Genomic DNA, 115,343 nt, shown 5'->3' on the forward strand with positions numbered 1-115,343 from the left:
TTTTGATGAAGTACAGAAGGTTCCCATTCATTGCATTTCCCTGTTTAACGAGGCGTTGAATTTCTTGAAACAAGATGCGCATTGCAGCATTCTTCTCTGTACGGCTACTCAACCTGCACTGGAGGGTGTAAAACATAGCCTCTTGAAGGACCGGGATGGAGAGATTGTGCCGAATCTTACTGAAGTTGCGAAAGCTTTCAAACGGGTCGAGCTTATTGATCAAACGGAAGATTCTATGACGAATGAGACGTTGGCAGATTGGGTAAAGCCAGAAATCAACGAATGGGGCAGCACACTCATCATACTGAATACGAAAAGGGTGGTTAAGGATTTATATGAAAAGTTAAAAGATGTCCCTGTGCCTGTCTATCATCTGAGTACATCCATGTGCGCGGCACACCGGAAAGAGCAGCTTGAGGAAATCCGAGGTATGCTGGATCAGCAAGATCCCTTCATCTGCGTAACCACCCAATTGATAGAAGCTGGGGTCGATGTCAGCTTTAAATGTGTCATTCGCTCTCTCGCCGGATTGGACTCGATTGCCCAGGCAGCCGGGCGATGCAACCGGCATGGAGAAGACGAATCGCAGAATGTGTATATTATCGATCATGCGGAGGAAGCCGTTTCGAAGCTGAAGGAGATAAAGGTCGGGAAAGATATGTCCAGCCACGTACTAGCCAGGTTTAAGAAGAAAGCGGATCAATATGAAGGAAACCTGCTTTTACCGAAGGCGATGAGTGAATATTTCCGCTATTACTACAATAGAATGGAGGTCAATTTAAACTATTACGTTAAGAAATTAGATACAGAAATGACCAAGCTCCTGATGTCCCTCTCTCAGGAGAATGATTATGTGACTCACTATCAAAAGAAACATGGGACAAGCTTTCCTTTAATTTTAAATGGCAGCTACAAAACGGCAGCGGAGCACTTTCAGGTCATTGATCAAAACACGACGTCCGTTCTCGTGCCTTATGGAGAAGGAAAAGAACTCATTGCTCAATTGAATAGTGGAGCCTGGCTTGAAGATATAAGCAAGTTTTTGAAACAAGCCCAGCAATATACGGTAAATCTGTATTCGCAAGAACTGGAGCAATTAAGACGGGATAACGCCATTGTGGAGCACTTGGACGGCATGATTTATGAGTTGAAAGAGAATTGGTACAGCGATAAGTATGGGGTGGATTTGAAGGGGGAGGGTGGAATGGACTTTACTAGTTTTTAAGTTCAAAAGAATCGAACCTATCGAATTGCCGATAGGTTCCCGACTCTATGTTTAAATCTTTCAATCCACGCTTAAAAAGCGATGAAATTAGTATAACATATTTATAGTTTCGGAGTTCGTTGTTCATTTATATATAAAGTCTATGAACCAATCGAATTTTATCTTGACCAGAGATATCTTTTGCATTATATTGGAAATGAAAATAATGGAATATTTGAGGGGTGAGATTATAACTCACGATATCGATAAGAAAGTAAAGGAAATAGAACAAAGTGTTAGAAGGCTGCAAATAGAAGTCAGCCAATTACGGCAAATCGTTTGGAGAGAAATTGTAGCTCGCAAACAAATTTCAAATCAACGAGACTAGTTCTAGTCTCGTTGATTTGAACACTTCTAACTGAGTAAAGGAGGTGATCCAAACCATGAGAAACGAAGTCCAGTTCGAAGTTTTCGGTGACTACGCTTTATTCACCGATCCTCTAACCAAAATTGGAGGTGAGAAGCTATCTTACAGTGTGCCTACCTACCAGGCAATTAAAGGCATACTAGAGTCCATCTATTGGAAGCCAACTATCATGTATATCATCGACGAACTACGTGTAATGAATCCGATCCAGATGGAATCGAAAGGCGTGCGTCCGATTGATTACGGGGGCGGGAACACGCTGGCTAATTATACGTATCTTAAGGATGTCCGTTATCAAGTAAAGGCCCATTTTGTCTTTAACGAACACCGGCCGGATCTCGCCTTTGACCGCAATGAGGGGAAGCATTACAGCATCCTTCAACGTTCGTTGAAAGCGGGCGGACGCAGAGATATTTTCCTCGGTACTAGGGAGTGTCAGGGATATGTACAGCCTTGTGAATTTGGCAGTGGAGCAGGTTTTTATGATGAAGATGAAAGAACGCAGTATTTAGGAACGATGGTTCATGGGTTCAATTATCCCGATGAAACAGGGGTGAATGAGCTTTCAGTAAGGCTATGGCCTGTTGAGATGAAACAAGGGTACATCGAGTTTCCGAAGCCGGCAGAGTGCACGATTGTTCGTTCGGTTAGAGAGATGGAGCCTAAATTATTCCATTCGGATGACATCGAGTCTGCGGAACAACTGCTTCGTGATTTAGGAGGTGAATGAGATGAGTTGGCTGCTCCACCTATATGAGACGTATGAGGCTAATCTGGATCAAGTCGGGAAAACGGTAAAAAAAAGGAGTGACCGGGAATACACGCTGCTGCCGGTTTCGCATACGACCCAGAATGCACATATTGAAGTGACGATCGATGAAGACGGTGACTTTCTTGAGGCCAAAGTGTTGGAGAAGGAAAGCACCTTAATCCCCTGTACAGAAGAATCAGCAAGTCGGTCAGGTTCCAAGGTTGCTCCATACCCGTTACATGACAAGTTAAGTTATGTCGCTGGCGACTTCGTCAAGTATGGCGGTCAGATCAAAAATCCGGAAGAGATCCCTTTTGACAAGTATATCCGTAATTTGGAGGAATGGGCCAATTCGCCCTATGCGACGGAGAAACTGAAATGGATTTATACGTATTTGCGCAAGGGGAGGTTAATCGAGGACCTGGTTGCCGCAAAAATAATCAAACTCGACGAAAACCAGCAATTGATAGAGAAATGGGATGATAGATACACGGCCAAGCTCGGGGAAAAGCCGCTTATTTTCTCAAGCGGGGCTGCGGAGACATCCAGCGCTTTTATTAGATTTAATGCGTTTACCCCTGATTCACCGGAGGATGTATGGAAAGACAAAGCGATGTTTGATTCGTTTATTGCCTTTTACAATCAGAAGCTGGGGGAACAGGATGTTTGTTTCGTTACCGGAGAAACACGTCCGAGTACGGAGCGGCATGCGAACAAAATTCGCCATGCGGCAGACAAAGCAAAGTTAATTTCTGCGAATGACAATTCTGGTTTCACCTTTCGCGGACGATTCAAAACGAGCAAGGAAGCGGTATCGATCAGTTATGAGGTATCTCAGAAAGCACATAACGCCTTAAAATGGCTAATTCACCGCCAAGGGAAAACGATTGATGAACGCGTCTTTCTGGTATGGGGCAACGATAACAACCCGGTTCCCAATACCGATGAGGATATCGTAGACATGATGCGGCATTCAGGCCGGGAGATCGAACGAGAACCGGATACGGACAAGCCGTATGCCGATCAGGTAAAACGAGCGATTGACGGCTACCGGAATGACCTGACCTACCAGGCAGAGGTGAATATTCTCGTTCTGGACTCGGCAACAACGGGCCGGATGGCCGTGCTTTACTATCGTCACCTGAATAAAGAGCTGTATTTGAACCGATTGGAAGAATGGCATAAGTCTTGTGCCTGGGAGCATCGGTATCGCAAGGATGAAGAGCAGTTTATCTCATTTTATGGAGCGCCGGCGACCAAGGATATTGCTTTTGCTGCTTACGGCCCAAGGGCGAGTGAGAAGATCGTCAAAGGTTTGATGGAACGGATCATTCCCTGCATCGTTGATGGACGCGCGGTTCCCCGAGACATTGTTAGAAGTGCCTTTCACCGGGCGTCGAATCCGGTTTCGATGGAACGGTGGGAATGGGAGAAGACGCTAAGCATTGCATGCGCACTGATTCGGAAAAGGCTGATGGAAAAAGAAGAAGGGGAGGAATGGAATGTGCCGCTAAACACCGAGTCCAAGGATCGGAGTTATCTGTTTGGCCGCTTGCTGGCTGTGGCGGATGTGCTTGAACGAGGAGCGCTGGGCAAAGACGAGACGAGATCCACCAACGCGATTCGTTATATGAACTCTTTTGCCCAAAATCCGGGCCGTACCTGGAAAACAATTCAGGCTAGCCTGCAGCCTTATCAGGCCAAGCTGGGAACGAAAGCTACCTATTTATCCAAAATGATTGATGAAATCGCCGATCAATTTAAGGATGGCGACTTTAATAATACTCCGTTAACAGAGCAATATTTGCTTGGATTTTACAGTCAGCGTCGTGAACTCTATAAGAAAAAAGAGGAGGATACAAACCAATGAGTACACTTGGTCATAAAATTGATTTTGCAGTTATCCTATCGGTTACAAAAGCCAATCCGAACGGAGACCCCCTGAACGGCAATCGCCCTCGCCAAAATTATGACGGACGCGGTGAAATCTCCGATGTTGCGATCAAGCGTAAAATCCGCAATCGCTTGCTGGATATGGGAGAGAAGGTTTTTGTCCAGTCGGATGATAGAAAAGCGGATGAATTCAAAAGCTTGCGTGAACGTGCGGATGCCCATCCGGAGTTGGCGAAGATGCTGAAGGGGAAAAATGCATCGGCTGACGAATTTGCCAAGCTGGCTTGTCAGGAATGGATCGATGTGCGCAGTTTTGGACAAGTATTTGCTTTCAAAGGTTCCGAGCTGTCTGTTGGCGTCCGTGGCCCTGTGTCCATCCATACCGCAACAAGCGTTGACCCGATCGATATTGTCAGCACGCAGATCACCAAAAGCGTCAACTCCGTAACGGGAGACAAGCGTAGCTCCGATACGATGGGCATGAAGCATCGTGTGGATTTTGGCGTGTACGTGTTCAAGGGCAGTATCAACACACAACTTGCGGAGAAGACAGGTTTTACGGAAGAAGATGCGGAGAAGATCAAGCAGGCGTTGATTACGCTTTTTGAGAATGACAGTTCTTCTGCCCGCCCGGAAGGCAGTATGGAAGTCCATAAGGTTTACTGGTGGAACCATTCTTCCAAGCTGGGACAATATTCGTCGGCCAAAGTGCATCGTTCCTTAACGGTTCGTTCGGAAACTATGGAGCCCAAAAGCTTTGAAGATTATACGATTGAACTTGAGGAACTCGATGGTTTAAATGTCGAGGTTATTAATGGCCGTTAGTGAGGAAGAGCGCTATTTGATGTTGTCGGGGCTCCAGCATTTCCAATTTTGCAAACGTCAGTGGGCCCTGATTCATATCGAACAGCAGTGGGAAGAAAATGTCAGAACCATCGAAGGTCAGCATTTACATCAAAAAGCGGATCAGCCGTTTATCAAGGAGAAGCGTGGAGACAAGTTGGTCGTTCGCGCGCTACCGATTCAGTCCCCGGAACTGCAGCTAAGCGGAATCTGTGATGTGGTTGAATTCATCCAGGACCCGGATGGCGTAGAATTGGCGGGAATGGAAGGTACTTATAAGGTCTACCCGGTTGAGTATAAGCGGGGGAAGCCGAAAAAAGGCGATGAAGACGTCATTCAGCTAGCAGCCCAAGCGATGTGCCTTGAAGAGATGATGCTGTGCCGGGTAGACACAGGGTACATATTCTACAACGAAATCAAGCATCGCGTTGAAGTGCCGATGAGTGACATGCTGCGGGACCAAGTCAGACGAATGGCCGCAGAGATGCATCATTATTACGATAGACGTCATACGCCGAAAGTGAAGACGGGGCCATTTTGCAAGAATTGCTCGTTACAGCATATCTGTGTGCCGAATCTGATGCACAAACGCTCTGTCCAAAGCTACATCGAAGGGAGGCTGAGTGAGTGAGGAAGCTGTTAAACACGTTATATGTGACTCAGCCGGATACGTACTTGGCGCTTGATGGCGACAATGTATTATTGCTCAAGGATGAGGAGAAGCTTGGTCGCTTGCCGCTTCATAATCTGGAGGCCATCGTCAGCTTTGGATACACGGGGGCTAGTCCCGCGTTAATGGGTTATTGTGCGGATCGTAATATTTCCATCACCTTCTTGACACAAAGCGGGAGATTCTTGGCCAGAGTGATTGGTGAAAGCCGGGGAAATGTCATTTTGCGAAAAACGCAGTACCGGATTTCTGAGAATGAAGAGGAAGCGACGAAGATCGCCAGGAACTTTATTACAGGAAAAATCTATAACCACAAATGGATCCTGGAGCGTATGACGCGAGACTATCCGCTGCGCATGGATGTTGAACAATTTAAATCCGTGTCGGGTCTGCTGTCGGATATTTTGCGCGAAGTCCGTAACAGCAATAACCTGGAGAGCTTGCGAGGCTGGGAAGGTCAAGCGGCAGCTTACTATAACCGTGTGTTTGATCAGATGATTTTGCAGCAAAAGGAACATTTCTTCTTTCACGGAAGATCGAGAAGACCCCCAAAAGACAACGTAAATGCGATGCTGTCGTTCGCCTACACACTCTTGGCTAAAGATACGGCTGCGGCTCTGGAGACTGTGGGCCTGGATGCTTACGTCGGCTTTATGCACCAAGATCGTCCTGGCCGAGCATCCTTGGCATTGGATCTAATGGAAGAGCTACGGGGAATTTACGCAGATCGGTTTGTGCTCTCGCTGATCAATCGTAAAGAAGTGACCTCAAGCGATTTTGTTACCAAGGAAAATGGAGCTGTGCTGATGACGGACGAGGCCCGCAAAACGTTCCTAAAAGCATGGCAAACCAAAAAGCAAGAGAGTATGACACACCCCTATTTGGGTGAGAAAATCTCTTGGGGGCTGGTCCCTTACGTTCAAGCCTTATTATTGGCCCGTTTCTTGCGCGGTGATCTAGATGAGTATCCGCCATTTTTGTGGAAGTAGGTGAGCCCTAATGCTTGTACTCATTACTTATGATGTTCAAACGTCAGGGGCGGGAGGTGCCGCAAGGCTGCGCAAAGTGTCCAAGGCATGTCAGAACTACGGGCAGCGGGTGCAGAATTCCGTGTTTGAATGCATTGTGGATGCGGCCCAGTTCACCGCCTTGAAATTAGAGCTGGCCCAATTAATCGATGAAGAACAAGATAGCTTGCGCTTTTATCGGTTGGGAAATAACTACAAGACCAAGGTAGAGCATATGGGTGCCAAACCGTCATTGGATTTAGAAGACCCCTTAATCTTCTAATGGCTCATGGTGCGAACCCCAAGCGCACATAAAATCCCTGGGAGGTTCGCACCCCGCGTCATTAAAGGGCTTGTTAGGATTTGGGTTGTAGTAAATAGTAAAATTTCGCTCTCGCAAAATGGGTTCGCACTTCTGGGCTCACGAGGCCTTGTACCACAAGGCTTCGCATGGCCCGCTGTCGCTCTCCGTGTGAGAGCGTGGATTGAAAGTCCAATTTGCAATTCCTTTGCCGTATCACGGAAGTTGTCGCTCTCCGTGTGAGAGCGTGGATTGAAAGTTCATTGATTCCAAGTTCCTCGTCAACTATCTGCACGTCGCTCTCCGTGTGAGAGCGTGGATTGAAAGGATGCTGCATCGCTACACCTATACCCGGGGAACGAGTGTCGCTCTCCGTGTGAGAGCGTGGATTGAAAGTGGATCGGCTGACCGAGCTGCACGAATTGCAGGCTGTCGCTCTCCGTGTGAGAGCGTGGATTGAAAGGATAAACATATCGTCGTTTGCCACATAGCCGCCTGGTCGCTCTCCGTGTGAGAGCGTGGATTGAAAGGGTCAATGCCAGCAGCTTCCGCATCGTCACGGAGTCGCTCTCCGTGTGAGAGCGTGGATTGAAAGCCAAGCGGAATAAGATCCGCAAGGATGATTAGACGTCGCTCTCCGTGTGAGAGCGTGGATTGAAAGAAAACCGGTCTTCTATCGCTGGAGAAAGAGAGCCCGTCGCTCTCCGTGTGAGAGCGTGGATTGAAAGCTTCGGGCTCTGCTCAAACGGAGTCCCGTAAGTCGTCGCTCTCCGTGTGAGAGCGTGGATTGAAAGCTCCTAGGGAAGGATAGAATCGCTTCAGGAGGAGTCGCTCTCCGTGTGAGAGCGTGGATTGAAAGCACTTTGTTTCCTCCTCTGGCAATGTGATTTCCGTCGCTCTCCGTGTGAGAGCGTGGATTGAAAGCCGGCAATCTACCGCCTCCAACATGCACAGCGTGCGTCGCTCTCCGTGTGAGAGCGTGGATTGAAAGAACTTGCCCTCTTTTGCTGCTGCTGCGACCCCTGTCGCTCTCCGTGTGAGAGCGTGGATTGAAAGCCGGTATTGTGTATGGTTAATGTTGTAGCCTCCATGTCGCTCTCCGTGTGAGAGCGTGGATTGAAAGGAGAATATATGGATTCCGTTTTAGCGAAAGCAGAGTCGCTCTCCGTGTGAGAGCGTGGATTGAAAGGAGAATATATGGATTCCGTTTTAGCGAAAGCAGAGTCGCTCTCCGTGTGAGAGCGTGGATTGAAAGTATCACGCCATAAGTGACGTCGGCCTGCAAATGCGTAACGTCGCTCTCCGTGTGAGAGCGTGGATTGAAAGGAGTAGGCTCAATAGCTCGTTGGACAAGTAGAAGGTCGCTCTCCGTGTGAGAGCGTGGATTGAAAGTCCGAGCTGGAGAAAACGGGGAGGGGCTTTGGCGGTCGCTCTCCGTGTGAGAGCGTGGATTGAAAGTGTCACGGAGCGCCAGCGGGAGTAATCCGGGCGCGTCGCTCTCCGTGTGAGAGCGTGGATTGAAAGGTTACCGAACGCAAACCTTACCGCCGACTCTCCGTCGCTCTCCGTGTGAGAGCGTGGATTGAAAGTACTACGGGACCTAACTGGCGCGGCCGAATCGAGTCGCTCTCCGTGTGAGAGCGTGGATTGAAAGTCGGCTTCCACCGGTACACCTTGCCCGTTTTTGTGTCGCTCTCCGTGTGAGAGCGTGGATTGAAAGAACCATCTTAAGATGAGTACGATCGGCCGCAAGCGTCGCTCTCCGTGTGAGAGCGTGGATTGAAAGAGATCGCCCCGCGCGCGCCGCAAAAGGCGCTGGGTCGCTCTCCGTGTGAGAGCGTGGATTGAAAGCGGCAAGTCCCGGAGCGAGCGATCCGCGTACGCCGTCGCTCTCCGTGTGAGAGCGTGGATTGAAAGCCCGATCTCCTCCGTTAGCCATTTCTTGAGCTGCTGGTCGCTCTCCGTGTGAGAGCGTGGATTGAAAGGAAAAAGCTTGAGGGAATGAGTCAACTCACGATTGTCGCTCTCCGTGTGAGAGCGTGGATTGAAAGATTCTCCTTTCAAGGTTAAAAAGGGGGCGGTTACTGTCGCTCTCCGTGTGAGAGCGTGGATTGAAAGGACTCTGGCCGATGCGTTTCCGAGGCGGCGCCGGAGTCGCTCTCCGTGTGAGAGCGTGGATTGAAAGCGCTCAAAATGTATGATCCGTTTCCAGAGAGCGGTCGCTCTCCGTGTGAGAGCGTGGATTGAAAGCGTCTGGAAGGCGAGCATGGACTTGCGTTGTGGCGTCGCTCTCCGTGTGAGAGCGTGGATTGAAAGGACGTTTCCGTCGTCGTTTAACTCACGCACGCCGTCGCTCTCCGTGTGAGAGCGTGGATTGAAAGCAAAGCCCAAATTGTGGCCTCTAAGCGGTTTAAGGGCGTCGCTCTCCGTGTGAGAGCGTGGATTGAAAGCGGTGGGGTGGGCTGATACCTTTGGTCATCCTAGTCGCTCTCCGTGTGAGAGCGTGGATTGAAAGCGACGACGACCTGCCGTTTTAGCTCGCGTAAAAGTCGCTCTCCGTGTGAGAGCGTGGATTGAAAGTGGCCCCCGTATTGGTAACACGGGGGCACAAAAGTCGCTCTCCGTGTGAGAGCGTGGATTGAAAGATCAATTATCAGCAGAGTCGCCCCCTCCGACTTGTCGCTCTCCGTGTGAGAGCGTGGATTGAAAGGACGCCTGCAATCTGTGCCCAACCAATGGCTAATGGTCGCTCTCCGTGTGAGAGCGTGGATTGAAAGATACGCCGGAAAGGTGACAATGGAAACTTCGTGTAGTCGCTCTCCGTGTGAGAGCGTGGATTGAAAGCATCCAAGTTGCGGCGGTTGTATCAGTGTCGACCAAGTCGCTCTCCGTGTGAGAGCGTGGATTGAAAGTTTGAGGTAAATAAAAAGGCACCCTCTTTAAAGGTCGCTCTCCGTGTGAGAGCGTGGATTGAAAGCTGCTGGTATTTGGTGCTTGCTGTACCCAGGCGGATGTCGCTCTCCGTGTGAGAGCGTGGATTGAAAGCGTGCCTAGATTGAAAATAATGAAACTCAGACTTCGGTCGCTCTCCGTGTGAGAGCGTGGATTGAAAGCAATCATGGTTAGTAGCGAATGGACGATTGCACAAATGTCGCTCTCCGTGTGAGAGCGTGGATTGAAAGGAAAAAACTATGCGACAACGACTACTGCCTGTATGGGTCGCTCTCCGTGTGAGAGCGTGGATTGAAAGTGAGCGTAGTTTCTGCCGACACGCCCCTTGTATTGTCGTCGCTCTCCGTGTGAGAGCGTGGATTGAAAGCTTCGCCGGATATCCCACCGCCGGAAACGGGACGTCGCTCTCCGTGTGAGAGCGTGGATTGAAAGCTTCGCCGGATATCCCACCGCCGGAAACGGGACGTCGCTCTCCGTGTGAGAGCGTGGATTGAAAGCTGTGTCGTGACCGGGAGAATGGTGTTTTCGGCGTCGCTCTCCGTGTGAGAGCGTGGATTGAAAGGATAATGCTCGTATTGCAGTGCTGCGGGCAACCCGTCGCTCTCCGTGTGAGAGCGTGGATTGAAAGTAACGAAGGCTTTTTTATTTTGCCCAGGTACTACCTGTCGCTCTCCGTGTGAGAGCGTGGATTGAAAGTGGACGGTCTCTTCGAAACGGTAACTAATCTGCCGTCGCTCTCCGTGTGAGAGCGTGGATTGAAAGCTCGATCTCGGATTCAACTAGTTCATGCTTGGTAATGTCGCTCTCCGTGTGAGAGCGTGGATTGAAAGGGCTATGTCGAGCCGATCGTCTGGAACGAGCGCACGTCGCTCTCCGTGTGAGAGCGTGGATTGAAAGTATGCCGGCATAAATTTTCCGTCGGATCGACGACGTCGCTCTCCGTGTGAGAGCGTGGATTGAAAGAGTTTTCCAGCGTTTAGCCTGGGTCTGTGCTTAAGTCGCTCTCCGTGTGAGAGCGTGGATTGAAAGGCATCCCACTTGATGTTGACATAGTCGTCGATGTAGTCGCTCTCCGTGTGAGAGCGTGGATTGAAAGCTCAAATCTTTGCTGCGCTGGAGATCGACCCTGAGTCGCTCTCCGTGTGAGAGCGTGGATTGAAAGCCTAAATCTTTCGCTCTAACCAACAAGGCGCCCATTGTCGCTCTCCGTGTGAGAGCGTGGATTGAAAGAATATTGAAGGGCCCACGCAGCAAGTCCCCGTCGGCAGTCGCTCTCCGTGTGAGAGCGTGGATTGAAAGGAGTTTGTCCACCGAGGGTGTTGTGATGGTGGATTGTCGCTCTCCGTGTGAGAGCGTGGATTGAAAGCATTCGAACGATGTTGGTCTTTACTTCCCGGGCCAGTCGCTCTCCGTGTGAGAGCGTGGATTGAAAGTCTTCTTCCGGCACAGCATGAGCGACAGCACGAGTCGCTCTCCGTGTGAGAGCGTGGATTGAAAGAATGTATCATTAACTAAAAAAAGAGCCCTCTTATGTCGCTCTCCGTGTGAGAGCGTGGATTGAAAGCCGTCTGATCCCGCCACGCTTTGATCAGTCACCGTCGCTCTCCGTGTGAGAGCGTGGATTGAAAGGGCCAACATATCAGCCTGTGAAGCCGACCAACCCGGGTCGCTCTCCGTGTGAGAGCGTGGATTGAAAGTTGCAAATGACACAACATTTTTATTGCTAATTGGCGTCGCTCTCCGTGTGAGAGCGTGGATTGAAAGCTCGCCTCCTTTTCCGTGCCTACCCGCTCAAACAGTCGCTCTCCGTGTGAGAGCGTGGATTGAAAGCGTTCTATCTCCGCCTGTTTTTCGGACTCGAGCCTAATGTCGCTCTCCGTGTGAGAGCGTGGATTGAAAGACGCCAGTCGGCCGTGAAAACGAATAGCGGATCGCGTCGCTCTCCGTGTGAGAGCGTGGATTGAAAGATGATTAAAAAAAGGACGAGTCTTAAAGGCTCATCGTCGCTCTCCGTGTGAGAGCGTGGATTGAAAGGGATTAAATAGCTTCATCGTGTCGTATCTCCGAGTCGCTCTCCGTGTGAGAGCGTGGATTGAAAGAAAATTATCGGAAACAGTGGCTATAAAGCGAAAGTAAGTCGCTCTCCGTGTGAGAGCGTGGATTGAAAGGTTGAATCAGCTTTAGAAGCTAACTGAATGGACTTCGTCGCTCTCCGTGTGAGAGCGTGGATTGAAAGGTAAGCAACCGGTCACCGCTGGATCGCCAATAACCGGTCGCTCTCCGTGTGAGAGCGTGGATTGAAAGGTACAAAAGTACGGTTACGGTACAGCAAAAAAATAATGGTCGCTCTCCGTGTGAGAGCGTGGATTGAAAGCGGGTTGGAATCCGTACAAAACGCAATCAATGAATAGTCGCTCTCCGTGTGAGAGCGTGGATTGAAAGAAGAACGACGTACTCGGTATCAAGAATACATACCGTCGCTCTCCGTGTGAGAGCGTGGATTGAAAGTATCAAAGTGCAAAGGATAAAAATGATCCTCGGGCAAGTCGCTCTCCGTGCGAGAGCGTGGATTGAAAGGGAGTGGTAAAGCAAATCTTTGACGACCTATGGTGTCGCTCTCTATGTGAGAGCGTGGATTGAAAGATAAAACAGTGTATAAGTATTCGCCGACTCAATAGTCGCTCTCTATGTGAGAGCATGGATTGAAAGAAGCTGGTTTGCACAGCTACGCCGAGTCCGAACAAGTCGCTCTCTATGTGAGAGCGTGGATTGAAATCGTGCGAACGCTACTTACAAGACTGTTGGTATTGACGTCGCACTCTACGTGAGAGCGTGGATTTTAGTCCATAGATCTCTGGAAAAACCCAGTAAGTGAATGGTAAACAGCGAGGAGAAGGATTATTAAGTCAGAGCGGATATCCAAAAAAGAAGAAAATATTATGAATTAAGCTAGAGCCCAGTCTGAACAATTAGTGATTGATTAAAAATCAGAAAGCTATCCGCAACAGAAAAGTCCGTTTACGATAGCTTTTTGATTTACGACAAAAATACTAATATTTTTTCAATCCACAGAGTTGGAGCTACCTCTGACAACTAAAGTATATAATTATTAAATAGACATTTCAATATAAGTATTTTTGTAAACTTGTTGATTTCTGAACTGTTTGAAATATATAATCAAATCGTAAGAATCTCAAATTTAATAATGAAGAGGAGAGATGGATCTATGGAGACGTTTTCTACTCGCAATGGAGAGGATAGGTATGCCGAATTTGATTGGTTTTTGCCTACCCCGCCTAAACCGATTTTTTCAATCACAGTGTCAAATGAGAAAGGGGTCTGCATTAATGAAAAATTATGTAGGGACATTCCTGGAAAAATAAAAATAGGCGTAACTTCAGATGGAACCAAAATTGGAATATTAGAGGAATCAGAGAATGGATTTCGTGTCCCCAAGAATGGAACTATTAAAGCTTGGAACATAGTTCAAGAAATTAAAACGCGCGGAGTTAATTTACCGGCAAGATATTTAGTCGAGAAAATAGATGGATTCTGGCAAGCCACATTAACCCCTCAGATTTTGCCCACAACCCCTCCTAAGAAGATACCCAAAAAACCAAGAAAAAACGGACTTAAAGCTATGTTGCCCAAGAAAGAAATAAAGTGATGAGACAAGTTACCGAAGAAGATGTTTTGAAATCATACATGCCCCTTGTTTTACAGGAATGTCGAAATTCCTTCAAAGGAATCGAGATGGAAGATCGAGTTGTAGAAGGTAGCCTAGTGCTCTTATACGCAATCCGCACTTATAAAACGTACTATGGAAGTTTTGAAGAGTATGTGCGATTGCAACTTAGAGAACTAATGAAGCAGAAAAACAAGGAAGCTTGGGCGGTAAAAAGGATGGAATCTCGTATTTCCTTAGACGCACCGCTAATTTCAGTTGACGGATCTCTCAAGTTACAGGATTGTATAAGTGCGATTCCAGAAGATGAAACACTCTTTGATGTAAAGTGTTTTATAGAAAGTTTGTCGTCTATAGAGCAACGTATTATCTTTCTTCTAATAGATAAGAGAAGTATTCCTGCTATATCCCAAAAACTTGGGCATTCCATATCACAGACTCAATCTGTAGTAGAAGGCCTTCAAAATAAAGCCGTAGCTTATTTCGGTATCAACCCAGCTTTTTTGTAAAAGAAACGAAGTGACAAGCGGAAAGTTCATAGTTAGGGGCCTGGAGACAACCAGGCTCTATTATATTGAAGAATTGGCGAGAAAGTAGATCCAACTTCCAATTAAAAGGTAGGAATAACAATATAAGTGTTACACTTTGGTAAAGCATGCCTATGGATGTAGGCGTGCGATTTTTATTTATCCTTTTTAAAATAATACTTCTCCAGTATATCCAACTCTTTGCAGTATTCACGTTCTTTCATAAGCTTTTTTAGCTTCTGACCATCGTAAAAAACATCCAGCATAGACGGCTTCAAATTACTCGCATTTAGTTTAGTGAGAGCCTCTAGAGCCTCGTCAGAGAATCGAGCCGTCGTAATATAGCATGCCTTCAAAGGATGTTGATTAGGTTTATCCGCATCACTGTAATATCTCCTGGCAAACGGTAATGTTCTTCTAAAGAACCACCGTATAGTATTTTTAGAATTTTGGTCCCCAAGCTTTATTTCGCTACTCCCTTTGTGTCCTTTTAATTCAAAAATAATTCGTTCTCTAGGGCCGCCTTTTTGGATAATCAAATCGTACTCATAATATTCTACTTTGCCATCCGAATCCTTTTCTTTCAAGACAACGCTCTGCTCAATGTAGCCTTCACCGATAATTCTTCGAAGAACCACATACATCAGAACTTCAAAAAGATCCCCTTTTAAGTTCTGCAAATTTGCCTCTTGGCCCGATTCCCTCAAGTTTTCCAGTATATTTGTTACTTCTGAAATAACTTCCGCAGGATGCGACTGGAATCTGAAAAATTCATTTATTTTATCCAAGCCCTTCAAGATTTCATATATACGTTCCCCATATATCGTACCCAAGTGAAATGACAAGAAACCAAGCTTTCTAATTCGATTTTGCACACCTGTGTCTGCTACATCATTTAAGATGATAATTGGTAGTATCTTCCTTTTGCTGCTCGAAGAGCTGCAAATCACACCCTGAACTCGATTATAAAATCCGTCTAGATCTTGTTGGGAGTAGGATCGACTTAACTGAACATCCAAAACAATAAGCGTATTCTTACCATCATTTCGGTCATTAGTTATTCCTGTGGCAGATGAATAGGCAAAAGCATCCCATACAAAGTTATTATGTTGAGCCCCTTTAGAAAGTTCATCCTTACTCCGATAAACAACATCTTCACGATTAATTAAATTATGCTTTTTCAACCAAATGAGCACATCTCTTATAAATATGCAATCTAATTTCATCTTAGATTCATGGCTTTTCACAACCGATGGCCAATTTACTCCATGTGACTTATCTATAATGTAAGTAACACTGTTATACGTTTGTAATTCCATAATCAAACCTAAATGAAGCAAGTCTTGAATAATACGATCTAAATGATCCATCTTTGTCTTCTCTCTGTCCAATGGGCTTGAGGTAACCTTCAGTGCCTCATAATACGAAAGGACTCCTTGTGAGTTCTCAAGTGTAACGATAAGTCGATATAGAGAAGGTCGATGTTTCTTCGTAATATGTTTAATGGCCGATTTGTTTAACGGTCGAGTAAAGTACACGTATTGATTATTTCCAAAGGTAATTGGAGATGTTGAATTAATTTTTCCACTAGCAGTCATGCGTTGAACGATTTTTCTACAGTTTGCAGGAGTGATATGAAATCTCTCGGACAATTTCTGATTTAATTCTTGTGCTGTTAAATATCCGTGCATTTCAATCTCATTATTGATAAACGTAAAGTAATCCATTATTCGCTTTGCCTCCAAGCATGTCACACTGCTCTTATAAAATTATATTAAGTTATTTGGGGCATTCATCGCAAAATTAATTTTCGTTGTTATAGCGGGATTTTTCCACCCAGAATGTATCGAAAATCGAAAATTCTTTGTCACACTAAAGTGATGGTAGCATTGGCCTAAAGTGAATATGATTTTAGGGTAGCTTAACGAGTATATCGACGTGGCAGCTCGTTCGTAGTATTTTACTACATATCATTAGTACTTGCGAGTCTCATCCCAGGTTGAGTCAAGTCATTGACTCAGCCAGATTTACAGCAAGCTATCTATAATTATTCGTTGGAGCAGACGTATTTTTAACCCGATTCCAAATTACAAACTGCCCCATATACCAAGTTCGGTTACACGGCCACTATTTTTAATGTAAAAATTGGTGGCCGCTAGAACCTCCTGATATTTAGGTGGCAAGTCTGTTCCCCTACTAATTGCAGGTTGGACAATAACGATTTTAGAAGTAAAGAGCTTGTTTTGCTTCAGCGATTTTTCGAGTTCCTGATATTGACCTTTTTTCATTTTACAGTGCTTACTTCTTCTACGACTTCTTATTTTGTCAAGCAGGGTTCCCCTTGATTTTAGCCATATAATTGATTTTATTGCTTGCTGTGTAACCTCATAAATATCACCTAAATCTGCATTGAATCTTCTGCCACCCATTGCTTTAACATGGAAGAGTATTGCTTCAAGCTTCTGATCCGTTTCACGAATTGTAATGTAATCGGCAATTTCACCCGTTCCATGGTCATAAAGCATATAATCAAAATTGTCCTGTTCAGTTAATATTTCCTCTAAAACGTCTTGAATTGATCTTTGTCCTGAAGTTGCCTTACCAAATTCACATCGAATGTCTGTTTTGTATTTTGCCCAATCAACACTTTTAATGTTTCCAGAAGAAAAAACAATAGCATCCGGTACACCAGTACTTATTTCATTACCTTCAATTATTGCATCGTCCGTTGTTTTAAAAATTAATGGATAATTATTTAAATATTCGGCCAGTCCCACTCTATTTCTTCCGTCTTTTATAATAATACTAGGTACAGCGCAGTGAAATGTCCCATCTGGCCTGCAAACAATTAACTCCGAAGAGCCGAGAACGCTCACTTCAACTTTGATTTCCATAGCAGAAACGGAAATAATTCTGATTGTTGCATCTGTTAATATAAATTCTGATACTTCTTCCTGACTTTCTATTAGAACGGGGGGAGATGAATATGTCCGATCAGAAAAAAAACAAAAAAACACTGTTTCAGGAAATTGTTTAAGCCTTTGAGGCAAAGGCATTAAATCATAATTAGTGTTTGTTCTTACTTTTATTGATTCATTGGCAATTTTAAGACCATATGAATCACACCATTTTACATACTCTGGAATAAGCAAATACGAGCTGCTCCAAATTTTTGATCCACTGCTATAACCAATAGTAACTGGTCCTGTTTCGGCAACAGCTTTACAAAAAACATGTCCAGCTGAATACATTTTTCCAGTAGCCGGATCAATAGTGGAAGCTACATTAGAACCAGCATAAATTCGATACGACTCTCCAGATTCGGCAAATCTATTTTGCATGCCTGTATTAAACATTTCAAACTCTTGTAATTCGCCTAGAACCCGATGAATTTCATTCCTTGGTATCTTATCGTAATTTGTAGTAAAAGCTTCTGCAATCAGTTGATAATCCATTTCACTTTTCATTTGCGAATAAATAAACAGAAGTGATGTTTCTTTTTGATAATGAACAATAAAAAGGAAATTTTCAACATCCAAAACTTGTTCGGTTTCTGACCACTTTGGTCGATTTTTAATAACCCCTAAGCCTACAACTGTGTTATCTAAAGGATTCCTAAAGATGTTTTCACCTACATTGCAGGTTTTAGGAAAGACTCCATTGAGATTAAACCCTGAGATATGATAGACCTTCGCGTGACAATTCGGTCTTAAACTATGCAAAGAGACTATATCTTCAGATGTGGCAGCACCATCACTTCGAATATATTCTCCAAGATTCCTTTTTACTTCTTCCTCTTTTCGAATTGTCCGTTCACTCATGTCCACTATGATTTCCTGCCAAACGGCATCGCTAGTAAAAAGTTTGTAGTTTTCTATTATCAGTTCATCATCATTCATAGCAATAAACTTAGCCACGCTAATATTATCAGCATTGGTTCTTGCGAATCTTCCAATAAATTGAAGTGTGCTGGCAAGAGATTTATGCGGTGAATGAATAGCTGCAATTTTTAAATTGGGAAAATCAAATCCTTCTCCCAGCATATCAACACAAATGATACCATCAATGCGTTTTTCCTTTAATTCACTAATACAAGACTCAACAGTTCTATAGGACATAGAGCTATCTATACGTTTCAATATTAGTTTTGTCTCGTTCTGATAAAGCTGTTCCAGTTGCTTTGCTTTTTCCCGAGTGTCAGTTCGTACCATCAGATAATGATCATATCCCATTTGTCTATCGTTAAGAAATATGCGTTCTGCTTCTTTAGCTATAAGTTTATCTTTTTCCGGTGCTTCATCAATTGGAATATAACGGACTTCGCCAAAAATTCCATCGCGATACGCCATTGACAATGGATAAGTATATAGAATCTCTCCCTTTAACTCTTTACGATCCATACGAAAAGGAGTAGCTGTAAATAGTAAATGGTTAGAATCCTTCATATTGATAAGGATCTGCTGCCACGTTTGCGCAGGTACATGATGTGCCTCATCTATGAGAACTAAATCAAACTTACCCTTAACATTACTTTCAGATAAAGATAACGCACATTGAGGCGTTGCAATAACCACATCTGAAGCATCAACATCAGAGTGAAGCTCATCAGAATATTTATTTTTAAGTTCATAAACCAGCGGGGGAGTGATCTTTTCTGAAAAAACCGATGCCTTTTTGAGCGTTTTTAGTTCGGCAAAATCTTTAAATATTTGGCCCCGCACCATTACACTGGGAGTAACAATAAGTACTTTCCTACTCATAGTGATGTACGGCGTCATCATTAAAACAGCCGTCTTTCCCGATCCCGTAGGCATAACGATAATACCTGCAGTTTTTTTACGCAGTGTTTTAAAAGAAGCGATAGCATGAATTGCACCTAGTTGAGCATTTCTCAGACCAATCGTGTTATCGGTTGAGATAGGATATCTTAATTCATTATAATTATCTGAGAAATAACTCATTGTATAAGATCTCCTTTGCATAAGAATTTAAGTTGTCTTAGAGTTGCAGATTGATATTAGAAATCATAGGATGCTAGATACTAAATACTAAATACTAAATACTGAATACCCATAAAATCACTTCCTATAGAACTGGTATTCGACAGGAAGGTAGCTATTCCTCCAAATATGAACAAAAAAGGGTATTATCACATATAGTAGATAATCTCCCTTATTTACAAAATTGGCTATTAATCTTTTGGTGAATAAAGCTCATTCCATAACTATTTTATATTCCTAATACGGCCTTTTTCTCGATGCATCAATATTTCTTATTCCTGATTTATAACAACTTCGGTTGCTTAGTTCAATGCCTTTTAGGTTCTCTGCCCATTTACTTGCCAACTACTTTAGTCGGAGGAATATTCCCCAAATCAAGAAATTCGTTGCCAGTTACGTAGAAAAAGTAATTGTATAAAAAGAACACGTCGAACTTATCTTAAAGCTTCATATTCCTGAAAAGCAAAATCCACAACCGGATTCGGTTGTGGATTTAACATATGGAGGCGAACTTACACTTTGAAAACCCTGTAGGTTACGTATACTCTTAATAGTTCTTATTTACACTTTTGGGTGGGAAACTGTGGTTTACTGGTTATCTACTGGGAGCCACGCATCGCTCGAATCTGAACCAATTACCTTGTCCAATTTTTAAAGAGTTTCAGGAATATTATGGTACGATTTTATGCTGGTAGCATTGTTAGCGGCGAAAAGCCTTGTTTTTTTGGCTTTCGGTCGATGCCGTTTTTATGAAATGAAAAATTTGATCAATTGTATTTTCGAAATCACTTTTCAATTGATGTTCCCATATTCTAAGAATATACCAATTGTTTTCTAGATAGTATCGGGTTACTTCTTGATCACGTTCTTTATTTCTTGTTATTTTCTTCTGCCAAAATTCCTTGTTGGATTCCGGAAGTTTACAGTGATGGTTACAAAAATGCCAAAAACAAGAGTCAATAAAAATGACTATATGGTATTTTTTTATTGCAATATCAGGTTTGCCCATTAAGTCAGTAACATTTTTTCTGAAACGAACCCCTTTATTCCAAAGGGCAGAAGAAACCTTTTTTTCCAGTTTGGATTTTGAACGAACGGACTTCATTAAACGGCTTCTTGCATCGGAGGAAATTCTATCAGCCATTGTTACCTCCAAGATAATCAACTTTATTATTAAATATAATAGAATATTTCAAGAGGTTCGACCAATAATTTATTCGAATGTTTTGAGGAACTAGTGAAAATCGAAAATTAGTAGTATTCTTTTATTTGACGAAGTATTTCTTAATCAAAAGTCAAGAAAAAACAGTTGGGGGCTATTTCATTGGAAACTGCAATTGATATTTACAAAAAGATCGGAGCACTATCAAAGACCGACATTTTGAATCCTAAAATAAGTGAATGGTTCATAGAAATTCACAGGATATGCAGCAGAATTCTCCATCCCCTCCCTAGGACACCATTAATTTCTAAAATACCAGATAAAGAATATTTTGTTTTTAAAAAGGAAAAAAGAAATTCAAGGGCTATTAATTCTGCCTTATTTATTGATGATCCAAATGAGGTTGAGAAAATTATTGGATTTATTTTTGGGAATCAACTGGAATTGACTAATTCTGAGGATATTACGAAGGCACTTTATACAATGGCAATTAGTTTCTGCTCAGTTATAGATGTTTCTAAAAGCGGAGATCAGAAAACACCGGGTACATTTTTCGAGTATTTTGTGGCTCATTGGTTTGCATTAATGTTACAAGTACAGCCACAAGTTTCAATTGATGTGTTAAACCTAGATATGAAAACATCTCTTCCGACCGATAGTATATTTGATCTTGGGCCAAATCGTCCTAAAATTCATTTGCCTGTTAAAACATCTACTCGTGAGCGTGTGATTCAGGTATGGGCACATCAACGGGTTTTGGATGGTGTATATGGAACTGGACGTTTCTTGGGAATGCTTGTTTGTTTGGCTGAAACCAAAACGGATAAGACAAAATTAGAGGTTACTGAAATTTGCTTACCGGACCAATGGAGACTCTATCAAATGTTTATCTCTCAAATGTATCGTATCTACTATTTAGATGCTCCAACTAAATATTTGGCATTAAATGGTATCTTTCCGCCTATTAATGTCAAGCAGTTTGGTGATTTCTTTTATGAAATAAAAGCGTTAATGTCAAGGGACTGAAAAAGCTACATAAAAAAGGAAAAGAGCTCCTCATAATGTGAGGGGCTCTTCAAGTTTTCTACGAATATTATTATCCTGTGGGTGCTGCTACTTGCAAGTAGTATGAATTTAATATACCTTCCTCAACTAATAAGCACTTTTTAATCTCATCTCCAATAGCCTTAGCTAAAAGAGGAGGTACAGCATTACCTATTTGATGACGTACTTCATGGCGATTGCCAAAAAATTTATAATTTAACGGAAAACCTTGAAGTAATGCGGCTTCTCTTGGAGTTAGAGGACGATTTTGTAAAGGGTGACCGTATCTACCGCGGGTAAAACTATCAAAACCGCCAGTTATGGTAGGAGCCTGCCCATCCCACTTTAAACGTCCGTAAACATCTGGCCAGCCACCTTTAGAAGTGTCGGCATTTTTATGACATTCTAATCTAAGATCGTATGGGATGTCCCTCCACCCCCCGCCTTGTGGAACATAGGAGAATCTTTCGATATTTCTTTCCGTTACATTAGAACGTTGATGATTCGGAATATTCGGATGCTCCTGTCTATAGTCCTCGGGTGGTTCGGGGAGATTTCCAAGAATCTCTCCTACTGTCTTCCATTTGCTTACTGTCGGTAAAGGGATATGAAAATCGGTTTGAATGCTTTTGTGTTTTCCTACGACTATAAATCGTTCCCTAGTTTGGGCAAGACCGTAATCAGCCGAATTATAGAAGTGTGGGTAAAGAAGGTACTCCTGAAGTTCATTTTTAAGTGCTTCAATAAAATAAGTACCTCTTTTTTGGCCCAACATGGCTACATTCTCAAGAAGAAAAAACTTTGGCTGAATTTCTTTTACCAAACGGATATATTCAAGCACAAGTTTGTTTCGCTCATCATCTCCCAAATGAGCACCGCGTTTTTGTTTTGAAAAGCCTTGGCAAGGTGGTCCTCCCGCAAATAATGCTAGTTCGCCGTGGTTAACCCCCGCTCTTTCCATTAACTCCTGGCCAGTAAGTTTACTTGCGTCTGCAATAAAGCAGTTCTCAGATAGATTTTTCTGATATGTTAATACTGCCGCTTCATTTAGGTCAAAAGCCGCTCCGATTTCAAAACCGGCTTCATGCAATCCAAGTCCAAGTCCACCCGCACCACAAAAAGATTCTATACATTTAAATTTTTGTTGCATTGCCATCCCTCCAAATCATATCGCATAGCTCACACGTTCATAGTAACACAGATCTCATAGTGCGGTTTTAATGCAATGATTGACTTATAAGGATACTACCAAGCATATAAAAAAATCAATAGAAAGTTTAAAATCTTTTACAACTAAAAATAATCTACAATCATATTATAGAACACATGTTCCTATTTGTCAAATTATGCTCAATTTGTTTGATAGCTTCAAACCTAGCTTCCCAAAAAAGTATTTTAATTTGCAGATAATAGAGAGGGAAATAGAGGATATTGTCGAATATCGAGATGTAGGGAGGGATTTCTTTGGATTTATTTGATGAAATCTTTGATTTAATAGATAAGAATACAAAGGCATTTCAAGCGGGGGCATTTGAAAACTTCATTACTTACATAAAATTCCCATTTTTTAAAAATCTCGAATTCGATACTGAGATTAACTTCAGGTTTCCAGTGACTGTATTCGTTGGGGAAAATGGAGCAGGTAAGAGTTCAACATTACAAGCTTTGTATGGTGCTCCTATGGGGAAATCGCCAGGGGATTTCTGGTTTTCTACAAGTGTTGACCCCATTGAGGAATTTGGGGAGGATGGAAAAAGACACTCTTTTTATTATGGTTATTATGATAAAGGAAAACTAAAGGAAGTATTAAAGACAAGAGCAAGACGTAGTAATAACCCTGATTACTGGGAGACCAGCAGACCTTTAAAGAAATACAATATGAAAGAAATGAAAAGGTATTCACCGATCGAAAAAGAAGTTCTATATCTAGATTTTAGATCAGAATTAAGTGCATTTGACCAATATTTCTACTTCGGTGAACTAAAGGAATATTGTTACTACTTAGGTCTCCTCCTATCGCGAGGAGATTTTTTTTTTGTCTCAAGCAGTAATTCCCATGCAAACGTCGAATGTAATATTATCCATTGAATCATGAGGTGAGCCGTATGAAGCTGACGAAACAACAGGTCAATACTATTTGTAAAGGCGATCAGGAGATTGCCAGTTACTTTCATGCGCTGCTGGATCAAAATGAGAAGCTCACCCAAATCGTAGAGAAGCAAGCCAAACGCATTCAACAATTGGAGAAGCGAGTTCAGGAACTGGAGCGCCAACTCGGCCAGAATAGTCAGAACAGCAGCAAACCGCCTTCGAGTGACGGATTCCGTAAACCAACCAATTTACGCCAACCAGGAGGGAAAAAAGGCGCTCCTCAAGGTCACGAAGGTCATACGCTGCATGTGGTTACGAACCCGGATTATGTCATGGTTCATCCGCTTGAAACCTGTTCCAGCTGCGGTTTTTCCTTGAAACAGGTACCCGCACAAGAGCTAGAGAAGCGACAAGTCTTTGACTTACCTGCCCCTCGCATGGTCATCACCGAACATCAGGCTGAAAAGAAATGTTGCCCGCAATGCTGCGTCCAACAGACCGCTTCCTTTCCTTCTCATGTTCGAGCGCCTGTGCAATACGGAAGAGAAATGGCAGCATGGACGGCTTATCTTCATGCCTATCAATTGTTGCCGCTTGAGCGTATTGGACAGCTCTATGCCGATCTCACGGGATACCGCCCGAGCGAGGCCACCTTACTTGCTCAACTGGAAGAGATGACAAGTCGTCTTCAGCCGCTAGAGCGAACCATTCGCGAGCAGCTGTTAGCCAGCCCCGTGGTACACGCCGATGAAACGGGATTTCGCGTCAACGGAAAAGGGTACTGGATGCATACCTTGTGTAACCAAGAGTGGACACTCTTGTTCGCCCATCCCAGCCGCGGAAGCAAAGGAATGGATGCCATGAATGTATTACCCCACTATAAGGGGAATCTCGTTCATGACTGCTACGCCTCTTACTTTAAAGACCAGTATGCTTTCCGTCATGTGCTTTGCAATGCGCACCTGCTGCGGGATTGTAAAGAAATTGCCCAGTACGATAACCATCAATGGGCAACCGATATGACGACGCTGTTGCAAGAGAGTTGGAAAGCTGCACGCATAGCTCGCAGCCTTCAACAGCCTCTATCTGATGCGGTGGTCCAAGCATTCAGATCCCGTTATGATGATATTCTGCAGCGAGGTCGTGAAGAATGGGCGAAAGATGCCGTGCCCGAGAAAACGGGACCTCGCGGAAGAAAATCCAAGAGCAAAGCAGCCAATCTAGGTGGGAGGTTTCTGGCGTACAAAGACGCCGTACTCGCCTTTCTTTGTGATGCCCGAATTCCTTTTGACAACAACCAAGCGGAGCGAGATATCCGTATGGTGAAAGTCAAAACGAAGATATCTGGCGGATTCCGCACTTCGCAAGGTGCGGAGCAATTCGCTCGCATCCGCGGCGTCATCTCCACGTTTCGCAAAAAACAACTCCCCATCTTAAACTCCCTGATTTCTGCACTTCAAGGTCAATTCAGTTTCTAACAGCACCTAAGTAGTAACGGAATATTTAGCTTCCAAAACCAAACAAGATTACTTGAGAAATCAGTCTCAAAAGTTAAAAAAAGTTATTGATTTTAATAAAAAATATCAAATTGGAAATAAAGAACAAAATAAACAAATAGTCAATTTATCAAACGAAGAAATTGAATTAATATCGTATATATTGGGTAAAAAATATAAATCCGGGAAGATTATAAGACACAAGCTGTTTGGAAGTTGGGGAACATCTGTTGTTCTTGAAAAGGAAGATATAAGGTATTCCGAAGCACATGCAGGAAGTGGAGAAATTGCAGTTGTAAAGTTAGTTCACGAATTGCTTAATGCCTCACCTGGGAGTCTGATCCTACTTGACGAGCCAGAGGTATCTCTTCACCCAGGGGCTCAAAAGCGCCTAAAAGTATTACTGCTTAAGATAGCACTAGGGAAAAAACATCAAATAATAATTTCAACACATTCGTCAAATTTTGTGGAGCACTTACCTAAAGAGGCAGTAAAATTATTTTATCAGGACATAACGAACAATAAAATTAGAGTGTTAGATGAATGCTGGTATAATGAGGCTTTTTATAGGCTAGGTGATTCACATTCATTAAATTTTCGTATTCAAGTAGAGGATCGTCTTGCTAAAAAAATTATTGACAGAGTAATTGAGTCAATTGGGCATGATAAATTTGGAAATATAGATGTTTTTTTTGCGCCGGGTGGTGCAAGTGTAATAAAGACCAGCCATATAAAAATTTATTCAAATGAACAACCAACAAGGCATTTTGTTATTTTGGATGGGGACCAAAAACCAAGCGCGGCTGTCCAAAGAGTAGCCAATCTTCCTTTGAAAGACGCAAAGAATCCGAAAATTTATGAAAAAATAATAAATGATATTACGGGGTGCAAAATTAATTTTGACACCGATGGAAATTCAGAGGAAGGTAGACGAATTGACCAGCTAGTGGATCTGCAACAAAAATACATAAACTATTACAATAACAATGTGTATTATTTACCATTAATGACTCCTGACGATATTATTTGGGATGAGAAATGTGTACTAAATTTTATTAAGAATAAAGATTCTTGGAGGGAGAGTATAAAAGGAAAGAGTGCAAAGAAAAAAATATATGAAACCTCCAAGTTTATATTTGGTCAGTATAATCCAGATGCTCTTGAGGATATTTTGATAAATGTTTGGATTGATAAAGAATCGCGAGAAAAGGAGGGGATTCATAAGATACTGGATAACATATTATTTGCAATTAACAATCCCAATGTACAGATTACGGCGATATAAATACAATTAGTTTCGTTTTAATGCCAAAATACGAAATTGGTAATTGAAAAGTATATACGTAAATACCACTTTGCAAAATGCTAGCTTAACAATCAAATCAATCTTTCTTAGGAAACCACTCAGTGAGGAGTGGTTTCCTAATTCTCTTCCACCAACTCAACAATCTCCCGAATATCACTGATATCCAACGCCTCAGCAATCCGTTCAATATGACTAAAACTGATACTTTCCCGTTTACCGTTAGCAAGTTCACTTAGTGCCGCGTGACGAACATCAGCTAATCTCGATAACTCTCGCAAAGAAATGTTACGCTTTTTGGTCAGCTCCTTGATTTTAACGACAACTTTTTTCGCCATCTCACTCACCTCTATTCGCATCATCTTTCGCTTGACTATACGTAAAAGCGTACCGTATAATAATTTTGTGAGTGGTACGTAAATACGTAATAAAAACAAATTTAATCTACTTACATAGGGACATGGGTACTGCTCACCGATTGAAAAAAGGAGGAATTCCCATGCCAACTCTGTTAGAATCCCTATACTACGGCCACCTGGCTCCCGAGGAGCAGGTGGTGCCCAGAGATCCGGAATATCGTCAGTTGAGCAGGGAAATATCCGAAGCAATGAAGGCTTGGAAGGAGAAACTGTCCAGCGAGGAGTTTACCGAGCTCGAATTCCTTATTGACTTACAGCAGAAGATTCAGGGGATGGAGTTGACGGCGTCGTTTACGTATGGGTTTAAGCTGGGGGCGGCGCTGATGATTGAGGTTCACTCCGGGTACGGGGCGGAGGGGCAACTGCTAAGTCAACGGGCGGATGAAGGATGAAAAGAATGTATAAGTATAGCCTGTATAAGCATAGCCGGTCCCTATCCTGCTTGGTATAGAGCACGCATGGAATAGAGCAGGCGGCCATCTGCTAACCTCTAATATACCCGGAAGGCATAATAGCCCGCCGGTATTTTTATAGGGTATTTTCCTGCTTACTCTGGCTTATCTGCGCGATGTTTGCTTCTTTTTCTTTCCATCCGATGTCTGCCCCTTCTTCCTTTCCGTCCTTCTCGCCTCCTTCATCCGATCTCCCATTCCCGCAATCAACAACACCGATACAATCACCATAATCAACAATGTGATTACGCAAGCAGCCACATTATAGTCGGAACCGCCCTCGGCTTGATAATGAATCAAGCCCAAGCCTGCGGTAATCGGGGAAAGATCGCCCAGGCCGTGGCCTCCGGCGAAGATTCCGATAAATCCGTAGAAAAAGGCAAAGCCCACGCCGGCCATAAAGCCGTTCGGGTTGCGGCTGGTTAACACGATGATGGGGAGGACGGCCAGGTAAATGCATAAATTCATCACCATCATTTGCATCAAGGATTTGACCATCACCGCCGCGCTGCCTGTTTGGAAGCCGCTGATCAGCACGACGGTAAGCGAAAGTACAAAGGTCACCACGGCCAAAAATAGGGCGAGCAGTCCGGCGGTGATGAGCTTTCCGGCCAACAACCGCCGGAAGGAGAGCGGAATGGTGAGGATGTTTTTTAGCGTGTCTTCCGTGTATTCACGGCTGATCATATATCCGGCGATTAAGGTAATCGTGGCAGGGAAGAGCAAGCTGAAATTGTTCCAGATCACGGTATTGGAGAAGTTCTCCAAGTTGCGTGCTGCTCCGTCTTCCGCCGTGGCCATGAATCGGGTTAAGAGGACAACCAGCAGCGCTCCGGCAAAGCCAACCCAAACGATCGAATACCGTTTTAGTTTGATGATTTCGGTTTTTATGATTTTCACCATGGTCCCCACCTTAATCCTCCCGCTTATTGTAGATTCGCACAATGGCCATATAAGAAATCAAAGCGATGATCGCAATAATGATAATGACCTGCGATAATGGCAAAATTTTCGGTTCAATGATCGCGTAGAACGAATCGGCCGGCGATGTAAAAAAGCCCAATAACCAGCGGTATATAATCGGCGTCGGCAAAATACTCGTCAGCAATTTCATCATCGGCGTATCATATTGCAGGCCTACAAAGGCCATGGAAAAGTTAAGAATGGTGTAGAAAAAAGCCAGGATAATCGAAAAAATATAGCTGCGGTTAAAATAGACAATCGCGATGACCACCGGCAAGGTTCCGGCCGTGAGCAGCATGCCGTCGGCCGCGCTAATGCAGAGCTTCGCAAACACGCCCTGGATATATCCGACAAAGGCTCCGCCAAGCATGGAAGCGGCCACGGAGGCCAGCGAGAAAATCAGCCCAAGCATAAACAACACAATGATCTTCGCCGTAACCATCCGTGTGGCCGAAACCGGAATTGTCCGGAGATTTTTGAGCGTATCATTGTCGCGTTCCATAAAAAACAGCATGGAAGCCACGATTCCCAAAATACTGGGCAATAGCAGCGCCTGTCCATAACTCACGATCATCCCAAACAGTTTATCGTAGACATTAAGGCCTCCGAAACCTCCATTCATCGCCAGCATCGTTAAGGGAATGGGAAAAAGAAACGCGGCAACAATCACCAAGAGGATGAATTTTTTACGCTTCAGTTTCGTGAATTCGCATCTAACGAGTTTAAGCAATCCCCACGCCCCCTGTGATCTTTTTGAAATAATCCTCGAGCGTATCTTCACAGGTATGCGCTTCCGAGACGTCGATTCCGTTTTCGATAAACAGGCGGGTAATCGCCGAAACGGGCAATTTCATGTCATGCATGCGCAGGCTTTGCTGGTCTTCAATATAGAAGTTGAACATGTTCAAGTGCTTCTTCAACAGGCGCGCCGCCCTGGCCGTATCCGAAACGATAAAGTGAACATACTTGCTGTTTTTATTTTCCAGTTCCTTGAGACTTAGCTTCTCCAAAAGAACGCCGTGGTCAATAATGCCGATGTCATCGGCCAGCAGAGCGATTTCGGATAAAATATGGCTGGAAATCAAAATGGTTTTTCCTCGTTCCGTACAAAGCGCGCGAATAAAACTTCTGACCTCGGCAATACCGATCGGATCCCGCCTGTAACTTGAACCGCGGTTCGCTCAAACGGCGTGCTTTCCACGCGAATGGTGCCGCTTATCTTTTCGGTAAGCTGCTGTCTTTTTTCATCGGTCTTTATCGCATTTATACAATCGCTGAAAAATATGCGGCAAATCCTCGTTGGAAATCCCGATGCCATTATCCATAACCGATATCACGATACGGTGATCCTCCATTGAAACGCTGACTGTAATCGCTGTCGCATGGCTATGCGCAAGGACGTTCTGAATCAGACCAAGCGCCGTGATCTTATGCTCCTCAAGTGGACCTATGGTCTGTTCGGCGCCGGGAACGGCATAAGTTTTCACCTGATAGAATACATCAACGCTTTCTTCAAAAACCGTGCTGTACGTGAGTCTGGTCTTGTCCAGAATGTGTCGAGTTTTGTCGTTTATAATTAAGAAATTAAAAATTAAACTTTATACATGAAATAGATTTTGAGGAAACGTAGTTGGGGGGCCCGTTAGGCTACGAATCGACGAAGCATCCGCACTAGCGCAGGTAAAGCCCATCGAAAAACAGAAGGTTCGGGTGGTGACTATGTATAACAACTTCAACGGTGGATTCATCAATCCAGATGCTTTGGATGCTTTGATCGAACCGGCTGTCGTCATAGACGGGCTGGGCGAGATCGCGGCGGTCAACCGATCCTGGCTTGCGGCCCCGGTTCATGGGGGAGAGAGCTTGCCGACATATCCGGGGGTCAAAATACCGGTTCTATTCGAGGACCATCCCGCCTTGATGGCGGGTATTGAGCAGGTGCTTGCCGGCCGGCTTCCGCTTTACCGATATGAATGGAGCGGAGAAGCGAGCGGCGGGAAGTTCATTTACGAGGTTAGAGTGACTCCGCTTCGCGCGCCGGCGTCCGCTATCACGGGGGCGCTTTTGATCTTTTTTGAGCTAACGGAGCAACGGGAACGGACGGAGATATTGGCTACCGAGTCGGAACGGTACCGGTTAATCGTGAATCATTCCAAGGACATGATCAAGGTGGTGGATATTCGCGGGAAAGTGGAATACGCCTCCCCCTCTCACCGCAGTGTACTTGGTTATGACCAGGTAACGGATATTTTTAACTATATTCATCCGGAGGATGCCGGCCGCTTTCGCGATATGTGCCAGGAAATCCGGGAAACGAAAAAGTCCAGGGTGCGGGAGTTTCGAAAACAGCATAACGACGGCCATTGGGTCTGGGTAGAGACGATCGGGTCCCCGGTGTTATCGGCGGGAGGCTCCGTCAAGAGCATTCTGATTATCTCCAGGGATATCAGCGAGCGCAAAAAGCTGCAGCACGAGCTGGAACAAATGGCTTATCACGACCATCTGACCGGATTGTACAATCGCCGAAAAATGAAAGGGATCATGGAGGAAGCGCTCCGCCATTGCCAAAGCCGCAACGACCGGTTTGCGCTGTTGATCATGGACCTGGATCATTTCAAGAAAATCAACGATACCTACGGTCATGATGGCGGCGACCTGGTTCTGCAGCAATTTGCCAGCCGCCTGCTGGCCTGCAAAACGGACAAGGATGTGGTGGGACGTTTAAGCGGGGACGAGTTCTCGGTGGTCCTAAAAGGCATCAAGGGCAAAGAGGAGGTCGACGCCTTTATCGCCCGTTTTCATCAGGCTTTGGAGGAACCGTACCTTATTCCGGAGGCGAACGGCGGCATTTACGTCCGTTCCAGCGTGGGATTCGCACTTTATCCGGACCACGGCTCGACCGTATCGCTGTTGTTCAAGCATGCCGATCTGGCTCTTTATCGGGAAAAAAGCAAACGGGTCGGCTGGTTTCGCCGGCTGTTCAGAATTTAACGGGGGTCCTGGCGGCGGGAGGCCTCGTCTATTTAACACGTTTACGGAGGGAGAGAAATTATGGATCATCAGCATATCCATGGCACTTACGACATGCTGTTGGTTGTGTTCTCGTATTTGGTGGCGGTCGCCGCTTCATACAATGTTCTGGATCTGGTCGGGAAAATCAGCGGCACCGCGGGGAGGAGACGCTGGTCGTGGCTCGCGTACGGCGCCGTGTCCATGGGGATGGGGATCTGGTCGATGCATTTTGTCGGCATGCTGGCCTTTATGCTTCCGGAGCCCGTAGCCTATCGTTTGAATTACATTTTGCTATCGGTCCTGGCCGCCGTTATCGCTTCATTTATGGCTTTGCATATCGTCAGCCGCGCCGAACTGAATTGGCGCCGCCTCCTTACGGGCGGATTGCTGTTGGCCCTGGGCATCTCCACGATGCACTACATCGGAATGGCCGCCATGCAAATCCGCATTGTTTACGACCCGCTGCCGGTCGCATTATCCGTGCTTATCGCTTTTATTGCCTCTTTTGCGGCATTGTGGCTGTCCCTCTATTTTCAAAACGAGAAGCAACACGGGCAATTTTGGAAAAAACTCGGCAGCGGCTTGATCATGGGCGTCGCCGTCATCGGCATGCACTATACCGGCATGTATGCGGCGCATTTCTATGCCGACCCGAATATAAGCTCCTCGGGAATCCTGCTCGAGCCGAAGTGGCTGGCTTATGTCATAACGGGCGGAACTTTGTTTACGTTAGGGTTCTCCATGTTCGGGATCTATATCTCCAAACGGCTGTCGTTGAAGGATTCGGAGATCGAAGCCAAGACGGCGGAAATTTACGCGATGAATCGGGAGCTCCGGGAATTGAACGAGAATTTGGAGGAGCTCGTGCGGGAACGGACGGCGCAGCTTGAGCGTGCGCGCGACGAGGCGATCCGGGCGAATCAGACCAAAAGCCAGTTTCTGGCCAACATGAGCTATGAGCTGCGGACACCGCTGAACGCCATCATCGGTTACAGCGAAATGCTGGCCGAGGAAACGGAAGAAATGGGTTTGCAGGAATTTACCGAGGATCTGAGAAAAATCAGAAAATCCGGCAAACATTTGCTAACCCTGATTAATGATATCCTGGACATCTCCAAGATCGAATCCGGGAAGATGGAGCTATACTACGAAACCATCGAGTTGAAGGCGTTGCTGCAGGAAGTGCTGCTAACCATCAGGCCACTGGCCGAAGGAAACGGCAACCAACTGGAGATCCGATTGACGGAGGGCATCATCCTAACGGATGTGACGAAGCTAAGACAGGTTCTGCTGAACTTGCTCAGCAATGCCGTCAAATTCACCAAGGACGGAACGGTGGCGTTGGAGGTGGCGGGAATGCGGCGCAACGGCCGGGACGGATATCAATTTACCATCCGGGATACCGGGATCGGGATGACGCCGGAACAATCGGAGAAATTGTTTCAGCCCTTCGTGCAGGCCGATTCCTCAACGACGCGCAAATACGGCGGAACCGGACTGGGGTTGGCGATCAGCCAGCGGTTCTGCCATATGCTGGGCGGCGAGATTTCCGTCGCCAGCAAGCCCGGAGCAGGCAGCACGTTTGATTTTTGGCTGCCGTTGAACGGCCGGGAAGATATGAAGACCGAGCCGGATGCTGCCTATTCCATACCTTCTTCCCCGCAGTCCGAGCGGACGGATATCCTGCTGATCGACGACGATCGGGAGGGGCACGAGCTGCTGCGGAGATATCTCGCCAGGGAGAATTGGTCCCTGGCCTGCGCAACCAGCGGCGAAGAGGGCATGGAACTGGCTCGCAAACTCCGCCCCAAACTGATCTGTCTGGACATTCTTATGCCGGGGATGGACGGCTGGAGCGTTTTAACGGCCATCAAGAGCGACCCGGAACTGAAAGATATCCCCGTGATTATCCATACGGTGACGGACAACCCCAATCTAGGATATGCCCTCGGCGCTTCCGAATACTTGATCAAGCCGGTCTCCCGCGAGCGCGTCGTTGAAGTCATGGACAAATATATCACCAAGCAGAATCATACCGTGCTGATCATTGAGGACGATACGACGGCGTCCGAAATGATGTCCAAAATGCTGCGGAAAGAAGGTTACGATATCGCGGTGGCGTACAACGGCCATCAAGCGCTGCGGCACATGAAGGCGAGATTGCCGGGGCTGATCCTGCTGGATTTGATGATGCCCGAAATGGACGGTTTTCAATTCGTGGACGAGGTCCGCAAAAACACCGCCTACTTGTCTATTCCCATCGTAGTGGTGTCGGCGAAGACGCTCACCTCCGAGGAACGTTTGAAACTGGCGGGTTATGTCAAACAGATCGTTCAGAAAGGCTCATACGATCATAAACGGCTGCTTGCCGAAATCCGCCGATTGATGGGAGGGGATCCGATTGACTACCATTTTGCTCGTTGAGGACCACGAGATGAACCGCGACATGCTATCGCGGAGATTAACCCGCAAAGGCTTCCGCATCCTGACCGCCGAAGACGGCAGGAGCGGCGTCGATCTGGCCAGGAAGGAGCTGCCCGATCTCATCTTGATGGACTTAAGCTTGCCGGTGATGGACGGCTGGGAGGCCACGCGTCGGCTGAAGCGGGCGGATGAAACGCGCGCCATCCCCGTGATCGCGCTGACAGCCCACGCGATGGCGGCCGACCGGGCGCAGGCTTATGAGGCCGGGTGTGATGATGTGGACACCAAACCGGTGGAATTGGACAGACTGCTCGGGAAAATTAACGCTGCGTTGAACCCGTCAAATCGGCGGTACAGTTAATGGCTCTAGCGCAAATCCGAGACGCCGCCGAAAGGGCTTAGGGATCAGGGAAGCGGCATATAAGCGAGGTGGCAACATGTACAATCCCGAAAAGCGGCTTGCGAAAATATTGATCGTCGACGATCAGGAAATCAACATTCAATTATTGGAGCGAATCCGGCGGAGAATCGGCCCGGACCATTATTTGCCGGTGCTGGTGTTGACCGCCGACAATACGCCGGAAATCAAGCAGGAGGCGCTGCGGATCGGAGCGAACGACTTTTTGAACAAGCCGTTTGACCGGACCGAGGTGCTGCTGCGCATACATAATTTATTGAACACCCGGGCGTTGCATCTGCAACTGCACCATTATAACGAGACGCTGGAAAAAAGCGTGAGAGAGCGGACCGCGGAGTTGGAACAGGCCAAAAATGAAATTTTGCAGCTGCTGGGACGCGCTTCGGAATTCCGCGACGATATGACCGGGCGGCACACGAAGCGGGTCGGGAAAATGTCCGGTTTGATCGCCGAGCGGCTGGGGCTTTCCGAGGAGCACGTCGATTTGATCTGCAAGGCGGCTCCGTTGCACGACATCGGCAAAATGGGCATCCCCGACCATATTTTATTGAAGCCCGGACGGCTTGCTCCCCAGGAGTTCGAGCGGATGAAGGCGCATACGACCATTGGCGCCCACATCCTGGAGGGCAGCGGTTTCTCGGTGCTGAAATTGGCCCGGTTGATCGCGGAAGCCCATCACGAGAAATGGGACGGGACCGGCTATCCCAAAGGGTTAAAGGGCGAAGAGATCCCGATCGAGGCCCGCATCGTCGCGTTGGCCGATTTTTATGACGCCTTGACCCATGAGCGGGCTTATAAGCGGGCTTGGACCGCGGAAGAGGCGCTCGCCGAAATTATCGCCGAGCGGGGCAAGCATTTTGATCCGCAAGTCGTCGAAGTTTTCGTCGAGCTGACCCGCGAAATCGACCTGTCCCAAGTCATCGGGGAATAATGCGAAGATCACCATACGCTGCCAGGACGCTTTGCACGATTATCCCCTTTGATCAGGCAGCCGTGAAATGGATATGAGCTAGCCATACTCCGGGCTTTTGGCCCCCCCTGAACGAAAGGGATAATCGTGTAAAGGTAGCGCGAGAGACACCAAGGTTTTTTTAAATATTCCTTTACAGGAATATTCCTAATGATGTATATTAAAGTCACTGAATGAAAATCCTAACGGTGAAGGAGTGAAGGGATAACGAGTAATCAACGATTAACGAGGTGAGCGGCATGGCAGGGAAGAATAGGCCGGGCATGGACCGGACGATGATGAGCGCTTTGGCCGAACCGAATCGTTTGAACATCGTCGAGCTCCTGCGCAATGGTCCTCTCACCGTGGGTGAAATCGCCGACCGGCTGGGGCTGCGTCAGCCCCAGGCCTCAAAGCATTTGAAGATACTTAGCGATAGCGGCATTTTGGAAGCGAAGGTCGACGGGAACCGCCGGATCTACAGGCTCCGGCCCGAACCTTTTCAAGCGATGGATGCTTGGGTGAAGTCTTTTCGGCAAGTCATGGAGGACCGATTCGATCAACTGGAAGATTACTTGCGGGAATTGCAGAACGAAGAACAGTCGTAAAGTTCGTTCAATGATAAGGAGGATTTGACAATGTCCAATCAAACGATGGTTCACCGAGTGGAAAATGAAACGGTACTGGTATTGGAGCGCGTGTTCAATGCGCCGAAAGAGCTGGTGTTCTCGATGTTTAAAGAGGCGGAGCATTTGAAACAATGGTGGGGCCCAAGAGGCTGGGAGGTTACGGTGTGCAACGTTGATTTCCGGCCGGGTGGCGTTTGGCACTACTGCATGAAGTGCATGGATCGGGAGCAGGGCGATTTTTACGGAATGGAATCTTGGGGCAAAGCCGTGTATAAAGAAATCGACGAACCGGACCGTTTCGTCTACACCGATTATTTCTCGGATGCCGAGGGGAAGGTGGACGATTCGCTGCCGGCGACCGTGGTCACGATGGAATTCATCGATGTGGGCGGCAAAACGAAGCTGGTCAGCCGTGGGGAATACGTATCGGCGGAATCCCTCAAAACCGTTATGGATATGGGGATGCTGCAGGGGATCACCGAAACGTGGGATCGTTTGGAAGAGCGCCTGAACGAACTCCAATAAGAAAACTCCTATAAGGAAATGCCAAGAACAGCCGTACGGCCGGAGAGCCGGCGGCTGTTTTTTATAATGGCTTAAGCCAGTTGAGCAGGGCGCTTCCTAAACCCCCTCTTGTGAGAAAAGGCACGGGAAGACGAGAAATTTAATGTCTATAATTATTAATGTAAGCGAATATGCTCCGGCAATATTCGTGAATTTTTTCACAAATATTGTGAAATTAATTACAATTCAACAAAGGAGAGGAACAGGGAGCATGAAACGTTTGAGGTATGCAAGGACCGGATTTTTGACAGCATTGGTACTTATTATGATCATGGGTGTGATCGGATGCAGCGGCAATAACAAGGAAATAACGCCTGCAGCGGATACCCAAGGGCTTTACACACCGGGGACATATACGGGGGAAGCGCAAGGCCTACATAGCGTTATAAAAGTTGAAGTAACGGTGGATGCCAACACCATTCAATCGGTGAAAGTGCTGGAGCAGAAGGATACCGAAGGAGTAAGCGATGCCGTATTTGAGACCATTCCCCAGAAGGTCGTCGAGGGGCAGAGCCTGAAGATCGACGTCGTCTCGGGGGCGTCCGTATCCAGCAACGGCCTGATTGATGCGATTGCGGACGCTTTGGCGAAGGCCGGGGCCGATATCGACGCCTTGAGGAATAAGGAACCTCTCCAAGCGGCCGCTAAAGAGGCCATTACCAAGGAAACCGAAGTGGTGGTTGTCGGCGGGGGCGGTGCGGGTCTTGCCGCGGCGGTATCGGCTGCCGAGAATGGGGCAAAGGTGATTTTGATCGAAAAATCGCCTGCGCTTGGCGGGAACACACTTCGCTCCGGAGGCGAGTTCAATTCCTATGACCCGGTCCGACAGCCGAAGGTGGCGATGACCAAAGCGCTGACCAATGAGTTGAAAGAGATTCTGACTTACGATGAGAAAGAATTCGGCGATTATGCCGATACGCTCAAGACGCTCAAGGGTCAGATCAAGGAATACTTCGCCAAAGGGGACACCACCAAGCTGTTCGACTCGCCCGAACTGCATATGATTCACACCTATATCGGCGGGAAGCGAACCGATCTTGACGGGAAAGAAATCTCCGGCAAGTTTGATCTGGTCAAGACGCTCACGACCAACAGCTACGGCACGATTCAATGGTTGGAGGGCCACGGAGCCCAGTTCCAGGATGGGATCGGCACCGTTCTCGGCGCCTTGTGGCCCAGAACCCACCATAATGCCGAGCCGCTGGGAACCGGGTATATTAACGCGATGGAAAAAAGCGCAAAAGAGCTTGGCGCAGAAATTATGATGAATACGAAGGCCACCAAGCTGATGGTTGAGAATGGCAGAATCGTGGGTGTGACGGCCGAGCAGTCCGACGGCACTCCGGTCACCTTAAAAGCGTCCAAGGGCGTGGTCATGGCCACCGGCGGTTTTGGAGCGAACCCCGAAATGGTCGTTGAATACAATAACTATTGGCCTGATCTGGATGCCAACATCAAGACAACCAACACGACAAACGCCACCGGCGACGGCATTGCGATGGGGAAGGAAGTCGGAGCGAATCTGTGGGGCATGGGCTTCATCCAACTGATGCCGAGCGGTCAACCGGGAACGGGCGCTTTGTCCGGCGGTGTATGGGGAAGCGCGGAAACCCAGATTTTCGTGAATAAGGAAGGCAAGCGGTATGTGAACGAGTACGCGGAAAGAGACGTTCTGGCGGCCGCCGCCCTGGAGCAGACGGATAAGACCTTCTTCATCATCAGCGATATGACTTCGCTGGGCAACCCCGATCTGAACGGGAAGAGTGGTTGGGGAGATAATTATCAGGATCTGATCGCCAACAAAAATATTTTCATGGCGGATACGCTGGAGGAACTGGCCGAGCAAATGGGCGTACCGGCCGATACCTTTGTCGCGGAAATGAAGAAATACAATACTTACGTAGAAAATCAGCTTGACCCTGAATTCGGCAAGAAAAATTTTGGTGCAAAACTCGAAACGCCTCCGTTTTTTGCTACGCCAAGAACCCCATCCGTGCACCATACGATGGGCGGGCTGGAAATTAACGAAAAGGCCCAGGTGTTGAATACGGAAGGCAACCCGATTGAAGGCTTGTTTGCGGCCGGCGAGGTTGCCGGCGGAGTTCATGCGGGCAACCGGCTGGGCGGCAACGCCATCACGGACATTTTCACGTTTGGACGGATTGCCGGAGCCAGCGCGGCCGGCAAATAATCGATAGTAAACAGCAAAGGCTCCTGCTTCTCTCCGCCGTCCGGCTGCAGAGACGCAGGGGCCTTTGTTTGTGTATGTTTTGCATTAGCCTTTCACTTCGGTAGATCGCGTTCGTATGCCCAGTAATCCTTCCCTTCTCCTTACCCGATACCTGTCCCTTTCTTGGCCGTTAGCCGCACTCGGGTTTTGCTACATTAGTAGTGCGGGAACTAAAGGAAACCGGCTCCTTAGGATCCCAATTGAAAAACACCACCCGGGTACGAATAGACTTTGCGCAAAGGAGATGAAATTTGCCGGATTTCTTAAACGGCCATAAGGCAGCAATCCAAAATCAACAGGCAAAGAACAAGGAGGAACAATGATGAACAACGATTTTGAAAACCAAACCGCACAGGCAACGGCCATAACGACCACCTGCTACGTCATCGATCCGGCGCAGTGGGGCATCAAAACTAATGGCACCGATGCGGTAAAAACGACGGAAGGACTGAACAAGGCGATCGCCCATGCGAAAAGCGCCGGGTATAATGAAGCGTTTATTCCAAAAGGGACGTATTTGATTCGAGGCGTGGGGACCCTCTTTCCAAACACTCCGGAAAAAGGCGGCGGCATCGTGGTCCCGTCCCACATGAAGCTTACCCTGGATCATGAGGCGGAGCTGAAGGTACAGCCGAACGCTGCGAGAGGTTACTCTTGTATTTATCTGCGTAAAGTGGAAAACGTCACGATTTCGGGCGGCATCATCACTGGGGATCTGGATCAGCATGATTTCAGCAAACTTCCGGATTCGACGCAGGAATATGGCTTCGGGATTTATGTCCACGGAGGCAAAAGAGTTACGATCGAAAATATGAAAATCCGCAAATGCACCGGGGACTGCGTCTTCCTTGGCTCGGTGGGCCTCATGGGCGTAGATCCCGACTATGACGAACCAAAATTAGTAACCGTCCGCAATTGCTCGCTGGACGGAGCGCGCCGGAACAACATTTCAATCACGGCCGGCGAAGGGGTCTTCGTCGAGAACAATGAAATTACGAACGCGGGCGCCGAAAAACCGACCGATCCGAGCGTCGGGGTTGATATCGAAGGATACGGCGAAGGCGATATCGACTACGAGCAGCCGCGCAAAGTCGTCATTCGCGGCAATCTGTTCCGCGGAAACCTAAAAGCGTCCCTGCTTAATTTCAGCGGCTACGAAGCTGTAATCGACGGGAATCATTCGGACAATACGATTTCTTACAGCAACGGTACGGATACGGTTATTTCCAACAATGTATTGGTACGGACGGACAAAACGAAAGTAGCGATTTTGGGAGATAAGGTATCGAACGGATTTGACGGGAACAACGTATCGATTACCGGGAACACCATCAAAGGCTTCAGCAGCGGCATCGACGCCCGCGGCAAAGACGTGGTCGTGACGGGAAATGCGGTTTCTCATCTCGGCGAAGGAACGGGCGTCGGCGCATGGGATGCGGAAAACGTGCTGATCGCGGACAATGTCGTGCATCGGGGCCAGGGCCTGCCATACAAGGTCGACAACTGCAATGATGTGCAAATGTTGAACAACAAGGCCCTCCATTCGGAACGCTTCGGCCTTGAACTGGACAAGTCCACCAATGTCGTGCTGCGAGGCAATACGTTTGGCGAGTGCAAAGGCGGCATTTCCATCAAGAACTGGGGCCAAGGGGCTACATCGGTTTTAGCCGAAGACAATTATATCGATTGTACCAGCTATCCAGGTAAACAAGCAGCGTATGCGATCAGCTTCGACAAAAACAGCGATGTTACGCTCAGAGGGAATTATATTCGCGGCTCTCGATCAACCGCCATTTACGGAGAGAGCAGCGCCGGTAAAACCGTTAAAATCGTCGATAACGAAATTTCCGACACTGTGGGCACTTCGGCGATTCAAATCAAGGGGGGACAACGCGCCGAGATTGTCGGCAACCGCATCACCTTCAAAAGAACGGATAACACCGCGTACGGCATTTCATTAGCTGATAACGCCGAGGATGCGATCATCGCTCAAAACACGATTTATTCCAATACCGGTAAATCCATTTCCAACGCGATCGTAACCGAAAAGGCGAAACGAACCAAGGTTCTAAACAACTTGCTGATTAAAGGCAGCATGTTCCTCAATAAAGACACGGACACCAATATCGGCAACACGATGGTTTAAAGCTACTTTGGTAAACCAGCCAAAACCCTATCCTTCAAGTCAAGAGGGATAGGGTTTTCAGGTTATCCTCGGTCTCGCTTTGCGCCAAGTCCGTACGTTAGAGGATGCGGGAAAGCTTGCGATAAGCGCGCGGTGAGATTCCTTCGTTTGCGCTGAATAAACGGCTGAAATAATGAATATCGGAATAACCCACATAAGCTCCCACTTCTTCAATCGTCCAGTCCGTATCCCGAAGCATCCGCGGAAAAGTCCAGCCCTCTATCCGTTCCCGTCACGGCCTCTGCGGCGAGTTTGTCCCATTCCATTTCTTCCTCGGGGACCAGCAGATCCTCCTCCTTTTGATTTGTAACGTCGCTCGTCATTTGCACGCCGGAAAGCACCGCCGATTCGGTGGCGCTGGTAGAGGCGGAAGAAAAATCGGCGAATGCCGACGGGGCTTGGGTAAGTCTTAAGGCGTAGGCGGACAACTTGCAAAAAAAGCTTCCGAACCACGGATGGAGTGGAGCAGGAAGCTTTTTTAGATGAAGAGATGTTAACGGCAACGGATGAGAGCTTGCGCTACAACAACCGGGCGGTTTCCCGGTAAGCCTGGGGCGTGAGGCCTTTCCATTTTTTGAACAGCTGGCAAAAATACGGTTCGCTGAGTCCGCCCACTTCCCGGCTGATCAGCTTGACCGGTTTGGACGTAAGCACGAGCAGCGCGCAAGCTTCCCGGATGCGTCTGGCCGCAATATACTCCGTGATGGTTCGGCCGGTATGCTGTTTGAACAGATGCGACAGATGGTAGGGGGACAAATGGAGGTCCTCGGCGATCCGCCGCAATTGAAAGGGCTCGCGGAAATGCTCCTCGACCCAGTCCATGATGTTCTCGATGTGTTGGGTAGCTCGGCCTGGCCCGGAATCGGCGGATAGCCTGTCGGCGAACACATGAAGTTCGAGATGCCGCAGCAGCGCCAGGAAGAACAGGGCGAGATCCTCTTCCGACGGGGCTGGAGCGAGTTGGCGCGAATGCTGGAAATCGTCCAATAAATACGCCAGCCTAAGATCCCCCTGAAGCTGGAACACCTGCTTGGGCAACACGCCCCGCCACATTTTCCGGAAGAAGAAATGAAGGCGCGGATAAGGCGTCAGCCACGGTTCAACCAGATGCGGATTAAAGGTCAGATTGGTACGGATATAAGAAATTTGATCGTGCGCGGGGACTTCCACCCGGTGGAGCTGGTAGGGCTGGAAAATAACCAACGTTCCGTTCTGTAAGGAATAATGTTGGCCTTCGAGCGCAATTTCCCCGGCTCCCTGATGGATGTACAACAGCTCGATTCCTTGATGGGCATGGAGCATTTTCCAGTGCCTTTCTTTGGTTTCATCCCGGTATTTAAACATGTAGCCGGCGGCTCCGAAGTCGATGGATTCACGAAATTTCACGCAGGACCCCTCCTTGGGACAAGGGTATAGTCCTATCATAGCATAACGGGCACGAGTGGTATGGAGATAAATCGCAATTCAGCTACATAAAGGCACAACAAAGCATAAAGCCCTATTCCTTATAATCTATAGTGGATGCTATGAAAAATAAGGATTAAGGTGGAGGGTGATGTGATGTGGGCAAGAGCGATTGAGCAAGCCGTGGAACAAACCAAACGCAATATCGAACGATTCGGGGAGCAATTCCCCCATGTGAGCGCGGACGGCAAGCACTACATGCTTAATCCCAATACGGACTGGACGGACGGTTTCTGGTCGGGGATGTTGTGGCTGTGCTACGAATATACGGGGGAGGCGGTGTTCCGGGACGCGGCGGTCCGGACGGTGGACAGTTTCCGTCGGCGGCTGGAGGTTCGCACCAACCTGAATCACCATGATATCGGGTTCCTGTACTCGCTGTCCTCCAAAGCGGGCTGGATCGTGGACAAGGATGAGGAAGCGAGACAGCTTACGCTGCAAGCGGCGGACGCTCTGATGGAGCGGTGGCGGGAGACGCCGCAACTGATCCAAGCCTGGGGGCCGGAGAACGATCCGGAGAACGGGGGGCGGATCATTATCGACTGTCTGATGAACTTGCCGCTCTTGTATTGGGCCACGGAACAAACGGGCGATGCAAAATACCGCGAGGTAGCCGGGATTCACGCCGAGAAGAGCCGCCGGTTTCTCGTTCGCGGGGACGACTCTTCCTATCATACCTTCTATTTCGATCAGGCCACCGGCGACGCCGTGCGCGGCGGGACGCACCAGGGTTACCGGGACGGCTCGACCTGGACCCGGGGACAGGCGTGGGGCATTTACGGCTTCGCGCTCGCGTACCGCGGACTCGGACGGCCGGAGTTTTTGGAAACTTCCAAGCGGATGGCGAAATATTTTATTGACCGTCTCCCGGAGGATTACGTCGTCTACTGGGATTTCGACGTACCGCAAGTCCCGGAATCGAAGTGCGACAGCTCGGCATCGGCGATTGCCGCCTGCGGGATGCTGGAGCTGGCCGGTCACCTGGGACCGGAGGATCCGTTCAAAGCCGAATTGATGGAGGCTGTAACCCGATCCATAACTTCCCTGGCGCTGAATTACACCCCGGACCGGACCTCCGACGAAGAGGGACTGATCCGGCGCGGCTCGTATTCCGTGCGTACCGGACTATCGCCGGACGATTATACGATTTGGGGAGACTATTATTATCTCGAAGCCCTGATGCGCCTGGAGAAAGGGATCCCCGGATACTGGTACAGCCGATAAGCCGCCGATGCGGAAGGAGGCAGAGGCGGCCGGCGATTTTGGGAATCGGGCCTCTTCGTTCTGCCTCCCCTCCGGCGGAGGCAGAATTTCGGCTTCACAATCGTAACCGCTTTCATTATAGTTAGAAGGAGCGATGCCTTGCTGATCCGAATTCGAATGATGAGGGGGAATCCCGCGTGCGGCGAAAAGTGTTTCATCTATGGCTGTATTCCTATCTAATCATTTTGTTCATTCCCATTCTGATTACGACGACGGTGCTGGTCTACTCGCAGAACATGCTGGATACCGAAGTCACTCGGGCGAACGACACGCTGCTTCATCAGGTTCGCCAGGCGGTCGACAACCAGATCAACGATATTCGCCGGATGGGAACGCAATTGGCCAACGAGCCGAAAGTGCTGTCGTATTACAGCAGATATCATTACGACCGTCCCGATGCCAAGCTGCTGGGGAACGAGCTGATTTCCAGCTTGCGGTCGTATACCGTCGCCAACGGCACCATCTCGGACATCTATCTGTTTGACAAGAGAAACCGATATGCTCTGACCACCAGCACCTATTTGTCGGGAGAAGAGCTGTACGGCCGATTCCAACAAACCTACCATCCGGTGGACGATTTCACCCACGAGCAGTGGCTGGCCTGGCTTGACGGCAGCGGCAAGGGGGAGTTCCGCAGCTTGAATACCGGTACGGACGGCGCCAATCTGCTCGTCTACACGCAAGCTCTTCCCGTGCAGCAGACGCAGGAGCCCCCGGCGGTGCTTGTCGTTTTGCTGAAGCAGGAGCGGTTGATCTCGCAAATCGAAAGCATATCGCAAGGCTTGATGTATATCCTGGACGACCGGAACCGGCCTGTCCTGGCCACGGGTTCTCCGGACGACGTGACGGGGATCGCTTTGAGCGATTTGCCGGAGGACAGCGGGTTCCTTAACGTCACGATCGGCGGCGAGAAAGCGGCCGCAACGTACATCCGCTCTGCCGAAACCGGCTGGAAATACGTCTCCGTCGTCCCGCTCAGCGTTTATTCCGAAAAGGTGACGATGCTGAAGCGGCTGATTGTCGTCAGCTTCCTGCTGTGCGTCGGCCTCGGCGGCGGGTTCGTCTATTGGTTCACGCACCGGAATTACCGGCCGATTCGCCACATGATCGACATGGTGTCTTCCAAAGTGAAGTCGAATATCGAAAGAGGCGGCAATGAATTTTCCGTGCTGCAGCGGTTTATTTCGGAAAGCGCGGCTTTCGAGGAAGAGGCGCGCCGCAAAATGCGGGAGCACGAGAAAACGGGGGTGAATCATATCCTCGGCCGCTTGTTGAAAGGCAAATTCGATATGAGCGTGTCGCCTTCCCAGGTGTTTGAGATGCTTGATATCCGCTTTGAAAGCGACCGGTTCGTCGTGCTTCTCGTGCAGATCGAAGATTACGAGAAGCTGTTCAGCCAACCGGCGGACCTCGTTCCGGAGCAAAAGCTGCATTTCCTGTATCTTATGGTGACGAATATTTTTGAGGAGATGCTTGGGGAACGGTACAAAGTTTATTTCTCGGAAGTCGACGGAATGATCGCTTGCGTCGTCAATCTCCGGAATGAAAGCGAACAGGCGTCGAAAGAAGGGATCATCCAGGCCGTCCGGAAAGCGCAAGCAACGCTTTCGAACGGTTTTCTCGTCCAAATGTCCATCGGGATCAGCGATATCCATTCCCGGCAGGCTTCGATCCCCAAATGCTACGGGGAAGCGTTGGAAGCGCTCGGTTACAAGTTTGTGCTCGGGCCGAATCAGGTCATCTCTTACGGGATGATCCAAAGCCCGCGGCACAACATTGATTACTCGCTTGAACAGGAACGGCAATTGATCAATTTGATTGCAACCGGCAATTATGAACAAGCCGGCTCCTTGCTTCATCGTATTTTGCTGCAGAATTTCACCGGAGGCACCCTGTCCAATCCGTTCGGAAAGCTGCTGATGTTCGAGCTGGCCGGGACGATGCTGAAAGCCGTCGAACAGGTGCAAATCGGCAACGAAGAAATGATCGCCCGGAAGAACAACTTCATCATGCAGGTTGCCGAATGCGGCACCTTGGTGGAGATGGAGAAGCGGAGCCTGGCGTTTTTGCGGGACGTGTGCGACTATATTCAAGACAAGAAGAAAAGTCATAATTCCGGCCTGAAGGACCGGATTCTGAATTATGTCCATGAACACGTGACCGATCCCAATTTGAGCCTGACCGACATTTCATTGGCTTTTAACATGAACCCTACCTATCTCTCCCGTTTCTTCAAAGAACAAACCGGCGAGAACCTGGTCGACTATGTCAATCAAAGCCGGATCCTGCTGGCCAAGCAACTGCTTCGGGAAACGTCGGCTTCCTTGAACGAGATCAGCGAACAAGTCGGATTTGCCAGCAGCCAATCGTTGATTCGCGTATTTAAAAAATATGAAGGGATCACCCCCGGACAATTCAGAACACAACATCATGCCGGGTAACCCCTATTTCCTTCGCCAAAGAGGATCGCCGAGCCGGGTCCTCTTTTTTTCGTGAGCTCATCTTCGCAAGATAACGCTATCAAATCGAGAAATGCGAATGCCGAATGTAAGAAAAACGATACGAATCTTGAAATTCGTAAATTTACAGCCGGACGTCAACCCGGTACATTGAACCGTAAGGATTGGCGGCCGAACCGAACCACCTGTCGGCTCCCAATCACACCTAAACCTAATTACACTTAAAAGGGGAGTGACTGCATGAACAGTAAGCGAAGCAGGATGTCCGCAGTTTGGGCGGCGGTATTGGTTTGCGGATTTTTGTTGTCGGCCTGCGGCGGAGCGGGACAGCCCGCAGCTTCCGGCGGGAAGGAAGGCGAAGAAATTCCCGCCATCACCTTTTGGACGGCGTTGAATGGAAACGCTTCATCCGTCGTTAAGAGCCTGGATGACATCCCGATGGTACAGGAATGGCAGAAAAGAACCCATGTCGATTTTCAGTTCATCCACCCCGTGTCCACGAGCAACAGCGACGTGATGCAGCAGTTTAACGTCATGCTGGCCTCGAACGAGCTGCCGGACGTGATGCAACTGCAGTGGACCGGCATTCAGGGCGGAGCCGCCAAAATGTACAATGACGGTACGATTATGAAGCTTAACGATTTGATTGAAGCGCATGCGCCGAACCTGAAAAAAATCATCGACGAATATCCGTCGATCGCCAAGCAATTGATGGCGGACAACGGGGATATTTATGTCTTCCCCGATTTGAAGGTGGGCGAATACGGGAAATACAAAACCTTCGCCGGCCTGATGATTCGCCAGGATTGGCTGGACGAACTCGGCCTGCCGCAGCCCGAGACCGTCGACGAGTGGGAAACGACGCTGCGGACGATCAAGGAGAAGAAAGGGGTTACTCCTTTTACCGCCAACAAAAACCGGCTGTTCGGCACGAAGGATTCCTCGGATTTTCTGGGCGCGTACGGCCTGGGCCAATCTTTCTTCGTCGATAACGGCAAGGTCAAATACGGTCCGATGGAGCCCCGGTTTAAGGATTACCTGACCCGAATGCAAAGCTGGTACAAAGAGGGCTTGATCGATCCGGACTATGCGACGAACGACAGCAAGCTGATGGATTCCAGAGTCAGCTCGGGCCAAGCCGCGGCGTTCTTCGGATATATCGGCAGCTCCATGGGCACGTACGTTCCGGCACTGCAGCAGGCCGATCCGGCAGCCCGACTGGCCGCGGTGCAATTTCCGGTGTTGAATAAGGGAGAACAGCCGCTGTTCGTCCCGGCGCAATGGGATTTCACGGGAATCGGCGCCGTTCTGTCGGCAACGAACAAGCATCCCGAAGAAACGATCAAAGCGCTTGACTATCTGTTTAGCCCGGAAGGGTCCATGCTGAAAAACTTCGGCATCGAAGGCGAGACGTATACGCTGGTGGACGGTCAGCCGGTGTATACGGACCTGATTTTGAACAATCCCGACAACCTGTCGGTCACCCAGGCCATGGCCAAACATTTTATCGCCAACTATTCCTTTATCGGGCCTGCCGATGACCGGTACAACGATCAATATTATACGATTCCGGAGCAAAAAGAGGCGATCAAACGGTATGCGGAATACGCGGACAATGCCTATCAGGTCATGTTGCCGCCCGTGAGCTTAACGACGGAAGAGGCGGACGAGTTCGGCAGCATCATGAACGATATCGAAACATACCGGAGCGAATTCGTCACGAAGATCATTATGGGTTCCGAGCCCGTCGACAGCTTCGATGCGATGGTGGCTCAATTCGAGAAAATGAAAATCGGCCGTGCCATTGAAATCCAACAGGCGGCGCTGGATCGCTATAACAACCGGTGAGTCTTGCGGGAGGGGGGCTTCTCCCTTCCGCTTATTTTATTACGCCATAGGATGTGAACCCGAATGAGATTGCTTCGAGACATTGCCAAACACAAGGCGATTTATATCATGATCTTGCCGATGGTGCTTTATTACATCATTTTCAAATACGTGCCGATGTACGGTTCGATCATTGCATTCCAGGACTTCAGGGTCGCGAAAGGCATCGGCGGCAGCGACTGGGTCGGATTGAAGCATTTTATCGCTTTCTTCGACAGCGTCTATTTCTTCCGCGTCTTGAAGAACACGCTGCTGATCAGCCTGTACAATCTGGTGTTCGGCTTCCCCGTGCCTATTCTGTTTGCGATCCTGCTGAACGAAATTCGCAACCGGCTGTTCAAAAGTGTCGTGCAGACTATTTCCTATCTGCCGCATTTTATTTCGCTCGTCGTCATTTGCGGCTTAATTATCAGCTTTACGAGCCGGGACGGCGTAATCAACAGCCTGATCGCCTTTTTTGGCGGAGAGCGCTCCGCGCTGCTGGGCGATCCGGCCAACTTCCGCACGATTTATGTCACTTCGCAAATCTGGCAGGAGATGGGCTGGTCTTCCATCATCTATTTGGCCGCGTTAAGCGGCATCAATCCGGAAATTTACGAAGCGGCCAAGGTGGACGGGGCCGGAAGGTTCCGGCAGATCTGGAGCATCACGCTGCCGAGTCTGGTGCCGGTGATTATGATCCTCCTGATTTTACGGATCGGCGGGATGATGGAAGTCGGCTTCGAGAAAATCATTCTGCTGTACAATCCGAACACGTACGAAACGGCGGACGTCATTTCTTCTTTCGTTTACCGTAAAGGCCTGGCGGAAGGCGCCGAGTACAGCTTTACCACGGCAGTCGGTTTATTCCAGGCCGTCATTAACTTTATCCTGCTGGTCGGCGCCAATACGTTATCGCGCCGCCTGTCCGGCAACCGATTATGGTAAGAAGGGAGAACAACAATGGCACGATTTTCAGACAAAGCTTTTAACCTCGTGAATGGCGTCATCATGCTGATGATCATCGTTGTGACGCTGTACCCGTTCTATTACGTGCTGATGGCCTCCTTAAGCGATTCCAACGCGCTGCTGGCGCATCCCGGATTGCTGCTGGCGCCGCTGAATTTCAATTTTGACGCCTATCTCCGGGTACTCGACAACCCGAATATTTGGAGCGGCTACCTGAACACGCTGATTATTTTGGTCCTCGGCACCGGGCTCAACTTGCTGCTGACCACACTGGGAGCCTACGGATTGTCCCGGAAAATCATGCTGAGGAAGCCGATCATGCTGGGCATTGTCTTTACGATGTATTTTACCGGCGGCATCATTCCGAATTACTTATTGATCAACAACTGGCTGCATTTGGGCGACAGCTTGCTGGCCCTGATCCTGCCTACGGCCGTCAATACTTGGAATTTGATCATTATGCGGACCTCGTTTGAGGCCGTTCCGGAAAGCCTGATCGAATCGGGCCGCATCGACGGCGCGGGCGAATTCGGCATTTTATTCCGGATCGTCGTCCCCTTGTCCATGCCGGTCATCGCCGTGATGATCCTGTACTACGGGGTGGGGCATTGGAACTCCTGGTTTAATGCGATGCTGTTTATCCGGGATCGCGAGCTGTTCCCGCTGCAGTTGATATTGCGTGAAATTCTGGTCCAGAACAGCACGGACAGTATGCAGCTCGGCTCATCGGCCGCCGACCAGCAGGCGATCGGGGAGAGCATCAAATATGCGACTATTATGGTGGCGACGCTGCCCATTTTGGCGGTGTATCCGTTCCTGCAGAAATATTTTGTCAAAGGCGTCATGATCGGCGCGATCAAGGAATAGAGGAGATCAGCTCATGTTATTCGGTCTGCAATCGATGTATTACAAATATACTCGGGGGGTGAACCCTTGGGATCAGACGGCGCGGGAGACCGGCGCGAAACGGATGGAACTGGTCTGCTGCCGCGGAGACTCCGCTTCGCTGCAAGTCGTCGCCGGAGCGGAAGAGGACTTCCTGCTCACGGTCGGTACGGAAACACTGTTCTGGAAGGGGGGACCGCTGCCGATCGTCCGGGTCCAAGTCGAGCTGGACGAGGCGGCGACGGCGCTGCAGCCGGAAGTCAGACTGATCGGTCTGGTAAAGGATGACGATGGCGGGCGGAAGTCGGATATGCTGCTCGATCAATCCTTCATTCATGTGGCCGCACGGCACCTGCAGCAAGTTTGGGTCGAGATCCACGCCGGCGCGGAAGCGCGGGCGGGACATTATTCCGGCGTCATCCGGTTGTTTCGGCACACGATGTTCGAGGATGAACAACCGGTCGGCGAACTGTCGTTTGGACTGACGGTTCTGCAGCGCCAGCTGCCCGCCCCGGAGCAGTACCGGTTCTATCTCGATTTATGGCAACATAATGCCAACATTGCCAGAAAATACGACGTTCGGCTGTGGTCCGACGCGCATTTCGCGATCATTGAGCGCTATCTGGAAAGCCTGGGGAACCTGGGGCAGAAGGCGGCTTCGCTCGTCGTCTCGGAAATTCCCTGGTCCGGCCAGGGATCGCACATGGACGACGATCCGTCCGATCTGTTCGAATACAATATCGTGAGTGTCATTCGGCGGGCGGACGGGACCTTTTCCTACGATTACCGCGCCATGGACCGCTATCTCGAACTTGCGGAACGGTACGGGATCAAGGAAGAAATCGAATTGTTCGGGTTGTTGAACGTGTGGGAGACGCAGGACGGCGTTTACGGCTCCCCCGTATCGGATTATCCCGACGGACTCCGCATTCGTTATTTCGATGAACGGACGGGCACGTTCCGGTTTATGCGCAAGCGCGGCGAGCTGGAACAATATATTCGTGCGCTGGAGGAGCATTTCCGGTCGTTGGGGGCGTGCGAACGGGTGCGCGTCATGGCCGACGAACCGGCGGATTTGGCGTTGTTCAACGAGCGGCTGCAGGCGCTAGGGCAGGCGGCCCCGTCCTTCAAGCTCAAGGTGGCGATCAACCATTCCGAGTTCATTTCCGCGAAGTTGGATGGGATCAGCGATTACGTTCCCAAGCTCACCTGCGCGTTCGAGGAGTTCAACGAGCTCCGTCGGCGGAAGCCGGACATTGGCGGCAAACTGCTCTATTACGTATGCAATAACCCCCGCCGGCCGAACACCTTAATCGGTTCCCCCGCCCTCGAGAGCCGGATGATTCCCTGGCTGGCGGCGAGGCTGGAGCTGGACGGATTCCTGCGCTGGAACTATACGGTATGGCCGGATCGTCCGCTGGAGAGCATTCAATATCGTCCGCAGTTCTGGCCCGCCGGAGACACCAATTTCGTATACCCGGGCAAGGACGGCGGGCCGATGCTTTCCCTGCGCTATAAATGGCTGCAGCGGGGCATCCGGGATTACGAATTGATGGGGCAGTTGCGGGCGGAAGGCCGGGGGGAAGCGGTGGATCGGCTGCTGGCCGGCGTGTTCCGCTTCCGTGACGAGGAGCTGGGGACGCGCTCGCTAAACGAACCGGCGGAGGCCTTGTACAGCCTTGATCCGGCGGAATATGACCGGCTGTTCGCTTTGCTGCGGGCGATCGAAGAAGGAGGAGAAGGATCGTGAACAAACTCATTTCGGATCACAACGGAGAACCGGTGACGGCGGTGATTGTCGGAGCCGGACAGCGGAGCCTGATTTATGCGGGTTACGCCGAGCGCTATCCCCGGGAATTGCGGATCGTCGGTGTCGTCGAGCCGGATCCGGAGCGCAGAAGATTAACGATGGAGCGGTTTGGCATTCCCCGGGAGAACGCGATGGCGTCCGTCGCGGAGTTGTGCGAGCGGCCCAAGCTGGCCGACGCCGCCATCAACGGAACGATGGATGAGCTCCATCTCGAGACCACGCTGCCTTTATTGCAGCATGGCTACGATGTGCTGCTGGAGAAGCCGATCGGCGTCAACGAGGAAGAGACGCTGCGGCTGCAAGACGCCGCCCGCCGGTGCGGACGCACCGTCATGATCTGCCATGTGCTGCGGTACTCCCCGTTCTATCAGGCGGTGAAAGAACGGATTGCGGCCGGAAGCATCGGAGAAATCGTGAACATCCAAGCCGCCGAGCATGTCAGCTATCACCATATGGCCGTCTCTTTTGTCCGCGGCAAATGGAGTTCGGAAGAGAAATGCAAGTCGTCCATGCTGATGCAAAAATGCTGCCACGATCTCGACCTGATTGCCTGGCTGGCCGGCGGCGCGCGTCCCGTCAAGGTCGGCAGCTTCGGCAGCCTGATGCAGTTCCGGCCCGAACGGGCGCCGGAAGGAGCCGGTACGCGTTGCTTGGCCGATTGTCCGATCGAGCGGGACTGCCCGTATTCCGCCCGCAAACACTATATCGACCAGGATCGCTGGGGGATGTACGTCTGGCAAAACAACCATCTTGGCGCGACGATGACCCGGGAGGAGAAACTGGCGTCCTTGCGGGCAGATAACCCGTACGGCCGCTGCGTGTGGCGCTGCGATAACGACGTGGTCGATCATCAGTCGGTCATCATCGAATTCGACAATCAAGCCACGGCCACCCTCAACATGGTCGGAGCGACTTCCAGACCTTGCCGCACCCTGCATGTGACCGGGACAAAGGGCGAAATCCAGGGGGTGCTGGAAGACGGTTACTTTGTCCTGCGGCATCCGGACCCGCGGGCCGGCCGCGAATATGCGGAAGAGAAAATCACGGTGGACGTCGCGAACGACAGCCATGGCGGCGGCGATCTGCGGCTGGTTCAGGATTTCGTGCGAACGCTCCGCGGCGAACGCCCGTCCATCTCTTCCACCTCGTTGGATCAATCGATTTACGGCTATGTGATCGGTTATGCCGCCGAGCAGTCGAGGAAGAGCGGGAAGACGGTTATTTTGGGCGGTCCGAGGCCGGAGCGTTTCGATTCCGTGCAATAGGATGCGTGCGGCAGTAGCCCATATCAAAGAAACGGTGGTGCTGGGAGATCCCCAACACCGCCGTTTTTGCTGTGCGCCTTTTTTTTCGAATCGTGGGCCTGCGGCATATAATTGCGATTCGGCCGATTATTGCTTCGAGAATAGCGGATAGAGAAAGCGCGGATACTTGCGCCGGTGGGGAAAATAACTGATTCCCAATCGCGCATAAAGGACGTTTTCATTTCAATCCGAATCTCATATTCTAGAAATAACTTTGGATTAGGGGATAACGGAAAGGAAGGTGACCCGGCTTGGGGAGAAACAAGGTCAATCTGCTGACCAAGTTGCTGATTTCCTATTTGCTCGTGCTGCTGTTTCCGGTGCTGATCATTTTATTTTATTATTATCCGCAGTCGGCGGCGGCGGTGAAGGCGAAAGAGATGGATTGGAATGCCCATATCACGGAGCAGTTCATGACGTCGATGGATACGTTCACGCGCTATGTGTACAACCTCCCGTTCGAGCTCGTGCAGAACCGGGAGTTCCGTTTGTACCAGGCGGAGGAGAGCGATTACCAGCGGGTGTTGATTGCGAACGAGATGAAAAAGTACAACGCGACCGACGCATTCATCTACAACACACTGCTGTACGTGCGGAATATCGGCATGTTGTTCTCCAAAACTGGAAGCGCATACAGTTTGGAGGATATGGCGACGCCCGGGATCGGGTTTCACTATGAAAACTGGCATCCCGCGTATATGAAGGAAGTGTTGAACACGTTGGACACGACGCTCGTGCGTCCGGTAGAGGAGATCGTCATTCCCGGCAATAACCGGGTGCGGATGTTGACCTTTCTGCAGCCGCTGCCGGTCGGCGGTTCGCATTCCCCCGGTGTGGTGATGATCCTGGTCCGGGAGGATACGATCCTCCGCATGATGCGGTCGGTGTCCGAGACGTACTCCGGGGACTTCTTTATCCTCGACGGGCAGGGCCAGCCCTTGGTCGCTTCGAACGGTTCGCTGTACCGGAGTTCGGACGACCTGCCGCGCTTGGTGGAGCAAATGGGGCGGGAGAGCGGCGGCGAACCCGTTTCCGGCATCCACCCCATCAACGGCGCTACGTACATTGTCTCCTATGCGGCCTCGGACAAGAACGGCTGGAAATACGTCAGCTTGCTTCCGCTAACGCAATCGCTGCAGGATTTGCGCACGATCCAGTTGAAAACGACGCTGCTGGTCGGCTTGATTCTCCTGCTGGAAGTGATCGTGATTTATGTTTCGATCCGCAACAATTATCACCCGATCAAACGGCTGGTGGAGTTTGCGGCCGGCTTGTTTGAGCCGCAGGAACGGAAGCCGATGAATGAGCTTGAGACGCTCCGTTACACGCTTAGCGGCTTGTCCGCGGCCAATAGCCGGCTGGACGAGGAAATGAAGGGGACGCTGCCTCTCATGCGTGACAAATTGCTGATGGAGCTCGTGAACGGACAGTTCCTCGCTTGGGGGCCGTTCGCGAAGGAGGCGGCAAAGGTCGGGATCGGCCTGAACGGGTCAATGCTTACCGTGGCCGTTATCTCCTATGATGCCGGGACGGAAGCGGCGGACCGGATTTGGGACATTTGCCGGAGCGAAGAAGAGCGGTTTCCCGCAGGCGCGGAGGGGTATTTCTTCAAAAGCGTCTATCACCATGAAATCGTGCTGGTGTGCGCCCATGGCGGGAAGTTTTCGCTCAAAGCGCATTTGGCGCGGCTGCAGGAGGAGCTTCAACGGCAAACGGGCGATGGCGATAGTGACGGCGGCGTCGTCGGCAGGGCGATCATCGGCATCGGCCGTCCGGGAGAAGGACGAAACCCCCAAGCCGCGCATGTATCTTATCTGCAGGCGCTTCAGACGGCGGAGCAACTGCGGCTTCAAGGCGAAGGTGCGCTGTTAAGCTTCGGCGAGCTGGAGGCGCCGCCGTCCGGGACGGTGTCCTATTTTGCCGAGCTGCTGCAGTCCCTGGAGTTGGCCATCCTGAAAAACGAAGCCGCTCTGGTGGAATCCCTCATCGACCGGATCGCCGGGTACCTGGGCCGCAACGGGCTGCCGCCGCATATGCTGCGCAGCATGTATCTGAACACGGCCAGCGCGATTTTTGGCGGACTGCAGCGCTTCCGCCAGGATGACCAAAGCCTGCTGCGCCTGACCGACGCCGCGTTCCGCCCCCGCTATACGCTGGAGCAAATGGCCGGCATCCTGCGGGAGAGCGGGGCCAAGCTGTGCGAGATGATCCGTGAGGCGGTGCCCCAATCTCCGGGCCGTGCGGCCTCGCGGGAGGAGCTGCTCGCGGCGCTGGAGGAGATGGGCATGGATCCGAACTGCTCGCTTCAGTTGCTGGCCGATCATTTCGGCATGTCGGCGTCCAACTTCAGCCATCATTTCAAGAAAACGATCGGCCAGAATTTCAAGGAAACGCTCGACCGATTGCGGATCCGGCACGCTGCCAAGTTATTGCGGGAAAGCGAGGAGACCTTGGAAACGATCGCTGCCCGGTGTGGATTCACCAATCCCTCCAGCTTTATCCGCTCTTTCAAAAAGATCGTCGGAACTACCCCCGGCCAATACCGGCAAACCCGCAAAGACTGAGTTTGACATCTCGCTGCCCCATTTGCATCTATTGAGTTTCGGCCGGCCGCGGGGTTGCGTTTTTTGAACATCCACAAAATTTGAACCCGTTCCAGGAAACTCGATACGGCACCCTTCAATAGCTTCGCAAATAAAACGCTTTCAAAAAATGAAAGTCGCTCCAAAACCGCCCGTTTACGCGGCTTGGCATCGCCCTTTAAAGTCTAAGGTGCCTGCCTTGGCCAGGCAAGGCAATGACGGCGGCAGCATTGTACATAGAACCGCGAAGGGATCGCGTACCAAGGCGAGTCCGTCATCTGCGACTCGCTATCCGCTCTCGGCCGGTCTCGCGAACGCTTCCGTGTACGAGTGCCGCTCAAATCCAAACTATGGGGGGAAGAGCATGCGGAGAAAAGTAAACGTTTTCACGTCGGCCGTACTTGGGATAACCCTGCTGTTGGCGGGGTGCGGCTCCGGGGGAGGAACCGCCCCGAACGCGCCGGAGGGCGCGCAAAATACGCCCGGAACCGGGAATGCGACTATGGGGGAGAAAGTGAAGCTAACCGCCATCATGACCAAGCACCCGCTGACCAAGCCGCTGGCCGAGATGGAGTGGCTGCAGCAGGTGGAGGAGAAAGCCGGGGTGGACATCGAATGGCAGGAGATCACCGCGGACTGGGGGCAGAAGAAAGGAACGATGCTGGCGAGCGGCGATGTCCCCGACCTGTTCATCGGGCCGAACGTGATCACCGACGCCGATTTTGCCCAGTTCCAGGGACTGTTCCAGGACCTGTCGACGATGCTGGATCAGGCTCCGAACGTGCAGGCCATGTTCGACGCCAAGCCGGAGACCCGGCTGATCGCTACCCAACCCGACGGCAAAATCTACGGGCTGCCGAAATATCAGCGGTTTTGGCCAGCCGCATCCACCAGACAATACATCAACCAGAAGTGGCTGGATCATCTGGGGCTTCCGATGCCGACCAACTGGGATGAGCTGTATGACGTGCTCGTGGCGTTCAAAGAGCAGGACGCGAACGGCAACGGCGATCCGAACGACGAAATCCCGATGGATTGGCCGGGCGGCATCGGCGGCTACTTCAACCCGGCCGTGCTGCTCGGCAGCACGGGCATGACTTTGTCCGACGGGAACGCGGAAGGTTATTTCGTCGAGGACGGCCAGGTGAAGAACTACCTCATCGACGAGCGCTTCAAACAGATGGTCGCTTTTCTCGGCAAACTGTACAAGGCCGGACTCATCAACCCGGAGGTGTTCACCCACGACTACACCAAATATCAATCGACCGCCCGCGGGGAAGGGGACACGGCCAAGGTCGGCTTTACCTGGGGGTGGGTGGCGTCGGACCGGTTCGGCGAGCAGCTCGCTCCGCAATATACGTCCATGGCCCCGCTGAAAGTATCGGCCGCGGACACCGTCAAGCCCTCCTGGATGTACGACTACTACAACCTCAACTACGGCGTGAACCACATCGTCATGTCGGCCAAGAGCAAAAATAAAGAAGCCGCCATGCGCTTCATCAACGAGCTGTACGATCCGAAGGTCGGCATTCAGGTGTTGTTCGGCTCGATCGGCCCGAATATCCGGGACAACGGGGATGGAACATACAGCGTGCTGCCGCCGGCCGATGCGAAAATGGACCCGGGCACGTGGAAATGGACGTCGACCATGGCCGATCACGGCGCTTTTTATATCCCGGACGACTTGAAGCTGACGCTCGGCAAAGACATGCAGGAAGTGATCGGGCAATCGGAACCGCTCGAAGAAGCGCTCCGGGTAGACTTGGAGAACGATATTTTCCCGGCGATGTTCATGAAATACTCCACCATGGATAACAACACGCTGAGCCTCAACAATACGAACGTCATGAACCTGGCCAACGCCAGCTTTGCCAAATGGGTGACCAAAGGCGGCGTCGAGGCGGAATGGGACGCGTACGTCAAGGAGGCGCAGAAGGCCGGGATTACGCAGAACCTGGAGATCATGCAGAAATACTACGATGAGTATAGAAGCAACAAGTAAGGGGGCGGATGCAGCATGCAGGCTCGCAAAGGGCTTCAGGCCCTCGTACGCGATTATCAACTCTGGATCATGATCCTGCCGGCGATCGCCGTCATCCTAATATTCAACTACATTCCGATGTACGGGATTCAGCTCGCCTTTCGGGATTATGACTTCAGCAAAGGGCTGACCGGGGGCGAATGGCGGGGGCTGGCGTATTTTCAACAGTTCATCGACAGCTACTTGTTCACCGACTTGATGCGGAATACGTTCCTGATCAGCCTCGCGAGCATCGTAGTCGGCTTCCCGGCCCCGATTGTGCTGGCTCTCATCCTTAACCAGATTCGGCGCAAAAAAATGAAGCAGCTCATGCAAACGACGGTGTATCTGCCCCATTTTATATCGGTCATTGTGCTGGTCGGTATGCTGAACGTGCTGCTGTCCCCGGAAACCGGGGTGGTCGGTTATATGCTCAAAGCGCTCGGCCTCGGCCACATCAATTTGCTGGCCTCCACCGAGGCCTTCATACCGGTGTACGTGCTATCGGACATTTGGCAGCATTGCGGCTGGAACAGCATCATCTACCTGGCCGCCTTGTCCACGATCGATCCCCAACTCTACGACGCGGCCAAAATCGACGGCGCCACCCGGTGGCAGACGATCCGCTATGTCGATGTGCCGGCGCTGGTGCCGACGATTATCATCTTGTTCATTCTCAGCATGGGGAACATCCTCAGCACCGGTTTCGAGAAAATTTTCTTGATGCAAAACGCGCTGAACCTCCCGGTCTCCGAGGTGATCGCCACCTACGTGTACAAGATCGGGATCGTGTCCAACCAGTTCAGCCTGGCTTCAGCGATCGGCCTGTTTAACACGCTGATCAACTTCGTGTTCCTGTTCGCCATGAACGCGATTTCGAAACGGGCCTCCCAAACCAGCCTGTTCTAAAAATCGAGAAGGAGAGGGGGAGACGACAGACATGGGAGATATGGGGACGCGACTCGGGGGAAAGCAGCCTGCGTTCCGCGTTGGCGGTTCGCGGGCAAGCCGCAGGGAGTGGATTTTTAAAGCGGCGTTGGCGCTGGTGTGTACGGTTATTTTTCTGCTGATTGCTTATCCGCTGTATTTTATCGTCATCGCCTCATTTAGCGATTCAACTTTGGTCTCGACAGGCAAGGTGCTATTCTATCCGAAAAACGTCAGTTTGTTCGGGTATAAGGAAATTTTTCAGGATGCGCGGATCTGGACGGGGTACCGGAACACCTTGTTCTACACCTTGTTCGGCACGCTGGTCAACCTGCTGTTCACGCTGCCGGCGGCTTATGTGCTGTCCCGCAGGGAATTCAAGGCGAGACGGGTGATCATGTTCCTGTTCGTGGTCACCATGTTTTTTAACGGGGGACTGATCCCGACATACTTGTTGATGAAAGACTTGCATCTGACCAACACGATTTGGGTATTTATCGTGCCGTTTTGCGTGAACGTGTTCTATTTGATCATCGCGCGGACGTTCTTCGAAACCTCGCTGCCGCAGGAGCTGCACGAGGCGGCGGTGATGGACGGATGCTCGCATTTCACCTATTTCGTAAAGGTGGCGCTGCCGCTGTCGAAGGCGCTGGTGTCCGTGATCGGCTTGTATTACCTGGTCGGGCATTGGAACGACTTCTTCACCGCGTTGATCTACATCCGGGACAATGATCTCCAACCGCTGCAAATGGTCCTGCGGGACATCCTGCTGTCCAACCAGGTGTTCGCGAACGGGGCGGGCACGGGCGGTGACGCCGGCGGCTACGCGCAAAGGTATGCCGACCAGATCAAATACGGCGTTATCATCGTATCCACGCTGCCGATCCTGGTGATTTATCCGTTTATCCAAAAATACTTCGAAAAGGGCGTGATGATCGGCTCGATTAAGGGGTGAGACCGCTTGAATTGCAATGCCCGGGAGGCCGTTGGCCTCTCGGGCATTTTGCTGTGTGGGCACTCGCGGAAACATGCGGTTTTTGGGCCGGGCGCCGGGATCGATCAGGGCATAGAAGCACTAGCGTGGCATTAACTCTAACCGTACGTTCCCTGGCCTCACGATCCGCGCATGAAGGGAATGGCACGAAACCAACGAAATAACTGCGTAGGTGCAGTTAAATTCCTCGGATTCACATCTTACCGGTTAAATAGCTTCGCAGGTGCAGTTATTTTCTGCGATTTTGAGAAAATCGGCCTTTTCCTTGGAAATAACTGCGTCCTTGCAGCTATTTCCGGAAAAAAACGAGAATTGGTGAAAATAGCTGCACTCCTGCAGTTATTTCCACCGGCCGGCCCAAGCATTGCCGTTTAGGGCCATATTGCAAACTGAACCACATAGGGTATGCCGAGATTTGCCATGTCATATCCCGTCACTCATCCCGTCACAGGAATAGCCAGGCGACCAACGGCGCCAGCACGGAGCCAAACACGGCGCTAAAGGTCAAGGCTACCGTGCTGGTCGAGACGACGGAGGGTCCGAACTCCGCGGCTTTGCTCGTGCCGAGCGCGTGCGAAGCGGCCCCAAAGCCAATGCCTTGCCCGCTGTCGTTGGTGATCCGAAAGCATTTGAAGATCATAGGACCGAGGATGACCCCCGTAAGACCCGCGATCATCACAAGCGCAGAGGTAATGGAGGCGTTGCCGCCCAAGCTGCTGGAGATTTCCATCGCTACCGGCGTTGTAATCGATTTGGGCAAGATGGACACGATCAGTTCACGGGGATATCCGGCCCATAGGGCCAACCCGATGCCGCTGATCATCCCGGCCACAATGCCGACGATCGTGCCGGCGAGGACCGCTCTCCATTCTTTAAGCAATGCGTCGAGTTCTTTGTACATCGGATAGGCGAGCGCTACGACGGCGGGGCCAAGACCATACTGCAGCCATCGTCCGCCTCTCATGAACTCTCCGTAGGTGGCCCCCGTCGTCATCAGCAAGCCGATCACAAGGAGGGAACAGGTTAGAACCGGGACGAGAATGGCCCATTTCAGCTTGCGATACAGCCCGGTCATTAGGAGGTACAAGAGGATAACGCCCAGCACTATGCTTGTTTCGTAAAGGACTTCACGCATGGGGCCGCCTCCTCTTGAGGTTTCGGGGGCCGATGGGCGGCCCATTGCGTCGTCCATCCCGCTAGAATCAGGGTCAGAAGCGTGCTGAGCACGACAATCACAATCAGCCATTGTCCGCCCGCGGTGAACACGTGGAAATAGTCCATGACGCCAACCGTGGCCGGTACGAGGAATAAGGGGATCAACTTCTGCATCACCCCGGCCCCTTGTTCAATCCACTTCGCGGGAACCATCCGCAGCTTAAGAGCCAGGAACAGAAGCACCAGCCCGAAGATGCTCCCGGGAATCGGCGCCTTACTCAGCGTCTGAATCAACATCCCCGCACCGTAAAAAACCGTGAGCAGGGCAATCTGGAAGAAGAAATGTATGACTTTCATAGATGATGAAGAGCGAAGAGTGCCCCTTCATTGCGCCTCCTTGCTGCCGAAAAATATCAAGGCTATCTTATCCCTTCCGGAGCGCATTTTACAAGGGCGAAAAACCGAACAAATCACCCCGTCCGATTTAATAAACTTCACCATTTCCATTAATCCAGCGCAAACAGTCAAAACCTATACTCTACTTGGGTCGAAATCAACAGAAATAAGTAGCGAACCCACAATAATCCACAGGGAGTGCATAGAAACCATGAAATTCGGGTTAAAGAAGGAGCTAGCGCTGGGTTTGGTTTTATCCTTGTTCGTATTGATGCTTGCCGCCTGCGGTGCGGGGGGCAACGGGAGCAACGCAGCCGCAACGGATACAAGCGGAGCGGCGCAGGCCGAGGAGCTCTCGCTGGCCGATCTGGAAGCGAAGGCGAAAGAGGAAGGTTCCGTCGTGAGCGTTGGCATGCCGGATACGTGGGCGAACTGGAAAGATACATGGGCGGATCTGAAAACCAACTATGGGCTGGATCACACGGATACGGATATGTCGAGCGCCGATGAAATCGCCAAATTCGAGGCGGAGAAGGACAAGCCGACCGCGGACATCGGCGACGTAGGGATTGCGTTTGGCCCGGTCGCGGTGGACAAAGGCGTCACCCAGCCTTACAAAACCTCGTATTGGAACGAGATTCCGGATTGGGCCAAGGACAAGGACGGCCACTGGGTCGTAGGCTATCAGGGTTCGATCGCCTTCTTCACGAACACGGACTTCGTTCAAACGCCGCCGCAAAGCTGGGAAGACCTGAAGAACGGCGACTATAAAATTATCGTCGGCGACGTGACCAAAGCCGCGCAAGCGCAAATGGCCGTCCTGGCGGCCGCCATCGCTTACGGCGGGGACGAAACGAACATCGAGCCGGGGATCGCTTACTTCGAAGACTTGGCGAAAAAAGGCCGCTTGTCCAGTGCGGAAGCCTCGCTGGCCAATATCGAGAAGGGCGAAGTGCAAGTGACCCTGTTCTGGGACTTCAATGCCCTGAACTATCGCGATCAACTGGGCGGCCCGGAGAAGTTCAACGTGGCGATTCCGAAGGAAGGCAGTGTGGTCAGCGGCTACGCCACGATCATCAACAAATACGCGCCGCATCCGCATGCCGCTAAATTGGCGCGCGAGTACATCTTGAGCGATGCCGGCCAAATCAATCTGGCGAAGGGGTATGCCCGTCCGATCCGCGAAAGCGTACAGCTTCCCGAGGACGTTGCCGCCAAGCTGCTTCCGGCCGAAGCGTATGCCAACGTGAAGCCGGTCGGCGACTACAAGGCTTGGGAAGAAACGGCCAAGAAGCTGCCGCAGCTGTGGCAGGAGCGCGTGCTCGTTCATATGAACTAATTGGACAATCCCAAGTCCAAGTTCAATCAGTTGAAGCGGTGCGTCAAACGTCTTGTCTTGGACGGAGGGCGCCCCTTTTTTCCAATAAGGAGGGTGTGGCGTGAAACGGAAAAATCGCTGGGTTTTGCTCGGGCTGGTTCCTTTCGTCGTCATGGTGGCCCTGTTCCAGCTGGTGCCGATCGTGTCGATGGTAACGGGAAGCGTCCGCCCGGAGGACGGCGCCGGAATAACGTTCGGGTATTTCGCCCGAATCTTCCAAAGCGATTATTATCTCAAAGCGATTCAGAACAGCTTGCTGATTTCGGTCTTTTCCAGTGTGATCGGGATCGTCGTCGGATTGGCCTGCGCCTATTCCGTGACGCGATTTGCGCCGAGGATGCGGGATCGACTGATCATGGTGTCCAATATGACCTCGAATTTCGCCGGCGTGCCGCTTGCCTTTGCGTACATTATCCTGCTGGGCAGCAACGGGGTTTTTACCTTGCTCTTTAAGCAGTGGGGCTGGGACGTGTTCGCCGGCTTTAACCTATATAGCTGGTCGGGGCTGGTGCTGGTGTACGTCTATTTTCAGGTCCCCTTGGCTTTGTTGCTGCTGTACCCTTCGTTTTACGGGATCCGTGAGCAGTGGAAGGAAGCGGCGTCGCTGCTGGGCGCAAGCCAGTGGCAGTTTTGGAGAACGATCGGGATCCCGGTGCTGCTGCCGGCGGTCTTCGGGACGCTCGGGATCTTATTCGCGAATGCGATGGGCGCTTACGCGACCGCTTATGCCCTCGTCGGCAGCAATTTCAACTTGCTCGCCGTGCGGATCGGCAACCTGGTCTCGGGCGACGTGGTCAGCGAACCGCAACTGGGGAATGCGCTGGCGGTGATATTGGGCTTGTCGACGCTGCTGGCGGTGTACCTGAACCATAAGATGACCCAGCGGCTGCAACGGTTCCAACCCGGATCGGCGGCCGAGCGGAAGGTCCGCGGTCGGCGGAAATGGCTGAAGCTGAAGCCGCCTGCGCTGAAGGAGGAATTGTGATGCAGACGCCAAGCAAGCGAGCGGGCTGGGCCCCGCGTTCCCTGATGCTGCTCGTCATGATTTACCTGCTGCTTCCCCTGCTGGCGACGATGCTTTACGCGTTCGCGAAGGAATGGCAGGCGACGATCTTGCCGGAGAGCTGGACGCTGGAATGGTTCGGCGGGATGTTCCAGGACGCGCGGTTTCTGGACGCGTTGTGGAAATCGCTGTCCCTTTGCGCGATCAGCATCGCGTTTAGCCTGGCCGTCATGCTGCCGGCCGTGTTCATCATCACCGTCTATTTGCCCCGGCTGGAGAGCTTCATGAAAGGGATCGTCGTGCTCCCCTATGCCGTGCCGGGCGTCGTTGCCGCGGTCGGGCTGATCCGCGCGTATTCCTCCGGCCCGCTCAATATTTCGGGCACGGCCTATATTTTGATCGGCGCGTATTTCATCATCGTGCTGCCCTACATGTATCAGGGCATCCGCAACAGCCTGTTGACCGTATCGGCGCCGGAGCTGCTGAACGCCGCGGAGATGCTGGGCGCGGGGCGCATGCGGGCGTTCGTGACCGTGATTTTGCCGAACATCTGGCCGGGCGTGGTGACGTCGACGCTGCTGTCTTTTTCCGTCCTGTTCGGCGAATTCGTCATGACCAACATGCTGGTGGGAGGACATATTCAGACGATCCAGGTGTACTTGTCCCGGCGGATGAATGAAAGCGGGCATTTGGCCAGCGCGATCGCGATTTCGTATTTCTTGTTGATCCTGGCGTTGTCCATGGTCTTGATGAAGCTCGGCAAAAAGGTGAACAGGGGGATTTCGGAATGAAGCCATATCTGAAGCTGGAAGGAATCCGCAAGCGGTTCGGAACGTCGACGGTGCTGAACCAAGTGAATTTGGACATTCGCGAAGGGGAGCTGGTCACGCTGCTAGGGCCGTCCGGTTGCGGAAAAAGCACGCTGCTGCGCTGTATCGCCGGCCTGACGGAGATCGACGAGGGGCGGATTTGGCTGGACGACCAGGATATCGTCAACCTGCCTCCCCGCAGCCGGGAGATCGGTATGGTGTTCCAATCGTATGCCTTGTTCCCCAATTTAACGGTCCGCGAAAATATCGAATACGGCATGCGGATGCGCGGGGTAGCCAAGGAAGCCCGTCGTCAAAGGTCCGGCGAACTGCTGGAGCTCATCGATTTGGCCGACAAGCGGGACGCTTACCCCGCACAGCTGTCGGGAGGCCAGCAGCAACGGGTGGCGCTCGCCCGCTCCCTGGCCGTCCGCCCGAAGGTGCTGCTGCTGGATGAGCCGCTGAGCGCGCTCGATGCCAAGATCCGCAAAAATCTGCGCACGGAGATCCGCGAGATCCAAAAGCAATTCAACATGACCACGATCTTCGTCACGCACGATCAGGAAGAAGCCTTAACGTTATCCGATCGGGTCTGTCTGATGAACCAAGGGAATATCGTACAACAAGGGACGCCGGAGGAATTGTACGCCAAGCCCTCCACGGAGTTCGTCGCCCGGTTCATGGGCAGTTACAACGTGCTGACGCGGGCCGAGGCGCTGCGGCTGTTCGGTTCGGTCCCCGGCGACGGGGAGAGCTATGCCATCCGGCCGGAGGCGCTCGCGCTTGTCGAAGGGCGGGGTCAAGAGGCGGACCCGGTCCATGCGGGCAAACCCGTCGTGGAGGGAACCGTCCATTCGGCGTCGATCCTCGGCAACGTGATCCGTTACGCCATCGATGCCGCCGGCGTCCGCCTGACGGTGGATGCGCTGAACGACGGGCGTTCCCGGCGTTTGGAGGAGAACCGTCAGGTCGCCTTGGCTTTGGATCACGCGCAATTGCTGCAACTAGAGAAGGAAGGGGCTTAAGCAAGTTGTCGATTTCATCCGAGGAACGCAAACGCGTCATTATGGAGCAATTGAAGCTGGAAGGTCAGGTGAAGGTGCCGGAGCTCTCGCACCGCTTCACCGTATCGGAGGAGACCGTCCGCCGCGACTTGATCCTGCTGGAGAAAGAAGGCCTGGCCAAAAGAGTGTACGGCGGCGCGGTCCTTACCAAGCTGACCGGCTACGAACCGCCGTATTTGCAGCGCCAGAAGGTCAAGGCCGAAGAGAAGGAGCGGATCGGGCGCGCAGCCGCCGAGTTGATCGAATCCGGCGATACGATCGCCGTCGATGTCGGTACAACGACGCTGGAGATGGCCAAGGCGATCGCCGGCCGAGAGCGGTTGACGATTCTGACGAACTCGCTGGCGGTGGCGTATCATTTGATGGAATCGCTGAACAGCGGGAGGTTTTCCGGGAAAATTTTCGTGATCGGCGGGGAATTGAATCCGGAGCAGCAGTCCATGTCGGGAACGATCGGCGAACGCATCCTGTCGCGGTTTCGGGTCGACAAGGCGTTCATCTCCATCGGGGGGATGTCCCTGGAACGGGGAATCAGCGATTATGACGTCGATGAGACGGGCATGTCGCGCCGGATGATCGAGGCGGCGTACCGCACGATCGTACTGGCCGATGCCTCCAAGCTGGGCAAGGAAGCGTTCGTGGAGATCGCGCCGCTGAGCCGGGTACACGCCATCGTCAGCGATGCTGCCGCGCCGAAGGAATGGATGCAAGCGCTGCGCAGCCATCGCATCCAATGGATTGAAGCCACCCCATGAAGGGAGAGAGAAGACGTATGCCATTAGGAGAAACCATCGCTAAGAAGCTCGTTGTGGTTGTGCTGGACGGATTAAGATATAATGCCGCCCGCAAGTACCTCGGGTACATGGAGCATCTCGTGGAGCAGGGGGAGGCCGCCTGCCGCCTGGTTCAGTCGCAACTGCCGAGCCTGTCGCGCCCGCTCTACGAAGTGCTGCTGACCGGGACGCCGGTAGCCAGAAACGGCATCACGGCGAATCATATCGCCAGGTTAAGCCGGGAGCAAAGCGTGTTCCATCTCGCCTCGGCCGCCGGGTTAAGAACGGCCGCCGCCGCGTACCACTGGGTCAGCGAGCTGTACAACCGCTCGCCGTTTCATCCGGTGACCGACCGGCATCAGCATGACGAGAGCCAGCCGATTCAGCACGGAATTTTTTATTTCGAGGATCACTATCCGGACAGCCACCTGTTCCTCGATGCGGAGCATTTGCGCACGGTGTACGATCCGCATTTCCTGTATATCCATTCGATGAATATCGACGATATGGGGCATAAGCACGGCGGCGAGAGCAAGCAATATGAAGGCGCCGTCCGCGCGGTTGATGGGATGCTGGCTACGCTGGTGCCGCTTTGGCGGTCGCAAGGGTATGAGATCATCGTCACGTCCGATCACGGCATGAACGCGATGGGACAGCACGGAGGCACCGAGCCGGAGGAGCGAAACGTTCCGCTGTACGTATTTGGCGAGCTGCCGATCCCCTCGCCGAAGCTCCAGGGCGATCAGGGGTTGTCCCAGCTCGATTTGGCTCCGCTGATGTGCCATTATCTGGGGATCAAGCCTTCCGAGGCCATGGTGAAATGGGAGTAGACAAGGAGGAGTTTGCGGGTGAAGGTTGATATGCATTTTCATCTTGAAGAGGGCCCGTATTCCTTGCGCTGGCTGTCGCGGACCTTGCAAGGGTTGGCTTCGACCGAGCCGGGTCCGGACCCGGCGCTCGAGCATCATACGGTGGAGTATGCCGAAGAAATGACAAAGCTGTTGTCCCGGCGGATGGATCAGGGAGCTTATAGCGAGGAATGGTTGGATCGTTACTTGAAAAGGGGGCGTGAACGGGGAATCCAGGAGTTTGGCGTGGTCGATCATTTGTACCGGTTCCGGGAATGCCGGCCTTATTACGAGAAGCATATGCTGTTGGACGACAGCCGGGTCGGCAAGTTGCAGCGGGCCTGGCTGGATCAGGTGTGCGTGGCTTCCATCGCCGATTTCGTCGGCTTCGTCAAGGGGGCGAAGAGGACGCGGCCGGACCTTGCGCTTGGCATCGAGGCGGATTTCTTTCCCGGCGGCGAAGCGGAGCTGAGCGAAATTTTGGCGGGCCACGACTGGGATTACGTGATCGGTTCGGTGCATTTTTTGGAGGGCTGGGGGTTCGACAATCCGGAGGCGAAGACCGGCTTCGACGGCCGGGACCCCGTTCAGACGTACGCGGATTACTACGAGCTGCTGCGGCAGGCCTGCGTCTCGGGGTTGTTCCACATTATCGCTCACCCGGACAATTTGAAGGTGTTCGGCTTCCGGCCGGCCGACGAGAAGAAGCTGCTGCCGTATTACCGGAGCATCGCCAAGGAAATGGCGCGCAGCGGCGTCATTACCGAGATCAATACCGGCCTTGCGTACCGGTATCCCGTTGCGGAGAGCTGTCCGAGTCCCTTGTTCCTGTCCGTATTGGCCGACTACGGGGTTCCGTTGACCTTATCCTCGGACGCCCACTTCCCGGACGATATCGGCACGCTGCTCGACGCGGCGCTCGCCGACGCGATTGAGCTGGGCTACACGGAGCTCGCGGTATTTCGGGGCGGAAAGCGGCGCATGCTGCCGATCGGAAAACACCGTTAAGATGGGCAGGTGGATGCCCGCGAGCAAGGCTTGTATAATGCATTTCCTTTCCGCATAAATTACTTGAAAAGCGGTTAGGAGCGTGCATTATGCAGCAGGATTACGATTTTACGGACCTGGAGGACCAGGAGCCATTGGTTCAGGAGATTCGGAGGCTGGAGGAGAAGATCGGGCGGTCGATCGGAGAGAAGGTTAATCTGATCGCTTACTCCGAGAAGAAAGAGGAACCGAACCAGTAGATTTGAGGTTCGGTTTATCCCACCTGGATCATGCAGTCCGCGGTATCGCCTTTCCTGGAAACGCCCTTAGGGGCGTTTTTATTTTTGCCACGCCTTCGTTTGCGACAATGAAACCAATCGGTTTGATTTGATGTATTATTAAGTAAAGGAAATGACCATCTGAAGGAGGGACGAAAGTGGGAATCCTGTCGAGATTTCGGGACATCATGCGATCGAATCTGTTCGCAATGCTGGAGCGTTCCCAGGATCCGGCGGCGGCGGTGGAGGAGTACATGCGCCAATTAAGGCTGGATATAGGGCAGGTCAAGGCGGAGACGACGGCGGTGCAGGCGGAGGAGGAGCGGGCGAAGCGCGCGCTGGACGAATGCGCCGGAGAGATCCGGAAGCTGCAGCGGTATGCGGAAAAAGCGGTGGAGTCGGGCGACGAGTCCGGAGCGCTGAAATTTCTGGAACGGAAGGCGAAGCAGGCGGAGCGGCTGCATGGGCTGCAGACCGCTTATGAGCAGGCGGCGGATAATTCGGCCAAAATGAAGCAGATGCAGGATAAGCTCGCTCTCGATCTGCAGGAGCTGGAGGCGCGGCAAGCCGAGCTGAAAGGCAAATTGGCGGAGGCCGAAGCGTTGAACCGGGCACAGGCTTCCGGCGGCAAGGAGGGGGCTTTCCGCGAGCTGGAGGCCAAGGCCGATCAAGCGCTGAACGAAGCGCTGGCTTTGGCCGAGCTGCGAGCCGGTTCGCAGGAAGACGATTTGGACGCCATCTTCGCGGAGCTTGAGAAGAGCAGCGCTGCGGGGGCCAAGTCGGAGGAAGCCCCGGCAGTTACTCCTGCGGACGAATTGGCGGCGCTTAAAGCCAAAATAAACAAGCAAAATTCCTGAACGCTTACTCGGAGAGGTGAACGAATTGCCGGTTATTGAATACAAATGTCCGAGCTGCGGCAGTGGCATGACGTTTGACAGTACGACGGGGATGTTGTCTTGCCCCGGCTGCGGCCGCAAGGACAATATCGAGCAAATTCCCGACCCGCTGAAGCAGGAGGTGTTCGCGGAGGACGAGGTCCGGGAATACCATTGCGAAAGCTGCGGCGCGGTCATCGTGACGGAGCCGGAGACCAGCGCGACGACCTGCAGCTTCTGCGGGTCGGCCGTGGTGCTCAGCGACCGCCTGACGGGAATACTGGCCCCGGCGATGGTGATTCCGTTCGCCATCAGCAAAGAACAGGCCATGGAGGCCTTCAAGAAGTGGTGCCGCAAAGGGCTGCTCACGCCCCGCGGCTTCATGACCGCGGACCGCATCCAGGGCATCACCGGGATGTACGTGCCATTCTGGTTGTACGATTTGCACAGCAATGTGGAGGTGCATGGCCACGGCACCAAGGTAAGAAGCTATACCCGGGGGGATTACCGATACACGGAAACGGACCATTTCGACATATATCGTAAAATCCGGCTCGATTATGTGCGGTTGCCGGTCGATGCCTCGGCGAAAATGAACGATCAACTGATGGATAGGCTGGAGCCTTTTCCATACGAGCGATTGAAGACGTTCAAGACGCCCTATCTTGCCGGATACGTCGCGGAGAAATACAATTACGACGGCGAACAGCTTGTCCCGAGAGTCAAAGAAAAAGCCCGGCCTTATATTGAATCTTATATTTCATCGACGGTTACCGGATATGCTACGGTCAGCTATACCGACAAACGGATCGATACCCGAGTCAAGAGGGCCGATTACGTTCTGTTGCCGGTGTGGATGGTGTATTACGATTACCAAGGAAAGCAGTACACGTTTGCCATGAACGGTCAGACCGGCAAAGTGGTAGGCAAACCGCCGCTCAGCAAGGGAAAAATAGCGGCATGGTTCGGCGGGGTATCCGCGTTGTCCTTCTTTGGGCTAAAAGCCATCTCCTGGATGATGGGGGGCGGGTTCCTGTGAAGAAATACGTAACGACAATACTCATGCTGCTGATCGTCGCCATCGGCGCCGCGTTACCGGCGGGAACGATCCGAACGGCCCATGCGGCAGGCGGAGACAAAGCGTTGATCCATGACGAGGCCGGTCTATTGAGCCAGGCCGAGGCGGACGAATTGAACGCATTGGCCAACCGCTACGGGGCCGAGCGGGAGACCGACATTCTCGTTTGGACGACCGACAATCCCGAGGACGTCGATGTAGTAAAGCTGACCGAAGATTATTATGACGAGCAAGCCCCGGGTTATGATAAACCGCACGGCAATGCCGTCATCCTGACGCTGGATATGCGGAAACGCGACATTTACTTGGCCGGCTTTTATAAAGCGGAAACCTACCTCGACGATGGACGGCTCCAAAAAATTAGGGACAAGATTACCCCCTCCTTGTCGGCGGGAGACTATCGGGACGCTTTTGAAACCTACATTTTGACTGCGCACCGGTACATGGGCTTCAAGCCTGGCGTGAACCCGGACAATGTCTTGTTTAACGGCTGGTTCCAGTTGGGCGGGGCGATCGTTATCGGAGCGCTCGTCGTCGGTGGGATGGCGTTCCGTTCCGGCGGCCGGGTGACGGTGAGCGGGAGAACCTACGAAGATTCCGGCAATTCGGGCGTGCTGGAGCGCCAGGACCGATTTATCCGCACGACAGTGACGAAGACGAAGATCCAGAAGAGCAACGGCGGCGGTTCGGGAGGCGGCGGAGGAAGGACCGGCGGCGGACACTCGCATAGCGGGAGTCGGGGATCATTTTAACGGAAGGGGCAGGGGAGTTTATGAGTTTTTTCAAAAGCCAATTTGCCAATGTCGTGGAGTGGGAAGAATTCCGGGACGACATGATTTTCTGGAAATGGAGTAACCGCGAGATCAAAAAAGGGAGCAAACTGATCATTCGCTCGGGGCAGGACGCCATCTTTATCAACAACGGGAAAATCGAGGGGATCTTCAAGGAAGAAGGCGAATACAACATAGCCTCGGAGATCGTACCGTTCCTGTCCACGCTGAAGGGGTTCAAGTTCGGCTTCAACAGCGGGATGCGCGTTGAGGTGTTGTTCGTGAACACGAAGGAGTTTACGGTCCGTTGGGGCACGCAAAACCCCGTGTTAATCCCCACGCCGCAACTACCGGGGGGGATGCCGATTCGCGCGAACGGCACGTTCAATTTCAAGGTGAACGACTACGTGACCTTAATCGATAAGGTTGCGGGGGTCAAGCAAAGCTATTTGGTCGAGGACGTTAGACTTCGGATCACCTCCGTGCTCGACCAACTGTTGATGAAGTGGATCAGCCGAGAGGGCAAAGACATGTTCAATCTGCAAGCTAACGCCGTGGATATCGCGCGGGGGATTCAGGAGGACCTGGAAATGCAGGTGATGGACGACGGTCTGGCGATTACGGGATTCCAGGTCATGAGCTTCAGTTATCCGAAGGAAATCCAGGATATGATCACCAAGACGGCGTCGCATGAAATGATCGGCAACTTGCCGAAATATCAGCAGGTCAGCATGACCGACGGCCTCGCCTCGGGCAAGGTACAAGGCGGCGGGGCCGCTTCGGACATGGCGGGCATGATGATGGGGATGAACCTGGCTAAGGAAATGATGAAGAACCTGAACCCGGAACCGGGCCAGGACAAAGAACATCCGCAGCCGCAGTCGCAAGATTCGAAGTCGGGCCAGCCGCCGCAACCTTCGGCGCCTGCCGCCGCCGAGGGCGGCTCCAAGCGGCCTAACTTCTGCCCGAACTGCGGGGCCAAGAACGAAGGCGCGAACTTTTGTCCGAATTGCGGGCAGAAATTGGCTTGAGATGGAGTTCACATGGCAAAAAGAGTCCGGTGCTACGCACCGGGCTTTTTTGCGGTATCCGAGAGAAAATTGACTGGGGCTGTCGCGCATTTTATAATAAAACAAATAATTGCTAATAGTGTTAGCTAATTGGGGGAGGGACGGTTTATGGATATCGAATCTATCATAGACGAGATGATGAAACGCATGGAAGACATGTCGCGCAACCCCCCGCATCGAATGATCAGCGAACTGGCCAAGGGAGAGATCTTTTTGTTGGGCTTCCTGCAGGGGAATGGCGGCATTGCCAGCTCCAGTGCGATGGGGAAGGCACTTGGCACGAGCACGGCCCGAATTGCGGCAGCGGTTAAAAATATGGAGCGAAAAGGATGGGTTTATCGGGAAACGGACCCGGCGGATCAACGGAAAACGCGGGTGATTATGACCCCGGAGGGACATGATCATATGCTGGGTTACCGCGAACGTGCGCGAGCCGCACTTAAGGAGGTGCTTCAGGAACTGGGCGAAGCGGATGCCGCGGAGTACTTGCGGATTACGGGTCGGATGAATCAAATCGTCGCCGAGAAGCAGCTAAAGCATTTCTGAGCTTCGGTATGGCAAGAAAGGAGCATAAAAAAACATGAAAGAACGATTACGCCAATGGATGACGGGGCGTTACGGGCTGGACCCGTTCGGCCGGTTCCTCAATATGTTGTCGCTGGTCCTTTTGATTGCAGGCATGCTGTTCTCCCCGTTGCTGGTGACGATCTCCCTGGCGTTGCTGATTTATGAATATTTTCGGATGTTCAGCCGGAATCACTGGCGGCGCAGTCAAGAGAACGAGGCATATAACGCTGTGCGGCACAAGATCAAAAACGGGTTCTCCGTCAAAAAGCGTCAGTTTGCCGAGCGCAACACCCATCGTTTTTTTCGCTGTCCGTCTTGTCGGCAGTACCTGCGTGTCCCTAAAGGCAAAGGGAAAATATCCATTACCTGCTCCCATTGCCAAACGCAGTTTGTAAGGAAGAGCTAGGCCGATGTTCGGATATATTGCGGTTGACCGAAGACAGTTGGACGAGGAGGAAAAGGCACGGTACCAAGCCGTATATTGCGGCTTGTGCCGGGTTTTGGACGAGAGGCACGGGAAGAGGGGCCGCTCGACGCTTACCTTTGACATGACCTTTCTGAGCATGCTGCTCTCCTCGCTGTATGAACCTGAGGAGACGGCAGGAATCCAGCGGTGCCCCGTGCATCCGGTGCATAAGATGCCCTACGTGACCACATCGATCGCGGAATACGCCGCCGATATGAATGTGATCCTCGCCTACTACAAGGCGCTGGACGACTGGAATGACGATCACAGCTTACCGGCCAAGGGAATGCTCCAACTGCTGGAGAAGAGCAAGGAGGAGATCCGGATCCGGTGGCCGCGCCAGTGTCAAGCCATTGCGGAGGGTCTAGCGAAATTGGGAAAAATGGAGCAGGAGGACGAGTTGAATCCGGACTTGCCGGCCAACTGTTTTGGCGAGATATTGGGGGAGTTGTTTGTCCTGCGGGAGGATGAATGGTCCGGCTCATTGCGCAGAATGGGGGCTGCGTTGGGACGCTTTATTTACTTGATGGATGCTTGCATGGATCTGACCGCGGATTTGAAGCGTGGCCGATACAACCCGCTTGTCGCCTTGAACCCCATCGATTTTACCCCGATGCTGACGCTGCTGATCAGCGAGTGCACCCGGGAATTTGAAGCCCTGCCGCTCAAACGGGATGTCAATATACTGCGCAATATCCTGTATACCGGCGTGTGGTCCAAATATAAACCTAGAAAAGAAGAGGTATCCAACCATCATGGACCCTTATGAAATTATGGAACTCAGCCCCTCCGCCACCGATGAAGAGATTAAACAGGCCTACCGAAGACTCGCCAAGAAGTACCACCCCGATCTGAATCCCGGTGATCCGGTCGCTGCGGACAAAATGCAGAAAATCAATGCGGCCTACGAGCGGATTAAAACGATCCGGCAAGGGGGAACGGCCGGTTCGGGCTCGTCCTATTCGGGCGGCAGCGGCGGCGCGGGAGCGAGCGGGGGTTACGGCCATGGCCAAAGCGGACCTTATGGCGGCGGTCAGGGAGGCCCCTTCGGACAAGACAATCCCTTTGGGGACGAGGAGATCTTCAGGCGATTTAGCGAAATGTTCGGAGGGGGCTCCGGTCCCCGGCAACAGCCAAGCTCGCCGCGGATGCAGGCTGTGCATCATTTTATACAGAATAGACAATATCAGGAGGCGCTGCGCGTTCTTTCGGAATTGGAACGCGATGCCGAATGGTTTTACTATAGCGCGCTGGCCAATGCGGGGCAGGGGAACCGGGTGATGGCTCTGAACCATGCCCAAGAGGCGGCGCGGCTGGATCCCGGTAACGCGGAATATCAATCCTTGCTGGAGCAGTTCAGTCAGGGGATCTTTACTTATCGTCAAGCGGGAGCCGGTTACGGGTTTGATATGGGCCATATGGCCAAAACGATGCTGCAGCTCTGTGCGGCCCAGGCTTGCTGCATGTTCTTTTGCCGTCCATGCTAGAAGCGTAAACCGTGGCCGAACGATCGGTGAAATAAACGAATACTTGGTGGAGGTCTTGTTGATTATGGGAAAAATCATAGGCATTGATCTGGGAACGACCAATTCGTGCGTGGCGGTCATGGAGGGCGGTAAGCCGGTCATCATCCCGAACGCGGAAGGGGGGCGGACGACGCCTTCGGTCGTGGCGTTTACCAAGAAGGGGGAGCGTTTGGTTGGACAAGCCGCCCAGCGTCAGGCGGTGACGAACAGCGAAGGCACGGTCAGTTCGATTAAACGGCAGATGGGAAGCTCATATAAGGCCAAGCTGAACGGCAGGGATTACACGCCGCAGGAGATCTCGGCCATGATTCTTAAGAAGCTGAAGAGCGATGCCGAGGCCTTTTTGGGCGAATCCGTGACGGATGCGGTCATTACGGTTCCCGCCTATTTTACCGATGCGCAGCGCCAGGCTACCAAGGATGCGGGACGTATCGCGGGGCTCGAGGTCCAGCGGATTATCAACGAACCTACGGCCGCCGCCGTGGCGTACGGCATCGATAAGGAGCAAGCGCAGAAAGTGATGGTTTACGATCTCGGAGGCGGCACCTTTGATGTGTCCATCCTCGATATCAGCAACGGGGTGATCGAGGTGTTGGCCACGGCGGGCAATAACCGTCTGGGCGGGGATGATTTCGACCAGTGCATCGTCGAATACCTGCTTGAGGAGCTCAACCGGGAGCACCGGGTTGATTTGTCCGCCAATCCGATCGTGATGCAGCGCTTGAAGGAAGCGGCGGAGAAGGCTAAAATCGAGCTGTCCGCTACGACGAGCACGGAGATTCAACTCCCGTTCCTTGCGGAAGTGAAAGGAACCCCGGTGCATCTGGAGACGACGCTAACCCGAGCCAAATTCAATGAATGGACAGCCCATTTGGTCAAGGCGACGTTGAATCCGGTGCAGCAGGCGCTGAGTGATGCCGGACTGAGCGGGGCGGAGCTTGGCAAGGTGCTGCTGGTTGGCGGCTCCAGCCGGATCCCGGCGGTTCAGGAATTGGTCAGAAGCATTACCGGCAAGGAGGGCTTTAAAGGCATCAATCCCGATGAGTGCGTAGCCATGGGGGCCGCCCTGCAAGGCGGGGTATTGGTCGGCTCGGTCACCGGACTGCTGCTTCTCGACGTCACTCCGTTGTCATTGGGCATTGAAACGTTAGGCCGTAAATTTACCCGCGTCATCGATCGCAACACGACCATTCCTATTTCCAAGAGCCAGATTTTCACCACGGCGGCGAACTTTCAGACCTCGGTGGAGATCCATGTTTTGCAAGGGGAACGGCCGATGGCGAATCAGAACAAAACCCTGGGCAAATTCAAGCTGAAGGGAATCCAGCGGGCGATGCGCGGCGTTCCGCAAATCGAGGTTACGTTTGCGATCGATGCGAACGGCATTGTAAATGTTAGTGCGAAGGATCTCGGCACGGGCAAGCAGCAGGAAATCTCCATTACGGACTCCGCCAATATGAGCGATGCGGAAATCCAGCAAGCGATCCGCGACGCGGAGCAGCATGCCGAGGAAGACGCCAGAGTATACCTGGAAACGGAAGCCCGGCAGCGGGCGGATCAATTGATCCATCAGGCGGATTCCATTCGGAAGAAGCTAAGCCGGGAAGAGAAATCCAGACTCGATTCGGTCGTCAAAGAAGCCAAACGGGCCCTGCGCGGCAAAAATACCGAAGAGATCCAGGCCAGCTGCGATCAACTGGAACGGACACTGACGCAACTGGCGGGATAAAGCGGCTTGGGCAAAGAGGTTAACGCTGATGAGGAGGAAGCGGACCTATGAGAAAGAGAGTGTTCAGGTACTTTATTTCAGTGGTGAATCTGGAGAATTGGTTGAACAGGATGGCTGCGGAGGGGTGGAGACTGGTTAAAACGGATACCTTTACTTACACCTTTGAAGCATGCAAACCTTCCAGCTATGTGTACCGCGTCGAGTTTGTCGGAGGCAAAACCAAGCGCGAATTGGACGCTTATCGGGAATCTCTGCGCGAGAAACAAATTAGCTTCTTCAGCAAGGCGATCAACTTGGGCAAGTTTTCTTTCGGAAGCATCAGATGGCGTCCCTACGGCAGAAAATGGGGGGTTCTCGCAACCGCTCCCGGGACCATCAACTCCGAGATTTTGATTATGGAGCAGGACAACAGCGTGGTTGGCGGCTTCCCGATTTAGCTCCTAACCTCATTTAATAAGCCTGATGCAACGCCAATTGCGCTCAGGCTTTTTGCATGGGTCGGAAGCTGCGCCACTTCTCCTCCCTTTGCTTTAACAAATCGCGGATTTCGGCCAGCCGCTCCTCCTTTTTGGAATGGGTGGGGAGTCTACGGCGAGGAGAATGTCGGTTTGGGTTGTCTAACGGACACCAGTGACGCTAATGGGGGGCGATCGGGTACTTACGGAACCTAACGGACAGAGATGACGTTATTTTCGGAATATCACCGTGAACTTCAGTTCCTTAAGCCCAATAAGGTCCGTGTAGTCCGTTACGCTGGGAAATACACGGGAAATGTGCGAATAAGGTCATTACGGTCCGATAGAGCAACAGGCGGCCGGCCTATTATTATACCGCCCCCGTCACACGCATCACCCCCGTCACACGCATCACCCCCGTCACCCGACCGTCACCGGCATCACCCCGTCACACGCATCACCCCGTCAACCGCCACCCGGCGCGCCCTGCCCGCCCTTTGTCCTACAGTTCGTCCGCCAAGCCAAGCAAGGCGATTCCCGCCAGCACCAGCACGACGACGGCGTATTGCAGCCGGCTGAGCCGCTCCTTGAGGAACAGGCGAGACAGAATCACCGAGAATACGCTGTACGAAGCGATCAGCGGCGCGGCCACGATGGCGTTGCTGGCCATGGCGAACACGTAGAAGAATTGGCCCGCCGTCTCGAAGATCGCGGCAACCCCTTTGACGCGTTCTCCCCAGAAGTTGAACCGCTGTTTTTTGACCGCAACCAAATAGAGATAAACAACCGCAGCGCATAGGAAAAAGGTGAACTCATAAGCCAGAAGAGCGGCATCCTCCCCGATCAACTTCAGCTCGTCCAGATAAATTCCGTCGGCAAACGTGCCTAGTCCGTCAAGCAGACAGTACAGCAGCGGAAAGGTAATCGCCATCACTCCGATTTGATATTTGGCGTTGATACGCTCTGTTCCCGATTTAAGGGCGAGCCGCTCCCCCTGCTTCTCCAGAACCGCCAGCCCTACCACGCCGAAGGTGATAATCGCCACCCCCGCAATTTCAACCCAGCCGAGGTCGTGGGGGAAAAACAAATACAGCAGGATCGCCGTCACGGCCCCGGACGAGTTCTGCACCGGCGAAGCGATCGAAAGCTCGATGTACCGAAGCCCGAAATAACCGATCGCCATCGACAGGATATACAGCGCCGATACCGGCAAATAACGAATCATGTCCATCGGATCGAACGAAAGCCCCTGGATCAGCAAATACGCCGTACCGTGAATCCCCATGACGAGACCTACCATGACGACGATTTTCAGATGGCTGTGGGGGTCTTGGCTGTCACTGCCTTTTTTGTAGAACAGATCGGCGCCCCCCCAAGCCAAGGACGTCAATAAAGCAAATAGAAACCACATAGATGTAAATCCTCCCGTTTATGTAGAACCTTTATGATTATAAAAAACGGACCGCCGGGAGTGTCTATGACAAAATTTACCTAGTTGCGTTTGTTGAAAATAGCAAGGGAAAAGCCCTCCAAGCTTACGAGGTCGGTCTTCGCTCGAAGAACCGTAAGCTTGAGAGGGCTTTGGTGCCGATTATTAGAACCTTCCGTAAAACGCGTTCCGGTAAATATCGGCGAGTTCCTCCACCAATGGCATTCGGGGGTTGGCCGTCGTGCACTGATCCTCGAAAGCCCGGTCGGCCAGGTAGTCCACCTTCGATTCGAAATCAGCCGGGTCGAAGCCGAGATCCTGGAATTTCTCCGGAATGCCCAGCGACTGGTTCAACTTGCGGACGGCCTCGATCAAGCTGTTGACCCCTTCCTCGGTCGTTCCTGATTTGAGCCCAAGCATTCGGGCGATTTCCGCGTACCGCTCGTCGGCGACGAAGTAACGGTATTTCGGGAACGAAGCGAATTTGGAAGGCTTTTGGGCATTATACCGAATGACGTGCGGCATCAGGATGGCATTTGTCCGGCCGTGCGCCGTATGGTATTCGCCGCCCCATTTATGCGCCAGGCTATGGTTGATGCCGAGAAAGGCGTTCGCGAACGCCATGCCGGCAATCGTCGAGGCGTTGTGCATTTTCTCGCGTGCCAACGGGTCTCCCGTGTGGAAGGACTGTTCCAGGTACTGGAACACGAGCTTGATGGCATGCAGCGCCAAGCCGTCGGTATAATCGCTGGCCATGACGGAGACGTAAGCCTCGATCGCGTGCGTGAGCACGTCCATCCCGGTATCGGCCACCGCCGTTTTCGGAAGGGAGAAGACGAACTCCGGATCGATGATCGCCACGTCGGGCGTCAGTTCATAGTCGGCCAGCGGGTATTTGGTATGACCTTCTTTCTTATCCGTGATGACGGCAAACGAGGTGACTTCCGAGCCGGTCCCCGAAGTCGTCGGGATGGCCACGAACGTCGCTTTTTCCCCTAATCGCGGGTACTTATAGATCCGTTTTCGGATATCCAGGAACTTCTGCTTGAAGCGGACCTGCGCAAGCTGTCCGAATTCATCAAGACCTTAACTAACGTGGAACGCGTGGAGATCCTGCCGTATCACGAAATGGGAACTTATAAATATGAACAGATGGGCATCGAATACCCGCTCCTTCACACCAAACCGCCGGATGAAGAAACGATTCGGAGGGCAAAGGAAATTTTAGGCGCGGAGTGAGAGTGAGGGAGCCATAAGAAATCCCCCTTAACGACAAATGTTAAGGGGGATTTCTGCAGTTATCGCTCGATCTTGATCACCGGTGTGCACAAGAACGTTAATTGCAGCTCCGGCGGGACGCACTGGTTCTGATACCACTCGTAATTTGGCCGCGCCGGATCGGCCCTCCAGCCGCTGTCCGGCAGCCATTCCCGGGTCCAGCGATCCCAGGTCGGGCCGATTTCCTCGGACGAGCCGAAATGGACCGTCACCGCATACAGCCCTGCCGGAATCTCATATTCGATCAGCCCATAACCCGCCTCGCTGCGGAAGTCTGCGCCCACGGTGATGGCGGCGTAAGACCGTTTCTCCGGCATCGGGATGTGGTCCGCATGGTCAGGAAATACCGACATCCATTCTTGGGCTTGCGGGTACAGCTGATGCTCTTTCAAGATGGCGTGGAGCTTCTCCCAGGCTTTGGGCAGTCCCCAGTAATCTCCCACGTTCTCCACACCCACCATGCGTTTGGCGTCAAAAGCGACGATTTTCGTATCCAATCGATTCACTCCTTCGGGATTGAGGTAAAACCAATGGGACGGCTGGCTTTCGTTGTAGTGCAGACCGACGGAGGAAAACACGGCGCCTTCCCACCCCGGCAGCTTCCGGGCATCGGTCGGGGCCAGCCCGTAGATGCGCTTGAATGCCTTGGTGAACGCCTCCGGCGTTTCGTATCCGGAGTCCAGCGCGATCTCCAGCACTCCCCTGTCGGTGTTCCGCAGGAGGTGCATCGCCTTTTCCATACGCAGCCGTTTCAGGCATTCGTGCACGTTCTCCCCGGTCAGCTCGCGAAACTTCCGGTGGAAATGATACGGCGACGAATGGAGCTCTCTGGAGATTTGCCGGAAATTCAGCGGCTCATCCAGCGCGCCCAGAATGCGCATGATCGCTTCTTCTACTTTTCGGTGCCAGTCGATCTTTGGATTGGTTCTCATAACAACCTCATCTTAATCCCGAAAGGGTTCGTTGACCTGTTCGCGGTTGCGCTTTTTGCGCTTTCGAAGAAACCCGCGTTCCCGCAGTTCTTTTATCCTTTCGCCGGAAGCAGCCAAATTCCTTCGAAGGCGGCCTCGCCCGGAAAAATGCAAACGCTCTCTATTTATGTTAAAATGCTTCTAACCTGAAATCATAGGATCGATAAATATAGAGGGGCGGGAGTGTCGCTGAATGAGAGGATATAACCTGTGGCGTCCGATCTTTTTGATCTTAATCGCATTATTGACGAATGGTTTGGTCACGAACCTTTGCGTGCTGTTTGGAATGACGCCTCAGGCCGCGGAAAATATCGGTTTTGTGGCGATGATGGTTGCGGCTTTGATCGTATATACCCGATATACGAAGAACCGCCGCAAGTAGGCCTTTTCCGGAGAACCCCAGCGGTCGCGCCTACATGATCTGGGGAAGGAAGAGACGCGATCCGCGTCTCTTTTTTGCTTCCCCGCCTTCATAGCAGCGGTTCCCGGATCAACGGCAGCGTACAGCAGTGGATGCCGCCGCCCATCTTGGCGATCTCGGAGATATCGACGGGAATGACCTCGACACCTTGGCTGGAGAGCAGGTCGATCGTATGTTTCCCGTCCGCGGAGAACAGGACTTTCCCCGGAGCCAAAGTCAATCCGTTGATGGTCAACGTCGGATCTCGGGGATCGACATGCAGCAGCTCGATATCGCGCCGGTGCAGCTCGTCGAGGAACCAGTACGGCAGCAACGCGGTATTCACCAGCGCTTTGCGGCGGTCAACCATCAGGAACGCTTCGTCCAAATGGATGATTGAGGCGGGCAGGTCGACGACGATCAGCTCGATCTGCTGCAGCGACAGCAGATGGCGCACCTGCGCGATTCCCTCGGGGTTTACGCGTTCCGACCGGCCAAGGACAGCGGTTTGCCCGTCCAGCATGATGAAGCTGCCGCCTTCGGCAAAGCCGCTTCCCTGGATCATGCCCAGGATCGGGACGCCGGCGGCGCTGAGGGTGCGGGCGGCCAGCGGCGTTTCCCCGTACCTGACATATAACGCGAAGCGGGACAAAATGATGCCGCCGGGAATAACCATGCCCAAATCGCGGGTAAACATCGATTCCGGCCAGGGACCGGCAGGCTTGTCCAGCCAAAGAATACGGACGCCTTCCTTCTCCAGGGCGGCGGCCAACGCTTGGTGCTGCGCTTGCAAACGCTTGAGTTTGGGGGCCGAGGTGCCGCTGTTTTTGCTGAGCCTCCCCTTGATATGCTGAAGCAGGACGGGGCCGGACTCGATCACGCCAACGGGATCATGCAACTGCAGTACCTCCTCACCCGGCGCGTGCATCAGCACCAGGCGGACCGGACCGATCGGATTATCGGTTCCCCAGCGGAGCTTCCAGATCGCCTCCAGCAGCTCCGGATCATGAAACGGCTCTTGGACCTGTTTTCGCGACAAATAGGGATAGGATGACGTCATGCGGATACTCCTTTCCAAACCTGAGGATGAGAGATGTTCCCAGCTTTCCCATTTTGACGGGTAACAAAACAGGCAGCCGTCCAAGAGGACGACTGCTTGGGTTAGACCATCAAGGCTTTGATGCCGTTAAACAGGGGAATGATCGATTTGATGGCGTTATAGCCCATTTTCATCAGGGGCATGTATTTTTGGACTTTTTGCACCATGCCGAAAATTCCGGGCCGGCGGGGTCTTTTCGGGGACCCGCCTTCCGAGTCCTGCCCCTGCGGTTCGTCGGAACCACCGCTTGCGCCGCCGAAGCCGATGAACCCCGGTCGTTCCGGTCTCGGGACTCCTGCGAAGCCCCATGCCCCGGGTCTTCCCGGATTTCCGCCGAAGCCGAAGCCGGAGCCTCCCCACGGCCCGCCGCCCAAGCCCCAGCCGGCACCCGGACGGAGGCCGCCGCCCGTGCCGGGATTCCCCGGCAAGCCGCCGCTAAATAACGGCTGGAAGGCCGACACCCGCGCTTTTTTGTGGCGCGCTGCCGCTTTTTTCTTCGATTTCTTCTTGCCGTGCGGGGGCACGGAGAGGACCAGGCCGTTTGGATCCAGCCCGGCGATCCATCCGATATAAGAGCGCCCGTCGTGCAAAGTCACGCGAACCGGCTGGCCTTTCAGCTGCTTCGCGCGATTGCGAATGTGTGCCGAACTTGCCATGCATGGATCACCTCGTGCTTGTATTTTTTCGGTAGACGTTTTGCTCGCTATATCTTACTCGGATTTTGGCGCGCTGCCTGTGCTTGTTCCCCGGTGTTTGGGCGCCGATTCGTGATATTTATCGGCGCCTGCATAAATTTTGGGCGAGTTGGAAATTTAACTAATGAATAAAATTTTTCGACCGAGGAGTTGGCCCGGAAGTGAAAACGTTGAACGTTGTGGCGCTCGCATTACTGATTGTGGGCGGGTTAAACTGGCTGTTGGTAGGGCTCTTTCAATACGATTTGGTGGCAGGCCTATTCGGCGGGCAAGACGCGATTCTATCGCGGATCATTTATGTCATCGTCGGCATCTGCGCCATCTATGCGTTTAAGTTCTTCAACGACGTCACGGAAGACGAAGTCGCCCGATAGGCCGGGGAAATCCGTGCGAGCAAATCTTAGTCCGGGGTGCGGGAGCTTCCCGGCTATTTTTTTTTCGAAGAGACATTCGTTTTGGGAAAAAGATAAGGCGCAAGCCCGTTCGCGATAACCCGGTGGCCCCGGTCGTTCGGATGGATCGGCAGCGTGCCGCCGAGGATGTCTTCCAGCCGGCCTTCCCGGTAACCGTCGATCAGTTCCGCCTGCTTGCCTTCGAACCATTTGTGCGACGGTGCGGTTTTGGCGCCGTACTCGGCGGCGATGGCTTGGGTCGTCCGGTTCAGCCGGCCGATCCACTCGTCCGCGATGGAGCTGTTCGGAAACGGATTGTATTGCGTGCAGCAGACGATTCGGGCCGGGCCGGTTCTGCGGATATGCCGCAGGACGGCGCTCAGATTTCGGCGAAACTGCACGAGCAGCTCCATATTCGGAAAAGGTCCGCCGTGCACGAGCGGAGTAATCGCCGCATTTGCCAAATCCACGCCGCCGATCCAGACCGATACGACGGAGGAGCGCTTAATCATCTCCGAGCCCTGCCACAGCACGGCATCCAGCAGATTGCCGCTGGTCCAGCCCGATCGGGCCAATACATAACTTCGGATCGTGCGGGGGCTGGAACGTTGATAAGCCGATACGGCCAAATGAGGATACGCCAGCTTCGGCGAGGAAGCGTTGTCGCCATACGTAATCGAATCCCCAAGCGCTGTATAGATCATTTGCATGTCACCCACTCAAGATAGACTTTACAAGTATAGTATTGCAAACGGGGTGGGGAGGTGCGGACGAAACAGATGAGATCAAGGGCGGGCTCCGATGAATCGGGCCCGCCCTTGCCGTGACAACGCTGCTGCGCTAACTAGACGCTGCGGCTTCGCGGCTCCGCGCGGTCTTGCCGCGAGTGGCGCACCAGCTCCGCATAGTAGCCGCCCCGGGCCAACAGCGATTCGTGCGTGCCCTGCTCGGCGATGCGGCCGTCCTGGATCACGAGGATGCGGTCGGCATGCTGGACGGTGGACAGCCGGTGCGCGATAACCAGCGTCGTCCGGCCGGCGGACACCACGTTCAGCGCGTTCTGGATCAACTGCTCCGTCTGCGAATCCAGGTTGGCCGTCGCCTCGTCTAGAATGAGGATGTTCGGCCGAAAGGCCAGGATCCGCGCGAAGGAGATCAGTTGCCGCTCCCCGGCGGACAGCCCGCTGCCCCGGTTGGACAGCCGGGTGTCGTAGCCGTCCTTCAGCCGCTGGATCATGGGGCCTGCGCCGATGCGCCGGCAGGCTCGGATCACTTCTTCGCGGCTGATGTCTTCGCGGAAGAGGCGGACGTTGTCGATAATCGACCCGGCGAACAGGAACGGGTCCTGCTGCACCAGTCCGACGATGCGGTGCAGCGAGGCTTGCGGCAGACGGCGGATGTCCGTGCCGTCGATTTCGACGCTGCCCTCGTCGACGTCATAGAACCGCGTCAGCAAGTTCACCAGGGAGCTCTTGCCTGCGCCGGTTGTGCCGACGATGCCGATGAACTCGCCTTCCCGAACGTGAAGGTCGAGCCCGTGCAGCACCTCCTGCCCGTCGGTGTAAGAGAAGCGGATGCGGTTGAAATCGATCCGCCCGCGCACCGTTTCGAACGGCGCGACCTTGGTTGCTTCGGGCGCGGGATCCTTAACCTCCGGCTCGGCGGAGAAAATCCGCCACAGCCGGTCCACCGACACGATCGTGGATTGCAGCGTGTTCCACTGCTGGGTGATCTGGTTGATCGGCTGGAAGAACTGGCGGATATAGCTGATAAAGGCGTACAGTACGCCAAACTCGATGCGCTGGCCCAGCACGGCGAAGCCGCCGATCCAGACCACGAAGGCCACCGACAAATTACCGAGGATATCGAAGGAACGGTTGAACAGGACGGTCGCCCGCACTTCCCGCAGATTGGCCCGCAAATACGCCGTGTTCCGCTCCGCAAAACGGGATTCCTGCTCCCGCTCCTGATGGAACGACTGGATCAGGCTCATTCCGCTCAGATTCTCGGCGGTAAACGCGATGAGCCGGGACAGCAGGGAACGGGCCCGCTGGTAGCTGGTGCGCAAATACTTGCGGAAGGCGATGGCGATGACCGTAATGATGGGAAAGAGAATCAAGCAGTATGTGGCCAGCCTGACGTCCAGCGCGAACATGAAAACGACGACCAGGATGAGCGATAATCCGTCGCGCACCAGGCTGAGCAGCACCTGGGTAAAAAACTGGTTGATCGTCTCCGTGTCGCTCGACTCGTTCGTGACGAGGCCGCCGGCCGAGTTGCGGTCGAAGAAGGACATCGACTGCCTCGTGATCTGCTTGAACAGGTCCTTGCGCAGCAAGGCGACGATGCTTTGCCCGGCCCGCTGCAGCAGGTTCGCTTGCCAATAGGAGAAGACGCCGCTGACCGCCTCGAGCGCAAGGTAGGCCAAAGCCAGGCCAAGCAGGATGCTTGGGCCGTGGGCGCCGAACAATACCTTCTCGTCGATGGCGTATTTGATCAGGAACGGCTGCAGCAAGTCGGCGGAGATGGCCAGGAATGCAAAGCCGAACACGGTGAGAAACGCCTTCCGATGCGGTTTGGCGTAGGAGAGCAAAGCGGCGAACGCCTTCCTTCGCTGCTCCGGGGTCACTTCGTATTTCTTGCGGGGGTCGGCGGTGTCCGGGTTAGACGGCATCGCTGTCGCCTCCTTCCTGGAGGTGATACAGGCTTGCGTACAAGCCCCCGGCTTGCAGCAATTGCGCATGGGTTCCCTGCTCGGCGATCCGCCCGTCGTCCAGCACGAGGATGCGGTCGGCGTGTTTCACCGCGCTGATGCGGTGGGCGATGATCAGGGTCGTCTTACCCTTGCGGGCTTCGCGCAGATGGGAGAGGATTCGCGTCTCCGTCACGGCGTCGACCGCACTGACGCTGTCATCGAGCAGCAGGATGGGAGCGTCCTTGATCAGCCCCCGGGCCAGGCTGGTCCGTTGGCGCTGTCCGCCGGACAACGTTAGGCCGCGTTCGCCCAGCTCGGTGTCGAATCGGTTCGGGAAGCCGGCAACGTTGTCGTAGAGATCGGCCAGCCTGGCGGCTTCCTCGATTTTGCCCAGCTCGGCCGTCCGATCGAAGAAGGCGATGTTGTCGCGGATCGTCGTGCTGAACAGGAAGCCGTCCTGCGGCACATAGGCGATGCGGGTGCGCAGGCTCTCCAGCGTGAGGTCGCGGACGTCCCGGCCGCCGATGAACACCGTGCCTCGCGGCGGGTCGTATATGCGCAGCAGCAGCTTAACGAGCGTGGTTTTGCCGCTGCCGGTCCGGCCCACCACGCCCAGCGTTTCCCCGGGGTTCAGCCGGAGCTGGATGTCCCGCAGCGACTCGCGCGCCGCCTCCGGATAGGTGAACGTCAACCCGCGGATCTCGATGCGCAGGCTTTGCGGATCCTCCGGCATCGGCAAAGCCCTGTCCTCGTCGCGGATGTCCGGCTTTACGGACAGCAGGCGGTTCAGCCGATCCAGCGAAGCCCGCGAGCGCTGCATGAAATTGATGACGTTGCCGATGAGCCTTAGCGGGTTCATGATCATCCGCAGGTACAACGTCAGCGCGACGAAACTGCCGAGCGACAGCTCGCCGCGCGATACGAGCAGGCCACCGTAGGCGATGGCCACGGCCATCGATACCGCGCCGGTAAACGGCAGCAGCACCTGAAACAGCGAGCTCATGCGCACCAGCGACAGCTGGCTGTCCAGGATCCGGTCGACCGTTTGTCCGAACCGGGCGCGGGCGATTTCCTCGGTCGCGAAGCTTTTCGTCACTTTGATACCTTCAAATTGCTCCTCCGCCGCTTCGGTCATCGCGGCTAACGACTCCTGCACCTTTCGCGAGTTGTCGCGGATTTTGGGGCCGAATCCGCTTACAATCAGCGGGATGGCGAGCAGCGGCATAACGCAAACCACGATCAAAAGCGCCGGAATATCACTGATCGTCATCATCGTAATGACGGAGATCAACAACACCGACGCATTGGTCATCTGGTTCAACCCGTTTGCGATCGACTCCCGCACGCCGGTGACGTCATTCATCACATAGCTGAGCAGCTTGCCGATCCCGTGTTTCGAGAAGAACTTTTCGCTTAATTGGGTAAAATGCCGAAACAACTGGCTCCGGGCGCGAAATTCGAACATCCGCCCCAGGCGATGGTTAATGTATTGCCCGATTCCGAAACACAGGCCGTAGACGACGGCAATGGCAGCCAGAGTGAGCGCGTACCGGCCTACTCCGCTTCTCGTTAACCCGCCCTGTTGGAGGTGGTCCGTGAAATCCCCCAGTACCTTCGGAAAATACGAATACGTCACGTTGGCGGCCGTCAGACACAACACGGCCGTCAAGTACAGCGGCAAATGCGACTTGATGTGGTCAAGCAGCAAGGTCTTTCCCCGCATTGGGCATCCCGTCCTCTCCCAGAAAAGTTTGCCGGTTCTCTCCAACCTCCTACTTCCAGTCTCAACCTTTTTATCATACTGCGAATCGCCGGATCCATCAAACCGTCGGACGTTCTTCGTGATGCTGCATAAAACCCGATACGACGCCGTGCACGGGGCAAATATCTTTTGTTGCAATATACAGTTGATCGATATAGTTGGAGATGTAGGGAAGAGGAGATGAACCCGATGAGCTCCATGCTATACTGTACTTATAGATAAAGTACAGTATAGCACAGGTGGATTGATGTTATGGAAATAAGCATAAGCAATAAAAACAGCAAGCCCATATATGAGCAAATTACTTCGCAGATAAAAGCCAAAATAATGAGCGGTGAACTTCAAACAGGCGACCCGCTTCCGTCCATGCGGGGGTTGGCAAAATCTTTGCATATCAGTGTCATTACGGCTCAAAGGGCTTATGAGGATTTACAAAAAGATGGGTTTATTGAAACCGTGGCCGGGCGGGGCTGTTTTGTCGCGGCACAAAACCGCGATTTTATACAGGAAGAAAAGCAAAGAAAAGCAGAGGAACATTTACAGGAAGCCGCTGATATCGGACGCACTCATGGAATTAAACTGGAAAAACTCATTGAGCTGTTAACACTATTCTACTCGGAGGGGGATACGGATGAATAACATTTTAGAAATAGAAAATTTGGTGAAAAACTATCCCGACTTTTCACTCAATCACATAAAACTCTCTATTCCACAAGGAACCATTATGGGGTTAATCGGTGAGAATGGCGCGGGTAAAACAACTACCATTAACTTAATTCTTAATGAGATTAAGCGTGATGGCGGTACGATTAAGATTTTTGGGAAAGACAATATCCAATTTGAAAGGGAGATAAAAGATAAAATCGGTGTCGTATTTGACGATTGCCATTTTCCCGATTTATTCAATGCCCTTGAATTGGAGCGGTTTCTTAAACCGATTTATACGGCATGGCAATCAACAACGTATATGGGATACTTAAAGCGATTTGGACTTCCCGCCAATAAGCCTGTTAAGGCCTACTCTAAAGGTATGAAAGTAAAACTGGCTTTCGCTGTTGCTCTCTCTCATTGCCCGCAATTACTGATTTTAGATGAAGCAACCAGCGGATTAGACCCTGTCATGCGGGATGAAATATTGGATGTTCTTTTGGAATTTGTACAGGAAGAAAGCCATTCCGTGCTTTTTTCCTCTCATATCACGAATGATTTGGAGAAAATTGCTGACTATGTCGCCTTTCTTCATAAAGGTAATTTGGTGTTCAGTAAGCCTAAAGACGAGTTGCTATATAAGTACGGCCTTATAAAATGCGGAGCGGATATTTTTAACAGTATTCAAGGGCAGGATATCCTTGCATGGAGAAAGCTGGATTATGAATGGCAAGTCCTTGTTGCTGATATTGAAGCTGCCCGCAAGAAATATAGAAAGTGCATAATTGAAAATGCCACAATTGAGGAAATCATGCTACTTTATATAAAGGGGGAGAAAAGATGAAAGGCCTTATTATCAAAGACTTTATCACAATGTTTAAGAGAATTAGACCAATGAATTATCTGCTGATAGCAGCGGCCACGGTTTTTATCTTAATATATTTCAAGGGTGAGGGTGCGCTATATGTAGCTGTTTTTCTTCCGGTTGTGTTGTCCGGCGTACCTAAAACGCTGATGGTATATGATGAACAATGCAAGTGGGATAAATATGCCATTGCATTGCCGATGACAAGAAAAAGTATTATTGGAAGCAGATATTTGTTTTTCTTAATGACTGCTGTTGCCGCGTCTGTTATTGCATTTTTCATCAGCGTTATTTCCTGTATCTTGTTCCCTAACGAGGGCTTTAGTCCTTACTTAATCGCTGGCATATCTGGCTTGTTGCTGGCAATCTTCTATGGAATGATTACCATTCCTGCTGGTTACAGCATGGGTACTAACGGAGGGCCGCTGGCAATGCTCTTAACGACTTTTCTTCTCATGGGAGCGTTCTATGTCTTAAAGCGGTTGAACGTTGATATTGAGGCACTACTCGTTTATTTGAAAGATAATCTCTTACTTACAGGCGCTGTGTTCTTAATTATACTTGGGGTGATATCGTACAATGCTTCATTATACTTCTATAATCAAAAACACTCTTAACAAGAATTAGTACAGGTGAAAACTTAAACAATTACTTGAAGCTGCCTAACGTCATATAAAAAAAGCTGTTTGATGTTGCGGATTTTGGTAGTGTTTTCCCGCATACAGTCAAAGACAAATTGAATGTGGCTGCTATTCAGCTTCAAAAACTTAGATTTGTGGGTTTTGTTACGCAGTTAAAGGGCGATTTTGAGGGAAAAGGCATATTCCCCTTGCTGCGCCAAAAACGCACCCGCAAAGCCGCGTAAATCAAGGCTGTTTTTGTCCCTACTGCGTAACATGAGGGCATAAAAAAACGGCGTTCCTATCTTCCCAAAAGGGAATTAGTAAACGCCGCCGTGACACTTAAAGATGCCAATTCAAGGTTTTTCCTCCTTGCAATCGGCGTTTTAGGTGTGATTATAGATGTGTTTAATTGTCTTTAGATTTTTGAAATCCCTGTGTTTATGCGGGTTTCGGGTTGTTGTCCATATATACATAAAGCCACGGCGTTCACCGATCCGAAGGCCTTATACTACACTCCCGGTTTATGGGAGAAAACGGGCGCTGCGTTTTGGACGGCGTTCCTGTTCGAAACGCCGTTTGCGCTGGGACGCGGATTCGCCTGGCTGTTGTTTCCGCTGTTGATCGGGCTGTACCTGATCTTCTCGGCGATGGCCAAAAGCCGGTATCGGCGGTTGAAGTCCTAGCCTAGGCTAGTTTGCTAGTATAGTGTTCCTGATATACCGTGAGCATGGCGATCGACTAGTTGCAAATGGCCAAGCTAATTGGAAATCCTCCGCTTCGATCTGTCCCATTTAGACGATCGGCAGATACTAAGTGGATTTTCTACACCTAAAATGTGGGGATTTGCTCGAAAACGGCTATAAATGGGCAAAACAAGTGGAGGATTTCCAACTAATTCCTTCTGAATTTCACTTTTTGCACGAAATAGATGTGTTTTTTCCACTTAGTCTTGCCTTCGATGCCATTCGATTGGAATGCTACCGGATCGTTCTGCTAGTTTGGCGATCGAGTTCCTCCGATTGGGGCCAAATCCGGTCTAAATATCTGCATTTTTGCAGTAATTTCACGCTGAGCTGCCTGTTCCGCTGCCGGCTGGAGCCGGGCTCCCTAGGCGTTTCTCCCGCCGGATAAATGCTTCTCCGTCAGGATGGCCAGCATTTGAATGCCGACTTCATTATGCCCGCCTTCGGGGATAATGAGGTCGGCGTATTTTTTGGACGGTTCGATAAACGCTTCATGCATCGGCTTCACCGTCGCGAGGTACTGCTGATGGATGGAATGGATTGAGCGGCCGCGTTCCTCCATGTCCCGCAGCACGCGCCGGAGGATGCGTACATCGGAATCGGTATCCACAAACACCTTGATGTCAAGCATGTCCCGCAGCTTCTCGTCGTACAGAACGAACAGTCCTTCAATGATAACGATGTTGTTCGGCAGCAGCTTGATCGTCTTCTCGGAACGGGTGTGGATCGTAAAATCGTATACCGGCGCAAAGGCGGCTTGTCCGTTTTTGAGCTGGACGAGATGCTCTACCAGCAGTTCGTTATCGAAGGCGAAGGGATGGTCGTAGTTTGTTTTCTCCCGTTCGGCCAAACTGAGATGCGACTGGTCCTTATAGTAATTGTCCTGTGAAATAAACGTGACTTTATCCGTGTCCAGCTGGTCGATGACCGAGCGGGCAACCGTCGTTTTTCCGGAACCGGTACCGCCGGCGATCCCTATGATTAACATGAAATTGAATACCCTCCTAAACCTACATCCCGCTACACGTTCCCGTTTAGCATTCCAGTATTGTAGCATAGCCCGGGCATTTTTTCATCTTGTTCGGCTTGAATGGGAACCTTCATATTATGGCAATATTATGGCTGGAAATTGAACGGCTCAGATTTTGAACTGGGCCATCTTGTCCAACAGCTCCTGCACCATGTTGCTCAGCGCTTCGCTGGAAGCGGAGATCTCCTCCATGGAGGCAAGCTGCTCCTCGGAAGCCGCGGCAACGTTCTGCGCCTCCGAGGACGATTCCGAAGCGATGTCGGCCAGCCGCGCTACGCTGTCGGAGACTTGCTCCGTGCTTGCGGTCATCTGTTCGGCCGCGGCGGACACCTCTTGCAACTGGTCGTTCACGTTGCTGATTTCCGCCAGTACGAGCGAGAGCATCGCATTGCTGTCGGAGACGCTTCTCACGCTCCGCTTGACCTGCTCGCTGCCCTTGGCCATGGAATGCGCCGCCTTGTCGGTATCGGTGCGCACATGCTCCACCAACTCCGTGACCTGCTCGGCCGCCTGCTTCGTCTGCTCGGCCAGTTTGCGGATCTCTCCGGCGACGACGGCAAAACCGCGACCGTGTTCGCCTACACGGGAGGCCTCAATGGCTGCGTTGAGGGCGAGGAGGTTCGTTTGCGTGCTAATCGTCGCAATGAGATCGATCATGCCGCCGATCGCGGCGGATCGCTCTTCCAAGCGGGCGATGGAGGAGGCGGTGTCCTCGGTCGCCGCCTGAAGCTCTTCCATGTCGGATACGGCCTGCTCCAGTTGGCCGGTGCTCTCCTTCGTTTTGGACGTTACTTCGCCGGCGGAAGCGGAGATCGCGGAGGAGGAGTCGGCGATCCGCCGCACGCCCAAAGACATTTCGGACACGGCTTGCGACGAATCGGCGGCATAGTCGTTTTGGTCTTGGGCGCCTTGGGCGACACGGTTGATCGATACGGCAATGCTCTCGGCCGCCTTGCCGGTCTGTTCGGCGCTGGCGCTCAACTGCTGGGAGGTTGCCCCGACAGCCATGGATAAATCGGCGACAAGACGGAACATGCCGCGCAGTTTCTCCGTCATCTCATTGAAATGTCCGGCCATTTTGCCAAACTCGTCACCGCTGCGAACCTGCAGCTTTTGCGTCAGGTCACCTTCGGCCATGAGCTGAATTTTACCCGTCAAAAGACGCAGAGGAACGATGACCATCCGCCAAACCAGCCATGCGAGGACAGCCGCAAGAACGGCCAACGCCCCTGCCGACATGGCGATCGAATTAGCTCTTGCTCGGGTATACTCTTTCAGGATGGTATCCTTGTCTACGGCCGTCTGCGTAAACCATACGTGATCGCCGCCCGGCATGGTTACCGGCTCGAATGTCCGAAGGACCTCCCGACCGGCCGAGTTGAAGGTGTAACCCTTAAGCGTGGCACCGCTCTTTACCTGTTGCCATAACGCTTCCTTTTCCGGGTTGTCCCCATACGGCTTCAGCACCGAATCGGGATCGTGCGGGTTGGCGGCATATATTCCGTTTTCCGTCACCAAGGCGACGTAACCGCCAAGCGGGGTATATCGCTCCGCCGCCGTTTGCAAATAATCCATCCGAACGTCGACCTTGATGACGCCTAGAAAAGTCCCCGCCGCATCGAGAATCGGATACCCCGCCGTCATCAACTGTACGGGTTGTCCGCCGATGTCGATGGAATAAGGCTCGAGGTAGGCAACCTTTTTCGTCGACTTCGGCAACTGGAATTCTTCGCCTTCGCCAGAAGTTCCGTCCTCTGGCAACGGAGCCACCTTTACTTGATCCCCTTCTTTATATAGATAGGGAAGAAAACGTCCGCCTGCATCGTTATACGCTGCTTGGTTTACGTTCGGCTCCCACATGATTCCGATTCCATGTACTTCGGGATGGCTCAACAGCTCTTTTTTGAGCAAGGAAACGGCTTCCTCCCGGGACAAATCGCCCTGCTGGCCGGTTTCGGCCAACATCCTGGCCAAGCTTTCCGTGGAAGCCTTGAGGGCGATAAACGTTCTTTCGAAATCGGCTTCATATTGTTTGCCGGCCAATTCGGCTTCCAATTCTCCTTTTGCCATACTGGTTTCCCTGAACTGCCCCAGATTCATGATCATAAGAAGGGTCAATGCGATAAAGACGACCAAGCCGGCAGTCGTCATAAACTTGACGGCTAGTGAGAGTTTGCGGAACAGCTTCAATTTAATCTCCCCAATCTAAGGTGGTGTTTCTACAAATATCGACAAATTTCGTCATATATTTTATAGGTCCGATTCCCCAACCTTTACTTAAGTTTTCATTATAATTTTGCGTGGATTAGGTTTACAATAATGAAGTCAATACCTACTAAATTTTGATTAAAGAGGTGCTGCTGCATGTGGCATGCCAAAACCCGGGATAGTGTCCTGCAAGAGCTGCAGGTGGACCCCGCAACCGGACTTTCCTCGGGAGAAGCCGGAAAGCGGCTGTCCCAATACGGGCCGAACAAAATCAAGGGCAAGCCGAAGCCTAGCTTGTGGGCGCTCTTTTTTGCCCAGCTCAAGGATATGCTGATCTACGTGCTGCTCGGCGCCGCGGTCGTTACGCTTATCGTCGGAGAATATATGGATGCCGTCATTATTTTGGCCGTGGTCCTGTTGAACGCGATCATCGGCGTCATCCAGGAGCAGAAAGCGGAGAAGGCGATCGAGGCGCTGCAGCAAATGACGACGCCCAAAACGCTGGTGCGGCGCGACGGCGAGGTAAAGGAAATCGATTCCGGGGAGATCGTTCCGGGCGATATCGTGATTTTGGATGCCGGACGCTTCATCCCGGCCGACCTGCGACTGCTGGAAAGCGCCAACCTGCAAATCGAGGAATCCGCGCTGACCGGAGAGTCCGTGCCGTCGGACAAAAACGCCGAGGACATGCACGAAGAAGCCCAGACCCCGATCGGGGACCAGAGCAACATGGCGTTCATGTCCACGCTGGTGACCTATGGGCGCGGCGAGGGGGTTGTTGTCGGGACGGCAATGAACACCGAAATGGGCAAGATCGCCAAAATTTTGGACGAAGATACCCATGAGTTGACCCCGCTGCAAAAAAAGCTCGAAGAGCTCGGCAAAATGCTCGGCTACATCGCTATCGGCATCTGCGTCGTTATCTTCGTGATCGGCCTGATCCAGGGACGCGATCTGTTCGAGCTGTTCCTGACGGCGATCAGCCTTGCGGTGGCCGCCATTCCGGAAGGGTTGCCGGCGATCGTGGCAATTGTCCTGGCGCTCGGCGTGACCCGGATGTCCCGCGTAAACGCCATCGTCAAGAAGCTTCCGGCCGTCGAAACGCTCGGTTCGGTCAACATTATCTGCTCCGACAAAACCGGAACGTTGACGCAGAACAAAATGACGGTGGTAAAGCATTTTACGGCGCAGCCGCTGGGGGATGAAGCGCCGCTCGAAATGATCAAGACGTTCGTGCTTTGCTCCGACGCGACTTACGAGAACGGCCAGGGTACCGGCGACCCGACGGAGATTGCCCTTGTCGCTTACGGCGAGCAGCACGACATTGCCAAAAAATCGCTGGAGGCGGAATACAAACGGGTCTCCGAGAAGCCGTTCGATTCCGACCGCAAGCTGATGTCCACGCTTAACCAGACGCGGGAGGGGTATCGCGTCCATACCAAAGGGGCGATCGATCAACTGCTGCGGATTTCGAACTCGGCCGTGGTCAATGGAGAGGTTGTGCCGCTCACCGAAGAGCTGAAGCAGCGGTATTTGCAGGCGGCCGAAGCGATGTCGGACGACGCGCTCCGCGTGCTTGGGGCGGCTTATAAGGATACGGACCGTGTCCTCCCCCCGGAGGAAATGGAGCAGGATTTGACGATCCTCGGCTTCGTCGGCATGATCGACCCGCCTCGGACCGAGGTGAAGGATTCGATCCGGGAGGCGAAGCGGGCCGGAATTACGCCGGTAATGATTACGGGCGATCATCGCAACACCGCCGTGGCCATCGCCAAGGAGCTGGACATCGCCGGTTCCTTGGCGCAGAGCATGACCGGCGCGGAAATCGACGAATTGTCGGACGAGGCTTTTGCCGAGAAAATCAATGACATTCGCGTATTCGCCCGCGTCTCGCCGGAACATAAGGTGAAGATCGTCAAAGCCTTCAAGGCGAAAGGCAATATCGTTTCGATGACCGGGGACGGCGTCAACGACGCCCCTTCGCTCAAAACGGCCGACATCGGCGTAGCGATGGGCATTACCGGCACCGACGTATCAAAGGGCGCCAGCGATATGATTCTGACCGACGACAATTTTACGACGATCGTTCAAGCGATCCGGGAAGGGCGAAATATTTACGCGAATATCCGGAAGACGGTGACGTTTCTGTTAGCGTGCAATTTCGGTGAGATCGTTGCGATCCTCGCTTCGATTCTGTTCTTCTGGCCCTTGCCGCTTCTGGCAACCCAGATTCTCTGGATTAACCTGGTCACCGATACGCTGCCGGCGATTGCGCTGGGTGTCGATCCGGGCGAGAAGGACATCATGAAGCGCAAGCCGCGCGATCCGAAGGAGAGCTTTTTCGCCGGGGGTGCGGCCATGCAGGCGGTGCTGGGCGGCCTGTTGATCGGGGCGCTGACGCTGGTCGCTTTTTATATCGGCCTTCGCGAGCACGGATATTCTTTGCGCGCAGCCGACATTCCCGAGGACGTCATGACGTATGGGCGGACGATGGCCTTTGTGGTGCTGGCGGCGTCGCAGCTGTTCTATTCGTTCTCGAAGCGCAGCGCAACGAAATCGATTTTCCAGATCGGCTTGTTCTCCAACCTGCTGCTCGTCGGAGCGGTTATTGCCGGCTTGCTGCTGCAGTTCCTTTCAATCTCCGTTCCGTTTCTGGCCGCGGCGTTTAAGGTGCAGAATCTCAGCTTGGCCGATTGGGGCCTGGTGATCGTGCTGGCGTTGATTCCGCTGCTCCTGAATGAGCTCGCCAAGATCTTTATGCGGGCCGGGAGGCCGAAAGAGGCGGCATAAGGGTGAAACATGAGAATTTTGATAGAACAGAGGAGAATTTTGAATTCCCCTCCCGCTAAGGTTTGGTAGATGATACAAGGGAATAGGCAGAAGGACATAGGCCGCGCGGATGACAAGTCTGGCGGCCCTTGTTCGTTAGCACAAACCAGGGGGGGACAATAGATGAAGAGCAAGGGGAAAACTCATCCCGAACGAAACGGGCGGCCGGTTTTTTCGCTGGGGCGGAAGCTGACCGCGGCCTTTATTACGGTCTCGTTGTTGGTCGGGATCATTGCGGGAGTGGCTTACGGATTCTTGAACCGGCTGGACCGGAACTATGCCGGGCTGCTTCAGCAAAATACGAAAGCGCGGGATCAAGCGGCCAAGCTGGAGATCGAGACGCAGCGTCAGAACAGCCTGCTGTTCGGTTATATCGTGGAGCCGACTTCCGAGCAGGAACGGCAACTGACGGAAGCCAACGAACGGCTGGGTACGTTGATCGGCGGTATCGTAAGCGCTTCCGCAGGTGAAGAGCAAGCGGCGGTTGCATCCACATTGTCGGAGTCGAACGCCACGTTTGGCCGTTTGCTGGCGAAGGTTCGGGACTACGTCCAATCGGGCAAGCCGGATCTGGCGAAAGCGGAAGCGCTGATGTGGGCGATCCCGACGTCGGATACGATGATCCAGGGGGCTGGCGAGCTGCGGGCTTTGCAGGAGACCGCGCTTCAGGCTAAATTGCACGAGTTCCGGAAGGAGTCGGCGTTAACCTTGTGGATTTTGGCGTTGTGCGGCGCCGCAGCCGTCTTGTTTGCCGCTTTGACCGGAGTGATCTTGTCCCGGCAGATCGTCAAACCGATGCGCGTGATGGTGAAGGGGGCGCGCGAACTGGCGGAAGGCGATTTGACCCTTACGGAGACGGTTGTGAGAAACCGCGACGAGATTGGCGATTTGGCGGCTGCGTTTCATCATATGAGATGCAGCTGGCAGGACATGATCGGCAATCTGGGGCGGCATGCCGACCGGGTCGCCGATTCGGCCGAGCGGCTGCGCCGCCAGTCGGAGCAGTTCCGCGCCTCTTCCGGGGAGATTTCGGAAATCATGGGGCAAATTTCGGCGGGGAGCGAGGAACAGGTGCAAAGCGTGGAGCTGGGAGCGGCCCAAGTGGCGGAAATGGCCGCCGGAGCCCAAGAGATGGCCGGCCTGGCGGACGACGCCCGGGAGCAATCGGAGGCGGCCGTGCATGAAGCGCGGGCCGGCGAGGAGATCGTCGCGTCGGCGGCCGCCCAGATGGCGTCGATTCGGCGTCAGATGGACGAGCTGCGCGCGTTCATCGAGCGGCTTGGCGTCCGCTCCGGTCAGATCGCGGAGGCAGCCGAGCTGATCTCCGGCATCGCCAAGCAGACGCAGATGCTGTCGCTGAACGCCTCGATCGAAGCGGCCCGGGCCGGGGAAGCCGGCAAAGGGTTTGCCGTGGTTGCCGGCGAGGTGCGGAAGCTGTCGGCGGAGGCCGGGGCGGCCGCCGCGGGCGTGGGCGAGATGGTCGAAGGCGTGCGCAGCGAGATGGAGCGGGTGGTCGAAGCGGCGCACGCAGGTACGCAGGAGGTCGCCGCCGGGATTGCCACGGTTCATCAAGCCGGCGAGGTGTTTACCCGCATCCGGCAGGCCGTCGAGCAGGCGGCCGGGCGGATCGGCCGGGTAACCGGACAGGTTGAGCAACTGACCTTGCAGTCGGATGCCGTGGTTCGGGCGATCTCTACGATTGACCGGGTGGCGCAGCAGACGGCCGGCGGTTCCCGCGAGGTGTATGCGCATACCGAAGAGCAATACGCCGGAGTGCAGGAAATGATGGCTTCCATGGAAGGGCTTAGTCAGTTGTCCGAAGAGCTGCAGGCGCTGATCGGAAAGTTTAAAGTGTAGGCGACGCCAGGTTCCGGCCGACAACAACGTCCTCTTTAGACAATCCTCGTATGCTCATGTTATAATGACCCTTTATTTCATGGGGGGTTCAAGGGGGGCTATAACGATGAACGATGGAGAAGGATTCTTGGGCTTTTTCGGACAACTGGGATGGGTGAATACAGGGATCGCCATCGGAATTATGGCGCTATTCACACTGTTTAGCAAAGGTTTCGTGAAATTGGCTTTTGCCCTGCTGAACCGCGGGAAATCTGCGGCGTCCGGTAGAGGAGAACTATGGAGACAAGTACTTGAGCGGCCTTTTCGCTGGCTGTTCATTCTGATCGGGGTTTATGCGGGATTGAAATATTGGCTTCCGCGCAGTTGGGAAATCGCCGCAGGCCTGGATCCCTTGTTCCGCAGCGGGGTTATCGCCCTGTTCGGCTGGGGGCTGTATATTTTATCCGCTCAATCCTCCGTGATGCTGGAAGGGCTAAGCCGGAAAATCCGATTAGACGATGCAAGCATGCTGATCCCGTTTTTATCGAAGGCGATGCGGATTGTCGTGGTCATTGTAACCGTTGCTTTAATCGGGGCGGAGTGGGGATTCAGCGTCAACGGACTGGTGGCCGGCATGGGTCTGGGCAGTCTAGCCGTCGCTTTGGCGGCGAAAGACACGTTAGGGAATATTATCGGAGGCATTGTAATTATTTTGGAAAAGCCCTTTGCGAAAGGCGACTGGATTCTGACGCCGACCGCCGAAGGCGTGGTGGAGGACATTACCTTCCGCAGCACGAAAATCCGCACCTTTGCCGATGCGGTTATCACTTTGCCCAACGCTGCGCTGGCGGATCAGCCGATTACGAATTGGAGCAGGATGGGCAAGCGAAGAGTGAACTTCACGCTTGGAGTGGCCTTAGATTCCGATCGGGAACGGTTGGAGGCGGCTATCGGCCGAATCGAGCGGCTGCTCCGCGATAACGAGCAAATCGATCCAGGGACGATTTTGGTCAAGTTTACGGATTTTGGCGAAAGCAGCTTAGGCATTTTTATCTATTATTTTACCCGTTCGACGGTTTGGGCCGAATATTTAACGGTTCGTCAGGAAATGAATCTGGCGTTTATGCGGGTGTTGGAGGAAGAAGGCGTCAAGCTCGCTTATCCGGCGCATCGCGTGTTTCTGGAAGCGGAGGGAACGTCCGGTGAGACGGAGGACGGGGGCCGTTCGAGGCAATATGAGGCTTAACCGGCTTCCCTCAGGGATAGCCGCGGTGAAGCTTTGTTCGGGGGATCTAATTTTACTAGATTTGTAAGCGATTTACCAACCTCTGGCGTTGATTTGACTGTAGTGAAATGGAACTATATAATGATCATCACATGTAAGATTTGGAACTTACGACCTAATTCGAAACTAGGAGGAGATACCCGAGCCAATTTAATTTTGCTAGAACCATTTTGATATGTACTATACTATGATCAAGCCAGGTGAAGCTAAGATGAATCGAATTCGCAACATTTCTGTCCGTACCCGGATCACGGTGCTTGTCTTTTTGGCCATGTTCGTCTCGAATACCGCATTAGTCGTAACGTTATCCTATAGCCAGCATCATGATTTTTTTGCGCTGATTACGCCCTCCTTGGGGGTAAAAGCATTGATCATTTTTGTCGTTTTTGAAGCGATGGCCGTATTCATCTCCGAAGTTTTGCTGGTTCGGCCGCTCAAACAAGGCGTGAAACTGGCCAATTCCATGGCCGAGAACGATTTGTCCGCCGAAATCCGAACGACGCAGCAAGGGGAAGCGGGGCAGATGGTCCAGTCGCTTCAGAAGGCCAGAGATAACCTGAAGCACCTGATCGCAACGATTCAGTCCTCCTCCGAACGGGTAACGTTGTCTTCGGAAGAGTTGAACCGAATTATCGAGCAGGCCAATGGCCAAGTGCACGAAATCAACGAGGGCGTCAAGCATTTGCTGAACGTGTTTACCCAAAACGCAGAAAGCATGAAGCAAACGGCCGTTGCCATTTCGGAGATTACGAACCATTCGCAGACGACGGCAGAACTGGCCAACCAAATTGCCGAGCGAGCGCAATTGGTCATGAATTCCGCGGAAGGCGGGAAGCATTCGGTAGACGCCATCGTCGAGGCCATCAACGAGCTGGCGGCGAACACCAAGCACGTCAGCGGCGAAGTGCTCGGGCTGGAGGAGCAGAGCCAGAAGATCACCGAGGTTGTTAGCATCATTAAACAAATTTCCGAACAGACCCACTTGTTGGCCCTCAACGCGGCGATTGAAGCCGCCCGGGCCGGGGAAGAGGGGAGAGGATTTGCGGTCGTCGCCGGGCAAATTCGGAAACTGGCGGAGGATACGAATCATTCCTTGCAGGAAATCGGCAGCCTGGTCCATGATATGACCATCCGAACCGGCAGTGTCGTGGCCGCTGTGGCCCAGACCGAGGAGAAGGTTCGGGAGGGCGTAACGCAATCGGAGAACGTGAAGACCAATATCGAGCATATCATAGACAACGTGGAGAACACGTTCGGCATGTTGACCGAAATCTCTGACGGCGTCACTACCCAGGCGGCTTCGCTGGAGGAAATGACCGCCACGCTGGAAGACGTGAACGGAACCATCGAGTCGGGGCTGCAGGTTTCCGGACAGATCCAGGGGCAGCTCGGCACGCAGGAGCGGATCTTCGTCGATATCGAGAATACGTCCGGCAAGCTGGTGGAATTGTCCGAGAATATGAACGGGCTGACGAATGTATTTAAGCTGTGAAGAAGCTATTAAATCTAGCAAGGAGCGTCTTTTTGAGGCGCTCCTTTTTCTTTTCGCGATATATCTCAATATATATGATTTTATTCGATAAATTGTTGATTATAGGAATAAATTCTATCGTAAAATAATATCACCTTAAGTGACTCCCAATGCCCGCATATCGCCCAGTTTGCGAGCAATAGCGTTACTTTTTCACCTTATTTCCTCACCATCGCCGGATTTGATCGAAATAGAGTGAATTTATCACCTTATGTTACTCCAAGTGCCTGCATATCGCCTAGTTTCCAAGCAATAGCGTTACTTGTTCACCTTATTTCCTCACCATCGCCCAATTTGATCGAAATAGAGTGATTTTATCACCTTAAGTGACTCCAACTGCCAACATTGCGCCCAGTTTGCGAGCAATAGCGTTACATTTTCATCTTATTTCCTCACCATCGCCCAATTTGCTCGAAATAGAGTGATTCTATCACCTTATGTTACTCCAAGTGCCTGCATCTCGCCCAATCTCCGCGCAATAGCGTTACTTGTTCACCTTATTTCCTCACCATCGCCCAATTTGATCGAAATAGAGTGATTCTATCACCTTATGTTACTCCAAGTGCCTGCATCTCGCCCAATCCCCGCGCATTAGCGTTACATTTTCACCTTATTTCCTCACCTTCGCCCAATTTGCTCGAAATAGAGTGATTCTATCACCTTATGTTACTCCAAGTGCCTGCATCTCGCCCAATCCCCGCGCATTAGCGTTACTTTTTCATCTTATTTCCTCACCATCGCCGGATTTGATCGAAATAGAGTGATTCTATCACCTTATGTTACTCCAAGTGCCTGCATTTCGCCTAATCGCCGAGCAATAGCGTTACTTCTTCACCTTATTTCCTCACCTTCGCCCAATTTGCTCGAAATAGAGTGAATTTATCACCTTATGTTACTCCAAGTGCCTGCATTTCGCCTAATCGCCGAGCAATAGCGTTACTTTTTCATCTTATTTCCTCACCATCGCCGGATTTGATCGAAATAGAGTGATTCTATCACCTTATGTTACTCCAAGTGCCTGCATTTCGCCTAATCGCCGAGCAATAGCGTTACTTCTTCACCTTATTTCCTCACCTTCGCCCAATTTGCTCGAAATAGAGTGAATTTATCACCTTATGTTACTCCAAGTGCCTGCATTTCGCCTAATCGCCGAGCAATAGCGTTACTTCTTCACCTTATTTCCTCACCATCGCCGGATTTGATCGAAATAGAGTGAATTTATCACCTTATGTTACTCCAAGTGCCTGCATTTCGCCCAATCTCCGCGCATTAGCGTTACTTGTTCACCTTATTTCCTCACCATCGCCCAATTTGCTCGAAATAGAGTGAATTTATCACCTTAAGTGACTCCCAATGTCCGCATATCGCCTAATCGCCGAGCAATAGCGTTACTTTTTCATCTTATTTCCTCACCTTCGCCCAATTTGCTCGAAATAGAGTGATTCTATCTCCTTATGTTACTCCAAGTGCCTGCATCTCGCCCAATCTCCGCGCATTAGCGTTACATTTTCACCTTATTTCCTCACCATCGCCGGATTTGATCGAAATAGAGTGAATTTATCACCTTATGTTACTCCGAGTGCCTGCATTTCGCCTAATCGTCGAGCAATAGCGTTACTTGTTCACCTTATTTCCTCACCTTCGCCCAATTTGAGCGTAATAGAGGGATTCTATCACCTTAAGTGACTCCAACTGCCCTCATCGCCCAGTTTTCCGAGCAATATCGTTACTTTGACCTAGAGAAAAAGGAGTTTCAACTACGGCAATAGATGGGCAGATAATGTCAGCACATAATGGTGGTCATGCAATTAGTTATTACGAGTTTGTTTGGAATGCAGGATCAAATTAACCCTGTAAAGAATGATAACAATAAAATCCTTGAAAGATTAGATTATATCCGTGAAGAATTACTAAACGGCAGATTAAAACTTGGGAATAGGAGTCCCCAACGCATGAATGGGAGAAATTCAAGCGGCGTAACGAGATCGCGAATTTGAGGTTCGATCATCGATTCCCGCTCCAAATCGAGCTATAATAAGCATGAATTCACGGATTATGCAGACAGCGTGGGAGAGGAGCGGCGAGGATCAATGTACGGAAATGAAGGAACACCGGACAAGAAGACATTAAAGCAGGCTTTCGAGCGGACGGTTTATCAGGTGGGGGGCCACGGCAAACGGAATGTCAAGGTGCTGCAGCAGGCGATCGGCAGGATCGATGGTGAGCTGGACAGCGATATGTACGGTGCGGGCCGAGCCCTGGAGGCCTTCGAGACGAAGATGGCCGGCGTGCTTGGCAAGGATTCGGCCGTGTTTTTCCCGAGCGGCACGATGGCGCAGCAAATCGCGTTGCGGATTTGGTGCGACCGCAAAGGAACGAAACGCGTTGCGTACCACCCCTTATGCCATTTGGAAATTCATGAGGAAGACGGCTTGAAGATGCTGCACGGGATCCAGCCGGTTCTGCTGGCGGACCGGGAACGGCTGATCCGGCCGGAGGACGTAAAGCGCCTGCCCGGGGACATCTCGTGCTTGCTGTTGGAGCTGCCGCAGCGCGAGATCGGAGGCCAACTTCCGCCGTATGAGGAGCTCGCGGCCATTTCCAAGGACTGCCGGGAGAAAGGCATTCGGCTGCATCTGGACGGAGCCCGGCTGTTCGAGGTCCTTCCCTACTATCAAAAAACCGCGGCTGAAGTCTGCTCCTTATTCGACAGCGTGTATATCTCTTTTTATAAAGGCATCGGCGGGATCGCCGGGGCGATATTGGCCGGAGAATCGGAGTTTACGAAGGAATCCAAGGTGTGGAAAAGACGGCACGGCGGTGATCTGATCAGCCTGTATCCCTATTTTCTGAGCGCCGATTATTACTATGAGCAGCGTGTGGGGAAGATGGATTTGTATTATCGCCAAGCCCAGGAGTTAGCGGGGCTGTACAACCAATGCCATCGGATGAAGACCGTACCGGCGATTCCGGTGTCGAACATGTTCCATGTCCATGCGGAGGTGTCCCTGGAACGGCTGGAGCAGGTGTTGATTGAGGTGTACCGGGAAACCGGCGTTGGTTTAACGTCCGCAGTCAAGAAGAAGACGGACCAGGTCTGTACCTTCGAGGTCAACATCGGGGACCGCTATGGCGAGGTGCCGAAAGACCGCCTGCATCTGACGTTTGAATTGCTTGATCAAAAACTGAGAGGAGAATCGTTTTGAACCGTAAAATCATCTTTCTGACCACAGACAGCCTGGGGAACGGCGACCCTGAGCTCGGGACCCAACTGCTGGAAACGTTCCTGACGCTGCTCAAGCAACGGGAGGAGGGGCAGCTTCCGGCGGCGGTGTTTTGCGTAAATCGGGGAGTACTCGCCCTGACAGAGCAGTCGTTTGCTTCGCTTCACCTGAAGGAGCTGGCAGATCGCGGCGTTCCGGTATTGGCATGCGGTACTTGCGTGAGCTATTACGGCATCCAGGATCAACTTGCGGCTGGGGAGGTATCCAGCATGGGGCATTTCATGGAACTGGCGGCACAATACGAGGTTCTGACGTTAGCTTGACCCCTTGACCGGTTATGATCATTCATTTTGGTGATTTGATGCATACTAACCTAAACATAACTGAGGAGGTACCATAGTGCTGCGGACAAAAATCATCTGTACGTTAGGCCCTGCCTGCGATTCCGTTTCCGTGCTGAGGGAGATGATTCAGGCCGGGATGACGGTCGGTCGACTGAATATGGCCCATGGCGAGCTGGAGGAGCATGTGTCGCGTATTCAGCGGGTGCGGCAAGCCGCGCAAGAACTAAATACCTTTGTGCCGATCATGATGGATATCAAAGGGCCGGAGGTCCGGATCGGCAAATTAAAAGAACCTTCCTGCGAGCTGATTCCCGGGAAGGAAATGGTCCTTACGACGGAGACGTTAGCCGGGGACGCCGCGAAGATCTCGGTCAACTATCCCGAATTGCCCCGGGTAGTGAAAGCGAATGATCGGATTCTGATCGACGACGGGTTAATCGAACTGCGCGTGATGGAGGCCCAAGGAACCGAAATCCGCTGCCGCATCGTCAGCGGCGGGAAGCTGAAGCCGAATAAAGGCGTCAATCTGCCGGGAATCCGTACGACGCTGCCCGGCGTGACGGAGCGCGACATCCGCCATCTTCACTTTGGCCTGGAGAACGGGGTGGAGATGATCGCCGTATCGTTCGTCCGCAAAGGTGGCGATATCCGCGAGATTCGGCGGATTTTGCAGGAGAACAACGGAGGACACGTTCAGATTATCTCTAAGATCGAGAACGAAGAAGGCATGCAGAATCTTGACGATATCATCGAAGCTTCGGACGGAATCATGGTCGCCCGCGGCGATCTGGGGGTAGAAATCCCGGTTGAGGAAGTGCCGATGCTGCAAAAACAAATGATCGAAAAGTGCAATCTGGCCGGAAAACCGGTGATCGTCGCCACGCACATGCTGGAGTCGATGCAGGTCCATCCGCGTCCGACGCGGGCGGAAGTCAGCGACGTGTACAACGCCGTGATGCAGGGGGCCGATGTCGTCATGTTGTCCGGCGAATCGGCCGCCGGGAAATATCCGGTTGAAGCGGTGCGGACCATGGCCGCCGTTGCGCGCAAGGCCGAATCGATCATCGATTACGGGGAAGCATTCAACCGGAGGAGAATGCTGCACGGCACCAATATCACGGAGGTGATCAGCCAAGGCGCGGTCAGCGCGTCCCTGGAGCTGAATGCCAAAGTGATCATCGCGTCCACCGAAAGCGGCTTTACGGCCCGAATGGTCTCCAAATACCGGCCAAAGGCGCCGATTCTGGCGATCGCCCATCACCCGCATGTCTTAACCAAACTGATCCTGTTGTCCGGGGTGTTCCCTTATTTGGGCGGGCCGGTCACGACGACGGACGAAATGCTGGCATCGGCGATCGACAGCGCCCGCCGGTCGGGCTACGTTCAGGAAGGCGATATCGTGGTTTTCTCGGCCGGATTGCCGCTCGGCCAGGCGGGAACCACGAATTTGATCCAAATTCAGCAGGCATAGGCAGCGCAAAAGTCCCCCAAGCCGTCATGAGATGGCTTGGGGGACTTTGCGTCTAGCGGATTTGATCCAGCAGGCGATAAGCTTCCTGTTTGGTCTTCACTTGCAGCAATTGCTCGCGGAAGCCGTCGTCCATCAGCTTGCGGGACAACATCTGTAAAATTTTCAAATGCTCGTTGCCTTTGTTTTCGGCGGGGACAGCGATCATGAAGATCAATTTCGCGGGGGTACCGTCCGCGCTGCTCCAATCGACGCCTTCCGGCTTCAGCCCGAAGACGACCCGGGGTTTCAGCACGGCGGCCGATTTCCCGTGAGGCACGGCGACGTTCATGCCGATGCCGGTGGAGCTCTCCTGCTCGCGTCTCAGAATCGCCTGCTTGAACTCGGCCGGTGAAGTTAACACGCCCTCGGCGTTCAGCTTCGCGATCATCTCATCGATCACGCCGTCCCGCGTCGAGGCGGACAGGGAAGGTTCGATCAGATCCAAGCTGAGGATATCGCTCAATTGACTCACCGGGCGATGCGCTTCCACGGCCGGCGTGCTTACCGAACGGACAGCATCCGAACGCCGTGTTTCGACCGTTGGTGCCGCTTCTTCCGCGGCGCTTGCCCCGGCAAGCTCAGGTTCGACCTGGTCTTTCTTCAGCAGCTTAATCATCAGGGCGGTGACGATGGAGCCGATGATGACGGCCACGAAGAACATGAGGATATTGTCAACGGCGCCGAGCACGGCAACGATCGGACCGCCATGGGCGACACGGTCGCCGACGCCGCCCAGCATGGCGATCACGGAGCCGGCCATCGAGCCGATCATGATGCTGGGAATTACGCGCAGCGGATCCTGGGATGCGAACGGAATCGCGCCTTCGGTAATTCCGAACAAGCCCATAGTGAAGGCGGCTTTGCCGGATTCCCTTTCCGCATCATGGAACTTGCGTTTGAACAGGAAGGTGGCCAGGCCCAGACCGATTGGCGGAATACAGATCGCGACGGCGATCGGTCCCATGATTTGATAGTTGCCCTCCGCGATCATCGCGGAGCCGAACATGAACGCCACCTTGTTGACCGGACCGCCCATGTCGAAGGAGATCATGGCGCCGAGGATCAAAGCCAGCAGGATCGAGCTGGCTCCCTGCATGCTCGCGAGCCAGTTCGTCAGCGATTCGAACACCTGGGCGATTGGGCCGCCGAGCAGATAAATGAAAGACAAACCGACGATTAACGAAGACAGCACCGGAATGATGATAATCGGCATGATCGGTTGGATGGCCTTCGGGACCTTCCACTTCTTGATCCAGAGCGCGACGTAACCGGCCAGAAAGCCGGCGATGATCCCGCCGATGAACCCGGCGCCGGCTTCACTTCCGTAGAAGCTGCCGTTCGCGGCGATGTAACCGCCGATAATCCCGGGAGCCAAACCGGGCCGGTCGGCGATACTGAATGCGATAAAGCCGGCCAGCACCGGCACCATAAACGTAAAGGAGGCGGCCCCCAGCTTCTCGATCGTTTTCCAGAACGAATCCTCGGGAATTTGCAGTCCGCCGGGTGTAGGGACGCCGCCGATCGAGAGAGCGATCGCGATCAGCAGCCCGCCTACGACGATAAACGGAATCATGTAGGAGACGCCGCTCATCAGGTGGCGATAGAAGGCATTTTGCTGTTTGGCGCCGGCCTGCTTCGCCGGGGTGCCTTCACCTCCGCCTTTTCCTTGGTATACCGGCGCTTCGCCGCGCATCATTTGTTTGATCAGCGCCTCCGGATTGCGGATGCCTTCCTGTACGCCGACGGCGATCAGCTTCTTGCCGATGAATCGGCTCTTGTCTACCGATTTGTCGGCGGCGATGATGATCCCGTCCGCTTGGCGAATCTCTTCTTCGGTGAACGGGTTCTCCACCCCGATCGAGCCCTGCGTCTCGACCTTCATGGCGATGCCTAGCTTGTCGGCGGCTTTTTGCAGATTCTCCGCCGCCATGTACGTATGGGCAATCCCGTTGGGACATGAGGTAATCGCCAGTAATTTCATGGATTTTTCCTCCCGTAATCTTAAATTGAAATCGTTTACATCACCCATATTAACGTATAAAGAACGGCGGAAAAGAATTTTTTATTACCGCAAGTTCCGGAAAAAACGGATTATATCCTATAAGCACGATAGGCTGCTATAAGCTGCCGAGCAATTCCTCCGGGCTTTGCGCCCGGACTAGCCGTTCGATCGTCGATGGCTGTTCGCTCAGCAGGGAAAGGCGTTGGAACAGCTTTTTCATCATCTCTTGCTCCTGTGGGGCAATCGCCAGCATAAACACGACAGACACCCTCTCTTCCTGCCAATCCAGCGGCTCCTGCAAGGTCGCAACGGCGATCCGTGAGGTGCGGATGAGCTTGGGATCTCCATGGGGAATGGCAATGCCGCCACCGATGGTCGTGGACGAGAGCCGCTCCCGGAGCAAAGCTTGATGCGCATAATCCTGTTCGACGAATCCCTGTTCGTACAGCCGGTTCGCCAACAATTCAATGAGTTCGTAGCGATGACCGACGGCAAGGCGCGGGAAGACGAGCGAAGGTTGGGTGTACTGGCCCAGGACCGAACCGGAAGGTTCGCCACCCCCCGTTTCATAATCCAGCTTGCCGATAAAATCGGCGATCTTCTGCACTTCGCCGGCTTCCAGCAAGGGGGACACCGTGATGGAGGGGGTATTTACATGCTCCAGAGGTACCGTGGAGATGATAAAGTCGACCGCATGTCGAGCCAGATAACCCGGAAGGTCCGCTTTCCGAACGGAATCCAAGACCTGCAGCTCGGGGAAACTCCGCTCCAGCTTGGTACGCAGAATTTGCGACATGCCTATTCCCATATGGCAGACGGTCACGACTCGCTTCGGTTCTTCGACAGGTTGGCTGAGCCGTTCCACGGCTGCCTGAAAATGCAGCGTCAAGTAAGCGGCCTCCTCCTCCGGGATGGCGAAAGGATACGCTTCGCTTAACTCCTTCGTCGCATAGATCACCATATCGAACATGTACGGATACATTTTCTTGATGTCCTGCAGCATCGGATTGGATACCGTGAGTCCATAGTTTAACCGGTTCAAGGTAGAATATAAATGAATGCGCAGTCCTTCCATCAAAACCTCATCCTTGCCAAAATCGACCCAGGTCAATGCGGACATTTTACGGACCAGCGTTTCCGCCAAGACGCTAACTTCGGCCGTCTCCGCCATGGAAGCCATTCCGGGGCCCGTCGTATCGATCCGCGCCTGGGAACGGATTTTCCCGCCAAGAATATGGGCGGTCAAATAAGCGGCCTCATCCTCCGGAAACCGCACGGCAAAGAGCCGTTCCAGCTTGCGGATAAAAGCCCCGATCCAGCGGAACTCCCGTTTCTCGCGGACGAAGATCTTCTCTTGTTCGGAAAAGGTGATCGGCTGCTTTAGCTTTGTCCGCCGAATCATCAGCAGCGTATGTACCAACAGGTTGTCGAACGCCTCGTCCGTAAAAGCAAGCTGTGCGTCAAGCTCGAGCTGCTTCAACTCGCATGTAACGATCTCGAGCTCATGGGCGGCAAACCGGTCCTTGAGGAAGGAATGGCCCGCTTCGCCAGTCAGTTGGGACAGCTTGGACAAGGCCGCTCGTTTGTCCCGTTCCTTCCCCTCGAGCATGATGCCGACCTTCTGCTTGGAAACCACGGAGAGATCGCGTTTGTCCAACCATTCCCGCAAAATATCCAAATCTTTTTTGATCACCGTTTTGCTGGTATAGTGCTTGTCGGCCAGCTCTTGGATCGTTACCGGCTTCGTCTCCATTAACAGCCGATACGCCACGGCGATCCGCCGATCTTCCTCCGTTTCCCGTTCCTGATCCTTGGTGGACCGGAGCAGCCGGTCGGCGATTTGAGCCTTCTCCCGCTCGGCTATGTCCAGCGTGACCCCGAATCCGGGTTTGCGGACAAGCCGGGCGTTCGACGTCGTGTTCAGATACCGGTCGATTTCATCGAGATCGTTGCGTATGGTTTTCTCCGAGCAGTCGAAGCGCAGGGCGATATCCCGGACCACCAATTGAGGCCGGGTTTCGGTAAGCAGCATATGTAAAATGTCTTTCTGACGGTGGTTCATCGTGTCGCGTCACCCCCTTCGATACGGGATATTGATGCTAGCATTGCTGGAAAAGGCGGATTCGATACAGGCGGGCACCAAACCGGGCATCCGCACGTACACTAACCTAGATTCACCCGAAAAACAACAAGGAGGGGAACAGGTTTGATCCTTCTGCCGCCAAATGACAAAAGGCAACTGTCCCAAATGATGCTGCCCCCGTTTCAACGCGCAATCGTGGAGGCGCAAGAAAGAAGCCCGGTGCCTTATCGTTACGGTTCCTTGGACGAACTGCTGTTTGAACTGAATCTGCGGAGCTCGATCGTCGATTCGGCCCTGGCGCTCAATCAAAGCGGCGTCCAATTTGCCGTTTACCGTAAGTCCCGTTGCAACGAAATGTATTGGAACCGCACGGAGGAAGGAGGGTTCCGCCTAAGAAACGGCATGCCGCCGGCCGACGCCATTCAGGACATCTACCGAAACGGGCCGCTGTACGGCTTCGAATGTTCGATGGCGATGATGATCGTGATGTACAAAGCCGTGCTGGATCAAATCGGCAGCCGGGCGTTTAATACGTATTTTACCAATCTGTTTCTTTACGATTGGCAGTATGACAGCGATCTCGGTTTTCGTCAAGGAAGTCTGCGGCTGGGCGCGTATCCCGGAGACATCCTCTATTTCAAAAATCCGGACCACAATCCCGAAACCCCGGAGTGGCAAGGAGAGAACGTGATTATGCTGGGCGAAGACCGCTATTACGGCCATGGCATCGGCATCCGCTCATCTTCCGGGATCATCGAAGCGTTGAACCGGCGAAGAAAACCCGGCAGCCGAAGATCGGCTTATCTGCTCGATACGATCATCTATCCCAACTACGCCCATATCCGATCCCTGCGGGGCGTATATGCCCGGATCGGCAGCACCGTTTACCGGCACCGCGGTTCCCAAAGCGCCGCCACTCGTGCGGAGCCCGACCGGGCGTAGAACGACGCAAAAAAACCAAGGAGCTAAGCGGTCTGTTCTCGCTTAGCTCCTTGGTTTTCGGTGTCCGCCGCTGCTTTCTTGAGGCCGATTCGGGCCCCCCTCTTGTTGTTTGCTTCTGTTTTAGAAGAAGAATGGGAAGAACAAGTTTCTGAAGAAGAAAAACGGAAACGGCCGGCGGATAAAGCGGCGGAACCGGCGCGGATAACCGTAGCCGTAACCAAAGCCGCCGTAAGGGTAACCGCCGTAGGGATACCCGAAGGCCCGATCGTCCATATCCCCGACGGGAACAAGCAGATAGACGTGTTCGTCGTCCATTCCGTCGATAATTCCCTCGTATACTTTGCCGTCGGTGCCTTCCATTTGCATCAGATGGTGATGATATTTTTTGCACATCTCCATCATCCGTTTTTTGTGATCGTACCCCATCGGCTCCTGCCCCATCGGGCTCACTTGGCTTGGCGCATTGCCGTAAGGTGAATACATATTCGGCATGTCACTGAACTCCTCCTTTATTTTCTGATGCAGTATATTCGCGGAACTGGGCATTTGTGCAGGTAGGGGCTAGCCTCCGGTTGAAAGAATCGAAGAGGCTTGGGCGGGGCGATGGCGGTGCCGTCCGGGCGGCGGAAAGGGAATACTGTGCCGGTTTTGACACGCTCGAATTGTACCGGAATGACGGTAAATATGCTAAGATGGGGATGCATTGGGCCATGGCCTTGTCAAAGGACATTTTTTTTAAAAATGTAAACGGATTCATTTTAGCCAGAGGAGGAAGGTTGGATTATGAGACTGATCGTAACGGGAGCCGGCCGAGGACTCGGCCTGGAGATCGTGGGGGAAGCGCTGCGGCGCGGTCATGAGGTGGCCGCCGGCATTCGCTCACTGGAGACCAACGTGGACGCGTTGGAAGCTTTACGGGAGGGAGCGCCGGGTAAGCTGACGCTGCTTGAGCTTGACGTGGATGAAGAAGACTCGGTAGCCAAGGCGAAGGAGGCGATGGCTGCCAGATGGGGCGCTGTCGATGCGCTGATCAATAATGCGGCCATTTTGCTCGCGCGGGAGCAGCCGATCGAGCGATTGGAGTTCGCTGCGGTCGAGAACACTTTTCGCACCAATCTATATGGCCCGATGAAAATGGTGAAGCATTTCCTGCCGCTGCTGAAAGCCGGGTACCGGCCGATGATTCTGAACGTGTCTTCGGAGGCGGGCTGCCTGACCGGAGCTTACGGCGGCGACTATCCGTATGCGTTGTCCAAGGCGGCGCTGAACTATTTTACCGCTCAACTGCGCAAAGAGCTGATTCCGCAGGGGTTCGAAGTGTACGCCCTGCATCCGGGCTGGATGCGCACCCCGATGGGCGGCAGCCGGGCGCCGGGAGACCCGCTGACTTCCGCACAGTCGATCCTCGACTTGTTCGAGGGCAAGCTAAAGGCGGATGCCGACGCCGTGATGATCGATATCCACGGCCGGGCGATGCCGCTGTAGATGATCGGCACCTTGCTTTCTATAATTACACCAGAAACCTGCGAGGAAGGAGGAAAGATCGTGTATCGAAAGCTAGTTGAGTACTGTTTGTCCAAAAAAGGGGCCGTCCTGGAATATCCTTTCGGTCCGGAAACGGCGGTCATGAAGGTCGGGGGAAAAATGTTCGCTTTGCTGCCCGTCACGTCCGGTGACGGGGCGGCGAGCATCTCCTTGAAATGCGATCCCGTCATCGCCGCGAATCTCCGGGAACAGCATGCGTGCGTGAAGCCGGGCTATCATCTCAACAAGAAACACTGGAATACGGTCACGGCCGACGGCAGCCTGCCGATGGACGATTTGCGGGCGATGATCGATCATTCTTACGATCTGGTGCTTGGCGGTCTGACGAAAGCGGCCCGCGAGGCCGTCCTGACGCGCATCGGCGGATAACGTATCGTAATTACTAGAAATAGAGGAGCTGAAGAAGAAGTAGCCTGTGACCAATATTACGTCCCACGCCGGAGGCCATACGCTAGAATGGGGACGAAACGAACTCGATATGGAGGTAGGATGGCGGATGGCCCACAAAAAAGGCGGTAATCAAAGCGGCAGCGGGAAATCGGCACAAAGCAACAGGACGACCACCGGCAAGGGAACGGCAGGCAAGCCTGCAAACGGAAAAGGAACGGACCGCGGCAAACGGAGGTCCGGCCTCATCTATGTGATATCCTTGATTTTGTTAGGGGCCGCGGTAATCACTTTGGCTATCGTATTCCTGAAAGATTCCGATTCTTCGAGTCTCCAGGAACTCCCGAACTATACGGAAATCAAAGGCGACTACACCGCGGAGGGCTTGAAGTACGAGAAGCAGCCGCACTTGGGCGATCCGAACGCCAAGGTGAAGGTGATCGAATTCGCCGATTTCAAATGCCCGGCCTGCAAGACGTGGGAAGAAACCTATATGCCTCAATTGCAAAAAGACTTCATCGATACCGGCAAAATCGAGTTGTTCTTTACCAACTATGCGTTCATCGATCGGGACTCGATCATGGCGGCCAGCGCGGGCGAGGCGATCGCGGCGCAGAGCAATGAGAAGTTCTGGGAGTTCAAGAGCAAGTTATACGCACACCAAGGCGATGAGACGCAAATTTGGGCCACGCCCGAATTTCTGCTCGACTTTGTGAAGAAGAATATCGACGGCATCGATTACGATCGCTTTGCGAGCGATTTGAAGAGCCGTGCCTACATGCTGCCGGTAAAAGAGGATTTCAAAACCGCCGGCTATTACGGAGTAAACGGAACGCCCCAGTTTATGGTGAACGGCGAATTGCTGCCCAGTTCCTCCTACGAAGACTTGGCGGCGGCGATCGAGGCGCAACTGGCGGGGGCCGGGGAGCAATAGGATAATTTCGGACGCTTTGCATGATTATCCCCTTTGATCAGATCGCCGAGAACTGGAGAGGAGCTGGCGGCACGATGGGCGGTCAGGCCACATGCACTCGCCTCTCCGGGTTCCTGGTCCTCCTGAATGAAAGGGATAATCGTGCAAAGGCAGCCTAAGGGACATCAAGGCGCCCCGGAAATCAGCGCTGATGCGCACAAGATAGAAGCCCAGGTACCGCCGCCATGAGGAGTCACGCGCCGAATTCCGATGACCTTGAAGCGGGATCTCTCCGTTACCGTGTAATCCATTTTATCTACCCCTTCCATCGTTAGAGTAAAGCGCAGCCGCCCGTAGAACGATAGCTTGACGCCCGGATTCCGGGCCTGAATCGGCGTTACCCCATGTAAGCGCTTAAAGGCCACGGTAAAAGCGTCCGCCGATAAATAGCCGTACCTCATGGCGATATCGATGATTTTCTCGTCGGTATTTTGAATGTCGTAAGCGGCGCAGCTCAGTTTTCTGCGGCGGATGTACTCGGAAAAAGGAAGCTCCGTCATCTGCGTAAAGGCTCCTTGAAACAGCGCAAAGGAACAAGCCGCGATTCGGCTGATCTCTTGTTCGTCGATGAGGTCGCACAGGTGCTCCTCCGCATAGTCCATGACTTGATTCACTCGCAGGATCCATTCCATATCTCTCTCACCTCTTTGCACCCTATTATAAAAGGATTAACTTTCTGACGCCCGTTAGTAATCGCGGAAGAATTAACGGATTTCCGACATGTTGGCGTTCCGGCAAAAACTTTGTCGGCGCCCCCCGTAATTTTTGATAGGATAACGTAATAAACAACAAACCCCAATTAACGACAATCATTGAGGAGGACTCAACAACATGAAAAAAAGCTGGATGATCGCATTTTTCTGCGTGGTGGCATTAAGCTTGACGGCTGGCACGGCGTCGGCCAAGGCGGCGCAGGAGAACGGCAAGGGAGCCGAGAAAAAGGTGGAAGCCGGCGTTCAGGCGGACGCGCAGCAAACGAAACCGCAAGAGAAGGCCGCTAACGGCAAGAAGGTAGAGCAGGCATCGGAGGAAACACAAACTCCGGAGGGCGAAGAATCCACGGATCCGCAAAAATCCGAAAAACCCGGCCACAACGGCTACAAAGGTTTGCTGAAAGCGATCCAAAACGTCAAGGACAAGCCGGCGGGTGCGGTATTGGCCGATCTGCTGCTGACGAAATACGATGCCAAACTCACGGATGAGATGAAGGCGGAGCTGGAGCAAATCAAGGAAGAGGCTGCGGCTTTATCCAAGGCTGCGGACCTGTTGGAGCAAGAAGGCAGCGTGACCGATGCGGTCTATCTGCAGGAGGAAGCGGTGTTGGCTGACTTCACGAACATCGAATCGTACAAGAAGCTCGGCAAACTGTATGATAAGCTGGGGAAAAGAGGGGTTAAATTGTTCGTCAACGGCGAGCAGCCTACGACGGACGTAGCTCCGGTCGTTCAAAACGGCAGCACGCTGGTCCCATTCCGGGCCATCTCCGAAGCCCTGCAGGCAGAAGTCGCCTATAACCCGGTGGACAAGTCGATCACGGTGACGAAGGACGGCGTAACGCTGAAGCTGATCATCAATAGCAAAACGGCTTACGTGAATGGCGAACAGCAAACGCTGGATGCGCCGGCCACCGTCATTGACGGCAG

General features: G+C 52.4%; 98 protein-coding genes, 1 pseudogene and 1 CRISPR repeat array (2 of these 100 running past the window's edge). Of the genes and pseudogenes, 70 read left to right on the forward strand and 29 right to left on the reverse strand.

Annotated elements, in window-relative coordinates; genetic code table 11:
* From cas3 to ACZF99_RS01770, 9 genes are all read left to right on the forward strand, one after another.
* Window positions 1–1,225, forward strand: partial view of a CRISPR-associated helicase Cas3' gene (gene cas3, locus ACZF99_RS01730; protein WP_483608514.1) — the 3' portion only. 1,205 nt of this gene lie to the left of the window's left edge; the window shows 1,225 of its 2,430 coding nt (coding positions 1,206–2,430); its start codon lies off the left edge, out of view; its stop codon occupies window positions 1,223–1,225.
* Between the two features lie 422 nt (window positions 1,226–1,647).
* Window positions 1,648–2,361 (forward strand): type I-C CRISPR-associated protein Cas5c, encoded by a 714-nt coding sequence (gene cas5c, locus ACZF99_RS01735; RefSeq protein WP_483608516.1) that lies wholly within the window; start codon window positions 1,648–1,650, stop codon window positions 2,359–2,361.
* A 1-nt stretch (window position 2,362) separates the two neighbouring features.
* Entirely contained in the window at window positions 2,363–4,252 is a 1,890-nt protein-coding gene (gene cas8c / locus ACZF99_RS01740) for a type I-C CRISPR-associated protein Cas8c/Csd1 (RefSeq protein WP_483608518.1), read from the forward strand.
* Window positions 4,249–5,100 (forward strand): type I-C CRISPR-associated protein Cas7/Csd2, encoded by an 852-nt coding sequence (cas7c, locus tag ACZF99_RS01745; RefSeq protein WP_483608520.1) that lies wholly within the window; start codon window positions 4,249–4,251, stop codon window positions 5,098–5,100. The genes cas8c and cas7c overlap by 4 nt, the downstream gene beginning before the upstream one ends.
* A complete protein-coding gene (gene cas4 / locus ACZF99_RS01750) occupies window positions 5,090–5,749 on the forward strand; it encodes a CRISPR-associated protein Cas4 (protein WP_483608522.1) in 660 nt (219 codons plus the stop codon). Before cas7c ends, cas4 begins: the two co-directional genes overlap by 11 nt.
* Entirely contained in the window at window positions 5,746–6,777 is a 1,032-nt protein-coding gene (gene cas1c / locus ACZF99_RS01755; RefSeq protein WP_483608524.1) for a type I-C CRISPR-associated endonuclease Cas1c, read from the forward strand. Before cas4 ends, cas1c begins: the two co-directional genes overlap by 4 nt.
* Before the next feature lie 10 nt (window positions 6,778–6,787).
* A complete protein-coding gene (cas2, locus tag ACZF99_RS01760) occupies window positions 6,788–7,078 on the forward strand; it encodes a CRISPR-associated endonuclease Cas2 (protein ID WP_068782729.1) in 291 nt (96 codons plus the stop codon).
* Between the two features lie 177 nt (window positions 7,079–7,255).
* Window positions 7,256–12,824: a CRISPR direct-repeat array (repeat unit 32 nt; unit sequence GTCGCTCTCCGTGTGAGAGCGTGGATTGAAAG).
* Window positions 12,825–13,274: 450 nt separating this feature from the next.
* Entirely contained in the window at window positions 13,275–13,715 is a 441-nt protein-coding gene (locus tag ACZF99_RS01765; protein ID WP_483608526.1) for a hypothetical protein, read from the forward strand.
* The gene (locus ACZF99_RS01770; protein ID WP_483608528.1) at window positions 13,715–14,242 is read left to right on the forward strand and encodes an RNA polymerase subunit sigma-70; all 528 of its coding nucleotides are present in this window, start codon (window positions 13,715–13,717) and stop codon (window positions 14,240–14,242) included. The genes ACZF99_RS01765 and ACZF99_RS01770 overlap by 1 nt, the downstream gene beginning before the upstream one ends.
* A 173-nt stretch (window positions 14,243–14,415) precedes the next feature.
* Here the strand turns inward: ACZF99_RS01770 and ACZF99_RS01775 are convergent, their stop codons facing one another.
* From ACZF99_RS01775 to ACZF99_RS01785, 3 genes are all read right to left on the reverse strand, one after another.
* Window positions 14,416–15,987, reverse strand: coding sequence for a hypothetical protein (locus ACZF99_RS01775; protein ID WP_483608530.1), 1,572 nt, complete (start codon window positions 15,985–15,987; stop codon window positions 14,416–14,418).
* Between the two features lie 360 nt (window positions 15,988–16,347).
* Window positions 16,348–19,221: a DEAD/DEAH box helicase gene (locus ACZF99_RS01780; protein WP_483608532.1), complete on the reverse strand. Its 2,874-nt coding sequence runs from the start codon at window positions 19,219–19,221 to the stop codon at window positions 16,348–16,350.
* A gap of 739 nt (window positions 19,222–19,960) precedes the next feature.
* Window positions 19,961–20,404 carry a very short patch repair endonuclease gene (locus tag ACZF99_RS01785; RefSeq protein ID WP_483608534.1) on the reverse strand — a complete coding sequence of 148 codons (444 nt, stop codon included), beginning with the start codon at window positions 20,402–20,404 and terminating at the stop codon, window positions 19,961–19,963.
* 180 nt (window positions 20,405–20,584) lie between these two features.
* Here ACZF99_RS01785 and ACZF99_RS01790 point away from each other — a divergent pair, with 180 nt between their 5' ends.
* Entirely contained in the window at window positions 20,585–21,448 is an 864-nt protein-coding gene (locus ACZF99_RS01790; RefSeq protein WP_483608536.1) for a hypothetical protein, read from the forward strand.
* Between the two features lie 70 nt (window positions 21,449–21,518).
* Here the strand turns inward: ACZF99_RS01790 and ACZF99_RS01795 are convergent, their stop codons facing one another.
* Complete coding sequence (locus tag ACZF99_RS01795) at window positions 21,519–22,616, reverse strand: DNA cytosine methyltransferase (RefSeq protein WP_483608538.1); 1,098 nt, start codon at window positions 22,614–22,616, stop codon at window positions 21,519–21,521.
* A gap of 314 nt (window positions 22,617–22,930) precedes the next feature.
* Between ACZF99_RS01795 and ACZF99_RS01800 the strand changes: the two genes are divergently transcribed.
* The 3 genes from ACZF99_RS01800 to ACZF99_RS01810 are packed head-to-tail and all read left to right on the forward strand — an operon-like array spanning window position 22,931 to window position 26,338.
* Window positions 22,931–23,554, forward strand: coding sequence for an AAA family ATPase (locus ACZF99_RS01800; protein WP_483608540.1), 624 nt, complete (start codon window positions 22,931–22,933; stop codon window positions 23,552–23,554).
* Window positions 23,555–23,571: 17 nt separating this feature from the next.
* Entirely contained in the window at window positions 23,572–25,035 is a 1,464-nt protein-coding gene (gene tnpC, locus ACZF99_RS01805; protein ID WP_483608542.1) for an IS66 family transposase, read from the forward strand.
* A gap of 52 nt (window positions 25,036–25,087) precedes the next feature.
* Complete coding sequence (locus ACZF99_RS01810) at window positions 25,088–26,338, forward strand: AAA family ATPase (RefSeq protein WP_483608544.1); 1,251 nt, start codon at window positions 25,088–25,090, stop codon at window positions 26,336–26,338.
* A 137-nt stretch (window positions 26,339–26,475) separates the two neighbouring features.
* On the opposite strand, the gene ACZF99_RS01815 is transcribed toward ACZF99_RS01810, so the two are convergent.
* On the reverse strand, window positions 26,476–26,694 hold the full coding sequence (locus ACZF99_RS01815) for a helix-turn-helix domain-containing protein (protein WP_483608546.1): 219 nt from the start codon (window positions 26,692–26,694) through the stop codon (window positions 26,476–26,478).
* A gap of 161 nt (window positions 26,695–26,855) precedes the next feature.
* Here ACZF99_RS01815 and ACZF99_RS01820 point away from each other — a divergent pair, with 161 nt between their 5' ends.
* Window positions 26,856–27,167, forward strand: coding sequence for a DUF6809 family protein (locus tag ACZF99_RS01820; RefSeq protein ID WP_483608548.1), 312 nt, complete (start codon window positions 26,856–26,858; stop codon window positions 27,165–27,167).
* Window positions 27,168–27,332: 165 nt separating this feature from the next.
* Here ACZF99_RS01820 and ACZF99_RS01825 read toward each other — a convergent pair whose 3' ends face one another.
* The 4 genes from ACZF99_RS01825 to ACZF99_RS01840 form a co-directional block, all read right to left on the reverse strand.
* The gene (locus ACZF99_RS01825; protein ID WP_483608550.1) at window positions 27,333–28,127 is read right to left on the reverse strand and encodes an ABC transporter permease; all 795 of its coding nucleotides are present in this window, start codon (window positions 28,125–28,127) and stop codon (window positions 27,333–27,335) included.
* A 13-nt stretch (window positions 28,128–28,140) separates the two neighbouring features.
* A complete protein-coding gene (locus ACZF99_RS01830; RefSeq protein WP_483608552.1) occupies window positions 28,141–28,920 on the reverse strand; it encodes an ABC transporter permease in 780 nt (259 codons plus the stop codon).
* A complete protein-coding gene (locus ACZF99_RS01835) occupies window positions 28,913–29,275 on the reverse strand; it encodes a hypothetical protein (protein ID WP_483608554.1) in 363 nt (120 codons plus the stop codon). Before ACZF99_RS01835 ends, ACZF99_RS01830 begins: the two co-directional genes overlap by 8 nt.
* A gap of 159 nt (window positions 29,276–29,434) precedes the next feature.
* Window positions 29,435–29,677 carry an ATP-binding protein gene (locus ACZF99_RS01840; protein ID WP_483608556.1) on the reverse strand — a complete coding sequence of 81 codons (243 nt, stop codon included), beginning with the start codon at window positions 29,675–29,677 and terminating at the stop codon, window positions 29,435–29,437.
* A gap of 232 nt (window positions 29,678–29,909) precedes the next feature.
* Here ACZF99_RS01840 and ACZF99_RS01845 point away from each other — a divergent pair, with 232 nt between their 5' ends.
* The 8 genes from ACZF99_RS01845 (at window position 29,910) to ACZF99_RS01880 (ending at window position 40,562) form a co-directional block, all read left to right on the forward strand.
* The gene (locus tag ACZF99_RS01845) at window positions 29,910–31,181 is read left to right on the forward strand and encodes a diguanylate cyclase domain-containing protein (protein ID WP_483608558.1); all 1,272 of its coding nucleotides are present in this window, start codon (window positions 29,910–29,912) and stop codon (window positions 31,179–31,181) included.
* Window positions 31,182–31,241: 60 nt separating this feature from the next.
* Window positions 31,242–33,626, forward strand: coding sequence for an MHYT domain-containing protein (locus ACZF99_RS01850; RefSeq protein WP_483608560.1), 2,385 nt, complete (start codon window positions 31,242–31,244; stop codon window positions 33,624–33,626).
* Window positions 33,604–33,987, forward strand: a complete 384-nt coding sequence (locus tag ACZF99_RS01855) for a response regulator (protein ID WP_483608562.1) — start codon at window positions 33,604–33,606, stop codon at window positions 33,985–33,987. The genes ACZF99_RS01850 and ACZF99_RS01855 overlap by 23 nt, the downstream gene beginning before the upstream one ends.
* 76 nt (window positions 33,988–34,063) lie before the next feature.
* Window positions 34,064–34,975: an HD-GYP domain-containing protein gene (locus ACZF99_RS01860; protein ID WP_483608564.1), complete on the forward strand. Its 912-nt coding sequence runs from the start codon at window positions 34,064–34,066 to the stop codon at window positions 34,973–34,975.
* A gap of 278 nt (window positions 34,976–35,253) precedes the next feature.
* Complete coding sequence (locus tag ACZF99_RS01865; protein ID WP_483608566.1) at window positions 35,254–35,601, forward strand: ArsR/SmtB family transcription factor; 348 nt, start codon at window positions 35,254–35,256, stop codon at window positions 35,599–35,601.
* 30 nt (window positions 35,602–35,631) lie between these two features.
* Entirely contained in the window at window positions 35,632–36,147 is a 516-nt protein-coding gene (locus ACZF99_RS01870; protein ID WP_483608568.1) for an SRPBCC domain-containing protein, read from the forward strand.
* Window positions 36,148–36,457: 310 nt separating this feature from the next.
* Window positions 36,458–38,377, forward strand: coding sequence for a flavocytochrome c (locus ACZF99_RS01875; protein WP_483608570.1), 1,920 nt, complete (start codon window positions 36,458–36,460; stop codon window positions 38,375–38,377).
* A gap of 361 nt (window positions 38,378–38,738) precedes the next feature.
* Window positions 38,739–40,562 (forward strand): right-handed parallel beta-helix repeat-containing protein, encoded by a 1,824-nt coding sequence (locus tag ACZF99_RS01880; RefSeq protein ID WP_483608572.1) that lies wholly within the window; start codon window positions 38,739–38,741, stop codon window positions 40,560–40,562.
* Window positions 40,563–40,659: 97 nt separating this feature from the next.
* Here the strand turns inward: ACZF99_RS01880 and ACZF99_RS01885 are convergent, their stop codons facing one another.
* From ACZF99_RS01885 to ACZF99_RS01895, 3 genes are all read right to left on the reverse strand, one after another.
* Entirely contained in the window at window positions 40,660–40,800 is a 141-nt protein-coding gene (locus tag ACZF99_RS01885; RefSeq protein ID WP_483608574.1) for an AraC family transcriptional regulator, read from the reverse strand.
* Complete coding sequence (locus ACZF99_RS01890) at window positions 40,772–41,029, reverse strand: hypothetical protein (protein ID WP_483608576.1); 258 nt, start codon at window positions 41,027–41,029, stop codon at window positions 40,772–40,774. The genes ACZF99_RS01885 and ACZF99_RS01890 overlap by 29 nt, the downstream gene beginning before the upstream one ends.
* Before the next feature lie 91 nt (window positions 41,030–41,120).
* On the reverse strand, window positions 41,121–41,987 hold the full coding sequence (locus ACZF99_RS01895; RefSeq protein WP_483608578.1) for a helix-turn-helix transcriptional regulator: 867 nt from the start codon (window positions 41,985–41,987) through the stop codon (window positions 41,121–41,123).
* Window positions 41,988–42,161: 174 nt separating this feature from the next.
* On the opposite strand from ACZF99_RS01895, the gene ACZF99_RS01900 reads away from it, so the two are divergent.
* The 11 genes from ACZF99_RS01900 (at window position 42,162) to ACZF99_RS01950 (ending at window position 59,105) form a co-directional block, all read left to right on the forward strand.
* Window positions 42,162–43,289 carry a glycoside hydrolase family 88 protein gene (locus ACZF99_RS01900; RefSeq protein WP_483608580.1) on the forward strand — a complete coding sequence of 376 codons (1,128 nt, stop codon included), beginning with the start codon at window positions 42,162–42,164 and terminating at the stop codon, window positions 43,287–43,289.
* 176 nt (window positions 43,290–43,465) lie between these two features.
* Window positions 43,466–45,769 (forward strand): AraC family transcriptional regulator, encoded by a 2,304-nt coding sequence (locus ACZF99_RS01905; RefSeq protein ID WP_483608582.1) that lies wholly within the window; start codon window positions 43,466–43,468, stop codon window positions 45,767–45,769.
* A 258-nt stretch (window positions 45,770–46,027) separates the two neighbouring features.
* Window positions 46,028–47,635: an extracellular solute-binding protein gene (locus tag ACZF99_RS01910; protein WP_483608584.1), complete on the forward strand. Its 1,608-nt coding sequence runs from the start codon at window positions 46,028–46,030 to the stop codon at window positions 47,633–47,635.
* 63 nt (window positions 47,636–47,698) lie between these two features.
* Window positions 47,699–48,601 carry an ABC transporter permease gene (locus ACZF99_RS01915; RefSeq protein WP_483608586.1) on the forward strand — a complete coding sequence of 301 codons (903 nt, stop codon included), beginning with the start codon at window positions 47,699–47,701 and terminating at the stop codon, window positions 48,599–48,601.
* A gap of 15 nt (window positions 48,602–48,616) precedes the next feature.
* Window positions 48,617–49,489 (forward strand): carbohydrate ABC transporter permease, encoded by an 873-nt coding sequence (locus tag ACZF99_RS01920; RefSeq protein WP_483608588.1) that lies wholly within the window; start codon window positions 48,617–48,619, stop codon window positions 49,487–49,489.
* Window positions 49,490–49,502: 13 nt separating this feature from the next.
* Entirely contained in the window at window positions 49,503–51,257 is a 1,755-nt protein-coding gene (locus ACZF99_RS01925) for a DUF4091 domain-containing protein (RefSeq protein WP_483608590.1), read from the forward strand.
* Entirely contained in the window at window positions 51,254–52,582 is a 1,329-nt protein-coding gene (locus ACZF99_RS01930) for a Gfo/Idh/MocA family protein (protein WP_483608592.1), read from the forward strand. The genes ACZF99_RS01925 and ACZF99_RS01930 overlap by 4 nt, the downstream gene beginning before the upstream one ends.
* 290 nt (window positions 52,583–52,872) lie before the next feature.
* Window positions 52,873–55,185, forward strand: coding sequence for a helix-turn-helix domain-containing protein (locus ACZF99_RS01935; protein WP_483608594.1), 2,313 nt, complete (start codon window positions 52,873–52,875; stop codon window positions 55,183–55,185).
* Window positions 55,186–55,567: 382 nt separating this feature from the next.
* Complete coding sequence (locus tag ACZF99_RS01940) at window positions 55,568–57,205, forward strand: ABC transporter substrate-binding protein (protein WP_483608596.1); 1,638 nt, start codon at window positions 55,568–55,570, stop codon at window positions 57,203–57,205.
* A gap of 15 nt (window positions 57,206–57,220) precedes the next feature.
* Window positions 57,221–58,132, forward strand: a complete 912-nt coding sequence (locus ACZF99_RS01945) for an ABC transporter permease (protein ID WP_483608598.1) — start codon at window positions 57,221–57,223, stop codon at window positions 58,130–58,132.
* 31 nt (window positions 58,133–58,163) lie between these two features.
* A complete protein-coding gene (locus ACZF99_RS01950; RefSeq protein WP_483608600.1) occupies window positions 58,164–59,105 on the forward strand; it encodes a carbohydrate ABC transporter permease in 942 nt (313 codons plus the stop codon).
* 484 nt (window positions 59,106–59,589) lie between these two features.
* Here ACZF99_RS01950 and ACZF99_RS01955 read toward each other — a convergent pair whose 3' ends face one another.
* Together ACZF99_RS01955 and ACZF99_RS01960 are read right to left on the reverse strand one after the other, a co-directional pair.
* On the reverse strand, window positions 59,590–60,279 hold the full coding sequence (locus ACZF99_RS01955; protein ID WP_483608602.1) for an LrgB family protein: 690 nt from the start codon (window positions 60,277–60,279) through the stop codon (window positions 59,590–59,592).
* A complete protein-coding gene (locus tag ACZF99_RS01960; RefSeq protein WP_483608604.1) occupies window positions 60,249–60,656 on the reverse strand; it encodes a CidA/LrgA family protein in 408 nt (135 codons plus the stop codon). The genes ACZF99_RS01955 and ACZF99_RS01960 overlap by 31 nt, the downstream gene beginning before the upstream one ends.
* A 250-nt stretch (window positions 60,657–60,906) precedes the next feature.
* Between ACZF99_RS01960 and ACZF99_RS01965 the strand changes: the two genes are divergently transcribed.
* From ACZF99_RS01965 to ACZF99_RS02050, 18 genes are all read left to right on the forward strand, one after another.
* Window positions 60,907–62,034 carry an ABC transporter substrate-binding protein gene (locus tag ACZF99_RS01965; RefSeq protein WP_483608606.1) on the forward strand — a complete coding sequence of 376 codons (1,128 nt, stop codon included), beginning with the start codon at window positions 60,907–60,909 and terminating at the stop codon, window positions 62,032–62,034.
* 100 nt (window positions 62,035–62,134) lie between these two features.
* Window positions 62,135–63,058: an ABC transporter permease gene (locus ACZF99_RS01970; protein ID WP_483608608.1), complete on the forward strand. Its 924-nt coding sequence runs from the start codon at window positions 62,135–62,137 to the stop codon at window positions 63,056–63,058.
* Window positions 63,058–63,867: an ABC transporter permease gene (locus ACZF99_RS01975; RefSeq protein ID WP_483608610.1), complete on the forward strand. Its 810-nt coding sequence runs from the start codon at window positions 63,058–63,060 to the stop codon at window positions 63,865–63,867. Before ACZF99_RS01970 ends, ACZF99_RS01975 begins: the two co-directional genes overlap by 1 nt.
* On the forward strand, window positions 63,864–64,910 hold the full coding sequence (locus ACZF99_RS01980) for an ABC transporter ATP-binding protein (protein ID WP_483608612.1): 1,047 nt from the start codon (window positions 63,864–63,866) through the stop codon (window positions 64,908–64,910). The genes ACZF99_RS01975 and ACZF99_RS01980 overlap by 4 nt, the downstream gene beginning before the upstream one ends.
* 5 nt (window positions 64,911–64,915) lie before the next feature.
* Complete coding sequence (locus ACZF99_RS01985; RefSeq protein WP_483608614.1) at window positions 64,916–65,704, forward strand: DeoR/GlpR family DNA-binding transcription regulator; 789 nt, start codon at window positions 64,916–64,918, stop codon at window positions 65,702–65,704.
* A 17-nt stretch (window positions 65,705–65,721) separates the two neighbouring features.
* Window positions 65,722–66,552 (forward strand): alkaline phosphatase family protein, encoded by an 831-nt coding sequence (locus ACZF99_RS01990; RefSeq protein ID WP_483608616.1) that lies wholly within the window; start codon window positions 65,722–65,724, stop codon window positions 66,550–66,552.
* 18 nt (window positions 66,553–66,570) lie between these two features.
* Complete coding sequence (locus ACZF99_RS01995; protein ID WP_483608618.1) at window positions 66,571–67,578, forward strand: PHP domain-containing protein; 1,008 nt, start codon at window positions 66,571–66,573, stop codon at window positions 67,576–67,578.
* Window positions 67,579–67,667: 89 nt separating this feature from the next.
* A complete protein-coding gene (locus ACZF99_RS02000) occupies window positions 67,668–67,817 on the forward strand; it encodes a hypothetical protein (protein WP_483608620.1) in 150 nt (49 codons plus the stop codon).
* A 176-nt stretch (window positions 67,818–67,993) separates the two neighbouring features.
* The gene (locus ACZF99_RS02005) at window positions 67,994–68,692 is read left to right on the forward strand and encodes a PspA/IM30 family protein (protein WP_483608622.1); all 699 of its coding nucleotides are present in this window, start codon (window positions 67,994–67,996) and stop codon (window positions 68,690–68,692) included.
* Between the two features lie 25 nt (window positions 68,693–68,717).
* Complete coding sequence (locus ACZF99_RS02010; RefSeq protein ID WP_483608623.1) at window positions 68,718–69,749, forward strand: TFIIB-type zinc ribbon-containing protein; 1,032 nt, start codon at window positions 68,718–68,720, stop codon at window positions 69,747–69,749.
* A 23-nt stretch (window positions 69,750–69,772) separates the two neighbouring features.
* The gene (locus ACZF99_RS02015; RefSeq protein ID WP_483612484.1) at window positions 69,773–70,540 is read left to right on the forward strand and encodes a TPM domain-containing protein; all 768 of its coding nucleotides are present in this window, start codon (window positions 69,773–69,775) and stop codon (window positions 70,538–70,540) included.
* 20 nt (window positions 70,541–70,560) lie between these two features.
* The gene (locus tag ACZF99_RS02020) at window positions 70,561–71,589 is read left to right on the forward strand and encodes an SPFH domain-containing protein (protein ID WP_483608625.1); all 1,029 of its coding nucleotides are present in this window, start codon (window positions 70,561–70,563) and stop codon (window positions 71,587–71,589) included.
* 147 nt (window positions 71,590–71,736) lie between these two features.
* A complete protein-coding gene (locus ACZF99_RS02025; RefSeq protein ID WP_483608627.1) occupies window positions 71,737–72,174 on the forward strand; it encodes a MarR family winged helix-turn-helix transcriptional regulator in 438 nt (145 codons plus the stop codon).
* Window positions 72,175–72,208: 34 nt separating this feature from the next.
* Window positions 72,209–72,601, forward strand: coding sequence for a zinc finger domain-containing protein (locus ACZF99_RS02030; RefSeq protein ID WP_483608629.1), 393 nt, complete (start codon window positions 72,209–72,211; stop codon window positions 72,599–72,601).
* Between the two features lie 4 nt (window positions 72,602–72,605).
* Window positions 72,606–73,430 carry a DUF5685 family protein gene (locus ACZF99_RS02035; RefSeq protein WP_483608631.1) on the forward strand — a complete coding sequence of 275 codons (825 nt, stop codon included), beginning with the start codon at window positions 72,606–72,608 and terminating at the stop codon, window positions 73,428–73,430.
* Entirely contained in the window at window positions 73,417–74,148 is a 732-nt protein-coding gene (locus tag ACZF99_RS02040; protein WP_483608633.1) for a J domain-containing protein, read from the forward strand. Before ACZF99_RS02035 ends, ACZF99_RS02040 begins: the two co-directional genes overlap by 14 nt.
* 64 nt (window positions 74,149–74,212) lie before the next feature.
* Window positions 74,213–75,916: a molecular chaperone DnaK gene (dnaK, locus tag ACZF99_RS02045; protein WP_483608635.1), complete on the forward strand. Its 1,704-nt coding sequence runs from the start codon at window positions 74,213–74,215 to the stop codon at window positions 75,914–75,916.
* A 47-nt stretch (window positions 75,917–75,963) separates the two neighbouring features.
* The gene (locus tag ACZF99_RS02050; RefSeq protein WP_483608637.1) at window positions 75,964–76,353 is read left to right on the forward strand and encodes a DUF2812 domain-containing protein; all 390 of its coding nucleotides are present in this window, start codon (window positions 75,964–75,966) and stop codon (window positions 76,351–76,353) included.
* Between the two features lie 520 nt (window positions 76,354–76,873).
* Here the strand turns inward: ACZF99_RS02050 and ACZF99_RS02055 are convergent.
* Together ACZF99_RS02055 and ACZF99_RS02060 are read right to left on the reverse strand one after the other, a co-directional pair.
* The gene (locus ACZF99_RS02055; RefSeq protein WP_483608639.1) at window positions 76,874–77,782 is read right to left on the reverse strand and encodes an EamA family transporter; all 909 of its coding nucleotides are present in this window, start codon (window positions 77,780–77,782) and stop codon (window positions 76,874–76,876) included.
* A 183-nt stretch (window positions 77,783–77,965) separates the two neighbouring features.
* A pseudogene (locus tag ACZF99_RS02060) lies at window positions 77,966–78,847 on the reverse strand (iron-containing alcohol dehydrogenase); the annotation flags it as partial.
* A gap of 48 nt (window positions 78,848–78,895) precedes the next feature.
* Here ACZF99_RS02060 and ACZF99_RS02065 point away from each other — a divergent pair.
* Window positions 78,896–79,039: a hypothetical protein gene (locus ACZF99_RS02065; RefSeq protein WP_483608641.1), complete on the forward strand. Its 144-nt coding sequence runs from the start codon at window positions 78,896–78,898 to the stop codon at window positions 79,037–79,039.
* Between the two features lie 59 nt (window positions 79,040–79,098).
* Here the strand turns inward: ACZF99_RS02065 and ACZF99_RS02070 are convergent, their stop codons facing one another.
* Complete coding sequence (locus ACZF99_RS02070) at window positions 79,099–80,010, reverse strand: AraC family transcriptional regulator (protein WP_483608643.1); 912 nt, start codon at window positions 80,008–80,010, stop codon at window positions 79,099–79,101.
* Window positions 80,011–80,242: 232 nt separating this feature from the next.
* Between ACZF99_RS02070 and ACZF99_RS02075 the strand changes: the two genes are divergently transcribed.
* Window positions 80,243–80,431, forward strand: a complete 189-nt coding sequence (locus ACZF99_RS02075) for a hypothetical protein (RefSeq protein WP_483608645.1) — start codon at window positions 80,243–80,245, stop codon at window positions 80,429–80,431.
* Window positions 80,432–80,519: 88 nt separating this feature from the next.
* Here ACZF99_RS02075 and ACZF99_RS02080 read toward each other — a convergent pair whose 3' ends face one another.
* Both ACZF99_RS02080 and ACZF99_RS02085 read right to left on the reverse strand, forming a co-directional pair.
* Window positions 80,520–81,509, reverse strand: a complete 990-nt coding sequence (locus ACZF99_RS02080) for a dimethylarginine dimethylaminohydrolase family protein (RefSeq protein ID WP_483608647.1) — start codon at window positions 81,507–81,509, stop codon at window positions 80,520–80,522.
* Window positions 81,510–81,610: 101 nt separating this feature from the next.
* On the reverse strand, window positions 81,611–82,204 hold the full coding sequence (locus ACZF99_RS02085) for an LSm family protein (protein WP_483608649.1): 594 nt from the start codon (window positions 82,202–82,204) through the stop codon (window positions 81,611–81,613).
* Between the two features lie 200 nt (window positions 82,205–82,404).
* On the opposite strand from ACZF99_RS02085, the gene ACZF99_RS02090 reads away from it, so the two are divergent.
* Window positions 82,405–82,617: a DUF378 domain-containing protein gene (locus tag ACZF99_RS02090; protein WP_483608651.1), complete on the forward strand. Its 213-nt coding sequence runs from the start codon at window positions 82,405–82,407 to the stop codon at window positions 82,615–82,617.
* Window positions 82,618–82,670: 53 nt separating this feature from the next.
* On the opposite strand, the gene ACZF99_RS02095 is transcribed toward ACZF99_RS02090, so the two are convergent.
* The 3 genes from ACZF99_RS02095 to ACZF99_RS02105 form a co-directional block, all read right to left on the reverse strand.
* Complete coding sequence (locus ACZF99_RS02095; RefSeq protein WP_483608653.1) at window positions 82,671–83,339, reverse strand: SGNH/GDSL hydrolase family protein; 669 nt, start codon at window positions 83,337–83,339, stop codon at window positions 82,671–82,673.
* Between the two features lie 140 nt (window positions 83,340–83,479).
* Entirely contained in the window at window positions 83,480–85,309 is a 1,830-nt protein-coding gene (locus ACZF99_RS02100) for an ABC transporter ATP-binding protein (protein ID WP_483608655.1), read from the reverse strand.
* Window positions 85,299–87,053, reverse strand: coding sequence for an ABC transporter ATP-binding protein (locus ACZF99_RS02105; protein ID WP_483608657.1), 1,755 nt, complete (start codon window positions 87,051–87,053; stop codon window positions 85,299–85,301). The genes ACZF99_RS02100 and ACZF99_RS02105 overlap by 11 nt, the downstream gene beginning before the upstream one ends.
* Before the next feature lie 291 nt (window positions 87,054–87,344).
* On the opposite strand from ACZF99_RS02105, the gene ACZF99_RS02110 reads away from it, so the two are divergent.
* The 3 genes from ACZF99_RS02110 to ACZF99_RS02120 are packed head-to-tail and all read left to right on the forward strand — an operon-like array spanning window position 87,345 to window position 89,222.
* Window positions 87,345–87,731, forward strand: coding sequence for a GntR family transcriptional regulator (locus ACZF99_RS02110; protein WP_483608659.1), 387 nt, complete (start codon window positions 87,345–87,347; stop codon window positions 87,729–87,731).
* Entirely contained in the window at window positions 87,724–88,584 is an 861-nt protein-coding gene (locus ACZF99_RS02115) for an ABC transporter ATP-binding protein (RefSeq protein ID WP_483608661.1), read from the forward strand. The genes ACZF99_RS02110 and ACZF99_RS02115 overlap by 8 nt, the downstream gene beginning before the upstream one ends.
* Window positions 88,581–89,222: an ABC-2 transporter permease gene (locus ACZF99_RS02120; RefSeq protein ID WP_483608663.1), complete on the forward strand. Its 642-nt coding sequence runs from the start codon at window positions 88,581–88,583 to the stop codon at window positions 89,220–89,222. Before ACZF99_RS02115 ends, ACZF99_RS02120 begins: the two co-directional genes overlap by 4 nt.
* A 23-nt stretch (window positions 89,223–89,245) precedes the next feature.
* Here the strand turns inward: ACZF99_RS02120 and ACZF99_RS02125 are convergent, their stop codons facing one another.
* Window positions 89,246–89,368: a DUF6017 domain-containing protein gene (locus ACZF99_RS02125; protein WP_483608665.1), complete on the reverse strand. Its 123-nt coding sequence runs from the start codon at window positions 89,366–89,368 to the stop codon at window positions 89,246–89,248.
* 294 nt (window positions 89,369–89,662) lie between these two features.
* Between ACZF99_RS02125 and ACZF99_RS02130 the strand changes: the two genes are divergently transcribed.
* A complete protein-coding gene (locus ACZF99_RS02130; protein WP_483608667.1) occupies window positions 89,663–89,911 on the forward strand; it encodes a hypothetical protein in 249 nt (82 codons plus the stop codon).
* Between the two features lie 424 nt (window positions 89,912–90,335).
* Here the strand turns inward: ACZF99_RS02130 and udk are convergent, their stop codons facing one another.
* Window positions 90,336–90,959, reverse strand: coding sequence for a uridine kinase (gene udk, locus ACZF99_RS02135; RefSeq protein ID WP_483608669.1), 624 nt, complete (start codon window positions 90,957–90,959; stop codon window positions 90,336–90,338).
* A gap of 150 nt (window positions 90,960–91,109) precedes the next feature.
* Window positions 91,110–93,152, reverse strand: a complete 2,043-nt coding sequence (locus ACZF99_RS02140; protein ID WP_483608670.1) for a methyl-accepting chemotaxis protein — start codon at window positions 93,150–93,152, stop codon at window positions 91,110–91,112.
* 213 nt (window positions 93,153–93,365) lie between these two features.
* Here ACZF99_RS02140 and ACZF99_RS02145 point away from each other — a divergent pair, with 213 nt between their 5' ends.
* From ACZF99_RS02145 to pyk, 7 genes are all read left to right on the forward strand, one after another.
* Window positions 93,366–95,999, forward strand: coding sequence for a calcium-translocating P-type ATPase, PMCA-type (locus tag ACZF99_RS02145; RefSeq protein ID WP_483608672.1), 2,634 nt, complete (start codon window positions 93,366–93,368; stop codon window positions 95,997–95,999).
* A gap of 162 nt (window positions 96,000–96,161) precedes the next feature.
* Window positions 96,162–97,895: a methyl-accepting chemotaxis protein gene (locus ACZF99_RS02150; protein ID WP_483608674.1), complete on the forward strand. Its 1,734-nt coding sequence runs from the start codon at window positions 96,162–96,164 to the stop codon at window positions 97,893–97,895.
* 106 nt (window positions 97,896–98,001) lie between these two features.
* A complete protein-coding gene (locus tag ACZF99_RS02155) occupies window positions 98,002–99,120 on the forward strand; it encodes a mechanosensitive ion channel family protein (RefSeq protein WP_483608676.1) in 1,119 nt (372 codons plus the stop codon).
* A 250-nt stretch (window positions 99,121–99,370) separates the two neighbouring features.
* Entirely contained in the window at window positions 99,371–100,651 is a 1,281-nt protein-coding gene (locus ACZF99_RS02160) for a methyl-accepting chemotaxis protein (protein ID WP_483608678.1), read from the forward strand.
* 2,129 nt (window positions 100,652–102,780) lie between these two features.
* Window positions 102,781–103,896: a threonine aldolase family protein gene (locus tag ACZF99_RS02165; protein ID WP_483608680.1), complete on the forward strand. Its 1,116-nt coding sequence runs from the start codon at window positions 102,781–102,783 to the stop codon at window positions 103,894–103,896.
* Entirely contained in the window at window positions 103,893–104,237 is a 345-nt protein-coding gene (locus ACZF99_RS02170; RefSeq protein WP_483608682.1) for a DsrE family protein, read from the forward strand. The genes ACZF99_RS02165 and ACZF99_RS02170 overlap by 4 nt, the downstream gene beginning before the upstream one ends.
* Window positions 104,238–104,313: 76 nt before the next feature.
* Window positions 104,314–105,729 carry a pyruvate kinase gene (pyk, locus tag ACZF99_RS02175; protein ID WP_483608684.1) on the forward strand — a complete coding sequence of 472 codons (1,416 nt, stop codon included), beginning with the start codon at window positions 104,314–104,316 and terminating at the stop codon, window positions 105,727–105,729.
* Between the two features lie 52 nt (window positions 105,730–105,781).
* Here the strand turns inward: pyk and ACZF99_RS02180 are convergent, their stop codons facing one another.
* Entirely contained in the window at window positions 105,782–107,749 is a 1,968-nt protein-coding gene (locus ACZF99_RS02180) for a fructose-specific PTS transporter subunit EIIC (protein WP_483608686.1), read from the reverse strand.
* A 136-nt stretch (window positions 107,750–107,885) separates the two neighbouring features.
* A complete protein-coding gene (locus tag ACZF99_RS02185) occupies window positions 107,886–109,832 on the reverse strand; it encodes a BglG family transcription antiterminator (RefSeq protein WP_483608688.1) in 1,947 nt (648 codons plus the stop codon).
* A 144-nt stretch (window positions 109,833–109,976) separates the two neighbouring features.
* Here ACZF99_RS02185 and ACZF99_RS02190 point away from each other — a divergent pair, with 144 nt between their 5' ends.
* The gene (locus tag ACZF99_RS02190) at window positions 109,977–110,795 is read left to right on the forward strand and encodes a protein-glutamine gamma-glutamyltransferase (protein WP_483608690.1); all 819 of its coding nucleotides are present in this window, start codon (window positions 109,977–109,979) and stop codon (window positions 110,793–110,795) included.
* A 120-nt stretch (window positions 110,796–110,915) separates the two neighbouring features.
* Here the strand turns inward: ACZF99_RS02190 and ACZF99_RS02195 are convergent, their stop codons facing one another.
* Window positions 110,916–111,287 (reverse strand): hypothetical protein, encoded by a 372-nt coding sequence (locus ACZF99_RS02195; protein WP_483608692.1) that lies wholly within the window; start codon window positions 111,285–111,287, stop codon window positions 110,916–110,918.
* Between the two features lie 291 nt (window positions 111,288–111,578).
* Here ACZF99_RS02195 and ACZF99_RS02200 point away from each other — a divergent pair, with 291 nt between their 5' ends.
* The 3 genes from ACZF99_RS02200 to ACZF99_RS02210 all read left to right on the forward strand — a co-directional run bounded on the left by ACZF99_RS02200 (window position 111,579) and on the right by ACZF99_RS02210 (window position 113,661).
* Window positions 111,579–112,280, forward strand: a complete 702-nt coding sequence (locus tag ACZF99_RS02200) for an SDR family NAD(P)-dependent oxidoreductase (RefSeq protein WP_483608694.1) — start codon at window positions 111,579–111,581, stop codon at window positions 112,278–112,280.
* Window positions 112,281–112,340: 60 nt separating this feature from the next.
* Window positions 112,341–112,709 carry an MmcQ/YjbR family DNA-binding protein gene (locus tag ACZF99_RS02205; protein WP_483608696.1) on the forward strand — a complete coding sequence of 123 codons (369 nt, stop codon included), beginning with the start codon at window positions 112,341–112,343 and terminating at the stop codon, window positions 112,707–112,709.
* A gap of 127 nt (window positions 112,710–112,836) precedes the next feature.
* Window positions 112,837–113,661, forward strand: coding sequence for a DsbA family protein (locus ACZF99_RS02210; RefSeq protein ID WP_483608698.1), 825 nt, complete (start codon window positions 112,837–112,839; stop codon window positions 113,659–113,661).
* Window positions 113,662–113,825: 164 nt separating this feature from the next.
* Here ACZF99_RS02210 and ACZF99_RS02215 read toward each other — a convergent pair whose 3' ends face one another.
* Window positions 113,826–114,314, reverse strand: coding sequence for a helix-turn-helix transcriptional regulator (locus ACZF99_RS02215; RefSeq protein WP_483608700.1), 489 nt, complete (start codon window positions 114,312–114,314; stop codon window positions 113,826–113,828).
* Window positions 114,315–114,531: 217 nt separating this feature from the next.
* Between ACZF99_RS02215 and ACZF99_RS02220 the strand changes: the two genes are divergently transcribed.
* Window positions 114,532–115,343 carry the 5' portion of a copper amine oxidase N-terminal domain-containing protein gene (locus ACZF99_RS02220; RefSeq protein ID WP_483608702.1) on the forward strand. It continues 178 nt past the right edge of the window, so the window shows 812 of its 990 coding nt (coding positions 1–812); it begins with the start codon at window positions 114,532–114,534; its stop codon lies beyond the right edge, outside the window.

This window comes from Paenibacillus sp. JL3B1040, assembly GCF_057063165.1.

What these genes read in the sequence shown, in the direction of transcription:
- cas5c (WP_483608516.1), top strand. Translation starts at nt 1,648, where the DNA reads ATGAGAAACGAAGTCCAGTTCGAAGTTTTCGGTGACTACGCTTTATTC.
- cas8c (WP_483608518.1), top strand. Translation starts at nt 2,363, where the DNA reads ATGAGTTGGCTGCTCCACCTATATGAGACGTATGAGGCTAATCTGGAT.
- cas7c (WP_483608520.1), top strand. Translation starts at nt 4,249, where the DNA reads ATGAGTACACTTGGTCATAAAATTGATTTTGCAGTTATCCTATCGGTT.
- cas4 (WP_483608522.1), top strand. Translation starts at nt 5,090, where the DNA reads ATGGCCGTTAGTGAGGAAGAGCGCTATTTGATGTTGTCGGGGCTCCAG.
- cas2 (WP_068782729.1), top strand. Translation starts at nt 6,788, where the DNA reads ATGCTTGTACTCATTACTTATGATGTTCAAACGTCAGGGGCGGGAGGT.
- ACZF99_RS01765 (WP_483608526.1), top strand. Translation starts at nt 13,275, where the DNA reads ATGGAGACGTTTTCTACTCGCAATGGAGAGGATAGGTATGCCGAATTT.
- ACZF99_RS01770 (WP_483608528.1), top strand. Translation starts at nt 13,715, where the DNA reads ATGAGACAAGTTACCGAAGAAGATGTTTTGAAATCATACATGCCCCTT.
- ACZF99_RS01775 (WP_483608530.1), bottom strand. Translation starts at nt 15,987, where the DNA reads ATGGATTACTTTACGTTTATCAATAATGAGATTGAAATGCACGGATAT.
- ACZF99_RS01780 (WP_483608532.1), bottom strand. Translation starts at nt 19,221, where the DNA reads ATGAGTTATTTCTCAGATAATTATAATGAATTAAGATATCCTATCTCA.
- ACZF99_RS01785 (WP_483608534.1), bottom strand. Translation starts at nt 20,404, where the DNA reads ATGGCTGATAGAATTTCCTCCGATGCAAGAAGCCGTTTAATGAAGTCC.
- ACZF99_RS01795 (WP_483608538.1), bottom strand. Translation starts at nt 22,616, where the DNA reads ATGCAACAAAAATTTAAATGTATAGAATCTTTTTGTGGTGCGGGTGGA.
- tnpC (WP_483608542.1), top strand. Translation starts at nt 23,572, where the DNA reads ATGAAGCTGACGAAACAACAGGTCAATACTATTTGTAAAGGCGATCAG.
- ACZF99_RS01815 (WP_483608546.1), bottom strand. Translation starts at nt 26,694, where the DNA reads ATGGCGAAAAAAGTTGTCGTTAAAATCAAGGAGCTGACCAAAAAGCGT.
- ACZF99_RS01820 (WP_483608548.1), top strand. Translation starts at nt 26,856, where the DNA reads ATGCCAACTCTGTTAGAATCCCTATACTACGGCCACCTGGCTCCCGAG.
- ACZF99_RS01845 (WP_483608558.1), top strand. Translation starts at nt 29,910, where the DNA reads ATGTATAACAACTTCAACGGTGGATTCATCAATCCAGATGCTTTGGAT.
- ACZF99_RS01850 (WP_483608560.1), top strand. Translation starts at nt 31,242, where the DNA reads ATGGATCATCAGCATATCCATGGCACTTACGACATGCTGTTGGTTGTG.
- ACZF99_RS01860 (WP_483608564.1), top strand. Translation starts at nt 34,064, where the DNA reads ATGTACAATCCCGAAAAGCGGCTTGCGAAAATATTGATCGTCGACGAT.
- ACZF99_RS01865 (WP_483608566.1), top strand. Translation starts at nt 35,254, where the DNA reads ATGGCAGGGAAGAATAGGCCGGGCATGGACCGGACGATGATGAGCGCT.
- ACZF99_RS01870 (WP_483608568.1), top strand. Translation starts at nt 35,632, where the DNA reads ATGTCCAATCAAACGATGGTTCACCGAGTGGAAAATGAAACGGTACTG.
- ACZF99_RS01875 (WP_483608570.1), top strand. Translation starts at nt 36,458, where the DNA reads ATGGGTGTGATCGGATGCAGCGGCAATAACAAGGAAATAACGCCTGCA.
- ACZF99_RS01880 (WP_483608572.1), top strand. Translation starts at nt 38,739, where the DNA reads ATGAACAACGATTTTGAAAACCAAACCGCACAGGCAACGGCCATAACG.
- ACZF99_RS01885 (WP_483608574.1), bottom strand. Translation starts at nt 40,800, where the DNA reads ATGCTTCGGGATACGGACTGGACGATTGAAGAAGTGGGAGCTTATGTG.
- ACZF99_RS01900 (WP_483608580.1), top strand. Translation starts at nt 42,162, where the DNA reads ATGTGGGCAAGAGCGATTGAGCAAGCCGTGGAACAAACCAAACGCAAT.
- ACZF99_RS01910 (WP_483608584.1), top strand. Translation starts at nt 46,028, where the DNA reads ATGAACAGTAAGCGAAGCAGGATGTCCGCAGTTTGGGCGGCGGTATTG.
- ACZF99_RS01915 (WP_483608586.1), top strand. Translation starts at nt 47,699, where the DNA reads ATGAGATTGCTTCGAGACATTGCCAAACACAAGGCGATTTATATCATG.
- ACZF99_RS01920 (WP_483608588.1), top strand. Translation starts at nt 48,617, where the DNA reads ATGGCACGATTTTCAGACAAAGCTTTTAACCTCGTGAATGGCGTCATC.
- ACZF99_RS01925 (WP_483608590.1), top strand. Translation starts at nt 49,503, where the DNA reads ATGTTATTCGGTCTGCAATCGATGTATTACAAATATACTCGGGGGGTG.
- ACZF99_RS01940 (WP_483608596.1), top strand. Translation starts at nt 55,568, where the DNA reads ATGCGGAGAAAAGTAAACGTTTTCACGTCGGCCGTACTTGGGATAACC.
- ACZF99_RS01945 (WP_483608598.1), top strand. Translation starts at nt 57,221, where the DNA reads ATGCAGGCTCGCAAAGGGCTTCAGGCCCTCGTACGCGATTATCAACTC.
- ACZF99_RS01950 (WP_483608600.1), top strand. Translation starts at nt 58,164, where the DNA reads ATGGGAGATATGGGGACGCGACTCGGGGGAAAGCAGCCTGCGTTCCGC.
- ACZF99_RS01955 (WP_483608602.1), bottom strand. Translation starts at nt 60,279, where the DNA reads ATGCGTGAAGTCCTTTACGAAACAAGCATAGTGCTGGGCGTTATCCTC.
- ACZF99_RS01960 (WP_483608604.1), bottom strand. Translation starts at nt 60,656, where the DNA reads ATGAAAGTCATACATTTCTTCTTCCAGATTGCCCTGCTCACGGTTTTT.
- ACZF99_RS01965 (WP_483608606.1), top strand. Translation starts at nt 60,907, where the DNA reads ATGAAATTCGGGTTAAAGAAGGAGCTAGCGCTGGGTTTGGTTTTATCC.
- ACZF99_RS01975 (WP_483608610.1), top strand. Translation starts at nt 63,058, where the DNA reads ATGCAGACGCCAAGCAAGCGAGCGGGCTGGGCCCCGCGTTCCCTGATG.
- ACZF99_RS01980 (WP_483608612.1), top strand. Translation starts at nt 63,864, where the DNA reads ATGAAGCCATATCTGAAGCTGGAAGGAATCCGCAAGCGGTTCGGAACG.
- ACZF99_RS01990 (WP_483608616.1), top strand. Translation starts at nt 65,722, where the DNA reads ATGCCATTAGGAGAAACCATCGCTAAGAAGCTCGTTGTGGTTGTGCTG.
- ACZF99_RS02000 (WP_483608620.1), top strand. Translation starts at nt 67,668, where the DNA reads ATGCAGCAGGATTACGATTTTACGGACCTGGAGGACCAGGAGCCATTG.
- ACZF99_RS02015 (WP_483612484.1), top strand. Translation starts at nt 69,773, where the DNA reads ATGCTGCTGATCGTCGCCATCGGCGCCGCGTTACCGGCGGGAACGATC.
- ACZF99_RS02020 (WP_483608625.1), top strand. Translation starts at nt 70,561, where the DNA reads ATGAGTTTTTTCAAAAGCCAATTTGCCAATGTCGTGGAGTGGGAAGAA.
- ACZF99_RS02025 (WP_483608627.1), top strand. Translation starts at nt 71,737, where the DNA reads ATGGATATCGAATCTATCATAGACGAGATGATGAAACGCATGGAAGAC.
- ACZF99_RS02030 (WP_483608629.1), top strand. Translation starts at nt 72,209, where the DNA reads ATGAAAGAACGATTACGCCAATGGATGACGGGGCGTTACGGGCTGGAC.
- ACZF99_RS02035 (WP_483608631.1), top strand. Translation starts at nt 72,606, where the DNA reads ATGTTCGGATATATTGCGGTTGACCGAAGACAGTTGGACGAGGAGGAA.
- ACZF99_RS02040 (WP_483608633.1), top strand. Translation starts at nt 73,417, where the DNA reads ATGGACCCTTATGAAATTATGGAACTCAGCCCCTCCGCCACCGATGAA.
- dnaK (WP_483608635.1), top strand. Translation starts at nt 74,213, where the DNA reads ATGGGAAAAATCATAGGCATTGATCTGGGAACGACCAATTCGTGCGTG.
- ACZF99_RS02050 (WP_483608637.1), top strand. Translation starts at nt 75,964, where the DNA reads ATGAGAAAGAGAGTGTTCAGGTACTTTATTTCAGTGGTGAATCTGGAG.
- ACZF99_RS02055 (WP_483608639.1), bottom strand. Translation starts at nt 77,782, where the DNA reads ATGTGGTTTCTATTTGCTTTATTGACGTCCTTGGCTTGGGGGGGCGCC.
- ACZF99_RS02070 (WP_483608643.1), bottom strand. Translation starts at nt 80,010, where the DNA reads ATGAGAACCAATCCAAAGATCGACTGGCACCGAAAAGTAGAAGAAGCG.
- ACZF99_RS02075 (WP_483608645.1), top strand. Translation starts at nt 80,243, where the DNA reads ATGAGAGGATATAACCTGTGGCGTCCGATCTTTTTGATCTTAATCGCA.
- ACZF99_RS02080 (WP_483608647.1), bottom strand. Translation starts at nt 81,509, where the DNA reads ATGACGTCATCCTATCCCTATTTGTCGCGAAAACAGGTCCAAGAGCCG.
- ACZF99_RS02085 (WP_483608649.1), bottom strand. Translation starts at nt 82,204, where the DNA reads ATGGCAAGTTCGGCACACATTCGCAATCGCGCGAAGCAGCTGAAAGGC.
- ACZF99_RS02095 (WP_483608653.1), bottom strand. Translation starts at nt 83,339, where the DNA reads ATGATCTATACAGCGCTTGGGGATTCGATTACGTATGGCGACAACGCT.
- ACZF99_RS02100 (WP_483608655.1), bottom strand. Translation starts at nt 85,309, where the DNA reads ATGCCGTCTAACCCGGACACCGCCGACCCCCGCAAGAAATACGAAGTG.
- ACZF99_RS02105 (WP_483608657.1), bottom strand. Translation starts at nt 87,053, where the DNA reads ATGCGGGGAAAGACCTTGCTGCTTGACCACATCAAGTCGCATTTGCCG.
- ACZF99_RS02110 (WP_483608659.1), top strand. Translation starts at nt 87,345, where the DNA reads ATGGAAATAAGCATAAGCAATAAAAACAGCAAGCCCATATATGAGCAA.
- ACZF99_RS02115 (WP_483608661.1), top strand. Translation starts at nt 87,724, where the DNA reads ATGAATAACATTTTAGAAATAGAAAATTTGGTGAAAAACTATCCCGAC.
- ACZF99_RS02120 (WP_483608663.1), top strand. Translation starts at nt 88,581, where the DNA reads ATGAAAGGCCTTATTATCAAAGACTTTATCACAATGTTTAAGAGAATT.
- udk (WP_483608669.1), bottom strand. Translation starts at nt 90,959, where the DNA reads ATGTTAATCATAGGGATCGCCGGCGGTACCGGTTCCGGAAAAACGACG.
- ACZF99_RS02140 (WP_483608670.1), bottom strand. Translation starts at nt 93,152, where the DNA reads ATGACGACTGCCGGCTTGGTCGTCTTTATCGCATTGACCCTTCTTATG.
- ACZF99_RS02145 (WP_483608672.1), top strand. Translation starts at nt 93,366, where the DNA reads ATGTGGCATGCCAAAACCCGGGATAGTGTCCTGCAAGAGCTGCAGGTG.
- ACZF99_RS02150 (WP_483608674.1), top strand. Translation starts at nt 96,162, where the DNA reads ATGAAGAGCAAGGGGAAAACTCATCCCGAACGAAACGGGCGGCCGGTT.
- ACZF99_RS02155 (WP_483608676.1), top strand. Translation starts at nt 98,002, where the DNA reads ATGAACGATGGAGAAGGATTCTTGGGCTTTTTCGGACAACTGGGATGG.
- ACZF99_RS02160 (WP_483608678.1), top strand. Translation starts at nt 99,371, where the DNA reads ATGAATCGAATTCGCAACATTTCTGTCCGTACCCGGATCACGGTGCTT.
- ACZF99_RS02165 (WP_483608680.1), top strand. Translation starts at nt 102,781, where the DNA reads ATGTACGGAAATGAAGGAACACCGGACAAGAAGACATTAAAGCAGGCT.
- ACZF99_RS02180 (WP_483608686.1), bottom strand. Translation starts at nt 107,749, where the DNA reads ATGAAATTACTGGCGATTACCTCATGTCCCAACGGGATTGCCCATACG.
- ACZF99_RS02185 (WP_483608688.1), bottom strand. Translation starts at nt 109,832, where the DNA reads ATGAACCACCGTCAGAAAGACATTTTACATATGCTGCTTACCGAAACC.
- ACZF99_RS02195 (WP_483608692.1), bottom strand. Translation starts at nt 111,287, where the DNA reads ATGCCGAATATGTATTCACCTTACGGCAATGCGCCAAGCCAAGTGAGC.
- ACZF99_RS02200 (WP_483608694.1), top strand. Translation starts at nt 111,579, where the DNA reads ATGAGACTGATCGTAACGGGAGCCGGCCGAGGACTCGGCCTGGAGATC.
- ACZF99_RS02210 (WP_483608698.1), top strand. Translation starts at nt 112,837, where the DNA reads ATGGCCCACAAAAAAGGCGGTAATCAAAGCGGCAGCGGGAAATCGGCA.